The following is a 115,343-nucleotide window of genomic DNA, read 5'->3' as shown; positions in this document are numbered from 1 at the left end:
TTGCCATCAGCTGAGTTGCTCTGTTTTTTTTGCTTAAAATGTATTGAAGTTCTGTTTCGGAAAGATATTTTTTCAGTTCATCATCCAGCTGGGTCAGCCGCTCCGGAATATCGTATTTCTTAGAATATTCGTCATATTGTGCCGTTCCCATATTCTCCCAGGTTCTTGGCTCACGAAGCTGAAAACGAAGGGCGGTAAGCCATGCATAATGACGGTGAAACATCTCTTTTACCTTTTTCGGATCCTTATTGGAAAGGGCATCTCTTAAAACATATCCGAAACTACGGCTGTCATTAATAATGGCTCCGTAAATCTGTCTGGCTTCCCAAAGTCTGCTGTAACTCGCATTGTTTTTAAAACCTACGATAAAAGCGACGGCTGTTCCTAAAATAGCGATCGGCTGCCATGGAACGGAAACAAATTTCCATCCTAAAAAATATAAAACTGTAGGTATGGCCGATAATACCGTGAGTACATAAATACTGCGTCTCGTCCAAACGGCGAATTCTACCGCTCCAAATCTCTTCCCTGAATGCATATGTGTTTATTTATTTTGTGATCTGTTGATTATCTTGTCTAAACTAACAGTTTTTTTTCATCATCATCGCATCCGGCAAAGGCTGTCAGTATTAATTTTTATTAAAAGGAATATTATTATAAAACCCGATCTGAATCTGCCCGCGGTTCTTGTTTTCCTGAATCTGATTCATGTAACCCGCTTCTATCCTCATGTTTTTATTGATAACATATCCTAAAGCTCCGTAGACTCTGTTCCTGTCGAAAACGGGACTGTCAAAACTTAAGAAAGTCTCGTTATACACCGAAGCATAAAGCGATTTCGGGAGCATTTCCTTTTGGGTGATCGGAATATTCAGCCCGATCATATACCGGAATCTCATCCTGAAATCATCCTGCAGAAAACGTTCTTCCAGACGGTATCTGTGCTGCAGATTAAAACGTCCGAATTTCTGTTTGGTGATAAACTGCTGGAAGATCCTGTGCTCTATATTCTCCTTTTTTTCTCCGTTTACATAAGGCTGGCTTAAAATAAAACCGTACCCCAGCAAAACATTATTGTTATTTTCAGTCAGGTCATACCCGATTCCCGTACGGATCAATAATTGTTCAAGGTCTCCTACTGCATCAAAGTTACGGTACTGGATTTCGTTGTGGAGATTCAGCTTCTTGCTGATCTTATTATTTCCGAAATACATATACCACGCTCCCAAATCATTTTTCTGCGCATAGGCTGCTATTGACCCCAGACTCAATACTGTAAACGCCAGCTTCGTAAAGACCTTTCTCATAATTACCAATTACTATTATCTATCGTGCAGAACAAAATTAATAATTTAAATCAATAATTGCAAACAATATAATATTTTAAACTAGAGACTGGAAGCTTTACGCAGTAAGCAATAGACCGTATGTATTAGCCGGGGATTTGTTCTACCAGGATTTCATTGCCATCTGTATCAAAATAGGTACAGGTCATTTCATTAAGATCCATTTTCCAGCCTTCTACACCGTTTTCTGCGCAGTCGTTGCAGAATGTAAGATAATCTGTTCCGCCCTGCTGGTGAAGCTTTAATCTTGTTTTAAACTGGTCCAGGTTTACAATTTTTGAAACGGTAAGGTGATCGTACTTTCTTCCTGTTTGCGCCGTTTCGTTTTCTGTATCAAAATACTGGGTATTCCCATCCGCTACAGAAACCGTATAATCTGCAACGCCAAGATTCTTTATGGCCTGGATGTATGCGGGAAAATCTGCTCCGCTTTTTACTTTCTGATGTTCTGCTTTAATTTGTTCAATAGTAAATTTCATATCTGTTTTTTTTATGCCGGAGGTTGTAAACTTTAAGCAGTAAGATTTATTTTCACGCTAATCCCTAATCCCTAATCCCTCTCACCTGTTACCTATCATCTGCCACCTCTCCCCAAATTTAAAAATTTTCGGAATGCAAATGTATCATAAAATAAAAACCGGCAGATCCATCCGCCGGTTAGTTTTAACTATATTTCGTATACAAAATATACATCTTAAGGATGCTGCTGCATTTTGGCAGGATCATCGTAATTAACCATCCAGTTGATTCCGAATTTATCCGTAAACATTCCGAAATAAGCTCCCCAGAAAGTATCTGCCAATGCCATGGTTACCTGTCCTCCCGCAGAAAGCCCATTGAATAACTGATTGGCTTCTTCTTTAGATTCTGCATTGATGGAAATAGCAAAATTATTCCCTTCTTTCAACTGAGATGACCATTCTCCGGCAGTATCGCTACCCATTAAGATGGTTTCTTTTGAAATAGGAAGAGAAACGTGCATGATTTTGTTTTTGTCTTCTTCCGAAGTTTCTTTGCCTTCCATTGGAGGCATTTCCCCGAAAGTTCCGATGTAAGGATATTCTCCTCCGAAAACTGATTTGTAGAAATCGAATGCTTCTCTGCAGTTTCCATTAAATGTTAAATAAACGTTTACTGATGCCATGATTGTTTTTTTATGAGTTAAGTTTTAATGAGTTTCTTTTAAGATTTCTCAGATAATTCTTTTAATCTGGAAAGTCCTTTCTGGTAATCTTTTCCAATAGCATCTTCCATATTCATAAACAATTTCATTACCGTGAACGGATAAGGTATTTTTGATGTAAATCCCCATGTCGTCTTGCTTCCGTTTCCTTCCGGAACGATTTTCACAAAGGCATTGGCTTCACTTTTATAAGGGGTTAAAAACAGGAGTTCCGTATCAATTCTTTTGCCTGCTTCATCTATTTTTTTCACTTCCTGACAGCCTTTTCCGGCCGCATCTTTCTGACTGTCCCAGCATACTTTTTCACCAGGCTGTCCGGTGGTTCCGGTCCAGTCTTTTTTCATGGCAGGATCCAGGTCGTTCCAAGGGCTCCACTGATCCATTGCTTTTAATGTATTGGTCTGCTGCCACACTTTTTCAACCGGAGCATTAATGGTGATTGATTTCTCATACACACAGTCTCCTGAGATAAAAGCGGCCACCACCATCCATAGAATCAGGATAGAAGCCAAAACGAGAATAATTTTCTTTAATATTTTCATGAGTTAGGATTATCTGTGTTGGTCTATTAAAATCATGTTTCCGTCCGGATCTTTCAGGAAGATATGTTCGGGTCCTGAAGTGCTTTCGTCTGCTGCTTTCTCAAGTTCCACGCCGTTTTCCTTTAAATGTTTCTGAATATCGCGTACATCATCAAAAGATTCCAGATTCTGGGCATTTTCGTCCCATCCCGGATTGAATGTCAGCATATTTCCGTCGAACATCGCCTGAAATAAACCTACCAGCGTACTTCCGTTTTTCATGATCAGATAATTCTGCTCCATTTTACCGGCCATCACAGAGAAACCCAGTTTTTCATAAAAATCTTTAGACTTCTGAAGATCCTTGACACTTAAACTGATTGAAAATGCTCCTAATTTCATATGTATTTTTGATTTTTTTAATGGTCATATGGAATCGTACATTATAATGCCGATTTCATATGTAGTTTTTTATTTTTTTAAAGCCAGTTTACTTCCCACAAACACCAATCCCCACACGACAATTCCCAATACCCAGAACCAGATCGGCGTAGGCAGGGAAAACATCATATAAATGGTTATGAACAGAAAAATAACTCCACAGACTGCTGCAGAAGTGTGCTTTCCATTACTTGCTACTTTGGAAGCTGTAAATCCTGAAACGAACGCAGCCAGCGCATAGCCAATGACTACGAAAAACAACGCCATAAAAGGAGCTGTCGCTACATATTCTTTCATCGCTGTCATATCACCACTTCCCGCTGCTGCCGGAGGCGGATACACCTGATGCCCTATTTTCTCAACGATGGTAATGCAGATAATTCCTGCAATAAGTCCCGCCGGGACAGCCAATATTCTTCTTAACATGGTTATTGATTTTTTAAACGGGTTTTAAAGTCCAGCGTTCCGTCATAACTTTTCCAATCTCCAATAAATTCTATATACTGTCCTTCTATTTTTTCAGTTTTTTTATTCCACTTGAAGGTATAAATAAATTTACCTTTAAAAATACCGGAATGTTTTCCTTTTGCTTCTTCTGCCAGTTCATAATCCCCGAAAACCACTCCTTTTCTTTTCGCATCTCTATATTTCGAAATGGTAATTTTCCCTTCATATTTCGCGTAGTTGTCATCCACGAGAGAATACCCGGAAATAAAATATTCCTGGTCATTTTTCTTATTCTGTTCGGAGATATTGACTTTCAGTTTCAGCTGTTGTCCGCTGTTGCCAATGGTTCCGATATAAGGTTTGCTGTTGTTCAGCCAGACATTTGAAATATCAGGCATTTGCCCCCATGCAAAATTGCAGGCAAGAATGAGGATCCATAAAAGTTTTTTCATATCGTGGTTTTATACTCCAAACTGAGACAGGTGGTGATTCAGATGTTTTGCAAACATATTATTCCACTCTGTAGAATTTAATTTTCCAAAAGAAAATGACTCTTTACCATCAAAAGCTTCAGGACCCAGCTGCTGTGTTTTTTGGATAAAACCGATCAGCCTTTTCTTCTCATCATCAAAGTTTTTTCTTCCAGTGATCAAAAACTGGGGTGCTGTAGGGGAATCTCTCGGATACGCTTTTTCTCCAACCACTTTGGGCTTTACAAACGTCTTTAAAATAAACTTAGCAATAGATCCCGGTTTTTTATGTTTTTCAGGCTCGTAAACCATTTCATAAGATACGCTGCAGTGCGCAAGCATCTGGTCAACCGTCATTTTCCCCCATAAACCGTGAGTATCCTCTACCAGATTATTTATCCTATCAATATAGTTTTGAGCGTCTTTTGCGTCAAATACATTTTCCATATACTTTCTAATTATCTGAAAGCAAATATATCAGTTTTTTCTTTTGATTTTTATAGGGGAATGAAAAAAACGGTGACGTGTTTGGGGTTGCGAGTTCCGGGTTGCGGGTTATTAGTTGCTAGTTGTCAGTTGCTAGTTGCTAGTTGCGGGTTTTCGGGATGTGAAGTTAATTATGGGTAAGTTTGCCGGTTTTGAACACTCGAAACTAGTATCACGTATCTCGTATCCCTAAAACTCATAACTACTCTACAACCTCCTCTATCTCTTCAGAACCTGTATTTCTAAAAATAAACCACAGTTTGATCTTTAAAGCAATCCAGCCCAGGATGGCATAGATAACCAATAGAATGCTTAAATGTTTTAAGAAGGGAAATGTAAGTTCGACGGAACCTTTCTGGATCAGTAAAATTTTAAAAGCCTGAAGGAAAGGAGTCAGGGGAATGATATTGGCAATAAACTGAACGAAGGCAGGCATTGCGCTCAACGGCCATGTGAACCCACTGATAATGAATGCCGGAGATGCAATGACCATCAGAATCTGAGTGGCTTTCAAAGCATCCGGAATCAATATGCTGATGAGTACTCCCAAAAATGAAGCGGAACCTACAAATACTGCCGTCAGAAGGATAAAATTAAGTATTCCTTCCGGCATTGGTACCCGGAAAATCATATGCATAAAGTAGTAGACTCCGACAATGAGAATGGAGAACACCCAGATCGGGATCACTTTAATCAGCATGGTTGGGAATGCCCATCTTTTCATCTTCAGATATTCTTTAACAAAAGATCCTCTTTCAAATTCGGCAGCAAAACTTACCGCCATCGCCAGAAGAATAACCTGCTGAAGAACGACAGCCAGCATCGCCGGCCACATGAAGATCAGATAGTTTCCTGTGGTATTGAAAAGTGTAATATAATTGGCTTTGAAAGGTTCATACTGTGTAGCTGCTTTCGTAGCGGGCATTCCTGCCTTTTGTAAAGCTTTGATCGAGGCTCCGGCAGAAAAAGTTCCTATCGTAAGCTGAAGTGCTTTGGAAGCAAAATTCGCGGTAAGGACGTTTCCGGTATTGACGTAGACATTCAGTTCTGGATATTTTTTCTGGAGCATATCAGCTTCAAACCTTGACGGAATAATCACAACAGCAGCAGCTTCATGCCTGATCACTTCATCTTTTATACTGAGCGGTTCTTGGGCATATTTAATGATGCTGATGCTTTTATTGTCATCCAGCATATCGGTCAGCTGGCTTGATAACGGTGTATTATCCCGGTCAACAACAAGTATAGGCGTATGTTCCACTTTTCCGCTTTTGTACACGAAACCTAAGAGTGTGGCATAGAATACCGGGGCCAGAAAAAATACGGTCCTTAGGGTAGAATTGCCTATAAAAAGCCTGAACTCTCGTTTTAAAAGACGGAAAAATTCTTTCATAATTATTTCAGGATAACGTTAGCATTCACCAATATACCTTTAGCCTTATTCATGTCTGTAGGTTTCACTTTGATTTCATAGACTGCGTCCTGCAGCTGATAGTCTGGATAAGCGGTTGTAATATCCGCATATCTTGTCAGCTGTTTGATGTAAACAATTGTCCCTTTCAAAGTTTCTTTATTATACACCACCTGCATATTAACCTCCTGTCCCTTTTTGTATTTTGAAATGGCACTTTCCGGAACTGTGAATCTGAAATAGGTACTTTCCGGAATATATCCGTTGAATAAAGCAAAACCAGCCGTTGCCAATTCTCCCGCATTCAAGCTGATGGTTTCTATTTCCATATCATTGGTCGCGATAATGTATCTCTCGGAGTAGGCTACATTGGCCTCCTGAAGAGCTCCTTTAGCCTGAGAAGCCTGTCCGGCTGCCATTTCCACTTTTTCCACGCGGGTTCCTCTCTGTACATCGTCCAGTTCGGCTACCACAGCATCATACTGAGCTTTCGCGCCCTGTAGTTTTGCATACACCTCATCGTGAGCCTGAGGAGACATTAAGCTGTCGCGGAACATATTATTGGCTCTTTTATATGATTTCTGGGCAAATTCATACTGTTCTTTCAAGCCTTTATATTTAGCCTGAAGCTGTCTCAACTGATCTCCCGTTGCTCCGTTTTTTGCCATCTGCTCCTGAGCTGTCGCCGCGCTAACCGCACCCTGAGCCTGAGCAATTTTTGCAGAAACTTCCGGAACATCCAGTAAGGCCAGCGTATCGCCTTTTTTCACGGTCTGTCCTTCCGTTACGTATATTTTAAGAATTCTTCCGGTGACTTTAGGAGCAAAAGAGACGACATCTTTTTTGGTCTTCCCCGCGGAATCGTTCAGGTTTTCTTTCTTTTCACTGCAGCTCCCCAATAGAAAAAGAGCAGCAAAGAGGGTGAATATATTTTTATGCATCATTTTAATAGTAAGGGATTAATAAAGTTTGGTGATATCAAGCTCCTGAGTCGATCTCATGAGCTCTATTCCGGCTCTTCTCTGATTGAAAAGGGCATTCTGATATTCAAGCTCTACCACTTCAAGATCATTTTCCGCATCGATGAGCTGTGAAGATTTACTCATCCCGTATCTGAATTCTTTCTCAGCCTGAACCAAAGCGTTTTTAGCGAGTTCTTTTTCTTTGGCTTTTAAAGTGATCTGAGCGGTTGCTATATCGTAATTGGTTTGATTATTTGCCTGATTCAGCGTTAATTTTTTTAAAGCATCTTCTTTTTTATTCTGAAGGACTTCTTTTCCAACTTTCGCTGTTTCTTCTGCGTGTTTTCCTTCTTTTCCGTCAAAGATTTCCCATTTAAAGCCAACACCAGCCGTTAATAGGGGAAGAATATTCACATTCGTAGGTCTCCAGTCCAGTTTTGCGCCTTCATAGCCCAAGGCCGGAACTGCAGGAATTACATTTTCCGAGGTTTTGATACGGCTTCCGTAAAGTCCGATATAATAGGCAGATGCCATCAGCTGTACTTTAGGAATCATCCAGGTTCTTTCGGCTTTTATTTTATAGTCTGCTGCTGTTATACCATGTTCCAGGGCACGAACCTCAGCTCTTTCCTCAATTCCTTTCTGTGCGGAAAGCAATTCCAACGGAGCAAGCACGGGGTCGATCATTCTGAGGCGTTCTTTACTGATTCCGCTCAAAATATAAAGCTGGGTTAGCAGAAGTTCTTTTTTGCCCTCATACTCCACCATTTTAGCATCCAGCGTCGCCTGCGCAAGTTCTATTTTTTTATGATCGTATGGAGTGATCAGTCCATAACCTAAAGCTTTGTCTGCAGTTTTTCTGTTGATGTCGAGTCTTTTTTTACTTTCATCCAGCACTTTTTTAGACTGATGGATAAGAGCTAGCTGGTCGTACGCTTTAGAAATACCGGCGACAACATCATCTTTTGTTTTTTCAAGGAGAATATCTTCGGAGATTTTCTTTTCTTCGATGGCTTTTTTCAGGTACTTTACCTTTCCGCCTGAATAGAGAAGCATTTTGGCATCTGCTTTTGCAATCCCTGAGAATCCGGAAACATTGAGGTTATTATTGAAACTTCCTTCCGGAATATTGATAAAGGGCGCCAGATTAATTTCCGGCGATGTAAGTCTTGCAGTTGCATTTAGATATCCGACCTGTCCGCTCACTTCCAGTGTGGGAAGAAAGATGTCTTTCAGTTTGTGTCCGTCAAGGTCTGTGAGTTTGTTCTGGGTAATCTGCATTTTGAGATCAGAATCACGGACCATAGCACTGTCTAAAAGTTCTTTAAAATCCGGAGCAGACTGTGCCCGGCAGAAAGCAGGGAAAGCCAAAAAACTAAACGTAAAAATCAATAAATTGTTTTTCATGGTTTATGTTTATAACAAATATAATGCAAAAATTCGTTAAATCCCCGAAGATAATTCGTCAATATGGTGAATTTAAAGTAAGTTTAAAATGTGTTTAATTTTAATCTTCTATTTGTGATGATTATAGAGGATCCGTTTAACTTTAATTTGAGGAGTGTTTTAATTGGAAAAAAGTTGAATTTTCTTTTATTCATGGGATTTTATTATGTTATTTGATTGGTGAAAATTTTATTGGAAAAATATTAACCACGGATTTCACAGATGAACACAGATGATTGCGTATATATCCTCTAAAATTTACTGTTTCAATTGGTTTGGTCTCGCGCAGATTTCTCAGATTGGACAAATTTTTTTATTATAACAAATAAAAATTTTAATTTTTTATAAAACTTAGGTGCTCTTCTTTGCTGTATTAATTAAACTTCAGATAAACTAAAGTGCTTAGAAAAACTTTGTGGTTAATAATTCAAGGGATAATAAAGGTTAAATCTGCCTAATCAAAATGATCTGTGAGAGAAAATATAACGTTTACTCAAAAAGGCCGATTTAGGGCAAACAAAAACTCCCCACAAAATGTGAGGAGTTTATATGTAAAGATATGGATTTATCTCTGTACTGCGGATTGCATTTTCGCATCAGGACGTAAAACTCTGTAACGAACTTCAAGGTCTTTCGGTACGTAGAACACCAAAGGAAGCTTGCTGTTGTATCTTACAATCTCCGGCTGAAGGGTCACAAATTTCTTTGTCTTTTTCTGATCCGGGCAAGCCATTAAGGTTCCTCCCGTTTCACCATTGGATTCTACTTCATAATAGTTGTAGCCCCATCCCTGAAGATCCTGAGTCTTCACATTACCCATTAAAAAATGTTTGTTGCAATCCAGCAATTTTTCAGCACCTACAAAAAATTCTACTTTTAAATCGCTTTCATTTTTTGCAACAGGCAACTGAATATATACCTGCTTGAATCCGTCTTTCGCTTTAGGGAACATTTCAATTTCCAGCTTCTCCAACTTTTCTGCTTTCTTTTGTGCGAAAGCATTTACACCTGCAAACATAATCAGTCCCGCCATTAAAGTTTTTGAAAATCTCATCTTATTTTTGTTTTAAAATTTTTACTTCTTCCCTATAGCCAAAAATCATTCCAAAATCTGAACGTTGGTTCCTTTTGTATGGGCATTCATCTGCGGTGCATAGTAATTCTGCATCGTGGTGATTCCATTGGAGAACTTACCTGCGGCATTGGAAATAAGGTCATATTCGAAGACATATTTCCCTTTCGGCATGTACTGAATGTAGAAATTCGTGGAAGCATCTTTCGTAGACTGGTAATAGCCTAAGCTGTTTTTCCACTGGTAACCGGACAGTACATCTGTAGGTTCAAATCCTGCGGCACGCATATCTTTTATATGTATAAATTCCATCGCTCTGTCTGTGTTCAGGATCATTCTTACAGTAACTTTATCCCCTACTTTTAAAGGTGTATCCGCTGAAATTTTCTGAAGTTCTTCACCGTTTACCGTTTTCACTTTTTTGTAAAGCTCTTTGGTGATGGAGATATAGTTTTCAGAAGATTTTATTTTATCCAGATCTTCATAATACTGCCAGAACAAGCCTCCCTGTACAATTCCAGGACCGGGTTTCGTAACGGTAACTGTTCCTAAGTTTTTATCTACTACATCCGTTTTCACGGTTGATTTCACATAACCTGTCGCCTGCGTTTGCGGAGCTAATTCTTTTCCGCCCCAAACGATTGTTGCTTTGTCACTTTCAGCGCTGGTCCATGATTTACCTGAGTTCAGGATCGTAAAGATCACTTCTGAGGTTCCTCGTGAACTTCCCCATGAATTCACTTCTTTCTGTGTGATCAGCCAGATCTTCATGTCTTCAATGAATTTCTGATCATTAGATTTCAACTTATTGAATGCTTCCAAAGCACCTGCATGATTCACTACTTTAGATCCGAACCAGCCCCAGTCGTTAAGATTCTGTTTCCAGTAAATGCCCTGAGTTTTTGTATCGACAGAGGTTTCTTTCAGGTAATTCATTAATTTATCTGAAACGTCTTTTAAGCCGTAATCATTCATCAGTAAAGCAGCACGGTGAAGTCCGAAGAACGTGAAATCTGTGATCTTCGCTGTTTTTGCTTTCTGTTTTACCAAGGTTTTCAATGAAGCACCTTTTCCTTTTAGCGGATACTGTTTTTCCCAATAGTTTCGGGTATCAAGATAATCCATGGTCCAGTTGTTCCAGATATTATCTTTTTTCGCATCCCAGTATTTATCAATCTCGTTGTCTACGTACTGAACCAGTTTCGCTTCCAGTTCTTTCTGATCAGCTCCCTGATAGTCTTTCGCATTATCTTTTAACCAGGTATTGATCTTACCTAAGTTTTTAAGGATGTACAGCGATGTTCCATAAGAACTCGGATATCCGGGATACCATGAGAAGCCTCCGTCCGGATTCTGCAGTTTCTTAAGATCACTCCAATCCTGATTGATTGAATTCCTCATGGTGTTGGCATCAAATAATAGAGCCAGTTTCTGCATCTGCTCGCCTTCATTTTTACTTTCCAGCACCCAAGGTGTTTCTTCCAATAGAAGCTGTTTCAGTTCCTGATTTTTTTCAAGATTTGAATTCAGCAATCCTTTACTTTGGTATTCTTCAAAAACGGTCTTCATTTTCGGATTGGCCTTGAATACTTCAGAAGCCAGTACATCAGCGAACCATTTGTTGAAGATCACATCGGCAGAATTGTTCTGGTCATTTTTCAGACTTGGTAAGGCAAACATAATTTCCCAGATCGGATTCGTGGTCAATTCCAAAGTATTCGAAACGTTGGTGATCGTCGTGGAGTTCGTATTTTTAAGATTATCCAAAACAAAAGTCTTCGTTTCGCCTTCTTTCACAAAAACAGGGACTGCATCGGTAACGAGCATTCTGTTCGGAAGTACGGCAACCGCCTGCTGTTCTCCATCTGAATAAGCACCGGCTTTCGCCACCACTTTTAATATGATGGAAGACACGTTATTCGGAACTTTCAGTTTCCAAGTCAATGCGCTGTTTCCTTTTTCGTTTAAGTTAAAATTCTGCGTACCTGCATTGACCCCGAACTGAGAAGAAATATTTTCATTTGTAAAGGCATCCAGGATCTGAAGTTCTGCTGAACCGTTTAATTTTTTATCGGTAAGATTGGAAAGTTTCGACTGAAGATTCAGTTCGTCCCCTTCTCTTAAGAATCTTGGATAATTTGGAGTCACTGAGAATTCTTTCTGCGTCACCACCTGTTTTTCCAGTACTGCTGCTCTGGCATCTTTGGTGTGAGCCAGGAACATCAGCTTCCATTTTGTCAAGGCTTCCGGAGAAGTGAATTCAAAGCTTACATTTCCTTCTGAATCTGTTTTCAGATCAGGATAGAAGAATGCCGTTTCGTTCAGGTTCTGACGTACAGGAACTTTTTCCAGATCTTTTTTCTCAACTGTCATTTCATTTAAAGATACTGCTGCATCAGCCTGAGCTTCCTGAGCACCTGCATTTGCACTCACTTTCATTGCTCTTTTTTGTACAGCTCCGGTCATCACAACTTCTTCTGCCGAAGTTGCTTTTGCAATAGGAGAAGGAGGAGATGCCACCATATTTTCAATCTGTAATCCGGCCACTCGCCCGCCTAGTCCATAACTTTGAAAATCACCATCAAACCAGTTAAAATTTGGAATATCTACATATTTTCCATTGTAATATTTCAATCTTTTCTGATAGTATTGCTGAAGCAGATACTGTCTAACGTCATAAGAAGTTACGATAGAATATGGCGTATATAAATTCTGCCAGCTAAAAGTATTGGCGGCAAACTGATCCAGTGACATATCGTACATATTGGCCAATACTTCAGCATTTACTTTTTCTTTATCACTTCCTGAAACTTTTACCGTCCATTTTTCTTTTGAATTCGGTTCCAGTTTATCTCTGAAGGTAACGGTCTCAATTTTTACAGGCTGTTCCGTATTTTTTATTTTTAAAGTCACAGACTGGGTCTGCACATCGTTGAATGCTGCAATCTGAAATTGGACATTCAATGTTGCTACACTTTTATCTTTAGGAATATCTGTAGTGTATTCCAGAACTCCTTTTTTCATCTGATGTACCTCAGAAACTGTTTTTCCCGAACCGTCCTGAATAAATACATTCACCACCGCGTCCGGAACTGCTGAATAGACATATACCTTAGCCTTCTCCCCTCTTGAAAATTCATTCTTAGGTTCAATAACGGTCAGAAATGTTTTCTGTGAAGGTTTTAAAGATCCTTTATCCCAGATACTGAAATTCTGAGAAGATTTTATGGTGTCTTTTCCTTCCATATTATACAGCTCAAGCTGATAATCCCCGGCTTCCAGTTTTCCTAAATCCAGTTCTGCAGACGGTTGCTGAAGTTTTTCTGAAATCAGTTTTTCTGCTTTCCAGTTTTTTGTTTCATCGTCTTTATCGAAAAGATCATGCGGGAATTTGCTGATGAATTCATCTCTGGAATATTTAGGCTGATTCTGAACTTCCTGTGCGAAATTATCTCTGAAAATTCTGTTCGGAGTATTCAGCTTTGATAATTTTACGTGGTATGATTTTTTAAGATCCTGTTCGTTGTAGTTCAGCGTTTCTACCTTCAGTTTTACATTTTCGTCACTGAATGTATTCTTGATTCCGTCCGCTTTAATATAGTGAGAAACCGAAGCTACTTTCAGTTGCGTATTCGCAGACTGTGTTTCTCCGTTGATATCCGTTACCGAAGCATTGATCTCATAGTTATCGATCTGGATTCCTTCCAGCTTTTCATCTTTTTTAAGATCAAGACGGATGACAAATTCTCCTTTCTCATTGGTTTTAGCTTCGCCAAGAATCGAATTTTCGTTGTCATTACCACGCGGGTACCACCAGAAATATCTCCATCTGATGTTGTGTTTTTTGATCTCGTAATTAACGGTTGTGTTGCTCAACGCTACTCCGGAGAACATCATTGCTTTTCCTTTCAGCTCGATGGTCTGTCCGTATTTGTATTCCTCTTTTACAGGATCAAAAGTCACTTCAAATTTAGGTCTCTTATATTCCTCAACCCGGATGTCTTTATAACCCTGAGTCCCTTCATCTGTTCTTAAGTAGAAAACGCCGTTCAGCTGACCTTTAGGAAGGATAAAACTTCCATGGTAAGATCCAAACTCATTGGTTGTAAAATTTTGTGAAGACACTTCCTGACTGTTGGCATCCAGAAGGGTGATTTTCTGTTTTAAACCTGAAGTTACCGCTTCTACTTCCTTATCGATCTTTGTATTGATCACTTTGAAATAAACGGTCTGTCCCGGTCTGTAAATCGCTCTGTCCGTAAAAATCTGAGCAAGACTGCGGTTTTGTTTATTGGGATTGTAGTTTTCTACATTTCCGCTGTTTCCATACACCTGCATGATCTGGAAGTCATTGGTTTTTGGCTGGCGGATCAGGAAAGTCCTGTAATATTCGTTGCTGGCTGTGGATGGGAATTTAAAAACACCGTTCGCATCCGTTTTTCCATCAATTTTATTTAATGTTTTATTGGCCACAAATTCATAGAAGGTAAGGCTTTCATTCGCTGCCGGTTTTCCGTTTTCACTGTTGACCAGTTTCAGTGTATTGGAAAGTTGATTCCTGTCTGTTTTAGTCTGATAGATCACTCTGTTTCCTGAAACCAGGAAGTAAAAATTCTGTCTGGAATTGCTGTCTTTTACGTCAGATCCTGCCACAGCATATTCAATAACATATACTCCGGAAGGAAGCGGTTTGATCTCCAGCGAGGTTTTATGGATCTGATAGTCTTTGGAATCACCAAGCTGGAAAGTCTCTTTTCTTACCAGATTTTTTTTAACCTTACTAAAAGTATTGTTGTATGAATTCTGTACATACTGCATCAATGCTGTAAAATCTTCTTTTACTTCATAAATGTTCAGTGAAAAATCTGCCACATTCTTATGTTCCGCTACGAAATGAATCGGCAGATTGTTTTGGGTCTGCTGTTCATATTTAATCGTAAGAAACGGATTGGTGATCTGATTTTCTTTGTTTTTTATATTTTCAATGAATGGAGATTTCGGATACTGTTTTTTCGCTTGGTCAGCAATGGCCAGAGCTTCTTTCTCCTTCTTTTTCGCGATCAACTCATTCATGATATCTTCCATGATGATCACTTTGTAATCTCCTTCCGTATCAGATTTCAAAAGAGTTTGGAGTTGTTCCAGTTTATCTTTACACTGACTGTAATTACAGTTTTCCGTCAGTTTTTCCTTTGAGAAATACAGTTTAGGATTTCCATTATTCTGCGCAATCAGTTCATCAAAAGTTGCATTGATCTGTGTTCTGTTCTCCGTTACTTCATTTTTTGTGAAAAGACTGCCTTCAGAAAGAAAACTGATCTTTTTCATAGAATACCATTCAAAGATCGTTGGAAAAAAAGCCACATCCTTGATTTCTGTAAAAATATCTTTGTACTTCGCCAAGGGTATTTTTTTCATCTCCGCCTTCTGCTGATCGAGTTCCTGATAGCTTTTTTTCAGGTAGTTTTTAAAATCAAGCTTGCTCCAGGTTTCGATCTGAGCCAGATCCTGTGAATTGATATTGGTTCTGCTTTCTATTTCCCACGAATTCTGGTTGTAGTAATCCATAAAAAAACCGTTCAGAAGAACTGTATATACCAGTTTCTCTTCGCCTTTCAATTTACTGTCCGCCTCTTTCAGCTTGACAAAAAATTTCGACGCGGCATCATTCTTATCGTCGTCTACGGTAAGATTCACAACACTGAATTCCGCTTTCAGGGAACGGATGAGCTGGATGGCATTATTTTCTTTCATTGCGTGGTTTTGTATGTCTAAAATGATGGGAAGATTAGATTTATAGGCACCTTTCGCACTGTTTTGGGTCACTTTCTTCCACTGGTCGTCGTAGTATTTCTGCGCATGCATTTGGCTAAAAAAGCCGAAACACAGAAATATCAGTATGAGCTTTACATTTTTCATATATTGTTATTTTCTTATTTCTATTTTGTCTCCTTTGGTTCTGGCATTCATCTGAGGGGCATAATAATTCTGAAGAACCGCAAAACCACTGGAGAAGTTTCCTGAAGCATTACATACCAGGTCATACTCAAATACATATTTCCCTTTTGGCATATAATAGATAAAGAAGTTGGTAGAGGCATCTTTTGTCACCTGGTAATAGCCCAGATTATTTTCATACTGATACCCGGACAGTACATCTACAGGCTCTAGGCCGGCTGCTCTCATATCTTTCAGGTGTACGTACTGCATCGGGCGGTCTGTATTCAGGATCATTCTTACAGTGAGTCTGTCTCCTACCTTCAGCGGGCTGTTTTCAGTAATCTTCAGCAGTTGCTCTCCGTTTTCTGTTTTTATCTTTTTATAGTATTCTCTGTTCATTGAAAGATAGGTTTCTGTAGATTTTACATTCTCCAGATCTTCATAATACTGCCAGAATAATCCACCTTGTGCAATTCCCGGACCAGATTTAGCAATGGTAACTTCCCCGAGGCTCGGATTGATCTTATCTGATTTAATGATCTGTTTCAGATAACCTGTCGTTTTAGTCTGTGGTGAAACGTTCTTTCCGCCCCAGGTCACAGTGGCTTTGTCCGCTTCAGGTGTTGTCCATGATTTTCCTGAATTCATCATAATATAAATAATCTCCGCTGTGGTTCTGGAATTCCCCCATGAATTTACTTCTTTTTGGGTAGCCAGCCATACTTTAGATTCTTCAATGAAATTAATATCGTTTGGAGCTACTTTATTTAAAGCTTCTATAGCTCCAGCATGATTCACCGCTTTGCTTTCATACCAGCCCCAGTCGTTCAGGTTTTTTTTCCAGTAAGCGCCCTGAGTTTCTGAGGATACAGACGTTTCTTTCAGATAGTTGACCAGCTTTTTAGAGGTATTATGAAGTCCGTAGCTGTCATAAATAAGTGCCGCCCTGTGAACTCCGAAAAACGTAAGATCCGTTACTTTGAATTTGTCCGCACGGCTGATGATCATACTTTTCAATGCCGCTCCCTTTCCTTCAATAGGATATTCTTTTTCCCAATATCGTCTGGCATCGAGATAATCCAAAGCGAAATTACTCCACGGATTGTCTTCTTCCCCGTTCCAGTATCTTTCCAGCTGCCCGTCTACAAAACTGATCAGTGAGGAAACCATTGTATTCTGGCCGGACTGGTATTCAGAGATTCCTTCTTTAAGCCATTCATTCATTTTGCCCAGATTTTTCAGGATGTATAATGAGCAGGTATAGGAACTGTCATAACCCGGAAGCCAAGGAAATCCACCATTCCGGTTCTGATATTCTTTAAGAAGATTCCAATCTTTACTGATGGAATTTTTCATCGCATTCACTTCGAAAAGCCTTGAGATATTATTCATGGTTTCCGTTTCGGATTTGGCCTGCAGGACCCATGGGGTTTCTTCCAGCAGAACCTGTTTCAGTTCCTGATTTTTTTCAAGATTGCTTTTTAGGAGACCGGCAGTTTTGTATTCATCAAAAACCGCTTTCATTCTTGGGTTCGCTTTGAAAATTTCAGTTCCCACCACATCTGAAAACCAGGTATTGAATATTTCATCAGAGGTTATATTTAAATTCTGGCTCAGATCAGGAAGCGCGAAAATAATTTCCCAGATCGGATTGGTTTTCAGCTCCAGCGTATTACTGAAATTAGAAGCTGTTTTTGATGTATTGTTTTTTAAATTATCCAATGTAAATGTTTTGGTCTGTCCTTCCTTTACAAAAAGCGGCACAGCATCGGTAACCAGCATCCTGTTTGAAAGGACGGCAACCGGAATCTGTTCACCATCGGAATAGTTCCCTGCTTTTGCCACCACTTTAATGATGATTGAATATACCCTGTTGAATGGTGTTTTAATGTTCCAGCTTACTGTAGCATTTCCCGTTCCTCCCACATTAAAGTTCTGCACAGATGTAACCCCAAATAATGATGAAATATCTTCATTGGTCTCTGCATTCAGGATCTGTAAAGATGCAGCACCAGCCATAGCTTCGTCGGTAAGATTGGATATCCTGGTCTGGAAATTAAGTTCATCACCTTCTCTTAAAAATCTCGGATAGTTTGGATTGACGGAAAGTTTTTTCTGCGTAACAATATCCTTTTCCAAAACCGCAGATCTCGCATCTTTGGTGTGTGCCAGGAACATCAGTTTCCATTTGGTGAGGGCTTCAGGGGTTGTTAATTCAAAGCTCACGCGGCCTTCCTGATCTGTTCTCAGCTGAGGATAGAAAAAAGCGGTTTCATTTAGGTTCTTACGGACCTGTACATCACTCAGATCTTCTTTTTTATCTTCAGACTGCTTATCTTTTTTGTTATCTGCCAATTTTCGGTCTTCTTCATTTTCAAAACGTCCTCTTTTTTTGCTCCCTTCACTGCTTACTTCCATGGCTACTGAATGTTTGGGACTCGGGCAGCCGTTATAGGACTCCAATCCCGGAACTGTAGGGCATGCATCATGTGCATCATCAACTCCATCACCATCGGTATCTGTGGTAAGACCGTATTTAACCAGCAGATTATAAAAGACATTATCATCAAACCATTTGAACTGCGGGAAGTATACGTTTTTAGTTTCAACATAGTTGATTTTCCTGTACCAATATAGAGATTCAAAGAAGTTACCTACATTATAATCTTCAATAACACTGTATGGAATGTAGTATTTGTTGAATGTATAGGTATTCGCTATAAATTTATCAAGAGATTTGTCATACATGGCAGCCAGTACTTCTGCCACTACTTTTTCTTTGTTTTTCCCCAATACTTTAATGCTCCACTTTTCTTTTGAATTGGGCTCTACTTTATCCCTGAAAGTAGTCAGTTCAATTTTTAAAGGCTCTTCTTCTTTTTTAACATAAATATTGGCAAATTCATTCTGAACATCATTGTAATGAGCCAGCACAAACTGTATATTATATTTAACTATTTTTTTATCCTGAGAAACCGGGAAGGTATAAGCCAGTACACCGTTGGTCAACTTCTTTTCTTCACGTTTTCTCTGTCCCTGTCCGTCCTGCCAGTATACGTTTACTACAGCATCAGAAATGGCTGAATAGGCATATAAAGTCACCTGTGAACCTCTTTTCACTTCCTCTTTGGGAGCGGTGATTTTCAGGAACGGGAACTGATCCGGTCCCAATCCGTTTTTATCCCAGATACTGAAATCCTGCAGGGTTTTTATGGTATCTTTTCCTTCGATATTGTACACCAGTAATCTGTAATCTCCGGCTTTCAGCGTTCCAAGATTCAGTTCTTTGTTATTCTGAGAAAGCTCTGTAACCGTTTTCAGAATTTCCCCGTTTTTACGATCTTCCGACTTATCATATCTGTCATGCGGGAATTTTGACAGGAACTCTTCTCTCGACATGTTCGGAAGATCCTGAATATTATTCTTAAAATTGTTTCTGAGAATCCGTTTCGGCTGTCTGAGCTGAACCAGTTTTACTCTATAATTTTTCTCTAAAGGAATATCATTGTAATTGAAAGATTTTACTTTGATCTTAAGTTCTTCATTCGCAGAAGCTTCGTTTATTTCATCCGCAGTGAGATAATGCGAGACCGAAGCTACCTTTACATTGGTTTCTGCAAATTGAGTTTCTCCGTTAATGTCTGTGGCAGACGTTTTTACTTTATAGTTGTGAACCTGTATTCCTTCCGTATTCTCATCTTTTTTCAAATCGATTTTAATGATAAATTCTCCTTTTTCATTGGTTTCTGCTTTTCCTAAGATTGAATTTTCATTGCTGTACTGTTCCACTGGATACCACCAGAAATACCGCTGGCGTATGTTTTCTTTTTTAAGTTCAAAACTGATATTGGTATTGCTTAAAGGAATTCCTGAAAATGTACGGACTTTACCCTTCAGCTCTATGGTTTCGCCATATTTGTAGTCTTTTTTGATGGTATCAAAGGTGATTTCAAATTTCGGACGTTTATATTCCTCCACAGAAAAATATTTTGAGTCATTGATGTGATGACTGTTATACCTGGCAGAAACCTCCATTCTGAATCTCCCGTTTAGTTTATCTTTCGGCAGTACAAAATTTCCATTGTAAGACCCGAAGGCATTGGTTTTAAATTTTTGAGTACTTATCACCTGGTTATTGGCATCGTACAGCGTCACTTCCTGCTCGTTATTGATAATGATATTGTCCCTTCTTTTTTCAAAATCCGGAATGGTGGATATGGCCTTAAAATAAACCGTCTGCCCCGGCCTGAATATTTCCCTGTCCAGAAAAAACTGGGTGTGAGGATACGGATAAGCTCTGGAATGGGCTTCATTGACACCTTCCATCATATTGAAATCATTATGTACAGGATCATAAATCAGATAAGGAGGTATCGAATGATAGTCTACCTTTTCAGACGGAAATCTGGCAAAATTATCAGTCTGAATAAGCAGCTGGGTTTCATTCACCGTTGAATAATCTCCAAAACCGTATCTCAGCAGTCTGGTATTGGGCATAGGCGTTCCATTTTCCCTTGAAACCAGAATATGGTCTTTATTTTCATTATAAATAACTCTGGAAGAGGTTACAATAAACAAGAATTTGGAGACATCTTCTCCGTTGATATATTCACCGATATATAAACCTTTGGGAAGTGCCTTCATTTCCAGGGCTGTAGTATGGCTGTTAAAGTCTTTTTTTGTGGGAAGCGTGAAAATATCTGTTCTGAAAAGGGTTTTATCTATTTTTTTATAGTATTCAGAATAATTAAGATGTTGCAGATACTGGAGCTGTTTTTTGAAATCATTGAGCGTGTAAATCTTGATGGTAAACTGATCTGTATTTTTGTGCTCAGCTACAATCTGTATAGGCTTTTCCGGTTCGTTGTGCACTTCATAAAAAAGTTGTACAACGGGAGTTTTGATCTGGTTTTCCAGGTAAGTGATGTTGCTCAGAAATTTCGACCCGGGATATTCTGTTTTTACTTTATCAATTAGGGCAATTGCTTTTTCAGGCTTTGATCTGAAAAGATTGTCTGCAAAGTTATTGACAATTAATATTTTATAATCCCCTTCTATTGGAGAATTGACCAGAGCAATTTGTTTTTCGGTAAACTGATCGTCTTTCTTTATTTTATTCTCGTAAATCAGCTTCTGATGCTGAAAATAAAGTTTGGGATTTTTGAGATTAAAATCAATCAGATTCTGGTACAATGACAGAACAGCAGGTTGATTTTCTGTCAGTTCATTTTTTGTAAATATATCGCTGTTGTTCAGGAATTCTATGTTTTTTTTAACTTTCCAGTCGTAGAGTGTAGGAAAGAAATCAAAATCACTTTTTTTATCAAAAGCATCTTTATATTTTTCAAGATGTATTTTTTTAAGCTTTTTATCAATGGTTGAAAGCTCTCCAAACTTCTTCAGATAGTAGTTCTTGAAATCAAGTTTCGTCCAGGATTCAATCTCGGCAACATCTCCTTTTTCAACATCGGTCCGTTTCTGGATCTCCCATTTCTTCATTTCATAATAGCCTTCGAAAAACTCTATCTCCAAAACTTTAAATAAAAGCAGGTCATTTTTTTTCAGCTCCTTTTCCATACTGCTGATCTTTGAAAAAAAGACCGATGCATAATCATTTTTAGAATCATCATGGGTTTCTTTATAGATCACAAATTCAGCTTTTAAAGACTTGATAATCTCGGCAGCGTTCTTATCTTTAATGGCTTTTTTCTGAATATCCATGATAATGGGAAGATTTGATTTGAATTCGCCATTGCGATAGCCTTCTGCCACTTTGTGCCACTGCTCCTCATAGAAGTTCTGAGCCGAAAAAAATATGCTGAAAAAAAGAAAAAACAACAGAACATATTTGGAGATGTTTTTCATAGGTATTATTTTTGATCAATGAATTTCTTAAAAATACTGAAAAAAACTGTTATCGACAGTCAAATATATGTCTCCATTATGGGAACTATTTTTGCGGTATTTTTCATGACAGAGCAAAACACATTCCGTTTCCCTACCATTCTGTTAATTTTCATTACTTATTTCAGCGGTTATCTTTACACTAAATATCAGTATACCAGACACTTTTTCAAAATACTGGCTCTGAACGCAGCAGCCGGCGTTATCTGCGCTTTTCTGATCATCCATAATCATAATGAAGTAAGACTTTTGAAATGGTTTGTGATTGTAGTTCTGGGACTTCTTTATAACAGTTTTTTCCTGGATGTGTATATCCGGAAGATTCCGTTGCTTAAGGTATTTTATGTTGGATTGGTATGGGCACTGGTCAACTGCTGGCTTACCCTTCCGGAATTCAGTCTTCCTATTTTTCTGATCAGCTTCTTTTTTATAACCGCTTTGGTCCTTCCTTTTGATATCCGGGACATGAAAAGTGATACGGTAGAGACTTTTCCCAAGATGATAGGGGTTCAGAATACCAAATATATTGCTTATGTGCTGGTCTTTATCAGTGTAATTCTTGCTATTTTTAACCTTAAGCTTATTTATGGTGTCGCTTTTTTTCTTACAGGAATCATCACCTTTATTCTGATCTATTTCTCTGAAAATAAAAGAGATGACACCTATTTCTCCTTCTGGATAGAAACCTGTTCTGCACTTCCTTTTTTATTTTTACTAATAATGGAGTATTTTTGACAAATGATTATCAAAAAGCTTTCCCTTTACAATTTCAAAAACCATTCGGAGAAGAAATTCGAATTCTCTCCTCAAATCAACTGTTTTGTGGGAAACAACGGTGCCGGAAAAACCAATATTCTGGATGCACTGCATTATTTATCCGTAGGAAAAAGTTTTTTAGGAAACACAGATTCTAACAATATCAAAAGGGAGGAAGATTTCTTCACGATCGACGCTGAAATTCAGAATGAGGACAGTGAAGATATCATCAAAATCTCCCAGCCCAAAGAAGCCAAAAAAATCATTAAAAAGAACGATAAAAGCTATGACCGCCTCGCAGACCACATCGGGTATCTGCCGAGCGTAATGATCTCTCCTTATGATTCGAATTTGATTTCAGATTCAGGGGAAAGCCGCAGAAGATTTCTGGATTCTATGATTTCTCAGACGGATTCTGAATATCTTTTTAATCTGATTCAATATCAAAAAACAGTACAGCAAAGAAATGCCCTGTTAAAATATTTCGCTAAAAACAGAACCTGGGATAGAGATTCACTGGAGATTTATGATGATCCGATCAGTAAATTCGGGACCAGTATTTTTGTCAAAAGAAGAAACTTTGTAGAGAGGCTTGATCCTATCATTCAGAATTTCTACAAGATTATTTCCGGAGGAAAAGAGACGGTTTCCGTTCAGTACCAGTCTGATTTAAGTGAAGGCTTCAACTCCGATCAGCCTGACAAAGTTTTCAGGACCCTTTTAACGGAAAGCCTTGAAAGAGACCGGATGCTCACTTATACTTCAAAAGGAATCCATAAAGATGATCTGCTTTTTGAAATGGATCATGTCCTGATCAAAAAAATAGGTTCACAGGGACAACAGAAATCTTTCCTGATTTCGTTAAAATTAGCTCAGATGAGTCTTGTAAAAGAACTGACCAAAAAGACCCCGATTCTTCTATTAGATGATATTTTTGATAAGCTTGATGATACAAGGGTTTCCCAGTTAATCGAATTGGTTAATCAGGAGAATTTCGGGCAGATATTTATCACGGATACCCATCGGGAGCGTACTGAAAGTGTGGTGAAGAAGATTAATGAAGAGAGTATCATTTTTGACGTATGACGAAGATTTAATATTCGGTTTCAGTAATAAATATCATTTTTATCACTTTATTTATTTCACTAAATTTTGGTAACTTGTGATAAAACTTTTACAATTATGATGGAAACAGCACACACGGTTAGCACTGAATATGGAGACGTTAGGGGCGTTAAAACAGAGAAAGGAATCCTTACATTTAAAGGTATTCCTTATGCCGCTCCTCCAATTGGAGCCAACCGATTTCAACCACCTCAACCTCCCACACCCTGGACAGGTATAAAGAATGCAGCTGAGTATGGACCTACCCCACCACAAATAACTCCTTCATCCGGACCATTTGCAGGATTGCTGCCCAATGTTGTCATTCCGGGTGACGATTATTTGAATCTTAATATTTGGACCGCAGATATCACCGGAAAAAAGCCTGTTATGGTTTTTATTTATGGGGGAGCTTTTAGTCTCGGGTCAGGTGCTGTTTCGGGATATGATGGCAGTAATTTTGCACGGGATGGTGTTGTTTTGGTTACCATAAACTATAGAATTGGTATCGACGGATTTTTATGGTTTGGTGACGGGGTACCCAATCTTGGTATACTCGACCAGATTGCTGCACTCAAGTGGGTCCGGAACAATATTGCCAACTTTGGCGGTGATCCTGAAAATGTTACAATTTTTGGGGAGTCTGCTGGCGGAATGAGCGTTTGTACCTTGCTTGCAATGAAGGAAGCAGAGGGGTTATTCAGGCGGGCGATTGCGGAATCGGGAGCTGGACACTCGGTGATCAGCCCTTCATCCGCAAAGCTTATTGGTACAAGGCTTGCTGAGATACTTGGTGTTCCACCAACACGTGAAGCAATCGGACAGGTCAGTGCCGAAAAAGTTTTTGCTGCACAGGGTCAGTTAGGATCAGAAATTATGGCAAAACCTTCCGTAGAATTGTGGGGTGAAGCTGCGCGCAACTTGATGCCCTTTGAACCGGTAGTTGATGGTCATTTATTAACAGCCACCCCTATAGAATGTATTGCCGGCGGTGCAGGTAAAGACGTAGATATTCTAATTGGTACTAATAGCGAGGAATTCAGATTATTTCTCGTTCCTGATGGCATCATATCAAAAATCACGGATCCCGCTCTGGACATTTCGGCTTCTGCTTATGGACTATCTGCTGAGGCTATTCAAACCTACCGCTCAAACCGTTCAGACCGTTCGCCCGGTGATATTCTGAGCGCTATAATAACAGATTGGTTTTACCGCATCCCCGCGTTACGAATAGCAGAGAACCACAGCAATGTGCATGTGTACGAATTCTCATGGCAATCTCCTGCATGTAATGATTTACTTGGAGCCTGTCACGGCCTTGAACTTGCCTTTGTGTTTGATAATCTCACTAACGCTGGTTTTGCTGAAATGCTGGGTAATAAACCGCCGCAGCAATTGGCTGATACCGTGCATAAAGCATGGGTGAATTTTGCCACTAACGGTAACCCAGGCTGGGATAGCTATAGTGCTGATCATCGTGTATCTATGCGTTTTGATGTTGAATCTCAAATTACTGTTAATGATAGGGCTGATGAACGTTCTGTATGGGACGGGATCAGGTAAAATATATCCGTATTAAGAACAAAATAACCGGTTTGATGTTTTACTCAATAAATATCTTAAACTACTACCAATATTAAATTGTAAGCATTTTATGGTTTTCTGACTGTCTTTATCAAAATAAACAGCTGACAACCAATATATATTTCACATCCCGTACCCTATGAAGAAGAACAAAAAACGTGAATTTCAATCCTCCGAACTTGTAAAATCTTTTGCAAGGATTCATGGTTTTGAACATAAACTGATTGCTTTTGAAATTAAAGATTTTCTAGAGGATTATCTTGATGAAAGTCTGTTCAAAGAAATCAGAAGTGTGAATATTGAAGACAAATGCATTATGATCAAGATCGATTCTCCTCTGCTTAAACACGATTTTCAGATGCGTAAAAGTTTCTATCTTAAAAAATTCCAGGATAAGTTTGGAGAAGATAAATTCAATGATATCCGCATTTTATAAAGATATTTTTCATAAAATTTATAGGCAATATTAAATTTAGTATTATATTTGAGAACAATATTAAATCACCTAACCATGAAAAAATCAATTAAAAAATTAAGCAGAGAAAATTTAAGCCAAATTATGGGTTCCGGAGTAAGAATATGCTGTGAAGCTAATTGTGACACGGGAGAGTGTTTATCCTATGCTATCCTTCCAAACAGATGTCCATCACCGGATATTTGTTGGTAATTTATATTTAACCTATCTATAAAAAATAAAAATGCTCCTTGACGGGAGCATTTTCAGTATATAGATGATATAACTTTTAATGTCAATTAGTGTTCTTCCTGTTTATTGGTAAGCGTACTGCTCATCAGATCATCAGCTTTTTTATCCAGTCCTGAACTCAAAGGGAAGAAAAATTTGAATGGATTTTTTACAAAATATTTGAAGATCTCCCTGTAAATTTCGCTCACTTGCCCGAAGTTCATTTTCCTTGATCTGAAGGCCAGAAACATCGATAAACTAAAGCTCACCAGGAAGTTGAAGAATCCAATAAGGAAGACCGTAACAAAAGATATCCAGAAGGTATAGGAATCAACGGAGAAATCCTTTCCGTAAAGGCCTAACGCAAAGTTTCCGGCGGCAAAAGTAATGTGTCTGATATCAAGGTCTAATCCGAAGAACAGACCAATTGGAGCGGTTGCGCCCAGAAATACCCCAAACCAGAAATTGGACACAATTCCCGGCCAGTTTTTAGCGTAATATTTAGATAATCTTTTTGCAACTTTTTTACCCAAAAAGTTTCTGATAGAAAGGTTTTTTGCGATCCTCTCCGGAATCTGATAAAATACTGAGTTGTTTCCAATATTTCCAGAAATAATCCCGGAAATAAAAAGATAGAACCCTGCAATACTGGCATGCAGTATCGCTTTTGACTTAAACGGATCAAGGTCTTTTAATAATTTATCTGATCTTTCTACCGCTAAATTCTGGGAGAAAAAGATATCGAGACCATAGATGATCGCTAATGCTATCGGAAAGGAAAGAAGTACATTTCCTACAAATGCAATGAACTGACTTCTGAAAAGCTTTGACACAAGATGGGCAAATTCGGTGTTGTTCCGTTTGCTGTTTCCTTCTTCCGACAAAACTTTTGTCATGGTAGCTGCGGTCATGGCAGGCTGCTTTGTGGCCAGCGTAAAGCCCATCAGATAAATCATGATGAACCCCATCGCATAATTCATCGAATATAAAAATGCATGTGAAAAATCACTTCCGGGAATGTATCCGTAGAGCATTTTCAGAACGCAGAGTGCACCTACAATAATTCCACCGCCACTGGCTTTGTAGAACATCGTCATATACTCTTTTCGGGTAGATGTGATGTAATGGGTACCGGTTTCTGCCGTGTGGTTGGTAATAAGGTGCGAGATCAGACGTGTACTGTCGTTGATCAGGTCTGCAATATTATTTTTATGGGATTTATAATTGAGGATATTAAAAATCAGCTGTTTTGATTTTATCGTAATATCTTCTTCATTATCAATCACCAGGAGCTGTACAATTTCATAGATCCTTTCGGTTTGCTGACGGATCTTCAGCAATGACTGGTTTATTTTTCCGGAGATCCCGTATTTCGCAGAATTTTTAAAAGCAATATTCACGAATTCATGGCAGTGTTCCGTATAGATCTTGATCTGTTTGTATCGGCTGTCTTTGGAATGCAGCTGAAGTTCAGGATCGTTTTTAAGATTTTCCGTAAGTGCTTCCAGTTCGTTCTGAAGCGCCAGGAAAGGGTTGTCCAGATTTCTGTACTGCGGAGCCATTCTTACCACTTCTACTTCCATCGCCATTCCCGTCACACGCCAGGAAAGAATACTCATCGAAAAGATTAGTTCTTTTTTGACATTAGTTTGGGTAATAAAATTGGAAGCGTCGAGAAGGTCTAAAAACTCGTCAATTTCATTTTCTGGAAGGTTATGTAAATATTGCAGGTCTTTTTTGGGTCTGAGACTGACATTATCAATCATGTACCACACCGTTTTTTCATTTTCTACGGGCGGCAGTATTTTATTCAGGATCCTTTTTTTAAGCTCCGGAAAAAAGGCATTTTCTGAGAGAATATTGGCTTCGGTCAGGGAAAGGTTGAAAGGTCTTCCTTTAAAAACATTATGGATGTAATGTTTAAAATTTTCAGCAAAATCCGGATTACTTTTAAGGAAATTGAGAACGTCCGTGAAATCTGCCCTTTTAATGCTCTCTAAAAACTCTGCAAAAGGCTCTAAAGAAAGGGTTTCATTCTTAAAAGAGAAGTATTTTTTAAGAACTGATTCAAAACTTGTGCTGGAATTAAAAAATTTCATTAGGACAAAGATACTATTTCAAACTCACATTCCTCATCTGTCTCATGATCCAATTGTGTTTCTTTCTTAAATACGGTGATGGATTTTTAGGGTCGTATTTCTTGGGATTAGGTAATACGGCCGCAATCCAGGCAGCATCTGAAGCACTCAGATCTTTGGATGATTTCCCAAAATAATACTGAGCTGCAGCCTCCACACCGAATACGCCCTGCCCCATTTCGATGGAATTAAGGTATCTTTCCAGAATAATATCTTTGCTCCAGACTTTCTCAATAATGAAGGTATACATCGCCTCAAGTCCTTTTCTGAACCAGCTTCTGCCTTGCCACAGAAAGACATTTTTAGCCGTCTGCTGTGAAATGGTACTTCCACCGCGGATTTTTTTCCCTTTCTCGTTATTCTTCATTGCCTTCTCAATCGCCGTATAATCGAAACCATTGTGAACAAAGAATTTCTGGTCCTCAGAAGCGATCACTGCTTTTTTGACGTTGTTTCCCATTTCGTCATAGGAAATATAATCCCTGTGCAACTTTCCGAATTCGAAAATACCTCCGATCTGAGTAATGGTAATAGGCGGATTGAAAAATCTGCCCCAGATAATGAACACCACATTCAGAACAAGAACGATGAAAATAAGCTGTTTAATTTTTTTCCACATAATTTTTTGTAAAAAGGAACTGCAAAAATAAACAATTCGTCTGAGTTATTGAAGCTCTTTCATGTAGGTAAGCTGATATTCCGGAAGAAGTTCAGGATGGAAGATCTTGATGTAATCTTTCAGGATCAGATCAGCTCTCACTGCTCCACTTTCGAAGAAGTCGTTGGCTTTGTTTTTTTCTTTCCCGGCAATGGTGTAGATCTTTCCTTTATTGAATACTTCCAGTTTTCCGTAGAAAGGATTAGTTCCCAGCATTTCTTTTTTAGAGGTGTGACTTCCTGCATTTACCCAATACTGTACGCCGGGTGATTTAGCATATACTTCTTCAAAGCTCATCGTCAGAGACTTTTCGTCTTTATTATCTTTCATGATGTAAGAAGCGTTGGCATCACCAATATAATTCGCTACCGATGTTTTTCCGCCCGGCAGATACCAAACGTCACCATACATTTCATTGGCAAGCACTACAGGTTTATCTTTAGCCTTTAATGCCAGCTGCTTCAGGTCGCTGTAATTTTTTTCAATTTCCTTATATTTTGCTTCGGCTTCTTTCTCTTTTCCGAAAAATTCTCCGAAAAGTTTGATGTAAGCGGTTTTCTGTAATGGAAGCTGTTCCATGTACTCATCCAGAAAAACAACCTGAATTCCATTATTTTTCAACAGCTGATAGGCATTGTCAAAACTTGCAATATAATTGGTGAAAATAGCATCCGGCTTCATGGAAATGATCTTTTCTACATCATACTTCTGCTCGCTTCCCACATTCTGGATCTTCCCTTGCTTTAAAAGATTCTGAATTTTCTCCGAATAGATGTACTCCGGACTTGAAACCCCGATGATGAGATCTTCAGCTCCCAATTCGGAAATATACCCGGCCATGCTCGCATTCAGAAGGATGATTTTCTTAAATGGAGTCTGATTTTGCTTAAAATTATAGGTGAAATTTCCCGACTTCAGCTCCAAAAGACCGTCATGCTCCTTAAATTGGGTACGGTTTGAGATTTGAGTCCAGTCTGAGGACGAAATTTTTTGTTCTCTTTTACAGGAGATTAGCGCTACAACTGTAAATAAAAGTAAAATTCTCTGTTTCATCTTTCAAAGAAAAGAAAAAAGTGCTATATTTGCAAACCCTTAAACAACAAGGTAACAACGGCCTCGTGGCGCAACTGAATAGCGCATCTGATTACGGCTCAGAAGGTTACAGGTTTGAATCCTGTCGAGGTCACAAACAGCCAAATGGCGCCACTTTAAGACAAGTGGCGCCATTTTTATTTATTTGGAAAACAAAATTATTCAGATTAATACTTTTTAATTTCTTTAAGATTCCAAGGAAACCCAACCTTCTAACGTTTCAAAAATTTTCATCAATTTCGAGGGTATTTTTTTATCTTCCACGGTATCAAATTTAAGATTTGAAACAATTTTTTCTTCTTCCCCACTTTCAACTAATTCCACCCAATCAGGATTAATAACCAAAGTTCTGCCTATTGCCACCATAGAAACACCATAGTCTAAAACACGATCAGCCATTCCAGGTGTTGTAATACCTCCGGCAACAAGAACAGGAACCCTGTTGTTTACATAATTGTTGAGTACAACTGATATTGGCTCATCTGAAAATTCTGAATCAATTGGTTTTTGATTTACAGCATCCAATAAAGAAAAATGTAGATAATCGATGTTTTCTTCAATCAACTTATCAATTAAAATGAAAGTATCTTGAAGTCCATAGGTTTGTTGAGGCATTTCTTCAGGTGAAATTCTGTAACCAATTAAGAACGGACGATCAGCATATTCTGAAACTACTTTTTTCACTTCCCGAACAATTTCCAGACTAAGTCGTATACGATTTTCTAGAGAACCTCCCCATTGGTCATTTCTTTTATTGAAAAAAGGAGAGATAAAATTCTGAAGTAAAAACCCGTGAGCTCCGTGAATTTCTACTCCATTAAAACCAGCTTCGATTGCTCTTCTGGTGGTATCACCAAATGCTTTGATGATTTCCAGAATTTCATTTTCACTCAATTCTTTCGGAAGATTTTCTTTATCGGAAAGTAATACAGGTCCACTTGAGACAGCACTTGCACTTACCACTTCGCCATTGGGAATTAGACCAGGAATTGCTTTATTTCCTGCGTGAAACATTTGTAAAATTGCCGGTGCTCCACCACTTTTGGCTGCATTGGCCAACTTCTTCAGGCTAGGAAGAAAGATGTCATCATATCCTGCAAATTCATGGGTAAAACCAATTCCATTTGCTGTAACGTGGGTACATCCTGTAATCACCAATCCTACCCCATTAACTCTTTTATGATAGTATTCGACTTCTTCATCGGAAATGGTAAAATCTTCATTCGATGCCCAAGTGGTCATTGGCGCCATTACCAACCGATTTTTCAAACTAATTCCTTTGTCAAATGATAAGGGAGAAAATAGCTTATTATATTTATTCATTACTTAAAAATTCTTTTTTTATTAAATATTACCAGTCTTGCAAAGTTGGGCTGATAACGATATCATTCACGTTGACATTATCAGGCTGATCAAATGCAAATAACACAGCATTAGCAATATCTTCAGGTTCAATAGCCTGCTTGTTCAGCTCTGCCGCGATTTCTGCTCCTTCCTTATTGGTCACTTTTTCTGCCCATCCAGTGTTAATCACACCCGGACTTATCAGGCTTATCTTAATTCCTTTATGAACAGAAACTTCTTTTCTTAAACTTTCAGTAATTGCCCGAACGAAAAATTTAGTCCCGTGATAGATACCAGCACCGACGTCGATATTGATTCCTGCCACAGAGCCCATATTGACAATATGACCGGATTTCTGCTCCAACATTTTAGGAAGTACTGCTGCAATTGCATTCAGATAACCCTTGATATTGGTATCAATCATTGCATTCCACTCATCAATTGCAACGTCCTTCCATTGTGAAAATAACATCAGACCAGCATTGTTAACCAAGTTATCTATCCTTCCAAATTTCTCAATGGCAAAATCAACCATAGCATTCATTTGCTCAATATCTGTTACATCGGCAACAAAGATTTCAGCTTTACCCCCTCCACCTTCAATCTGTTGCTTAACTTTCTCTATTTTATCATCAGCTCTGGACACCAAAACAATACGGGTTCCGGCTTTGGCCAATTTTAATGCTGTTGCCGCACCAATTCCTGAAGATGCACCAGTAATAATGGTGACGGACTCATTTAATTTTTTCATATTTCTAAATTTTATAAACGATTATAAATTCGATTCAGAATTATTTGGATCGATAGATAATCGGTTGCTCTTGTAATTTATCGAATGATGCAAAAAACTCCTTTGAATATGATTGCTCATTATGGAGATCTAAACCATCTACACTTTCCCATTTTTCATTAAGGATAAAAGTATTTTCATCATCAATACTCTGGTGGACATCATATTCGATGCAGGCCTCTTCTTTCTTAGATAATTCCGGGAGACTGTATAGAAGGCCTTTTATCTCTTGCACATGCTCAGGCTTTGCCTTTACGACAACGGTTAAATAAATACTCATAAAATTTGTTTTTTGATGTTAAAAGGCAAGCTCGTAAGGTTTAGGAACAGGAACTTCCGAACGAAGCTGTTTTGCGGCGTCTAAAGGAAAATAAGGATTTCGTAAAAGTTCTCGGCCTATGAAAATAAGATCAGCATCTCCATTGGTCAAAATTGTTTCGGCCTGATGTGCGCTGGTAATCATACCGACTGTTCCCACAAATAATTGGTTTTTCAACTCACGTTTAATCTTACTTGCAAATGGTAATTGATACCCGGACCCCACTACAATTTTAGCGTTCGGAACTGTACCACCAGAAGAAACATCAACAATATCAATTCCCTTCCCTGCTAATTTTTTGCTTAACCAAACTGAATCATCAATGTTCCAGCCATCTTCCATCCAATCTGTAGCCGAAATACGAACAGCAATTGGAAGTTCAGAAGGCCATACTGCTTTTACTTTATCAATAATTTCAAATAAAAATCTTGCTCTGTTTTCAATGGTTCCACCATAATAATCGCTTCTTTTGTTTGGAATAGGCGATAAAAACTCATTGATCAGATAACCGTGCGCACTGTGGATTTCGATCATTTCAAAACCAGCCTTTAACGCTCTCGCAGCAGCATCCGCAAAGGCTTGTTGAAGTTCTTCGATATCTTCCAAAGTCATTTCGCGGGGTGTTTGCATTGTTGAAGAAAATGCAATAGCAGAAGGTGTTATCACTTCCCACCCATTTTCTTCATCGGGCATTAACGGGCGGCTCTCACGTCCTGAAGCCCACGTACTTCCTTTTCTACCGGCATGCGCCAATTGAATTGCAGGAACAGATCCGCTACTTTTTATAAATGACGTGATCTTGGTAAGCATTTCAATATGTTCGTCTTTCCAGATTCCCAAATCTCCAACACCAATACGTCCGTCAGCTCTGATAGCTGTTGCTTCCAGCATTACTGCACCTGCGCCTCCCATTGCCCTCGAACCATAATGAACCAAGTGCCAATCACTTGCTAAGCCATCTTCGGCCATGTACATACACATTGGCGAAGTGATGATTCTGTTTTTAAACGTAATTGATTTTACATTCAACGGACTGAATAATTTTGACATTTTATTTTTTTTTTGACACAAAAGTTCCCGCTGGAAGCAATTTGATGCTCCCAGTAAAAACTTTTACAGAATGATTTTTAATTATTTATCGTAGAGATGAAAAAGTTTTGCAACAACTTTCCAAGCTCCATCAATTTTGATCAATGAATGGAAATCTGTAAAATCTTCATCGGCAGCATCGTGTTCCATTTCGATACGAACAACTGCTGTGGTGGGTGTTTTATGTAAAACAGTAAGATTGGTTTTGATGTTGGGTGCCGCGCCAAATTTCTCCACATAGGTGTAGAGATTATCTATACTTCCTTGCGACAGATCACTCCCTAAATGACCATACATGATCGCATCCTTGTGAAAGGTCTTTTTTAATTCTACTACGTTTCCTGTTTTTAATCCGTGAACATAGCCTTCCATTGCCGCCAAGACATCTTCATAATCCTGAACGGTGTTGATATTTTTATTTGCTGACATTATTTTATGGTTTGATAAATTTTACTGATAATTTTCCAATCGTTGCCGTCTTTTACCAATGTAAACATATCGGCATATCTGTTGGGTCCAAACTGAGATTCGATTCTCACGATTGCTACATCTCCCTCTGCATCTAAAGTTGTCAGTTTGTAATTTGCTTCCATTGGCTCTGCTGCGGAAAATCCGTCAAAAAGTGCCTGTATTGGCACACTTTTCAATGCTCCGGCTTCAGACCATGACATGGTTGCAGTTGATGCGAATGCCGGTTTAGCAATATTGCCATCGCCTTTTCTTCCTGCTTCAACATATAAATCTATTGGTTTCAGGATCGCTTCTTTTTGTTCTTGATTGTTTTGCATAACTTCTGTTTTATTATTTTGATTGTTTTTATCTTGACATGAAATTAATAATCCTCCAACTGTCAAGGCTGAGATAATTGCTACCGTTGGAACTGAAGAAAATATCTTCTTCGATATTTTTCCAATGTTTTGTCTTAACCCGTCAGGATTAGAATTTGCGGAACCAGAATTCATATTTTTTTGTTCCTGAATGTTTTTCATAAATCGTCTTGTTTACCTGAATGTTACAATTTTACAGCTTAAATTACTGTCTTGTCTGACAGAATAATTAAGCTCTTTTTCTATAACAAAGGTACGATGACGAAAATGTGATGGCTTTTCTAATCAGTTCAAAGATTTTGACTAATTAGTCCTTTTTAGCAATGAAAAATTGAGAAATATAATGTTGAAGTCTCTCCATTAATAAGATTCAAAAAAATTAATGGGAAAGTGAAGATTAAGTAAGATAGGAAGCCCATATATTCAGTTCATTGAATACAGCCTTTTTATCCAAGTTGATTAAGTGCTTCATCAATCGGTGTATTTCCATCATGCATCAAAATAACCTTACCAATTGTTGAATTATTTTCCAATACTGCGACAAGGGTATCAACAACATTAGCAATAGAATTTGTTCCCGGGCTGGTAACATTGGCCTCTATTTTTCCAGTTCCGCGTTCTTCTTTAAGCGCTCCGGGCTGTAAAATAGTATAATTGAGTTTGGTTTGAGTAGTAAGATAAAGATCAGCATAGTGCTTAGCAATATTATAATCTGCTAAATCACTTAGAAAAGATTCATTCCAGCGTTCGGGTTGCAATGCAAAAACTGAGCTCAGCATAATATAACGTTTAACTCCGGCTTTTTCTGCGGCTTGCATGGTTTTAATTGCTCCATGTAAATCTATCTGCAAAAGATTTTTCCCACGCGATCCAGAAACAAAATAAACCGCATCAGCACCGCTCATACTTTCTGCAAGCGTATCAACATCGCTGAGCAAATCAATATAAACCCGCTCAATATTATATGCGTTATTTGCTGAATTTGGATTTCTTGAGCCCGCTAAAACCTGATACTTAGCAGCTAGTTTAGTAACTAAAAGAGATCCGACTCTACCATTTGCTCCAATGACTAATACTTTCATACATTTAATTTTAAAATGATCTGTTACCGCGATATACTCGGTGTCTGCCCATGAAATTCTTTATATATTCTTGAAAAATGAGAGACATTTTCAAATCCTAGTGAGTAACAAATGTCTGAAACCGACAAAGATGTTGTTTCCAGCATTTCTTTTGCCTTCTCTAATCTCTTTTCTCTGATCCAGGTTGCGGGCGCAACATTGTAGATATTCTGAAAATCTCTCTTAAAACTTGACAAGCTTCTGCCTGAAAGATAAGCCAGTTCAGAAACAGAAACCGGTGAAGCATAATGCTGTTCCACCACGTTACGGATATCGGTTCGTATAGGCTCATGTAATTGTAGGATTTGTAAAAACATATTCCGGTTACATTCCGCAACATCGTATAATAACTCCATAATCTTTAAGCGAAGCTGCCCTGGATGAACCACAGAATGATCAAAAAAATAGGGCTTCATGGAATGGGCAAATGCAACCAAACATTCATTCATTGGATATGGTTTTGTTTTGATCTCTCCTTCAGGTTTTGACACCCTGATTTCTGATGTTGACAAAAATGACTTTAGGAGATCATCTTTAATGCTAAACATCAAACTGTCATAAATATCGTCATTTTCAGTATTTCCAAATTTATGATACTTTACTGCAGTAGCTTTCTTTAGCAAAATCATATCATTTTTGCCCACTGTATATTCCTACTTTCCATAGGTAAGAACAACCGTTCCCTCAAGGACAATAAGAAGTAAATGCTGTTCGAGATACATAGTACCTCTAACTTCTGTACTATGTATACATTGCTCAATTAAAGTACAACCATCAAGTTCTAAGGTATTCTGAGGTGTATCAAGACCTATCAGAGAAGTCGGGAACTTTATCATTTTTTTCATTTCCTTACTTTTTAAATATCTGCTTTGATTATTTTATGGCTAAATGGTAAGTTACCTAATAAGCATGAGTTCTATAAAGGTAGCCATATGTTCTGATTTACAGTATACAAATTTATGTATTCTGTAAAAAACGAACCATCCTTTTTAGTTCAAATAACTTTACTAATTAGTTCAGATCATATAATTATATAGGAGAAAGTGAATCACAATATTCCAACTCTTTTCTCATCTGATATTTTGAGCACCAACCGATATTTTATCAATCGTCAAGATATAAAACAATTATTCCAGCAAATCAAACTGACTTATAAGACAAAATCATCCGGAAATGTGTTTGAAGAGCATCTTTTTAAGTTTATACGTAAAGACAATATTTATATACTACTTATTTTCAAGTACATAACTCTACGATACTTTCTATATCAGTAAAAAAGGAGTTTGGATAGCGTCCTGCTAAGTTTACCAATAGCCAAATAGCGCCAACTGAAGACAGTTGACGCTATTTTTTTATAGCGTAAAATCTTTTATTAAGTATAAGGTGATATAGACCTATAGTGCCCTTTTATCTTTGCTGGTTCCGATGAAATTCCGTCAAAGAAAATAAAAGCAGCGATAGTTATTTGGAGCGAGCCTCAAAATAAAAATTTATGCTATTGTAATAGCATATTTGATATTTCTCTGTTTCGTGCAAAGTTTAAAGACATTCGAAGTAAACTAAAGTCAAATTGCGACAACTTCAATTATTTTGAATATTTAATATTTTCCTTAGTAAAGTCAAAGGCCTTTTGAAACAATTCGAGAGCTTCTTTATTTTTATTCTGCTTTCCATATATTTCTATGATACCGCGTCCGCTTTTTAGAATATCTCATTGATATCCCATCTTTTCAGATACTGATTTTCAAACTGAATAAAGCTTTCTCTTTTTCTGCATCAGAGATTTTTGTATTACATCTTAGCTCCTCTAATTGGGTATCAATATATTCTTTATTCAGAATCATTTTGGATTGCCCGTTGAGACTAAAGCTGATGAGCAGACAATATAGAGATGAAAGTAGAATCTTTATCATCGATAATGTTATTTTTCAATTATAAATCCTGCAAATTTAACCCTATATAGTTCTCAAAAACACAAGTATCTATTTGGTATTATTTTAAATCCGCACAAACACCAAATAAACATAACACACTGATTTACAATATATCAAATTTGTAAAATCATAAAAAAGCACATGAAACTTTCTGAATTCTTCCTGCATGAGGTTTGTACAGGCTCTGACATAATTATAATATTGTATCAAATACTAAACAAGCCTTAAAACAACACAATGAACCACCCAATGATACATCAAGACATTGGCCGGTCCCTTTCCACTTACTTTTTAAAAACAGATACAGGTTATGAATTCAAATTTTAGAACTATTCATATTGGAACATTTATACAATTACGGGTTAAAGAAAATAACATTGACTTACCCCGGATATGCAACTTCATGAAATGTTCAGAAAATGAAATTCACGACATGTATGTGCAGGAAAACCTCCCAACTGATATCTTACTGAGGTGGAGCAAACTTCTGGAATATGATTTCTTCAGGCTATATTCCCAACACCTGATATTATATGCCCCACCTTCGGCTTCTTTCAAAGAACAAACCTCATCAAAGCTCCCTCATTTCAGAAAGAACATTTATACCCGGGAAATGATAGACTTCATCCTGGAGCTCATAGAAACAGGAGCGAAAACCAAACGTCAGATTACCAGTGACTATGGAATTCCCTATTCGACTTTATGCAAATGGATTGCAAAACATAATCACGAGGAGCTCGCAATCGAAAATTAAAAACAAAACCTGAAAACTCTATATAGAATTTAAATAATACCATGAGAAATCAAAGTCAACCTAATTACAAACGGATCTATTCGGATATCATTGATCAGAAATTTCCCCATAAAAAATTGGAATGTGAAAAGCTGTTGAAAAAGAAAATACTTTTTGCTGTGGATATTATTGAATTAAATAAAAGAATCTTTGGAGCTAAAGATTAGGACATCAAAACAATCAATCAAAAACTGCGCTCCTACAACAAAACAGATATTCTGCATATCCTTGATTATCAAAAAAATAATAAAATGAATAATATGCAAGTGGCCGCACATTTCGGACTGAGTAGAAATACCATGACCAAGTGGCGAAGAATGTTCAAATAGAACAAAAAAAACACAAAAGACTGAAAAACAACATATTAAATACAGTAAAACATATGCACAATTCCGAATTTAGCCTATCAATGTTTTGCTCAATTCACTTAACAGTGACAATGTTACACATCTTTAATTAAAGCACTTTAGGCTCTATTTAACCAGAAGAGAGTATATTATGCAGATTCTAAAAACTATAACGATGAAATCAGCCTTCCCTGCTCATGTAAAATGGGAAGGATTTTTCTTTTGGTTTTTGCTATTTGTTAATTGTCATCCTATACAGGCCATTGTTAAATCCAAAGAGGTTTATGCAGAGCCAGATACCAACGATCATTCAACAATACTATTTATTTCAAAGGGAACAACTGTTTCGGGTATGAATTACTTACATCTTTCTCGTACGGATGTAAAAAAGAATAAAAACCGGATCAACACTACTAAAAGACCTGCCACAGTAAAAAAGAGGGTATTGAAAAAAACAAACCCAAAACTTTCTGACCTAAATCAAAAGTCAAAAACCACTTATGGATTTAGCAGTTCAACTAATTCGAATTCATCTTTATACAGTTCCGGCAGCAAGATCGTTTATGCTTTTGGAGCAGGGCCATTTAACTTTAAATGTATCGGTACAGATGATCTGAAAACGATCCTTATCATCATCATTTTACTGGATATATTTCTTATCAATTTTTATAAAAGTCACATATCCTTACGTCACTATTTTTCCAAAAAATTCCAAAGACCTCCACCGGACATATACCGTCCATATAATTACATTTAATTGAGATCATCTCAAGCTCTGTTTACTGTTTTTTAAATAGAAAAGTGAAGTCTCAGTACATTTTGCCGGACCATTCCGACGCAAATAGGATATGCTATTTCCTTTTTTAACAGGCATATTCCCAATACAATATTAAATGTTATTGGAAATTTTATAATGACTCCATCATGGGATGGTATCATTTCATATAAATCAAAAGCTAATTCAAATAATGAAAAACCAAAAATTACTTTTTATCCTATTGCTCTTTTGGGGCAATATGATACTTTACGCACAGTGCAGCGTAAATGCGGGAGGAAATGCTACGATATGCGGCACATCCTACACCCTGCAGGGCAGCTCCGCCAATACGAGCGGAAACCCTGTCTGGACACTCGTATCCAAACCCTCAGGCGCACCTGATCCGGTGATCAGTAATATTAATTCTTTAACACCCGCTGTTACAGGAATGACCTATCCCGGAAATTATGTATTTCAGGTTTCACAGAACTGCAGTCCGTCCGGGACAGTAAATTCACAGGTAACCATTACGGCACCGGGAGCCACTACAGGCTTTACGGCAGGGCCGGATATTACTGGTATACCTGCAAGCTCAGGAGTAGCTGCACTTAATGCTACTATACCTGCAGGATATACCGCTTCGTGGACATATTATAACATTCTCGATAAAGAACGTTACAATGACACTACTACGACTAATGCTACCATGTCTAATACCAATACGGCAAATCCGACACTCACTCTTATAAAAAAAGCAAATCATGATACAGATCCTGCTTATCGTGCAGTGTTAAGAATTACTTCCATTAATAATCCCAGTTGTTGGTATGAAGATGATGCTATTGTTAGATTTGTTCCCAACCAGAATCTTATACTTAATGCAACATACAGTAATTGTTATTCTTCAACAAATAATGATCGTTATATAGGTTTAGCTAACAACTCCCCTGTATTTGCAACTAGTTATCCTAATGTTTCCGGTAACCCATCTTTTGGTACAACAGTATCTGTTAATCCGATAAGCCAGCCTATTGGCGGAAATATTTCCTTTAAAGAAATAACAGGAACTAACCTATATTTCAATGGCGTAAATGCAATAGGAACCTATGTATTCACTATAACCATTTCCAATTCTAACGGCACCTATACCACCCCTCAAATTACTTACACCTATAATGGTACCTCACCTAATCAGGTAAGCTTTTTAGACTCTGCATACCCCAGTCAGATGCAAGCATATTCCTCCGGTAGTAGTGGAGGCGCAATCTACTGTAATATGGTTGGTTCTAATTCCCCTATATCTTTTTATTTTAAGATTGATCCCGCCAACTTACCAACGATCATTACAAAAGTAACAATAAGTGGTACAATTCCATCTGGTGGCGCTCCGGGAATAGTGGAAAACGGAGCAGGAACACTGAACAGAAGTGCTACATTAACACCTCCAGCAGGCGGTTGGAGAGCAGGGACTTACCGATTTTCTATAAGCACTACATCAGGAGCTTGCAACATATCTCAAAATTATTATGTTCATATATCTGATGGGTCTCGTCCTAATGTTGACGTAAATGACATGACTATATGTTATTCCGGTTCTGGTACTACGTCTGCTACCGTAGCACTCCCTTCTGTTTATCAGGAAAGTGCTTCAAATCCTAGTTATTTCCAGAATTTTAGTGGCAGATATGATTTGACACTGATCTCTAAGCCTTCAGGTGCAGCTGATCCTGTTTACGAATCAACAAACCTTAGGAAATTTACCAATACTTCTACAACTATTAGTAACTTAAATAAAGAAGGGGAATATGTTTTCAAAATAAAAGCAGTTCCAGATGCGGGTGGTGTAGATCCAAGATTTATTAGCTTAGAATATGCCTGTTCGGGGACATCTTTGGAAGATACATTTTCGATATTCGTATCCCAACAGATAGGTGCTAATGCAGGATCTGCCCAAACATTAGTGGGATCTTCTCAGACGACTCTTAATGGAAACAATCCAGGGATAACCTCTACAGGAGCCTGGACTTTGGTATCAAAGCCAGCCGGAGCAGCCAATCCTGTCATTGTAACACCAGCAGCCTACAATACGGGTGTTACAGGACTTAATAATGCAGGAACTTATACTTTTCGCTGGACAGTTACTACGGGTACCTGTGTGAGCACCAGTGACGCTTCAGTTAATGTTACTGCACTTTCACCTGGAGGTGTAAATGCTGCCGTATGGTATAAAGCAGATGCCGCTGTGTATTCTGATCCCGGTACAATTGCAGCAGCAGACAATTCTGCGATTCAGCAGTGGAATGATCAGATGGGTACCGGTTTCAATCTTGTTCAGGCTACAGCTGCGCAGAAACCGGTCTTCTCCAACCAGAGTACATTGGCTAACTTCAACCCTACTGTGACTTTTATCTCAGCAGGGCATACAACAGGACAAGGAGGCTTTATGGCCGCAGATCCTGGTACAGGAAACGCTATTATCAACCGTGCACAGGGAAGTATCTATATTGCCGGTAAAATGAATACCCTTGGTGCTGCAGGATTAGCAGGTTTTGATCAGTCCATGGATTATCCGGGTCTGCATATTTCTAATAATGCAACTACAGACAAACTGTTATTTTACACAGCAGGAAGTGGCTACACGACATTATCCACCAATTTGTTTGCCGCTAAAAAGCCTTTCGTAGCAGGTTCTTCATGGCTGAATGCAGCAGGAGCTACAGCAGCATACTCACTTGCTAAAGCATGGTTAGATGGCAACGAATCTGTTTATAATAATACGGATATTAACGTCAATACAACGGATAATGCAACAAACCGTGTTTTCAGAATAGGACGTGATACCAATTGGGGAAGTCATGACGGGCAGATCAATGAGATTGTTGTATTTGCAACACCTCTTACGGCATCAGAAAAAGCACGTGTAGATTCTTATCTTTCTGTTAAATGGGGAACAACTCTTACAGGAGATTATGTAAATTCTACAAATAATATTATCTGGAACAACACCGTAGCTTATCAGAATAATATGATAGGGATCGGAAAAGATAATCTTTCTACTTTATATCAAAAACAATCACGAAGCGAAAATCTTAATCAAAAATTGATCATAGGGGCTGGAAGCTCACTGGCCAATACTAATGCTGCCAATGCAAACATTCTTACGGAAGGACAATTTCTTTTAACAGGTGACAATGGTCTGAAACAAATGCTAACGACTCCACTTTCTTATACAGCAGGCTCCAACGGCGTAACCAACTACCGTTTTGAATCCATCTGGAAAGTACAGAATACCAATACTGTAGGAACAGTTACGGTTGCATGGCCTAAAAGCGTAAGCAATCTATACTTAGTACAGTCACCTGATGCTGTCTTTGACGGTACAGATACCTTTACTCCTATGGTAACGGAAGTTACTATTAATGGTGTAGCATATAACACAACGAATGTAACTTTAACCAATGGACAATTCTTCACCTTTGCCGGTTTTGCACAAGCACCCGGAGGAGTTATGGGTGCCGATTTCTGGGTAAAATCAGACGATGCCGGAGTAATTGCCACAGCATGGAAGGATAATTCTATAAATGAAGACAATATCCCGAACGTGGGAGGGGTCACTTTATCGGCAGCGGACAGAAGTCATAATTTCTATCCATATACCACGGGATATACTTCTGCAAAGTATTTCCATAATAATAATTCAGCAATGAATCCGTTGGGCAATGTAGAATTAGCCAATACTAATACTTCTATTTTCTCGGCAGTGAGACCTACTGATTCCTCAGCCGGACGTATCATAGGGATAGATAATGATGCTGTCTATGCTGCAGAACCCGGAGTTTCCATTACAGCAGCCGGAAATCCTAGACAATATGAGTTTTTTAATACAACCACATCATCGGATTTCTCTGCACCGTTCAATATTGGACAGTCTAATGTATTTTCATCATTAGCCAATAATACCACTGCAAACGGAGGAACTTCCACTATCGCCGGAGGAGAAAAAAGATTGGGACTCAATGGTTCTTATCAGACTTTTTCAGGTTTTGCTGCAGCTAATAAGTTCCAGATCTATGGTGCAAATCTAAGATTAGGTTATGCTACATGGGACGTTAACGGTGCTTTCCCGGGTGATCTTATGGAAATTGTATGGTATAATCGTGTCTTAACGGCCGATGAGCAATCCAGGGTGAATTCCTATCTTGCTATTAAGAACGGGGTTACTGCTACAGAAGATTACCTTACTGCGAGCAGCAGCATTGTATGGAGCATAAACAATAATACGGGTTACAACAATAATATATTTGGTCTGGCGAGAGACAATTCCTCCGCATTACACCAGAAACAGGCAGCCAGTACAGCAACAAGCCAGAAGCTAGTTATTGGTAACGGAACATCTTTATTGGATTCCAATGCTGCCAACCTCAACAATCTTACAGAGGGGCAATTCCTTTTAACCGGTGATAACGGTCTGAAACAGAGCCTGACTACTCCACTTACTTATATAGCAGGTTCTAACGGAACAACCAACTACCGCTTTGAATCCATCTGGAAAGTACAGAATACAAATAGTGTAGGAACTGTAACACTGGCATGGCCTAAAGGGGTGAAAAATCTATATTTGGTACAATCTCCGGATGCCGTTTTTGATGGAACGGATACTTTTACACCCATGATAACGGAAGTTACCATCAATGGCGTAGTATATAACACAACTACTGCAACATTAGCCAACGGGCAATTCTTCACGTTTGCCGGTTTCGGAAATGCTCCCGGAGGCGTTGCTACCAATCTTTCTTACTGGTACAGAGCCGATAAAAATGCTGTAAATACCGGAGCAACAACAGATGTAACGGGGTGGACGGATATGTGGAACGGGACAACAGTTTCTCAAAGAGTGACCAATGCACTTCCTAAATATGCTGCAGGTACATCAAATTACTTCAACTTCAACCCGGGAATTAATTTTACAGCTATCAATCAGACATTAGGTAATATAGCTACACAAACATTTACGAACACAAGTAATGATGTATTTACGGTTACCAAAGAAGGGATGACCGCACCAGGTAGCCCGAACCCTCACTTCCTGAGTGTAGGAATGGATAATATCAATACCACTATTAGCAATTGGGACTACATGGGAATGTATCCTACTACCAATGTCATAGAAAGAAGAGTTGTAGGCGGTGGAACACAAATGGTTAACTCTGGCTTAATTTATTCTGCTACCATTCCGAGTATTATGTACAATACCTTTACCAATACGGCATTGGCAAGAGGGCTTAATGGTGCAGCTAATGCAACTACCGCCAATTATACAGCAGTAGGTTTAGGTTTAGGAGGTCATGTATTTGGAGATACCCGTTGGACAGGCAGCGGAAGTGACAACGGAGGTTTTATTGGTAATCTCGGTGAAACTATTATTTACGGAGCAGGTAACTTAACAGCTGCAGAACGCAGAAGAGTGGATTCATACTTAGCGATAAAGTATGGGATAACCTTAGGCCGTGTCAATACAGACCATTACCTGGATACTGACGGAAGCATAGTATGGAACGGAGCCGCCAATACCATTTTTAACAATAATATTTTTGGCGTATCAAGAGATGATATTGAAGCGTTTGAGCAGAAAGTATCAAAAAGTGTAAATCCAGGAACGATACTTACCCTTGCTACTACCAACGATTTTGTAAATCCAAATCAGGATGCAGCACGTACCGGCTTTGTAAATGACAAAACATATTTCCTTTTGGGTGATAATGCGAACACAACTGCTACCCCGGTAGATCTCACAGTAGGAACACATACTTATAAGAGAATTCAGAGAATATGGATGGCACAGGAGAAAAAAGCAGATGCAGGTGCACTATTCTTCGAAGCAGATCTTACATCGTATAACAGTGGTACATTTAATACGACTTCGGGTATGATGGTCATGCTGATAGCAGATGATGCAGCTTTCACGACTAACGTTACCGTAGTTAATCCTACATCTAACGCTGCTGCAAAATGGGTATACAACCAAAATGTAGCAGAAGGAAAATTCGTCACTTTTGCGATGGACCCTTGCTATGGACCAGATTCCGATGGTGATGGCATTGCTGACATGTGTGATCTGGACAGTGATAATGATGGTATTTTGAACACCAATGAAGGGTATGTATGTGACAAAGCATCCATCCCGGCATCTGTATTAACCACGGATCATATCATGAATTACAACTTTACCAATTTTAATGGTATTAAAGGTTTTGATTTTAAATTATCATCAACAGCTGTTGCTCAACGTTGGGCTTCTCCTGTCGCTCAGTTTAACATGAGCGGTGTAGATCCAAGGGTCAATAATAATAAAATAACTTATGAATTCGATCTGCCGGTAGATAATTTTAAATTTTGGGTGGCCGATTTAGATGGTCTTGAAAAGGTAAATATTAATTTATACGATCAGGCCGGTAACAGAATTTCCAATCTTTTACCCTATGCTACAGTAAAAGCAGAAGTTGTAGCCGGCAGCACAACCTTTACAACAGATGCAGCCTATGGCGTTAAAATAGCTACAACCCGTAATAGTGATGCGATTTCCAATCTCAATTATGTCGAAATCTCAGTTCCGGGAATACAGATAAGCAAAGTAGAAGCTACTTTTACAGGTTCCAACGGTACCACACCGGAATATCATATCGCTAATATGTGTACCAAAAGAGATACAGATGGGGATAAAATACCAGACTATCTGGATCTTGACAGTGATGGTGATGGCTGTCCTGATGCCAGAGAAGGAACAGGAGGTTTTAATACCACTCACCTTGTCAACTCCTCTTTACCAGGCGGAAATACAGGACCTGGTTATACAGGAACAGCAGGACCTGTCATCCAAAACCTCGGTAACACAGTGGGTAGTACCGCTACAACTTTAGGGATACCTACCATTGCAGGAACCGGACAGGCTTTAGGAAGCGCTCAAGATGCCACTATCAATGCTTGCGTCGCACCATTCTGTTATAAACCAGGGATTACAGCCGGTACAGCTTTAGACACCAAAGTCGGTATCACTTCCCTTAGCAGAGCCGGAGTGCAACAAGATAACTGGCCGATGATCAGAAAAGGAGGCTGGATAGCATTGGAAGCAAAAACCAAAGGCTTCGTTCCTAATAGAGTTGCTTTCAGCGCTGGTAATCCTGTAGGCATCAACCCTGCCAACTTTGTAGAAGGTATGATGCTCTATGATTCAACCAACAAATGTATGAAGATGTATACCTTAAAAGAAGGTGACACTTCTATGGCCTGGCACTGTATCACTACACAAACCTGCCCGGATTAATACAGCTTAATTAAAGTTAGCAGCCGGCAGTAGATAATCAGAGCTATTGTCGGCTTACTAACTATTAAGAAATACCTGAAAATAAAATCAAAGATAATTTCACTGACTCAACGAATCTATTTCATGAACACAAAATGTAACAAAATGATTAAAAACAATATAAAAACAGCATTATCATCTCTATTGATGCTGGCTGCTGCCACAACAAAAGCTCAAGTTGCAATCGGGAAACAGAATAGTACCAATGCATCTGTTTCTTTAGAATTTGCGAATACTGAAAACAGAGGATTAATCCTTCCCTACGTAACAGATAAAGGCAATATTACGGTAGAAGGAACTACGATCTACGATACAACAGATCACAAAGTAAAATACCTGAAAGCTTCAGGGTTATGGGCTAACCTTAGTGAGGATGATGGTACTGCGGCCACAATAGGAACTGCAGATCTTTCTATACAGGGATTGGATAAAACAGAGCAATCAAAAGCAAAAACAGCAATTGGAGACAATGGCGCAACTGATACCACAGGCGGAATCCTGGTTTTAACAGATGCTAATAAAGCAATGATTCTTCCCAAGGTAAACAGCCCGCACCTCAATATCATCAATCCGGCACCAGGAATGATGGTATATGATACCACAAAAAAACAACTTGCGGTATACAATGGTAAAGTATGGTCTTTCTGGAAACCTTAAAACTATTCTGATCCTATAACTTTTCAAATTCACTAATAAAAAAATTAAAACTATGGTACACATGACATCATTTAAAAACAGACGAACAACAATAATGCTCTGCATTATGACATTATTAATCAGCTTCAGTGGTATGAATGCTCAATGCTCTTTAACCGGGTGGAAAAAGTTTTCACAGGGAGAAACTTTCAGTGTAGCCTTAAAAGAGGATGGAACACTTTGGATGTGGGGACAAAATGTCAATAGTATTCTGGGAAATGGCTCCGGAGCAGTGACCATTGTCCAGCATCCTACCCAGATAGGAACAGATAATGACTGGACGGACATCTCTGTGGGCCGCTGGTTTGTTTTGGCAAAAAAATCCAACAATAACCTATACGGATGGGGAGACAATCAATTCGGTAATTTAGGAAACGGAAACAATACGGCTCAATATTCTCCCATAATGATTGCCCAAAATGTAAAGTCCTTTTCAGCAGGTTATCATCATTCAATGATTGTAAAAACGGATGGTACAATGTGGGGTACAGGGTACAATGATTGGGGCGGTCTTGGTATGGGAACCAGTCTTGGTTGGTACAACACCTGGCAGCAAGAATCTTCTCTCGCTACAAATTGGGAAAAAACATCAGCAGGATATTATAATTCATTCGGGATCAAAACCGACGGAACACTTTGGTCTTGCGGAACCAACATAGAGGGACAGACCGGTACCGGTGCTACAGGTGGAGAATCTGATGTTTTTGTACAAATAGGAACAGATACAAACTGGAAAGATGTTTCTTGTGGAGTTTATCATGTTTTAGGACTTAAAACTACAGGAAAGCTTTTTGGCTGGGGAGCTAGTCATGATGGAAGATTAGGTATCGTTGGAGCGGGTGCTCAATATTTCCGGAGTCCACAGGCCATAGAGGCTTCTTCAGATTACAGTCAGATTGCTACTTCCTGGGATGCTTCGGCTATTATGAAGAGTGATAAGACATTATATGCATTTGGTATTAATCATAATGGTATTACCGGGGGAACTGCGGGAAGTACAAACAATTTAGCCCCACAGCAGATAGGTACAGATACAAACTGGAAAACTTTAGCACTTCGTGTTGGAGGGTATCATTTTGGAGCCGTTAAGGAGGATACTTCATTACGGTCTTGGGGAGCAGATAACCTATATCAGCTAGGTAATGGCGATGGTGTATCAGCAGATAGCAGAGTTCCTACCCAGGTTTTTTGTTCTGCAGTTCTGAATACCAATGAAACAGATACTAAAGAAAGTACAATCAGCATCTACCCTAACCCCGCTAAAGATATTGTGCATATAAAATATTCTGGAAACCTACAGCAAGTCAAAATCTACAATTCAAATGGCTTATTAGTAAAATTGATCTCCAATCTTGATCGTCAATTAACCATCAATATTTCCGATCTGCCGGCAGGTATTTATTTTATACATGCCAATAACGAAGCTCAAAGCTTCAAACTCATAAAGAAATAAACCATTCAATATCACACATCATAGCAGCTTCCGGAATCAGAAGCTGCTTTTGAATCATAAACACAATATCAATAAAAAAACATTCATTATGCAAAAAAATGATTTACAAAACAAGGTTGTATTAATTGCCGGAGGTGCAAAAAATCTAGGAGGACTTCTAAGCAGAAACTTTGCTGCAAAAGGGGCAAAATTGGCTATTCATTACAATAGCGATACTACAAAACCAGATGCCGAAAAAACATTGGAAGAAGTAAAAGCATTGGGAGCTGAAGCATTCAGCTTTCAGGGGGATTTAACCAAAATAGAAAATATCACCCGCTTTTTTGATGAAACCATTTCAAAATTCGGAGGAATAGATATGGCCATCAATACAGTCGGAATGGTACTAAAGAAGCCTTTTGTAGAGACCACAGAAGCAGAATATGACAGCATGAGCGATATCAATTCAAAAGTAGCCTATTTCTTTATTCAGGAAGCAGGTAAAAAACTGAATGATAATGGAAAAATCTGTACTGTAGTGACATCTTTACTTGCAGCGTACACCGGATTGTATTCTACTTATGAAGGGATGAAAGCGCCTGTTGAGCATTTTACAAGAGCAGCGTCTAAAGAGTTTGGAGAGCGTGGCATTTCTGTAACAGCCGTTGCTCCGGGCCCAATGGATACGCCATTCTTCTATGGGCAGGAAAGTGAGGATGCGGTAGCCTATCATAAGTCTGCATCAGCCTTAGGCGGACTTACCGATATTAAAGACATCGCTCCTCTTATTGAGTTTCTGATTTCTGATGGTTGGTGGATTACCGGACAGACTATTTTTGCCAACGGCGGTTATACCACAAGATAAGCTTTAATTGATTCAATCATAAATCGTTACTAATCTGAATCATACGGCGCCACTTTATGACAAGTGGTGCCTTTTTTTTTCTAAAAATCAGACTCATCAATTCAGTAGATTATATACCTGCAAATTAGTTATATTTCTAAAATTAGTTGGTCCCATTTAACATGTAAATACAAAACAAATATGGAATCGGATACTAACAATTCCGGAATACTCATCTCAATTATTCTCCCCCATTCTGTTTAAAATTACCCTTCTCAGCCTGTCTTCATTCTCATCACCCCAGTACCCCAATACAGAAATTACCGGAATTAAGGTCTTCCCAAAATCTGTGAGAGAATATTCAACTTTTGGCGGAACTACCGGGTAAATTTTCTTTGTCACAAGCTCGTGCTCTTCAAGTTCTTTCAACTGGATATTTAAAACCCGTCTTGAAGCATCCGGAATTTTACGCTGCAGTTCACTGGGACGCAGATGTCCTTCATTGATAAACCATAACAGACGGATTTTCCATTTTCCGTAAAGGACTTCACCGATAAGGTCGAGACCGCAGTTTAAATTCAAAGGTATTTTTCTCTCATGCATAAACAAATTTAGTCCAATGTACCAAATTGTACAATAGGGGAAAAAATTATCCCTATGCAATTCGGTTTTCCGTTATTGCCTGAAAGAGTGATACTTCGGAAATTTGTATCAAAGAATTAAACAATGGAAAATCAATTTAATTACAGCAATGAACTTCAAGGTAAAATTGCCCTGGTAACCGGAGGTACAAAAGGAACCGGAAAAGCAATTGCTGAAAGGCTGTTACAAGCTGGCGCAACGGTTATTATCACCGCAAGAAACGCACCTGAAAAAGAAAACAGCAACCTTCATTTTATTTCAGCTGATTTAAGTGAGGCAGAAGGAGCTCAGAAAGTAATCAGCGAAGTGCTGTCTCATTACGGGAGGCTGGATATTCTTATAAACAATCTTGGCTCTTCATCAACACCCGCAGGCGGCTTTACCGTATTATCTGATGAAGACTGGGAATCAACCTTAAGGGCTAATCTGCTTGCTCCTGTTCGACTGGACAGAGGATTTTTACCCCAAATGATAGCGCGAAAAACAGGTGTCATTATTCACATCGCTTCGATTCAGGGCAAATTGCCTTTGTACGACTCTACTTTACCGTATGCAGCGGCAAAAGCAGGACTAATCAATTACAGCAAAAGTTTATCTAATGAAGTTACACCAAAAGGTATTCGGGTGCTGACTGTTTCGCCGGGATGGATAAAAACAACGGCAACAGGTGCTTTTTTGGAAAGGATCGCCAAAGGTTCAAATACTACTGTGGAGGATGCTCAAAAAAGTGTTATGGATGCGCTTGGAGGAATACCTTATGGCAGACCTGCCGAACCGCAAGAAGTCGCTGAATTAGTAGGGTTTCTTGTTTCACCGAGAGCTAATTATTTAACCGGAACTGAATTTGTCATCGATGGCGGCACTGTGCCAACCATTTAATAATCTTAAAATACAATACAATGAATTTACCAAACATTATCTCAGAAATGATAAAAGCGCAAAATGAATTTAACAGTTCAGCCTATGCAAATTGTTTTACCGAAAATGCAGAAGTATACGATGAAGGCAAAAACCATAACGGAAAAACTGAAATTGAAAACTGGATTGACAAAGCTAACAAAGAATACCAGGCCACTATGAAACCATTACACTATAATGAAAATGACAACATCTTATCTGCGGAAGCTTCAGGAAATTTTCCAGGCAGTCCTATTGTTTTGAAATATCATTTTCAATTATCTGAAGGATATATTCAGTCATTGAAAATAACAGGTTAATATTTTAAGCGTAAAATGCTTAGTCTGTTTAAAATAAACAGTCTGAAATTACCTCAATAGTCATCTTTACAATATCAAAATTGCAAACAAAAAATCCCGGGTTAACCGGGATTTTAATGTCTTATATTCAAATTTATTTGATCTCTACGGGAACTGAGATTTTATCCCAATCCATCGTGAATCCATTACTGTTTATTTTATACACTAACGTTTCCTGTGTTGCTGGTAAAGCTTTTGTTTTTACATCAACACGTAAAGCATCTTTAGATTCTTCGTATTTATAAGCGCCCCACTGTTTTGGCTCTTTGTTAAAAATCGCAGTCCAGGTTCCGGTTTTTTTAGGGATTAAGAAAAAACTGTATTTACCTGCAGGCAGCGGTTTACCCTGAACGGTAATGTTTTTATCCGTTTCGAAAGTAGTGGCCTCATTGGCACCCGCACGCCAAACTTTATCATAAGCTTCTAAACCACCCCAGATTTCACGTCCTTTTACAGAAGGACTGCTGTAGGCTATGGTAATGGTTGCATCTTTAATTTTTCCTGTAGCAGTAGCCGGAGGGCTGGCAGGTTTTTTAGTGTCCTGTGCAAAGGCATTTACTGACATGGTCACTGCAGCAAAAAGTACGGTAACAGATTTGATCATTGTTTTCATAATATTTTTGTTTGTTGTTGTTTGTTTACGAATTTACTGCTTTCGGCTTATAAAACAATAACCCGATTGCTGAAAATATAATAACGGCCGCTGCCCCAATGACATTAAGCCAAAGGAAAGAAATTATATCGAATTTATAAACGGCAATAACCGCAATTTCTGATAAAATGGCAGCAATAAATACAATCGGACCGGTAATTTTTTTATAGTAAAAGGCGACCAGAAAAATCCCCAATATCGGGCCGTAGAAAAGAGAACCCAATACATTCACCGCTTCAATAAGGGAACCCATTTGAGTCGCAAACATAGCGACGCCGATTGAGAAGATACCCCAGGCTAAAGTGTGAAGGCGACTGTACTTCAATTCGGTGGCATCATCAGGAATTTCTTTTTTAAATATCAAATGAACATCTTTTAATGAGCAGGCGGCAAGGGAATTCAGTGCTGCGGAAATTGAACCCCAGCTGGCCAAAAATATGACGGCAAACAGTAAACCGATCATCCCTACAGGCAAGGTATTTTTTACGAAATACAGGAAAATGTAATTGGTATCCGTTTTCTCCGCATTATAGTTTGAATTATTGATCGCTTCTTCTACCCTTCCGTGCAGTGCTTTTACCTGAGTTTGTGTATTTTTAAAATCCTGAACCGTTTTATTAAGTTGAGGAGAATGAGCTTCTTTCAACTTTAGAATTTCTTTCGATTCTGCATTAAACTTTATCTGTAAATCCTGATGTTCTTTTTCAAAAACCGCAGCCTGTTCAGGTTGTGTTTCCTTTAAATGTTGATATGAACGTTCGTTAAAATAAATCGGAGCCGGTTTTAGAGAAAAGAAGGCGAAAAGCAAAGCACCGATTAGAAGAATGGCAAACTGCATCGGAATTTTAACCAGCCCATTCAACAGCAAGCCCATTTTTGCATTGGTATTGTCTTTCGCAGTAATATACCTCCCAACCTGACTCTGATCCGTCCCAAAGTAAGAAAGAGCCAGAAAAAAACCACCGATCAGCCCGCTCCAAATGTTGTATTTATCCTTCCAGTCGAATTCTGTGGTGATGACATTGAGCTTTCCGGATTTTCCCGCCAGATAAAGCGCATCCTTAAAACCAATTCCATTCGGCATATTCTGAATAAGCAGGTAACCAGCAAAAGCCATGGTTCCCAGAATAATGAGAAACTGCAATTTTTGGGTGTGAGCGATCGCTTTTGCACCGCCAACATAGGTGTAAATCAAAAGAATACCACCCGTTAATACATTGGTTAAATAAATATTCCAGTTTAAAACGCTTGATAAAATGATACTCGGAGCATAAATGCTGATTCCCGTTGATAAGCCTCTTGAAAAAAGAAAAAGCAGTGAAGTGAGTACCCTTGTTTTTTTATCAAAACGGTTTTCCAAATATTCATAGGCTGTATAAACATTTAAGCGCTGAAAAATCGGGATGAACGTGATACAAATCACAATCATCGCTAAAGGCAAACCAAAGTAATACTGCACGAAACGCATGCCGTCTGTATACGCCTGTCCCGGTGCTGAAAGAAAAGTAATGGCACTTGCCTGCGTAGCCATAATCCCTATCAACACAATGTACCAGGGCATTTTATTATCTGCTTTCAGGTAGGATTCGTTGCTTTTTTGGCCACGACCGATGAATACGCCGTAAACCACCACTGCAACCAGTGTAACAATAAGAACTGTCCAATCTATAGTACTCATGCCCAGAATTTAGTAAACAAATAATAAAATACGATCTGCAATACCAATGCAGCAGCTAACAGTATGTACCAAGTATTCCAATTTTTAAGTTGATTGTTCATTAGTTTTTCTGTGCAGATAAAAAGTTAAAAAATAAACGTGCGGCCCCAACATTTCCCGCAGGCAGCTGTCTGAAAAAGGCCAACGGTGTATAAATAAAATTACCCTTCCCGTATTTAGCAGATAAAGTTGATCCCTTCAGAGGCTCTTCATCTGTATCGTGCATTTCAAAAAGCGGTTCATACGCTGCATCCCATTGAGCAGGGAAATAGGCACCACGTTCCTGTACCCAACCTTTAAAATCATCCGCAGTAATTTTGTTCGGAAAGTTCAGTAATTTATGATTGGGATTTAAAAATGTAACTACAGCATTTTCTTCGGTAACCCGCTTATTGGCAATACTGAAATTGTACATTCCCAATTGGTCAACGGTTGTATCCTGGTTGGTGTTATACTGCATCACCAGATTACCTCCGGCTTTTACATAAGACCATAAAAAAGGCATCCAGCGGCCCAGCTTTTTCTCTGTGTTGTTGGCACGAACCCCCAATACGATGGCATCATATTGTGACAGCTTGTTTTGACTACCGTTTCCGCCGGTTTCATCTAATTTGCCATAAAAATCTTCGTCTTTCAAAACATCTACCTGAATACCTGCAATACGCAGGAACTCAGGAATGAAATCACCCGCACCTTCTATGTACCCCACTTTTTTAACCTTCGCCTGAATATCACCTTTCATTACGGCTACAGTAGCAGGCGTAAAATATTGCAAGGAGGGTAAATGCGGGTACTGAATTAATACCTGTTTTTTATTATAAGTGACTCCATCTGCAACAAAATTGGCATCCAATTGTAAGCGGGATGAATGTATTGCGGCAAGCTTTGTTTTTGGAATAATATAATCGACGATAACATCTTTTCCATTGATCGAATTTACATCAGCGCCGCCTAATCGTTCTCCGTTATACATCAGGTTTACTTTACCATTGCTGAACTTTTTGCTGGAATTGACCTTAATATTTAAACTCAAATGTAAATCTTCATTTTCTTTGACCACATAAAGCGGTTGTGTAAATTTCAGTTCCAATGCAGGCACAATGCGCAAGGCTTCCACCACATCACCACGGACCGGGTCTAATTTCTTGAAAGATAAAGGAAGTTTAACCTGAAACTTTTCGGAACCGATTTTTAAACCAACCCAAACATTCAGTGGTGATTCTGCCTCGGGCAAACCGACTAAAGTATCATTCGGAACAGAGAAAGTGGCTGCGTTCGTGGGAGATTTTGCCAACCAGTAAGGTTCTGTAAGGGCTGCATCTGCAGGAATCTGAATGCCATGCTGAATGGTAATTAAAGAGTCTTTTGACAGTGTTCTGTTGAAGCTTTCTGACTGACCTAACCATTTTACATTGTCTAAAACGACAGGATTTGCAGCTCTTGAAATTAAATTTAATCTGAAATTATAATGATCCCCGGCAACAGCTTCAGCCTGATTGGTAACTGCCTCGCCCATAAATCCGGCACAGCTTAAAATAATATGATCAAGGGATTTAAGTTTATCCTTTTTTAGTTCTGCATCTTTTAGCGCCATAACCTTCTTTCGCAAAGCAAGCAAAGCTGGTAAGCTGAGGTCAGGATTATTGAAATTGAAAGCGGAAATAATTTGATCTAATGATTGGTCTATATCGGTGTTTCCTTTTGCGGTCCAGGTTTTAACTACTCCGTCAAAAAGTGTTGTTTTTGCAGGTTCGCCAGTAACGTGGGCAAAATATTCAGTTCTTATGCCGGCTACAGACTGTGTTCCCGCACCCTGACTTTTATGTAAACTTCTGCTTAATCCTGCCAATTCACCATAACCCATTCCCAATTGTGCATCATATTGCCCAACGGTAACTTTCAGTTGGTTTTCAGCGGTCGTATTGACCCCACCAAAGCGGAACGTATTCCACAATACGCGTTTTGGCTGCCATACATTGACATATTTCAGTTGATCCGGGAAAGCCGTTTTATCGCCTGCCAGCTTAAAAGCTTTTTCCGCCACCACAGCCGAAGCCGCGTGTTGTCCGTGTCCTGCCGCAGCAGTAGGAGGAAAACGACAAATGATCACATCCGGACGGAATTGACGGATGACCCAAACGACATCCGCTGTAATGCTGTCTGCATCCCATTGTTTAAAGGTATCGGTCGTATTTTTAGAGAACCCGAAATCAATCGCCCGCGTAAAAAACTGTTGGGCGCCATCTAACTTTCTGGCCTCTAAAAGCTCATGCGTTCTGATTAAACCCAATGCAGCACCCTGTTCTGTGCCTAGTAAATTCTGACCACCGTCACCTCTGGTTAAAGACAAATAGCCCGTTTCTACATTTTGGTCGTTGATTAACCAGGAGAGTAATCCTGTATTTTCATCATCGGGATGAGCCGCAAGGTATAAAACTTTAGGCAGCTGTTTAAGGGTTTTAAGTTCACGGTAAATTTCAGATGATTTTGAAGGCCGAACCTGCTGGGCCGAACAAAAAACCGTATAAAAGCCAAGAATACATACAGTGCTTACTTTTTTAAACATTTGAATTTGCTTTGCTGGGCAAATATAAGTAAATCATCTTTCTTTCAGACGTAAAAGAATCAGACTGTGAATTTCACAAAAAACTGGTTGTTTTTTTTATTAAACCACAAAAGTTACAAAAGTTTTTATCTTTTAAACACTTTAGTACATTTTAGAAAGTTTAAAGGAATACCGCACAATTAAGTTCACATAAGATGAAAATCTTTGATTTTCAAAAAACTTTAGTGTACTTCTTATTCACAAAGTATATAACTTAAATAGCTTAAGTGTTTAAAAATCTTTTGTGACTTTTGTGGTTAAGTTTAAACAGACTTTATCTATGAATTAGAGTTTCAAAGAGAACAAAAACTACTTATGTTTTTCTAATGGCATTCCGCGTAAGATAGATATAATTAAACATGCAAAATGTGGCTACCGCCCCAAACGTATGCCATAAAAAGTGTGTTCCGAAACTCAGCCATTCCCGTTTATCAATGATCCGGAAAGTGAGTGCGAGTGCAAACGACAATAAAGCAAAGCCTACCCATTTGCCGGCTTTCCATTGGGTATAAATCAAATAACGCAATACCGAGAAAAGCACAAATGAAGCCATGATTGCATAATTTAGGTTGATAAAAAGAGAAGTATTATCTATTAAAATCCAATTTCTCAAGCCCAACATCAATATCATATATGCAAGAACCATTACAACAGCATAGTACCATCTGGTGCTCCGAGCTACAAAATAAAATCCGGCAGACAGACAGAGCAGCATAATGGGCATCCAATCCATCATGATAAATACCGGCCATTGTCTGAATGCATGGTAAACAGTTCCCCCTATGGCACCAATATATAACAACATTAAGCAGTAGGTTAAAAAAGGATATTCTTTAAAATTACCCTTCATTTTAAGGGTCCAAAAAATAGCTATGGCTAAAAATAACAGAGCAGTTATTGCATTGAATGGCTCAGGGAAAAACCGGGCCATGTCTGTTTCTTTATATAACATGCCTCCGTCGGGAGGTATTTGGTTTATTGGCATTTTCTTTTTTTATATTATATTTATATACCTGTTCTAAATATAGAAAAATTATGCTATTAAATAGACTGGCAAAACGCTATACAATGGACGCTTAAAAAACTGGCACGAAAATCCCGTACCAGACTTTTGGATTATAATATCAACTGAAATATGAGAATTGCAATAATCGGCGCTCACAAAGTCGGTAAAACCACATTGGCAGAAGAACTTCTGGAGAACCTTCCCGGATACACCCTTGAAATAGAACCCTATTACCAGATGGAGTCTTCAGGGTATGAATTTTCAGAAGAGCCTTATCCTGACGATTTTCTTGAACAATTTAATTATTCAGTCAACCTGGTCTTCAAAAGCGGAGATGATGTCATATTTGACAGATGTGTCATTGATATCTTAGCTTATCTTCATGTTCTTGATTCAGGTCGAAATATCCAGGTTCTCTTTGAAAAAGTTCAAACCATCATCGATGAAATTGATGTTTTTGTTTTTGTCCCTGTTGAAGAACCCGATCTGATATCCAACCAGCAGATAGAGCTGCCAAAACTCAGGCATAAGGTTAATGACTTACTTTATGACTGGATTGAAGATCTTGGAATAAAAGTCATTAAAGTAAGCGGAACTTTATCGAACCGAAAAGATCAGGGGCTGGCCGGAATTTTATCGTAGGATCTGAGGCGGATAACTTCTGTAAGGCTTTAAAAAGGTTACAGGTTTGAATTCTGGCATTATGCTCAACTTTCTTATCCTGAATTGGTGTCAGCCATCTCCTTTTCTCTCTTTCTTTGAAGAATAAGGTGTGCGGCATCCAGCATTTTAACCGTATGGATGTAGGGCATAACGATATTCCTTTCCGGTAGATTTTCATAGATGCCCATTGAGAAATAGACGATTCCGGACATAAAATAATCAAATTCTTTGAGGGTGTATGCTCTGAATGCTTTTTTGAAAACCAGCAGAGGATTCCGGTATTCCTTCTCCGAAAGCAGGCCAAGAACCCACGGAGAAACGTTTTCCGGTTGAGTATACACAGCCCATTTCCTTTCTTTCAGCATCATAAGATAACCTGCCAGGATCAACGACCTCATCGACTGGTAAAACTCAAAGATGACCGCCGGATCTTCATTGATCCAACTATTTCTCTTTACCGCATAATTCATAATATTGCTGAGCCTTTCTTTGGAAACATCCAACTCATTGAACTGAAAGAAAGTTTCCATCAGCTGTAATCCGGAGTGCTTTTTTCCTGCTCGAAAACGGGTATCAAAATCTGTTTTTATCTTTTTCATGGGTTGTATTTTTTTTATAAATGTAAGAAAAAAAACAATAAAACACATATATGTGTTGATGAAAAATTTTAGAAAGCTCAAACTTTACTAAATGTATAAATGGCAAATAGAAGAATTAAAATTTCAAATTGGAAAGCTTATTCAATTACATAGGCTCAAAAGAGAACTTTCACAATTGCAACTTGGAAATGAGCTCAATATCTCAAGTAACCATGTTGGTAGAATTGAAAGAGCTGAAACTAATCCAACCATTGAAATTCTTATTCTATTTTGTAATTTTCTTGAAATTGATCTATTACATTTATTTACAAAACTCAATGAAAAAGAACTAAAGAAGATTGAAAGTGAAATTGATCAGCTACAAAAAGAATTTAAAAATCAAAATAAGAGAAAATCCTGACGAAAGTTGGGATTTATTGTTTGTTATAGGAAATCGTAAAAAAATCGACCTTAATAACTGTAAAAAAACTCTTGTTATAGAATTTCTGAGTTAAAAAAGAAAGTGATAAATCCCGAGACAAATAAACCTCTTTCACAAGAAGAACTTGGTTTAAGAACTAGGCACACAAAAAAGACCATAGGAGAATTGAAAAGAGGTAATTCAAATCCTCGTTACGATACTCTACTTATAGTCAACAAAGAACTTAATGTTATAATACAAGAGCTCTTTGATTTTAATATGAAAAATATATTAAGTTATCAAATAAATTTTAACTAGTTTCTATTAAATCTATATCACTTTCCACATCTAACACTTTTATAGAATTTCTATGTTTAAGCATTTTAAAATATATTTCAGAGAGTTCTTTATCAAAATTTTTAGTTAAAGAAGACTCATGCAATTCAACATCTTTTATAAAAACACCATTTTTCAATAAAAAAAAATTTTCTAACCATATTCTAAAATACGGAAAATAATTGGATGCAAAACAAGTCCTCAATATTGCAAAGATTTACTTTTATTACTGAACACGAGCTAGAAGCCGCACTAGCGTGGGGGAAAAGCTTTGCAACAAATTTTTATGAGAAAATCCCTATTACTTATTTATTAAATTTTACTGGACATAAATCAGAAAGGCAATTGTTAACTTAAATAAGTAAAACCGAGGTGGAAAAAGCAAAATCAACAGCAAAATATTTAGAAACTTAGGTTTTTAGTTTATTTTATAATTTATTAATAAGACCTTTAGTGAATAACTACTTGTGAACACATCTTCAAAATGTTCATAAGCTTTTAATTTTAGTTTGAAAATTGTAATTTGGCATCAAACTAAAACAATGAAGAAACTATTAAACGAGATAAGAGAGAGATATTTAGAATTTAAAATATTATCAACCGAGTTTTATTTAAATCTTTTATCAGAAGCAATACTTTTTTTAGGTAGAAAAAAAATAAAACTTTTAGTAAAGAATAATGACAATCCAAACAACTTAGAAGATCTTACTCCATATATTTTAAAAGATGAAGAAAGCAACTATAATCTCCAAACATATTTAAAGTCCTTAAAATGGGGAGTTTTAAATCATAATGTTAGAAATATTGCAATTTCTGGTTCTTTTGGTACAGGTAAAAGTACAATTCTAAATTTGTTTAAAAAGAATAATCCTGAGTTTAAAATCTTAGATATTAATCTTGGGAAATTTGAAGAAAAGAATAAACAAACCGAAGTTGACATTGAAACAAGTATTGTTCAGCAAATTCTTTATTATGAGAAAAAGAAAAACTTAAAAGATTCGAGATTTGAAAGAATTACTTTTGATAGATTCATTTTTATTAAAGTAGTATTTTTTATTATTTGGGCTCTATCAATACTTTATCTTTTCTTCGACAAAATATACCAGAAAGTGTATCTTATTAATAGAGAGGAGTCTATTTATTATGTTTATCTTATGAAGGTTTCTTTCTTATTAGGAGTTTTCTTTATTCTAAAAAAAATATTTAAACAACTCTTTAAATTAAAAGTTAATAAAGTAAGTTTTAGTGATGCTGAATTTGTCCCAAAGGATAAGGATATTTCTATAATTAATAAGCATGTTGATGAATTAATATATTTCTTTGAAAAGACCCGAACACAAATTGTCTTCATTGAAGATATTGATAGGTTTGAGGATGCTGTAGAAGTATTTATTAAGCTTCGAGAACTCAATATTATAATAAATAATTCGAAAGATATAGTTCAAAAAGTTACTTTTATTTACGCTGTAAAAGATGAATTGTTTAGTAAAAACAATGAAAAAACTAAATTTTTTGATTTAATCATTCCAGTGATTCCAGTTGTGGACTATAGTAATTCTAATACACAATTTATTAAAAGATTAAAGGACGAATTTATAAGTGAGGATATTATTTCTGAGGATATTATAAGCGATATTTCACCTTATGTAAATGATATGAGAAGTCTTATTAATATTATTAATGAATTTAAAACTTATTATAGAATAAAGAGTAAGGAGAATCAAGCGTTAAATGGAAATAAGCTGTTTTCATTGATTGTTATTAAAAACATGTATCCTATTGAATTTAAAAGTTTACAAAATAAAGAAGGAATTATTTATAAAATATTTGAGCTGAAAAGTATTTTTTATTCTGATATAGTAAAGCAAATCAAAAGGGATATAGAATTATTAGAAGAAGACAACTCAAATATCTTGTTAGAAAGACAATCCAGTATCACAGAATTACGAATGATTTATCTTTCTCAATTGCTTTTAGATTCATTTGGTGGTTCACGATATAGAATAGGTGAAGAGTCCTTACAAGTTCAAGATTTATTAAAAGAAGAAAAGTTTGAACAATTTGTAAATCTGGGAAGTCTTTCATACACCATAGGGGTAAGAAATGAATATATATCATTTCCTAATATTGAGGCTAAGGTAAATGCTAATGTTAGTTATATCGATAGAAAGAGAAGGATAGAGGATAGATCAAATGGTAAAAAACAGTCTAATAATTTTGAAATTCGAAAACTAAGAAGAAGAATCAACAAGTTAAAAAATTCGTCATTAAGCCAGCTATTTCAAAATGCTGATAGAAAACAGATAGAAGAATATTTTACAAAAGCTTTTGTAAACATAAATGATAAAATTGAAGATGGGGATGGATTAAATATTGAAAATAATATTGCTAAAGAGCACCGAAAATATAGTTTACTTAAAGTTATTATTATTAATAATTATCTCGATGAAAACTATTCTAATTATATATCTCTTTTCTATCCAGAATCAATAAGTGAAAATGATTATAATCTTAAATTGAAAATTATTGAAGATGGGGAAACCACCTTTAATGATGTTATTAATAAGCCTAAAAATTTAATTTCAGAATTAAGTATTGCTAATTTTAAAAAGGAGTCAATTTTAAATTTTTATATTTTAGACTATCTGTTAGGAAATTTTAAAAATAATGAAGTATTAACACATAAATTAGAAGAATTTCTCAACACAATATCAAATACAGACGACAAATCAGTTGATTTTATTTATAAATATATAGATTACTCTGAAATCTCAGGCTATACCAATATTTTTATTTATAAAATGTCTTCTTGGGAAGACTTTTGGTATTTGGTTCATAACAAGGACATATTTAGTTTAAAAAAGAAAAAGAAAATTATTGATATTTTGTTTAGGGTAAACAATATTGATGAAATAAAAATTCTTAATAAAGAAGAGAAGATAAAAGAATTTTTGGAAGATTACGATGATTTTTTATTAAATAATTATAATGAGAACAGAAAGGAAGAAATTTTTAATAAATTAAAATCATTAAGAATTAAATTCAATGAAATCAAATATGAGGCTTCTCTACATGATTGGATTCTGCAAGTAATGAATAATAATTTATATGTTATTAACATCAATAATATCAATCTTTTCCTTGAAAAATATTCTAATCCAGATGATGTTCAAAACTATAATACGGCTAATTATACAACTCTACTAAACTCAGATCACATTGTTCTTAAAGAAAATATTGTAGATAATATAAATGATTATGTGGAAAATGTATTATTAAAATTAGATAATAATACTGAGGAAGAAATTGAAGTGGTTGAGACATTACTGAATAATGATGAAATTACTATAAGTAATAGAACTGCCTTAATAAGAAAAATAGATTTTATAGTACAAAAAATCACCAATATAAATACTGAGCTGTGGGTTCCTCTTTTCATTAATAATAGGATTTTACCACACTGGATGAATATTCTATCTTACTATAATTACAATAATAAGAAAATTGATTTTGTAATAGAGGAATTCCTCAATAAAGAAGAGAACTACAACCGATTGAAATTAATCTGTATAAATGATTCCATCGATGAGGAAGGAAATCAATTAACAGATGAATTGATTACAAATTTTAATATTTCATTAATAAACAGTGGGATTTCAACTAATGCATTTGATGCATTAATTGATTCATTAACTGAAAATTTTGATGAAACATCAGTTATTGAAAGAACAGAAAGAATTCCAAAATTGATTAGTAATGGAAATATTATTTTAAATTCTGAAAATCTATCATCTTTATCCGAAATTGAAATTATAGCAATATGTGAAAAAAAAGAAATTGAATTAAATGAAACCTATTACAATTTGGAGCTTCCAATTGATAGTTGGGAAGCTATATTTAAGGCAAATATTAATTCGGAATTAAAATTGCTAATTTTTGATTTTTTAACTGAGAATGAAATGTACAATAGTGATGACACTTCCTTTTTAGAAGTTTTAATAAATATCTTCAAAGAGAATAAATTTCATAAATATTCAGAATTTTTTGTTGATTCAGTTATGGAATCAAAATTAATAATTAGTGATAAGATCTTTCTTTTGAATTTTGAGAAAGCTGATATTAATACTTTACAGTTTAGAAAATATATTGAACAATTGGGTAAACCATTTTCTTTAATACTTAAAAAAGAAAAAATAGAAATAGACAATTCGGATGAAAACAGAGTTTTCTTAGAAACTCTCCGAGAGCTTGGATTTATCAAAAGAGTTTATATGAAAAATAGTAATTCAATACTAACTGCTAGTTATAATGAGTAAATTAATAAGATGCTTTCTCCAGAGAGTATCTTTCTTATTTTATAAATTATATTTAAAATTATACTGTTATAAACTAATTAATAGTGAATCTGATAGTTCTCCTGCTCTCCGAAGTCTCCCGACTTTCCACACCACAGCCCAATATTTGATAAATGATTACCACCAATCATTTCTCTTTATCACTTATATCCTATTTTTGTAAAAAAACTAATGGACAAATTAAGTTTTCTGGAAGTTATTGCTGCGATGGCTGTTTTTGTATCGCTGCTGCTTGCCGTATTTTTATTAACGGTAAAAACAGAAAGAAAACTGGAAAACAGATTATTTGCAGCGTTTCTTATCATTAATGCCATTGATATCAGCGGGCTTTTTATGCACCTTTTTGTGGACAGTTATAACCTGAAAGCTTTCAAAATATCTGCTTACTTATTGGTCATGCCGCTTTTCTATCTGTACGTGAATGCCGTCTGTTATTCTGATTTCACCTTAAAAAGAAAGCACTTACTGCATCTTATTCCTTTTATTGTTGTCAATTTAATTTTAGTTCCAAGACTTTATCTGGCAGAAGGTGCTGCTAAAGAACAGTTCTTTACAACGATGTGGAGCTCTCCGGAAATGTTGGTTTATCAACTCATTGGGGAACTGCAGTTTTTCTTTTATATCGTCGGCGTATTCCTTGTCCTTAAAAAATATAGGGAGATTTATCTTGAAAACTATACCAATCCCAACACTTTGCTATACAAATGGCTGTCTCAGCTTACCGTGATTTTCTTAGTGATCCATGTATGTATTATTTTTAAAAACATCGTAAGATACACCCAGCATAGAGATCTGTTTATCTGGCTGAATATTGTGGCGGGAACGGTATTTTTACTGGCTGCCTGTTGGTTTATCTTAAAGGCATTAAATTATCCTGAGCTTTTTCGCAGAATTGATTCTACCTTACAGCCGGCAAAAGATTTTGCTGAAACGCTGGAAACTGAAAATAAAACCAACGAAACCAAAAGTTCTCAGATCGAACAGCTTAAAAAATTCATGGTTGAAAAAGAACCTTTCTTAGAGCCTTCATTAACGATTCAGGAACTGGCAGATCAGGTGAATATTCCGGTTCGTGAGTTGTCTGTATTAATTAACCATCACCTCAATCAGCATTTTTTTGATTTTGTGAATGAATACCGCGTTAAAAAAGCAATGATCCTTCTGAAAGATCCCTCGAAAAAAGAATATACGGTGCTGGAAATCTTATATGAAGTGGGTTTCAATTCAAAATCTTCTTTTCACACTTCATTTAAAAAATATACGAACCAAACGCCAACAGCTTTCAGAAACAGTTGATAATTAATTCATTGTAAATAATCGGACTGTGGATTGCAGATAATCGGACTCATTGTATTGATTAAAATGAGTCCTACTTTTTTATATGGACTTTTTTCAGGATTCTCTACAGCATATTTGCATCAGAATATCAAATTAAAATTCTGACCATGAAATATGTGACCCTTATTTTATTTTTTGCCTTACTTGGGTGTAAAAGTGTTCAGCCCATCAATACACAAAATGTTGAACATGCGATTACAAAAAATGCGCTTCAGTTATTAGAAGATAAAAGATTTCATTCTGTTTCCATTGCCGTGCTTAAAGATGGACAATCCACCATCAAACATTTTGGAGAATTAACGATTGGAAAAGGAAACAAACCCAACGATTCTACCCTTTATGAATTGGCTTCCGTCACTAAAACTTTTACAGGTTATATAGCCGCTAAAGCCGTGCTTGATCAAAAAATCAATCTAGAGGATGATATCAGAATCTATCTTGACGAACTTTATCCCAATTTAGAATTTAAAGGCGAACCTATCAAAATAAAACACCTCATCACCCATACCAGTGGATTTCCTAATTTTCCGATAAAAAGCGAAAATAAAAAAGCCTTTTTTGAAGGATTAAAATTCATCAACATTGAAACGAAACCCGGAGAAGTCTACTCCTATTCAAACACGGCTCCGGAGCTGACCGCCTATATTCTTGAAAAAGTCTATCAGAAATCTTTTGAGGAACTGGTCATTGAATTTGTGTTGAAACCCAATACCATGAATCAAACCAAGTTTACACTCAATGAAAATGACAGAACAAGACTGGTAAAGGGCTATAACGATAAAAACGAGTTAATGCCCAACTTCAACAGAACTTTATGGGGTGGAATTTCAGGATTGCATTCTACCACTACGGATTTGGTGAAATATATGAAACTGCAACTTGACCCATCAAATCCTGTTGTCAACGAATCTCATAAAAAACTATACAAAGAAGGTTCTGATTTTTGGGAAGGGTATCATTGGTATATCATAGAAAATGGTAATGGATTAATGTACAGACATCACGGCGGTATCTACGGAATGCAGAACTGGTTTGTGATTTATCCTAAACAAAATATAGGGATATCCATATTGACCAACACCAGCTTTAATGAAACGGGAGAAATTTTAGAAAAAGTAGTGGATAATTTGTATAAAGACATCAATATAAACTAAAAAAATGCTCTTTTTCTTAAATAAGAAACCAAATATCAATTCTCCAAATCATTAAATGACTACATTAGCACTGAATTAAAATGCGCTAAGATTTCTATGAAAAATATATTCTTTGTATTGCTTATTTCAACGGTACAACCTGTACTGGCACAGACTAAATTAGAAAAAGCAATTACCAGTCTTGAGAATAATTACGACCAGGAAAAAGTATACTTACTTACCGATAAATCACAATATGCAGCGGGTGACAAAATTTGGTTTAAAAGCTTTGTCTTTGATGGATATAACCGTTCTGCATTATCCAATACTCTATTTGTAGAACTGTACAGTGCTGATAAAAAATTAATAGACTGGAAAACAATACTTCTGACCAATGGTGAAGGCAGCGGAGATTTCCAGCTGAAAGAAAGCCTTCCTGAACAGGTGTATTTTGTAAGAGCCTATACGCCTTACATGACCAATTTCAACGAAGATTTTCAGATTGTTAAAACGATTCCGGTTTACAATCCAGACTCTCCTGAATCATTAGTAATTGCTAAAAGTTCTGACTGGACTGCAAAAGCCTTTCCGGAAAGCGGAAATTTCATTAACGGTATGCCTACAAAATTTGCCGTAAGATTGTCAAGCGCTACTTCCCTACCGGAAAACTGGACCGGAAAAGTAATCGACACACAAAATCCCAACGTCTCTATCACTACATTTAAATCTTTTGATAAGAATGTCGCCTCTTTTAAAATAACTCCCGCTTCAGGAAAAAAATACCAGGCTGTCATTCAGGACAATACCGGGAAAAGTCAGACGATAGATTTGCCACAGGTCGCAGAAAGCGGTCTCAGCTTAGAAGTTTACAGTTCTAAAGAGGGCGTAAAATACACCTTAAAAGGTGTCAATTTAAAACAACAGCTTCAAAATTATAAAGTTGTAGGAACCATCAATAACCATCTTGCTTACAAAGCCAATATCAACAATTTAACCAATGAAGCGACAAGTCTTATTCCCACAAAAATAAGCAATGGAGCTAACTGTATTCTACAATTAGCCATTTTTGATGAACAGGATAATCTGGTGGCCCAAAGACTTTGCTTTATAAAACCTGGCCAATTAAAGATTGAAAAAGCCGAAATTGTAGCCCAGAGCATAAAACAAACCCCAAGATCTTTCAACAGCATTGATCTTTCTCCTGAGTCCTATTTTAAAAATTATACTGTTTTAGTCAGTGAGGATAATGGCACCCAGAATCCGGAAGAAGAAAATTTACTGAGTGGACTTTGGCTAACGGGAGATTTTACGACTAAAATAGACAGCCCGGCACAATATTTCTCAAAAAACGCCAATACGGAAGCTTTGGATGCGCTCCTTATTTCCGAAAAGTGGCAAAGATTTGACTGGAATTCTGTGCTTAGCGGATCTGTACCCAACATTAAAAACAAATCTCAGCAATATCTGTCTTATAAGGTAAAACCTATTCAAAATGGTTCTATGCTGGTCAACTCTACGATAAGCTTAATGCTGAAATTAGGAAACCAGGAAGCAGCTCTTAATCAGTTTCAGACGGATCAAAACGGATATGCTTACCTCAATAATCTTAACTATGATGAACCTTTGAATGTTTCGTTATTTGTTAATTCAGAAAATAATAAAGAATCAACTACCGATAATTTATTCGTTACAATAGAACCGTTAGTAAATCCCACATCATTTACAGGCAATTTCCCGGGTACCAAATATAAACTGGTAAAATCCTCTGGAAATAAAACCATTTCTGCAACGATTTCCAGAGCCATCAATACTCAGAAAAACATTAAAAAGACAGCAAATGCTGAAGTACAAATTGAAGAAGTAAAACTCGTAGGAAAAAAGACAGATCCAAAAGAAGATTTAGACAAAGAACTGTCTACTGGAATGTTTAGTTCCATGAATTCTACTATATTCGACTTTGTGAATGAAGACCAACATGTTGCCGGATCCGCTAATATATTAGACTGGCTACAGGGAAGAGCTGCCGGTTTGACATTTCAAAGAAACAGTTCAGGCGTCAACGTCCCTTACATTCGCGGCCAGCAAGCTAAGCTATATTTAAATGAAACCCTTAGTGATGCTTCAATGATTGCCAACATCCCGCCAAGCAATATTGCAATGGTAAAAATTATTAAAGGATCAGGATTAGTAGGTGATGCAGTAGCCGTCTATACCATGAGAGGCAATATGAAACCTAAAAGTAATGAAAAAGGAACGCCGAAGAACAATTCATCTGTCATAAAAGGATACGATAAACCTTCGGAATTTCCAATTGAAATGCTGGATAATGATGATCCTGCAAAGAAAATTGAAAATGATTCTCGCGAAACGCTGTACTGGAATCCTAATTTATTTGACAGCGATTATGTTCCTCCAAGAATTAAATTTTTCAACAACGACAGCGCCAAACAATATAAAGTATTGATCATCAGTTTTGATGAAGATGACAATCTTTTGTATGATCAACAAATATTTAAATAATATATTTTTCTATAGTAAAAAGCCTTTCAATTTTCTTGGAAGGCTTTTTTAATTTATCCAATCTTTTAAATTCATATCCAGTTACCGCACGAATCCTTTCGTGTGGTTCTAATATTTAAGTAATATCAATCAAACATTCCAAAAACAACAATATCATCTAAAAGTCCTTTTCCATCATAATAATCTATTGCACTGCTATATCTATAATCTTCCGCGCGGAAAACCAAACCTGCTTTTACAGGATTTTGATGTACATAATTAATCTTCTGGCTAATGACTCTACTACTCCATAACTCAATAGGTTGATTATCATGTCTCCAAAACTGATATTGAGTTACATTTGAAGTTTTTGAACCTTCTTTAAGGAAGAAATCTAATAAAAACTCTTTTCTGCTTTCTGTAGAATTTTCTTTGATTGCTGCCACAATTTCTTTGCTTGTAAATCTTTTTAAATCACCAATCAGACTTTCAGGTTTCTGGCCATTTATACTTCTGAAAACTAAGTGTACATGGTTTGACATGATGCACCACGCATGTATTTCCAATCCTTTATTCTTTTGGCAAAATCTTAAACTTTCTAAAAAAATTTCTTTGTATTCATCTCTGGTAAAAACATACAGCCAGCCTACAACAGCAAAGCTTATGAAATACAATCCTTCAGGATTGTGGAATTTGTAATTACGACTCATCAATTATGTTTTTTTAAAGATAATTTTTTTTATAAAACCACAAAATGTAATGGTAAGAAATAAAACCACATGAAAGGATTCGTGCGGTAACGGTGTACTTGCTAAACTAAAATTCCCTCAATTTTCAATACTTTTTTAAATCATCACTCTGAAGCACTTTATGCCTGATTTTCAGTCAGTCGTAGTTTTACTACAATTTAAAAGATTTAATGAGAATTTAAATTGTTTAGTCTGTTTTTTATCTAACTTAGGTGACATAATACCAAATAAAACGCACCAAATATTATGAAAAACACCTCAAATTCTGAGAAAGTTTCAGAAAACCATATTTCGGGGATCAACCGTGTGGTAAAACTGGACATTGTGGTTGAGGGCAAGGCTGTCAATCACTTTAAACACTTTCGTTTACAGCAGAGTGCAAGAAAGCACCATGATTTCGAACTGGTATTGGCTCATGATTCTTTAGGCGAAGCACAAAATCACAACCTGGAACAGGCCCAAAAGTTTTTAGGAAAAAGAATCACCGTTGTTTTTAAATATAAGGATGCTGAAAATGAAAGCCCTGAAAGAACATTTGTAGGTCTCATTACCAAAGTGGCGTTTAGTCAGGAAAAAATGAGTCTGGGAAATATTGTCTTAAAAGGAAAAAGTCCCACTATTCTGATGGATTCTGCTCCGCATACCCAAAGTTTCGGAGGAGGTCAGGAGGTGAATACCAACATCATTGCCACCCGGATTATCAATGAAACATTAGGCTCAAATAAATTTGATTTCAGGATAGATACCCAAAACAAAAGTTACATCAGTTACACTTCACAATACAACGAAACCCATTACAATTACCTTACACGGATTGCGGAAGCCTACGGAGAACAGTTTTATTATGACGGTGAAATTCTTCATTTCGGAAAACTCCCCACTTCTGAAAAACCTATCCTGCTGGTGTATGGAAGCAATGTCAATGATGTGAATGTAGAGTTGAAGGCCGTTCACACCAAACCGGAATACTTTGGCTATAACAGCAGCAGCCACACTAAAATGGTTGGCGTTGATGATTCTGTAAAACATTTGGGAGAATTATCTTCCAAAGCTTATGAACTGAATGACAGTATTTTTACCACCCGATCATTGACCCCCACTCCTATCAACGCCAATATGTTCCGCGATGTGGATGATTCCCAAAAGAGTGCAAGGGGAAGTAAAGCGGTAGAGGTTTTTACAGTTTCAGGACATACAACAGTTCCGTTCCTCTATATTGGTTGTGTGGCAGATTTAGCCATGAGAAAGACTGACAGCAATGACACCTCGCATTTTACAACGCTTATGATTACGGAAGTGAGCCACGAGGTGGATGCAAGAGGATATTATACCGGAAGTTTTGAAGCCATCGCTGAAGGCACCGGTTTTATGCCAAAACCCGATTTTGAAATGCCTAAAGCTGAACCGCAGGTAGCTACCGTGATATCCAATGTAGATCCGTTGAATCAGGGAAGAATACAGGTCCGGTTTGACTGGCAGTTAAATGATACTACCCATTTTATCAGAATGATGAGTCCTGATGCAGGCGGAACGGATGCCATAACACAAAACAGAGGTTTTGTCGCGGTTCCCGAGATTGGTGACCAGGTCATGGTGGGATTTGAATACCATAATCCCGATTTTCCATTTGCCATGGGTGGAATGTTTCATGGGCAGGTAGGTCTGGGCGGAGGTATAAACAATCATTTGAAATCTATACAGACGAGAAGCGGCATTAAAGTTTTAATGAATGATGCAGATAAAAGTGTAACCATTAAAGATCCCAGCGGAAATACTTATTTTATGGACGGTCAGGGAAATATTAACGTTACTGCGCCTAAGAATATGACTTTTACAGCAGGAGAAGATATGCACATTTCAGTGGGAAGGAATATGACCACTAAAATTGGGAAGGACAGCAACATGCATATTGGAAATGATCATACTGAATCTATTACAAAGAGATACACACAAACATCTGAAAATAAAACCATTACAGTTAAGCAGGATCAAACAGAAAGCACCGGTAATAAATTCAAAAGTATTTCCGGAGAAGCCGATATACAGACCTCTAAAGGCGATTTAAAATTAAGAGGATCATCATTAGCCGTATTCCAGGGAGGAAAAGATGTGAAAGTAAGTAAAGGCTAAATGTATGACGGGTGATGAAAATAAATTTTCATTGGTTACCAGCGAATGCAATTCTGACCTTAACAATTGAACCCAATCCAAAACATTAACGCATGGAAGATCAAAATACTTCAGCGCATGATCAAAAGCTTTCTGAAAAAAGAGCAGAAAAAGAACAGAAATCCAGCGAAGATTCTCCTTCAGAAAAGAGAGAAATGGTAATGCATGGAGCAAAGTTAAAATGTCCTCATGCTAAGGTACCGGGAGACCTGAAAGTTACGTCTAACGAAATCAATCTTCAGGATCAGTTATGGGCCACAGAAGGTGATGGAAACAACATGGTCAACCTTCAGTTTAAAGGAACTTGCGGGCATCCAAAATGGCCTGCCCAAAATATGTCTCCTCCTCCCTGTATGAGCGTTATAAAATTAAGTCCATGGGAAAATCTGGGCAGTACTAAAGTTCAGAAACAAACGGTATTGGTGAAAGAATCCTTTATTTTTTGTGACCCTACTCCGAATGCTGCTTTTGCAAAACCTATTCCACTGGAGGATAGAATTTTAGCAGCACTTGATGATACCTATACCGTTTCTGTTTTTTATAATGATGTGAAAATAGAACCAGAATCTTTTACTTTTATTTCACCGGAACCTGTGATGCCTAAAATCAGAATTGAAGTCTCTATAGGAAAGGACTGTATCCATAAAAGTTTGCGGTTCAGATTAAAGACAGAATTTAAGTTTAAGGCAAGTGCAACGCTCTACGACAGAAACGATGTTGATTATTTTCCTGCAAAGTCTGATGGCGGAAATGCTTTCATGATTGCCAATATAGGGAAAACGAAATGGGATGTTGATTTTCGTGGACTATTCAGAGGAGGTACTGCAACTGTAGAAATATGGAATGAAGCCAAAACTTCTATTTTGAGTAGCTTTCAGTTTTATATAAGAGGAAAAAATCCTACAAAAGAAGTCGTAAAAAAATATTTTACGGACAAAGGATATTTATCAAAATACTGGTTTATTTATAAAATGGCAGTTAGCGAATCAGGAAGCGAAGGTATTACATTAATGAAACAATTTTGGGATCCTGAATTTGTGGGTAAAGGAAAAAATAGAAAAGAAGCTGTATATGGACCTTCCGGTAGAAATTCTGAAAGTAAAGGAATTCCAAACTATGGTTATCCTGATGGTTGGGGAATATGTCAAATAGACTTTAAGTATGAGAAAAATAACCTAAGTACAACGCCTGCAGAATCAAAAAAAGTAATTGAAAACCCAGATTACATCTGGAATTGGAAGGAAAATATAGCCGTGAAAATGAATATAAAATTACCTGAAAAAATACGCGCTGCAGTTAATCATATTCGTCGTCTTTTGAAAAATACCAAACAGTTAAAATCCTATTCCATTGAAGAAGGAAATTTAACGTATAAAACATGTCCAAGTTCAGTACCAGAACTCCAACAATTTAGTGGGTACTTACCTGACACATCTGCAAATCAGAATGAAAAATCCATCTTAGATGCAGAAATCATTAAATTATACAATGGCGGACATTACATTGTTGGAGTTTCTAAAGACGGAATACTGAGCATCGAGCAAAAAAATAGTTTGGGTTTTAATTATAATGAAAGAATAGGAAAAATCAACGAATAATATCTATGAAAACATATCATCTAATCATATTATTTTCTCTAATATTTTCTGTACATAATAATTGTTCAGGTAAAGATGCACATACTCATCTTCCAGCCAATGATAGTAGAATTGAACAGGAAACGCCATCAGATTCTTTCACTTTTATTATTCCTGTAAAATATAATAATAAAGAATACTCTATTCAGGTATTATGCGAAAGGGATGGTATGAACATAAACATTTCAAGTATTACAGGCAATCTTCCTTTGCCTAAAGAATTTTATACGATATTGCAGGACAATTTTGGCTTAGCAACGGAACTTATTAATCCTGATTACAAATCTGCTTACGAAAATTATAAAAATTTGAAATTTAAAAGGGCAGATTTTGTAGAATATGAAAAAAAATATATAAGAGATTTCTCTTCCAAACTTTTATATATTTTAGATATTGACCAAGATGGTTATGATGACATTCTCCTTCTAAATCTTCAAAACAGTATGCATGATAATGATGTATATGCTCTGTTTAAAGGAAGCAAAAATGGAATTTCATTTGAAGAAAATTTCTTTGATAAAGCAGCATTCTATGGATGGGACAAAACAGGAAAATACGTAATAACCGGAGTGAGTGATACAAAGGAAAGAAAGCTGTATAAAAATAAAATTGTTGGAGGCCAGCTGAAGACCATTGATCAATGTACAGAATATGCAGTATCAGATCAACTTTGTTGGTAGATAAATATCTTTTGAGTGTTCAGGAAAAACAGAAAACAGCACGGGTAAAAATGGTGAATTACTTATTGAATATACAAAAATGAAAAGCTTAGTTAACAGTTTGATAGTATTTTTCTTTGTTCCTGCTTGTGGGCAAAAGGCTGTTCACGACAGCCTGAAAGTATATTATCAGGATTCATTGACTGTACATAAAAATTTTAAAGACGGAACCGTACCCCATAAACTTACCGTAAAAGTCATTAATCCCTGTAATGCTGAGAAAGAAAGATTTGACGGAGTGGTAACCATTATCAGCGCCAGCGTTAAAAATAAAAATTACAGCGACAGTGTCGTGTACAGTTATCCCTATGCACAATCCGGTTTAATCAATTTAAAAACCAATAATATATCGGATCATAATATCAATAACCATCAGGCGGTCTTCATCCCTTTTACCTATTGCGGAAATTGGGATAATGATACAAAAGTCTCCTACATCATATTTTACAATCATAAAAAATACCTGTATCATATAAAATACCATTGTGGAGAAGATGATAAATGTAAAATCAATGATAATCTGGATATTACATTAAAAGATTTACCCGAAAAGTTAAAATTAAAAGTGATTAAAGACCTGGAAACAAAATATAATAAGTCAAGTGATTTTCAATAATCAGCTCAAAATAAAACGTCATGAGTGAAGAACAAGAACAAGGAAAAGATAATTACTCCGCAAATCCCAATCAAAAGGTTTATGATACGCCGCACCAGGTGGATCATGAAGTGAATGTGGTGAAAATATATTTTGCAAGACAAGTTCCTAAAATGACCTGGGAAACTAAAGAAGACACGTACACGGTAAAAAATGGAGGATCCGTATCTGATGTAAAAAAGAGATATGAGAAAAAAGGAAGAAGGAGCATTCAGGCAGATAAAGAAGATTCTGTAAAATTAAAAGCAAAGGAGTCGGTAAAGATTACCTGGGAAGAAGAAGTGCAGGCGAAAAAAGCGGATGGAAGTCCCGATTTTGATTTTGAGAAAATAAACAGCACCACTATTAAAAAGAAGGTATGGGTGGTCGCCCACTGTGAAGGAGCAAGCGGAAAGCTCTCTGTGGAAATTCATGAAAATAAACTGACAAATCCGGAAAATGTATATGATAATCCCGTCAAGTTTTTAGATGGAGAAGAGGAGAAAAGCAAAATTGAATTCACCATCAATGGAACACTGATGTATTCAAAAGAAATAACGATGCGCCCGAAAAGCGATGAAGATTTAAAAAAACTGATCGATAAACTGAATAAAAGGGATGATACAAACGCGTTCTTGTATTTCAAAGCTGAAGTAACAGGAACAGAAGATCAGGTGAAGTTTCCGGATGAAACGCATGAGTTTTTAAACAAAGACAATGACAGGTTTGAGATCAGATACTGCAATTGTGGAAACAAATATGATATTACCTGTACCCGGTACAGCAAAAGATATGGACCCGCCTACTGGGGATCGAAAAAACTTGAAAACTATTCCGATTGGGATACATTAATTGAAGACAAGAAAATTACGGCTGAAGAAAAGGCTATTCTGGTGGGAATGTCTGAGAATGAAGGTAAACTGGATTCTGTTCAGTCCTATGACTGGGACCTTTCGGGTGAACAGATGATACTAACCGCAGGTGCCATGCAGAAAACAGTAGATCATACCGGAAAAGGTGAATTTACGACGCAGGTTGAAGAATTTAAAGCCCAGCATCCTGAAAAGTATGACGAATTATTTGTATCATGCGGATGGACGGTGGATTCAGGGATTCTGTATTATAAAGATCCGGCAGATCCTAAAGCAGAGAAAATCACAGGAAATACTTTGTCCAATAAAATCAGAGAAAATTGTAAAGAATCTTTATTTGGAAAAACAGTGGAATGTAAGCCACTGCAACCGATCGTGAATGCCGTTATTGATAAGGTATTTCAGGAAAAACAAGTGGTGGATTTTATCAAAAGGTTAAAAGAGGTAGTACTTCCTTTGACACCTACAGGTTATTCCTATAAACTGTCAGATTATTTACTGTCAAAATTAGGAAAAGCAACTGCATTGGATCATCACATTAACAGGCCTGGGTATGTAGAAGACGATTTCGGTGCTGCATTAGGCCGGTTTTTTGCCAAAAAAGATGCCAACACAGCCAAAGAAAACAAAACCAAAAAAGAAGGTGAAAAATTAGAAAAATTATCAAGAAACCCTGCCGATTGGGGAGATATGCATGGGAAATATGAGAAGGAAATTCTTGATGATTACGGGAATGCAAGAAGAGGTACCGATATGGACAAACGCTATGAAAAAATGGAAAAAAACGCAAACTTATCATCATGAAAAAAATAACATCCATTCTAATGATTTTAATCATTTGTATTACCTGTGGAAACACAATGTCCCAGCGAAATCATGATGAACAGCAGAATCAAACGGTGAAGAAAGACACCATCATTAAGCTGAATAACAATATATCCCTGTATTATGCTTCCTATAACAGCCCTATGAAACTATGGTATAATCTTCATATCATTCATCATAAGAAGAAGATAAAAGTGGGTAAAGGGAGTGACTTCAAAGGTACCGGAAGTGAACTCTTTTCTTCCCTGTCCCCTAATGCAAAATATGTAGTCGTGGACGGCATTATCAAAGAATATGTACATGAAAGTGTGAAGGACAGTACCCTGCACGAAAACTATACCTGTGCCATTATTGACATTAATAAAGCAAAAATAATTAAGCAGCTGCAACAGGACTGTGATGGATCATGGAACAAAAAAAACCAGTGGATTTCCTCCGGAGGGAAAGTGGTTTTTACATCAAAATAATGGTTGAATCAGCAGTAATAAGTTATAAAAGGAGTTAATTATGGAGCCCATATTTCCGATCAATGTTAAATTAAACCTTGTAGAAGGAAAAAAGTTTTATCGCTATACCTATAATGAATATACCACCATCAATGGGGAAACGCACAGAAGTGAGCTCAATAAAAATTTCCATATCACGCTGAGGCTTTTGGAAGAAGAAGAAGAAAGATTTGAATATCATATCGAAATTTTTGACAGGGTTCACAGGGATAAGGAACTGTCATTGTCTGAAAAAGATTTTTTAGCCAGAATTGCAGAGATCAATGATGATGTAGTGCTCATAACGGACGGATATGGCCGTTTAAAACACGTACAGGGACTGCCCATTCTTCAGGATAGAGTGGAAAAAACAGTGGAAAAGCTCTCCCGATCGTATGTAGGCAGAAAGGCAGAGGATTTTTATATGTTTTTAAAAGATTTTTACCAAAAGGAACATTTAGTGGGTACGGATTTTTTAAAATATAATCATTTTGGACTGATCCTCCACCCATTTTATGGAAGATATGAAAAGGAAAATCAGGTAAAGCATAGGGTGCGCTACCGTAATTTTATGGCCAATACCATAATAGATATAGACGAGCGTGCAGAACCGGAGGCCATGCGCTATGATGATGAATTATTACTGGTGCAGTATACCGGAAACATCCCTTCGGATAAAAATTGGGAAATGTTTTACGGGGAAATGAAAAGAAAGGAAATTGCTTATAACAGTGAGACAGATTTTCCAAAACTGGACAAATATAAAGGGCAGATTTTATTAGATTTTAAAACCAAAGAAGTGTTGGAACATAAACTGACCATAGAATTTTCCCTGGGAGACAACTACCAAAAGAAAATCATCTATCATATCAAAGAAATAAGCCATGTAGAATTATAAAAAATAAGATGGATTGAAGAAAAGCCAGACTAGCTGAATGAAAAATTTGGCGGCCTAAGCATTCTCATTTAATAAAAATAAAATCACAGATCATCCTCATCAGGAAATATTAAAAAAGAAAAATCTTAAAATGGCGACACGTATTACCATAACAGACACAGGGCAGACGCAAACCTTAAATGGTCCATTGGCTCCGGATACTCCCGATGATTCATTGCAGCGTATCAGTGCCGTTTATTTTGCCAAGAAAGTAACAACCGACAACGGAACAAGAGTCAGTTTTACAAAAATTGATTCTGCTCACGTGCAGCAGGATCATCAAAATCAAAATATTCCATACGATTCCATATTGGGAAAAACGGTGTATCTGATCATGGAGACCAGCAATATGCAGACCTTGAGTATAGATGCGGTGATAAGACCTTCAGCCAATACCATGACAGAAAATACGGATACTTTACAGCTTATGCGTTTTGTTTCTCCTAACCGGTATGAAGTGCAGAGGCTGTTTACGGTACAGGTAGGAAATTTTGATGCCCTTAACAACAGAGACGGCAGCCATGCTCATTATACCAATTTACAGGCTGATCATATTAACAAAGCCATTATTAAGCTGCAGCTCAGACCGGATGGAAGAGCTACTTTTGATGAATGGACCAGAAGACTGGCAGATGGCAGTATTAATCTGGAAGTGGCCGTAGAAAGAACCGATAATAATCCCTGTGCCTATAAAGATGGACAGGAAGAAGTAAACGGAGCCGGTGTTTTCTTAGATGATGATACAGGGAGATTCAGAGTCGTTAATAAAAATATATACAACATTCATCATGGCAGCAATACGTACAATACGCTGCCGGAGATCAGTACGAATCCATCGAGAAGAAGACGGATACAGAAGGTTGTGAATGCCCACTCTACTGAAGTGATTTTCTTTTATTACGACCAAAACGATAATGAACACAGGATCTGTGCCCGAACGAAAGAAAGTGTAACCCGAAAAAGAAGAGTCAATACCATTCCGCCTCTTGCCCAAAGAGGAGCTCTTTCACAAACCATAGATTTTACAGCGAACAGAGCAGCCGGAGAACAGATCGATGCGCATCAGTTGCTGGTGTATGCCAACGGAACCCTGGGCGATGGAGCCACCGATAAATGGTACGCCAATCAGCCGGGAAATGTAGACTTAGTCGATATGGATATTTTAGCGAATGCAGGTGTGGGACCCCAGATATTTGAAGCGTTCAACTACAATCAGAATGGAGTGATCATCCGGTATGGATTTCAGCATACCAGAAGAAGAAGTATTCAGCCGGATTTATTTGCAGGTTTCTTAGGGTCATTGGCGCAATTCAGACAGGAAGGGCACAATCATTATATCGTATCTCAGGGGTTTTCTTATTCTGATGCGTCGTGCTATCCCAGCGCAGAACACGTGAACGGAGAAGCGGGAGATCTGAATTTATTAACGACTCAGGAAAATGGGACCAATACAATCCTTTCAGCAGCAAATTTTGATTATGATAATGCGGTGATTCTCCGGAACATTCTCTATGATTTTGGATTTATATTAGGCCGTTCAGAAAATTTTTCTAACACCGCAAATGCCAGTACGGCAGACAATGCTAATACACGGTTGCCTCACACGATCCACACCGCTACACCAAGACATAATAATCATTTACATATTCACGGTTTTGCTCAAATATCAGATATCTATGTTTAAAATTAATATCGCTTTTTTCAGCAGTTTGTTTTTCCTTTTCTCCTGTTACAGTAAAGCTCAGACAGAAAATAAGGCCATACAAACAGAAGTACATTCAACGGATAAAGGATCGTTTTCTTTTAACACCAATAAGGCTGACTGTATCACGTTGCCGTTTGGATATTCGGATATTTCAAAACGAATAGCCGTGGACTCCATTCTGCCAGCCATAGAAGATAAAAATAAACTGAAAGAACTCAATGCATTACAATTTGAAAAAGTAATAAAAAAAGATCTTGTATCACTTCCTGAAGAATATGATATCCTTATGCCATTCAGCGCTACTGTCAATGAAAAGTATGATAAAATTAAAATAGCTTCTCATTTTTTGTGTTACAAAGACTTTTCAGTATACTTTATGGCCGTCTATAATACCTTTCGTTACGCCGAACCGTTCATTGAAAAGATGTATTTAGTGTCAGCCAAAGACGGCAAACTGATTGATATGAAGAGAATCTATCTGAATCATCAGGGAGAAATGGGATTTGCCAACTATACCTTATTTAATATCGATAAAAATTACATCATTTCTCTCCAGGATTATGAGTTGACCGAAAATCCTTTTCAACTAAAACCTTTACATCAATACCAGATTCTTCCGTCCGGAAAATTCGTCAGATACTTTGATAAAGATGGTCCTTATAAAAATAATGAAGAACAGGGTCTAGTGAAAAATCATCATAAGGAAGGAAAATGGATAGAATCGAAATCAAACGGATCTATGGATTTACAAAAATATCCGGAATTTACAGATCCATACACTTATCTGGAAGCAGAATATAAAAACGGTTTACCCGCCGGAACATGGAAATTTTACAAATTACTGCAAAAATACAGTGAAGAAACAGGCGAACCTCTATTGAATACAAGGAAGAAAGGATCATTGATCTATACTGAAATGTATAAAGAGAGCGTGTTGGAAAAACGGGAAGTTCATTAACGAATGTCTGGTTTTTTTACTGCTTTCCGTTTCTAATCCTTTCGACGTTATTATTCATGATATGTCTAACGATATTCCGGAAAATAAAGCGTTTGAAAGCGTTGAGCTTCTGCTGATGTTTTGAATACAATTCATCGGGTGTATCAAATACCCCAAAATCCTGATTGATCCCTTTATCCTGAATAAATGTATTGTTGTTATTCCATTCGATTGGGGGATTTTCAAAATTGTCTGTATAAACTCCGAAGCCACAAAAAGTAGTTTTGCAATCCCTATTCTGTTCCTGTAATTTTTTGAGATAGGGTTTGTCTAAAATCACACCCTCTAAGAAATACCATTGCTCATTGATCCATACTTCAACCCAGCTGTGTAAGATGTTTTTTGGTGAAAGTCTATACCAAATACCCGTAATTGCTCCTTTCTGTAATGCCTTATCAATGGTAAACCCGTGAATACGGTTGGGCACTCCTGCTGCTCTTAATAAAGTCATAAGTAAAGTTGCTTTTGTATTGCATTGTCCGTAACCGTCTTTCAGTACTTGCGATGCGGGAATATAATCAGAAACGTTGTAGCCAAATTTTATTTCATCTCTTACAAAATTGTAAATGGCTTTCACTTTGGAAACAGGGTCTAAATTTCCCCACCTTCTTTGCTTCAACAGCTTTTGTATGGACGGATTTGAGTAGTCAAGGATATCTGTTTCTTTAAGATAATTTTTCATAGCGCTTTTGTTTCAGAACAAAACTAGATAAAGAGCGTATGCAATGCTATTGCAAACCCCTCCGCTGGCGCGAGCGTCACGCTCGTTGCCCATTATTACATTAGAGGCGACTTTCTTGTCGTATCAGGCACGAGCAAGATGCTCGCGCCAGCAGTGGGATAAATAGATGTTATGACTATGATTATTATAGTACTGCATATAATTCTACGATAAACCTTAAATCTATCTATTACGCTAAGGTTGTATTTTTTATCTTTTTTTACTAATTTTGAAATAATCTTAACTAATTACTATGGATGATTTATCAGATGATTTCATCAAGTTTCACGATGAAATTATATGTGAAAATGCACAACTTAAAGCTAAAATAGAAGCCCTAGAAAATTTAGTAAAATCTTCTATATTTCTGCTATTTGATACTCCCAATTATAATCAATTGATAAAAGAATATGTATCTAAACAAGCTAGTCACTTCGATGATATTTCACGACAGAAGCAAGTTTATGATATTCTCTTTAGTACAGGTATAAAACGTGATTATCAATTTAAGCTTAATCAGCTGCTTGAAGAATTAAAATGATTTAGATTTATCCATCGCTGGTGCGAGCATCTTGCTTATTGCCAATTTTTACATTACTAATTTAAACGCAAAATATAATGAATGGTTTGAGAATTTCTCACTCTCAAATCTTTTATAACTTGTTAACTTACATTTCTGCGCCAACAGAGCTTTCCACAACAAACCTATAAAAAACTCATATATTTTTTTTACAATCATAATTTTCTCTAACATTGCAAAAAAAACCATGAAAAACTCAAAACTAGTTTTAGCAGCAGCTTTAATGCTATTCTCGGCTGTGAATGTAACGGCTCAAAAAAAGAAATCAGCAGCCCCATCACAACGCGGGCCGATGGAAATGCCTAAAGATGCTGAAGTTCAGGTCATGGCCGGAGGCGAGAAAGCCATAAGCTATTATTATAAGACCAACGATCGGGTTACCTTTACCTATGATGCCAGCTATAAAAATGCAGATGTATACATTACGGAAGACGGTACCAAAAAATTAATGTACAAAGCCAAACTGGATGGTACAGGTGTTGATACCCAGCTAAAAGCACGAATCTATCATTATAAAATATACAGTTTAGATCGTAAAACCCTTTTATTCACCTACGAAACTGAAACAGCAGTTACCAGCTTAGTAAAAATGATTGCTGTATCTCCGGCAAAAACCTCTACCATTCTGGATTTCTCCCAAGCATTCGGACCTGATGAATATACGATAGGTAAAACAGAAACGTTTGAGAAGTTTCCCATTTTCTTATATTATTCAATATTTAATGCGCCGAAAAAGTAGCTGCATTATTTAAACAAGATATATACAACCTCTGAATTCTCCTGATTTTGGAGATTGTGATTTTTAATCCTTGTCAAGGTTTAAAACCTTGACAAGGATAATCATACTGCGTATTCTTACCTATCAGGCACAAGCAGGATGTCAGCGCCGGCAGAGAATAAGTTTTTATTACCTCCAGGAATTCATTTCATAGTTTGAAAAGTTCACCTTCATATCTTCTATCCTGCCTTCAAGGGCTTTGATGCCAGTATGCCTGTATTTTTCCTTCTCAGATTCGTTCAGGGTATATACGATATCGAATCCTGGGGCTGGTTTGGCAATAGGGACAGACAGTACAATACGGCTGTCCTCTTCATAAATATAGTATTGCCATTCTTTTTGTTCGAGTAATTTCTTTCCGTTCATACTTTAAGTTGATTTTGAATACATCATTTGGTATTGGTTCAGGATAACTATCTTTTTACACCTTGTAATGACAGATACCTTCTAAAAACAACAGATACCTACCTGGCTGATATTCTCCGTAGGAAAACAGATAGATGGCCTCATTTCTCTTTACATAATGAATTTCCAATCCCTCTTCAGAGAGATACTTTTCAACAAAGCTGTTAACCAGACTGAACGTGCTTTCTTTGATGATGGGATTAAAACTTCTCTCCCCTATTTCTTTTTTTAATCCCCGTAACGGATGGTTGTAAAAATCCATCAGTTTGACCGTTTGATTTTCAATTGCAAAAACATGTTTAAGTGCTTTTTCTTCCTCTCCGTCAAATAATTTCCGCCTGATCATTTCAATGTTTTCCATCATAGCAGGATATAATGATATGCCCCAAACGATATCCTGCAGCATTTTCGCATAGTCTGTATTGGCTTCTTCACCAAGAAAATTCCTTACAACCATGATGCCGATTGGATATTTCTGATAGGCCTCATTTTCCGTATATATTGTGTGTTCATCAATGACCGTTTTTTTTATATCCAGCAATTGACGGTAAAAAGAAATGTTCATGGAATTATCGGGAAATTGTTCGTATTCTTCTTTGGCCTGCGCTAAAGCTTTTTCAAGAATTTCACGATAGTATTTTTTCGTTAACCGGTCTTCCAAATCTATATAAATTGAGGTGTTCTTATCCATTAAAGCTTTGTTTTAGATAGATACATTGGGACTATTTTTCTCTGCTTCATCCATATTATAGGCAATTCTGTTATCCTGGCTTATTAATGGCCTAAAAATATCCCTATATACATTGAATCTGCTTTTGTCATAATGAACCAGTACCGGAAATAACTGACTGGCCTGGTAATATCTTTTGTTTTGTAAAGCATTTTGAATGGCCTGTTCTATTTCCTTTAAAAGGGGCCCGCAATCTTTCTTTAATAGAAAATCCTTCAGGTTAGATTCAAAAAACCGGTCACCATACAGAAGTAAAAACTGTTTGATATAAGGAAATAATTCCTGTTCGTTTTTTCCATTGAGCGTTGAAATGTACAATGCATTGGTGATGATATCATATACATTATCCTGATGATGGAGTCTGTGGGGTTCAAAACTTTCTTTTTCGTCCCATTTTTCAGCAATAAAACGGTCAAGGAGTTCAAATCCTTCCGGAATGGACCACGCCAGAAGAATAAGCATAGCCTGATAAGCCATATACCGGTCTTCATGGTGAAGAAGGTGTTTTAATTTTTCAATCCTGTCAAAATCTTTTTTTTCAAGGAGTTGCACTTCGCTTAAATCGTATCCTTCGTATCCTTCCTCATTATAGTAATAAAGGAGTTCATGGAGTTCGTTATTCATTTAATCCGTTTTTATGATTGGATTGAACAGTACAGGGAACGTTCTTTTCAATATTTTAAAAATACAAACTTTCTTTTTGATATGGAATTTGTTTACAGGTTTCTTAATTTTTCAAACACAAGAAAATTGATAATAGAAAAGACAGGATGACGATACCGGTATGTCTACGATTTGCTTTTGTCAATTATTTTCACTATCTTGTAGTATGAAAAAAAATGAAAATCAAGGGAGTATAACCCATGCAGGTAGAATGAATGAACGAACAAAAGCGTTGGAAGTTCTTGAAAAAGCCAAGCAAACACAAGGGAAAATTACCTTTCTAAGAAAAGGTGTAGGGAGAAACTTTAAGCCAAAAACTGAGGAGTCATAAATCGAAATTGACTGAATTGATATCTTCAAAGAGTAGCATATTGTCGAAGAACTCGAAAATAAGATCCTGGAGCTCTTAAAAGAAAAATAGATCCGTACTGGCGGGCATAACGCAAATAAGCGGGATGGATGTTGATAGGATCCTGAATAGGTCAATTGACGATCGTAACGTATTTCTTCAGCGTATGGCAGATGATTGAGAGCGCAAACCAGCGTATAATTGTGCTGCCAAAATAAAACAATAGAGGCTGCCCATTTTGGGCAGCCTCTTGTTTGTTATATCTGTCTAGTCCTGAAATAGCAGAAGTCAAACTACCAGATTGATACTCTTCTGTTTCTATCTGTACTTTTAACCTGTACATACATTCTTTTTGCATCAACATTATAATATTCTACAGTAGGATTAGTATTATATAATGCTGTTATCCCAATAAAATATTTGCCACACCAACCACAATCTTTAGATTTTGTTTCCACTTCTATACCCTGACCATTAGGAGTACTATACCACTCTATTTTGGCGTGCTTACCAAGATCACTCCAGGTTTCAGTAAAATTCGGATATCTGTCGTTTTCTTTAATTTTGAACCTCGAACCTGATTTAAAGCATAGTAATTGTGTGTTTTCAATAACCGGCTTTTCAATAACATAAAACTTAATAAAAGCTTGCTCATTATTTGGAATAATATCAATTGATTCCTCTTTTGACTTAATATCTGTAGGTGGTATATCCAAATTATCTTTATCTATAATTTCGAAAGTCAATGCATCATTTTTGTATTCATCGATTACCGCTTTATCATTTGAAGTTGCTAAAAGTTTAGTAATATTATTATGTTTGTCAGTCAAAGTAATCGTCTCTGTATATTTTAACATCTCAGAACTTAAATCCTCGTCTTCCAATATTCGATTTTGAGATAAAGGCTTTTCTTCATTATTTATTTTTTCTAAATTTGTAAAAGAATCTTCTCTGTTACAGGAAATTAAAGTTGTTGCTAATCCTAAAAAGCAAAACGAAGTTGCTAAAAATGTGTTTTTCATAATTAAAAATTTAATTTTATTATTCACCTAATATTAATATTGTAGATAAAGACAATGTTCTTCTGTTACATCTTTGTATACATGATGCAAAATCGGAATACTCTCCACATAGGAGCCTTCACCATAACAAGCAAAGTCTCCATTAATAAACTTTAATTCTTTCATAATTATTAATTTTTTGATATTACTAAAGTAGAAGAAGTTTTACAAAAGAAATATCTAAAATTAGCAACTGCGTACTTTTATAAAATAGCTGCGATTTATAATCTAGTAACTGCGCCAGCAGCTCTTGTATTTAAAACCAAACTTTCGTCGCCTATAAAAAAGGCCCGGATTTTATGATCCAAGCCTTTATTTTTAATTTCTATACCCAGCAGAATAGTTTCCTCTTCCTGGTGATGATGATTAATCCAGTTTAAAAAAGAAATACACGACCGCTGCCCACTCCTTTTTAATTCCTCTGGCATAGCCAATCGTGCTGCGACTGCTGTTTTCTACCGTTCCATCGTCTTTGATATATCCAATGGTGGAACGGCTGCTGTTTTCTATGGTGCCATCCTTTTTAACGTAACCTACCGTAGAACGGCTGCTATTTTCTATGGTACCATCACTTTTGATATAGCCGATGGTTGAACGGCTTTTATTTTCAATAGTTCCGTCTGATTTGATGTATCCGACGGTGGAACGGCTGCTGTTTTCAATGGTTCCGTCCGATTTGATGTAGCCCGTTGTACTGCGGCTCCCCGATTCGATGGTTTGTGCACTTGCCATAAAAAGGCTGAAGAGAAGAAAACCAATGACTCCTGTTTTTTTCATGATTTTAAAATGTAATGGGTTATTATTTTGTTTTTTTGATATCTTAAAAATAACGATTCGTTTTAAAAAAAACAGCGCCACTTAAAAGATAAGTGACGCTATTTTTTATAGATCATGCTTCCGCACTTTCATTGATCATGTTTATCGCTTGATCACTTTTACAGTTTTTACGAAGTTATTCACTGCATTTACTTTCATCTGATACACTCCTGATGGGAAAGCAGAAACATCAATGGTTCCTTTGTTGTCATTGATCGCTTTAGTAAGCACCTGCTGGCCCGCCATATTGTAAACCGTAAGGGAAAGTATCTTTTGATCAAAAGAAACCGTCAGGATGTCACTTACCGGATTCGGGAATACTTTCAGCTGATCTTTCTGTGTTGAAACTTCATCAGTTCTTAAAACACTACCTGACGCACATCCAATAGGACTAAATATTCTTCTTTGGATAAGCGTACCATCTCCGAGCTGGCTCTTTCTATTATCGCCGGTACCTGATAAAAATCCACTATTACTGATAACGAATGAATTACTACCCCCTGCTACTGCCGTTTTTCTGTCGGTAGCCGTCCCAATAAGTACTGGGCTTAGTCCCGACAAGCTTGTACCGTCTCCTATTTGTCCGTTCTCATTAGTTCCCCAGGACCACAGAGTTCCGTCTGTTTTGATGGCTACAGAATTAAAACGCCCCGTATCAAAACTTTTCCAATCGGTGGCTGTTCCTACCTGACCCGGCGATGTTCTGGAATCTCTGGATCCGTTCCCCAGTTGCGCAGATAAGTTATCACCCCAACTCCAAATAGTTCCATCTGTTTTCATAGCCATGGAATGATCTCCGGAAGCATCAACACTTTTCCAGTTTGTCGCCATTGTTATTCTTACCGGCGTTGTTTTACTGGTTGTATTTTCGTTTCCTAACTGTCCGTCATAATTTTTACCCCATGCCCACAGGGTTCCGTCTGTTTTTATTCCCAAAGCATGATCGTCTCCGGCAGCGATACTTCGCCAGTCAGCAGCAGTTCCTACCTGTGTGGGTACAGTTCTGCTGTAGGTACTTCCATCTCCGTAATTACCATAGTAATTATGTCCCCAAGCCCATAATGTTCCATTGGCTTTTAGGGCTAGCGTATAATAATCTCCAACGGCAACACTTACCCAGTCGTTTGCCGAGCCTATTTTCAACGGAGTTGTTCTGTTGTTGGTCGTCCCGTCTCCCAATTGTCCGAATTGGTTATTACCCCAAGCCCATAGCGTTCCGTCTGTTTTAATAGCCACTGTATGATTATATGCAACAGCTATTTTCCAGACTCCTGAAATGGCTATAGGTGTTGGAGTCGCTCTATTGGTTGTAGTCCCATCTCCTAATTGTCCGTCTTCATTAATTCCCCATCCCCATAATGTTCCGTCTGTTTTCGTTGCGAAAGTATAGTTATATCCGGAAACCACTGTGTTCCAGCAGCCTGTACCACCGGAAAGTGTGGTAAATGTACCACCCGGAATCCAGCTTGTCTGGCTCGTTGCACAATGAGCTGCTACCCAGTAATAGTAAGTAGTCCCAGGCAACAGATTATTCAAATTGACGGTTGTAGAAGTCGTTGTTTCATAGATCCCTCCAATAATTGGGTTGGTGCTGTATGCATACACATATCCGTTAGCTGGTGCCGGTGTTGGTGCAGTCCAGTTAAGGGTAGCCGTCCCCGAAGTAATATTAGTGGCAGAAAGCTGCGTTGGAACAGCACAGTTGGAAGGACAAGGTATGGATGTGAGTGTGTTCTTTTCCACAAAGGTACCATCACCCAACTGCCCATTGGTGTTAGCTCCCACAGCTTTTAAAGATCCGGAAAAAGTCAGGTTAAGAAAATGCGAGTATCCGCTGGAAATCATCATATTGTCCGTAGTAGAGTCCAATTGTGTAGGGGATGTAATGTCCGCGGTCCCGCTTCCAAACATTCCGGAGTAATTGCTACCCCAGCCCCAGAGTGTTCCTCCTGTTCTTATTCCCACAGATTCTCCTGATGCTGCAGCAATACGGATCCAATTGCTTCCTGTTCCGATTTGGGTTGGAGCTTTTTTAGCAACTGTGGTTCCGTCTCCCAACTGACCTGATCCATTGGACCCCCAGGCCCAAAGTGTTCCGGTAGATTTTAAAGCTAATGTGTGACTCCCTCCTGCGGCTATCTTCAGCCAGTTCGTAGCAGTTCCCACCTGTTTTGGAGAACCATCATAGATCGTAGTTACGTTAGTTCCATTCCCTAATTCTCCGTTAGTATTTCTCCCCCAGGTCCATAAGGTTCCGTCTGTTTTGAGGCCTACAGAATAATAGTCTCCGGCAGATATTTTATCCCAATTGGTAGCGTTTCCAACTTTGAACGGAATAAATCGGTCGATTCTGGATCCATCTCCTAGCTGTCCGTCATAATTCCTGCCCCAGGACCATAGCGTTCCGTCTGTTTTAAGGGCTAATGTATGGGAATCTCCGGCACTAACAGCTTTCCAATTGTTTGCTGTTCCTATTTTAACCGGAGCAGTTCTCATGATGGTCGTATTATTCCCCAACTGTCCATATCGGTTTGCTCCCCAAGTCCATAGCGTTCCATCGGTCTTAATGGCCACTGTATGGTCATATCCTGTACTTACTGTTTTCCAGTCGCTTGCTGTTCCAACCTGCATCGGAGCATTTCTTCGAATAACTCCTCCGTCTCCAAGCTGGCTGGAAGAATTACTCCCCCATACCCATAAGGTACCGTCTGTTTTGATACCTGCGGAATAATATTCTCCGGCACTGATCATTTGCCAGCAGCCTGTTGCGTTTTGAGGAACCGCTTTCACGAGTCCCTGCTGTGTATATCCTATCCAGATCGTATTGGTGTTCTGGGTTTTCACAACGTTGAGTGTGTTATTGGGAAGGCCGGCACCGGCCGCAGTATAGGTAACGCAATCACTGAAGTTTTGCAATCCGCTTCCTCCATAGCCAATCCATACTTCATTGTTGCTATCTACATCAAGGGTATTTATTGAAGTATTGGCCACGCAAGAACTTCCTATAGAATACGTGTTGAGTAAAGTTCCCGCAGTAGAGTAAGTAAGCATACCGCTAGTGGTGTCAACATACACGATATTATCATCAATTTTCACTACTTTTTCGGCATCCTGTACGATGAAATTAAAATTGGTTCCATTATATTTATACAAAGCTCCATTATTGGTCACCCAAACTCCATTGTTGCTGTCCGTCTTTAATGAGTTGATATTGGGGAATGAAGAATCCGTAGTCCATGTGGTACCATTAAATTTTGTAAGCCCGTCTGTTGTGATTACCCATAAATTATTGGCCGTGTCTACAGCGATATTTTTAACCGCATTGCTGGGAAGACCTGAATTGGCGGTGGTGTAGTTCGTCCATGTCGTTCCGTTGAATAAGATAATCCCATTGTTCTGGGTGGCCATCCATTTTCTTCCTAAACCATCAATTTCTATTTCTTTGACAGCATTGGATGCAATACCCGAATTACCTGTGTTGTAATTGGTAAAAGCAGTTCCGTTGAATGTTGAAATTCCATTGTTGGTAGCTATCCACAGCAGGCCGGTATTATCAGTTTTAATATCACTGATGTTGTTACCGCCTATCCCCGAATTTGAAGTATTGTACACTGTATACGTAAATTGTGCAGAGACTATACCGGAAAGGAAAATGAGCCATAAAAAGTACATTCTTCTCATCTTAATTTTCTTTTAGTAGTTTTTTTAATTGTAGTGTTTATTTTTTAAGCAGATCAATGACAAGCCCACTAAGGTTTAACTGATTTCTTTCTATTTTTTAGTAATAAAATCATCACCAAACCTTAGCGGTTGTCATCAAATTTTAAGGTTTATCTTTTAATTATTTTTACTGTTTTCGTAAAGTCATTGGCTGCATTTACTTTCAACAGGTACACTCCTGAAGGGAAAGCAGATACATCAATGGTTCCTTTAGTATCGTTGATCGCTTTAGTAAGTACCTGTTGTCCTGCGGCACTGTAAACCGTAACGGAAAGAATCTTTTGATCAAAAGAAACCGTCAGGATATCACGTACAGGATTCGGGTAAACTTTCAGCTGATCCACCTGTGCTGCAACCTCATCAGTCCTTAAAACAATACCTGTAGGACAGCTAATAGGAACCAATATTTTCCTTTGAATATTGGTACCGTCTCCAACCTGACCATAGTTATTAATTCCACAGCTTGATAAGAACCCACTGCTATTGATAACAAGCGTATTAGCTGATCCTGCTGCAATAGTTTGCCTATCAGCAGATGATTCTATAAGTGTAGGTGCATATTTATTGGTTAATGTTCCGTCTCCTAACTGTCCATAATTATTATTCCCCCATGTCCAAAGCGTTCCATCAGTTTTGATGGCAGCAGAAGAACTATTACGGCCAGCATCTATACTGCGCCAATTTGTTGCTGTCCCGATTTGTGTCGGAATGTTGGTTGAACCTGTAGATGTAGTTCCATTTCCAAGCTCCCCAATGAAATTGCTTCCCCAGGTCCACAGTGTTCCATCAGTTTTTATCCCTACCGAATGACTATGTCCTCCATCAACATTTCTCCAATTCGTAGCCATTCCAATTTTAACAGGCACAGTTTTATTGGTCCCGGTTCCATCACCTAGCTGGCCATATCCGTTATATCCCCAACCCCAGAGTGTTCCGTTTGTTTGTATGGCGAAACTATATTCTGCTCCTGCTGCGACACTTTGCCAGTCCGTTAATGTTCCAATCTGTATAGGCACAGTTTTATTGGTAGTTGTACCATCACCTAATTGTCCCCAAATATTACGTCCCCAAGCCCAAAGTGTTCCATTTGATTTTAGAGCTATCGTATGATTGGAACCAGAGGCAATACTAACCCAATCCGTTGATGTTCCTATTTGCGTTGGGGTAAGTCGTCGTACTGTTGTTCCATCGCCTATTTGTCCATAATCATTATTACCCCATGCCCATAATGTACCGTCTGTTTTTATTCCTACTGAATGGTGAAATCCGACAGCAGTTTTACTCCAATTATTTGCGGTTCCAACTTGTGTTGGGGTATTTTTGCCAAAAATAGTCCCGTTTCCTAATTCTCCACCGAAATTATCTCCCCACGCCCATAATGTTCCGTCTGTCTTTATTCCTAACGAATGATTATCACCAGCAACAACATTTTTCCAACAGCCAGCTGCAGCTGTAGGAAGTGTATTGAAGGAACCTCCTGCCGTCCAGCTACTCTGGCTGGATACGCAATTAGATGCCACCCACCAATAGTAAGTGGTATTAGGTAATAAATTGGTAAGATTGGCCGTAGTGGAAGTACTTGTTCCGTCTATCCCTCCAATAATCGAATTGGTACTGTAAAGATACTGGTAGCCTCCATTGGGAGCTGATACAGATGCTGTCCAGTTAAGGGTGACTGTTGAAGATGTGATATTGGAAGTATACAACTGAGATGGAGGGGTACAGTTTGTAATACATGCAATAGAAACAAATGCGTTCTTTTTAACAAGAGTTCCATCTCCTAACTGGCCTACTTCATTGGCACCTGCTGCTTTCAGGAAGCCATCCGTATTTAAAGCTAATGTATAATATCCTCCTGCAGAGAGTACGCTAAAATCGTTATCATTTGAAATATAAAACGTGTTTGAATTATTGTTGGTAGTGCTGTTAGCCAGCTGACCAAAATAATTATACCCACAGGCAAACATATTTCCGGTTGTCATTATTCCTACTGTATGATGTCCTCCTGCATCAACGCTTTGAACTCCATCAGAGACAAGTGTCGGTACTAATCTGTTGACATAGGTACCGTCACCAAGCTGTCCCTGGCTATTGTCTCCCCATGTATACAGTATTCCGTTCCCAGTTTTCGCTGCAGCATGCATAAATCCGGCAGAAACATCAGTCCAGTCAGTATTGGTTCCGATTTGCTTAGGTAAGGTTCTTTGTGTTGTGGTCCCGTCGCCCAGCTGACCATTGTTATTATATCCCCAGGCCCAAAGTGTACCTCCGGTTTTTACTGCCAGAGAGAAATCAGTTCCTGCTGCAATACTTCGCCAATCGGTTGCAGTTCCTATTTGGGTAGGGACATTCTTATCTGTAGACGTCCCGTCACCTAACTGACCATACTGGTTACTTCCCCAGGCCCACAGTGTTCCATCTGTTTTTAACGCTAGTGTTTGTCTTTTTCCAGCCGCAGCATCTGCCCAGTCGGCAGCTGTTCCGATCTGTGTTGGTGTCGTTTTATTCACAGTGGTTCCGTTTCCTAGTTGTCCCACAGAGTTATACCCCCAGGACCAAAGCGTTCCATCTGTTTTAAGTGCTACTGAATACTGAGCACCTGCCATAATTTTTTTCCAGTTGTTTGCGGTTCCTATCTGTTTTGGAACATTTCTGTCAGTGGTAGTTCCATCACCTAACTGGCCATACTGGTTGCTTCCCCAGGCCCAAAGTGTTCCATCTGATTTGATTCCTAATGAATGCGTTTCACCGGCCATAATCTTTTGCCAGCAACCTGCCGGAGGGAGCGTAGTGAAAGATCCTCCCTGCACCCAGCTGCTTTGGCTGGATCCGCAATTGGATGCCATCCACCAATAATAGGTCGTATTAGGCATTAGATTGGTAATGTCGGCTGTTGTAGCGATCGTATTTCCGTTAGGACTTCCCATGGTTGAAGAAGTTCCATAGGCATAAATATATCCTCCTGCAGGCGCTGTTGCCAGTGGTGACCAGTTAAGCGTAGCCGTTGTAGAAGTGATATTGGAAGTAGATAACTGACTAGGAGGATTACATGGAATACAGGTAATAGAAACGAATGAATTTCTCTGAATTGTAGTACCATCACCTAAGCGTCCTCCCTCGTTATTTCCAACTGCTTTTAAGTATCGATCTGTATTTAAAGCTAAAGTATGGAATGCTCCTGCAGAAACCACACTATAATCGCTGTCGTTTCCTATGGCAAGCCAGTTCGGGTTATTAGTCGTCGTGTTATTCCCCAACTGACCATAATTATTGGCTCCGCAGGCATATAGTTTTCCGGCTGTAGTTACGGCTACGGTATGATATGCTCCTGCAGCAATACTTTTGATGTTGCCCACTATAATTATCGGTGCCAAAATGTTCGTATAGGTACCATTACCAAGCTGCCCTTTGTCATTTCGTCCCCAAGTATAAATCGCTCCACCTGTGTTGAGTGCTGCAGAATGGGTATATCCTGCTGCAACAGTTGACCAGCTATTTGCTGTTGCTATTTGCGTAGGCAGGATTCTATCGGTGGTTGTACCATCACCCAGCTGTCCGTAATTGTTCAAGCCCCATGCCCAAAGTGTATTATCGGTTCTTATTCCCAGAGAAAAGCTATCCCCTCCTGCAATACTTTTCCAGTTGGTTGCTGTTCCTATCTGCGTAGGTAATGTTTTATTTAAAATAGTCCCGTCACCTAATTGTCCGTTTCCATTATTTCCCCAGCCCCAAAGGGTACCGTTGTTTTTTACAGCTAAAGTATGGTTTACCCCACTGCCAATATCTGCCCAGTCGGTAGCTGTTCCTATTTGTGTAGGTACATTTACGTTAGTGGTGGTTCCGTTTCCTAGCTGACCTACTGAATTGTAACCCCATGCCCATAGCGTTCCGTTGGTTCTCAGTCCAATTGAATACTGAGCACCTGTCACAATTTTTTTCCAGTTGGTTGCTGTTCCTATTTGCGTTGGAACATGTTTGTCTGTATTTGTTCCATCACCTAGCTGCCCATCGCTGTTAGTTCCCCAGGCCCAAAGTGTTCCGTCTGACTTTATCCCTGCAGAATGGGTACTGCCTGCAGCAATACTTTGCCAGCAGCCCGTAGGCGGAAGTGTCGTAAATGTTCCTCCCGGTACCCAATCACTTTGAGTGGATCCGCAATGAGATGCTACCCACCAATAATACGTGGTACTTGGTAATAAATTTATTACATTAGCTGTTGTAGAAATAGTTGTATTATTAGTATGACTGGCACTTCCAACATTGAATGAAGTACCATATTTGTACATATATCCTCCGGCAGGTACTGTTGCTGGTGCTGACCAGTTAAGCGTAGCCGTTATAGAAGTAATATTGGAAGCAGATAACTGGCTTGGAACAGGACAGTCTGTAGGACAAGCGATGCTTATCGGTGTGTAAGAACCGGCCTGAAATCCGTTTGTACCATTACCCAACTGACCATTACTATTATATCCCCATGAATACAGAGACCCGTCAGATTTTAAAGCAATTGAATGATAATCACCTGCTGAGATACTGTACCAGTTACTATCTGCTCCAATACGTTTCGGTGCAGTTCTGTTCGTGGTCGTCCCATCCCCTAATTGTCCGTAAATATTTTTACCCCAAGCCCAAAGTGAACCATCGGTTTTAATGGCCAATGAGTGTTCTGTATAACTATCAATACTTTTCCAATTGGTATCTGTTCCAATTTGTGTAGGTACATTTTTATTAGTGGTAGTCCCATCCCCTAACTGTCCGTAAACATTACTTCCCCAGGTCCACAAAGTACCATCCGTCTTTATTGCTATTGAATACTGTAAGCCTGCAACAGCTGTTTTCCAGTTGGTATCTGTCCCTATTTGTGTCGGCACCAAACCATTGGTAGTATTCCCGTTACCCAACTGACCACTGTCATTATTACCCCAGGTCCATAGCGTGCCATCTGTTTTCAAAGCTACGACATGTTGGCCTGTTGTTGATATCGAGGCCCAGTCTGTTGCTGTACCAATCTGTACAGGAGCTGATTTATTGATTACTGTTCCGTCTCCTAAAGATCCTTTACTGTTACCACCCCAGGCCCATAGTGTACCATTGGTTTTCAGTGCCAGTGTGGTTTCAAATCCGGCTGCTATAGTTTTCCAGTCTGTAGCTGTACCCACTTGTTTAGGGATAAAGATAGCCGTAGTATTGCCATATCCTAACTGACCGGCATTATTGAATCCCCATGTCCAGATTGTACCGTCCTTTTTTAAAGTAGCAGTATGCTGTCCGGCTGAGATAATATGCTTCCAATTGCTGGCAGTTCCTATTCTTTTAGGCATATTATAAAGAATAGACACATCTTCTCCAAAATTGCCTTCGCCCCAGGCCCAAAGGCTACCATCGGCTTTAATAGCAAAATTACGGAAGCCACCTGCCTGTATTTCCTCAAAACATCCTGAGAAAGGGAGTGTCGTAAATGATCCTCCCGGTACCCAACTGCTTTGGCTGGATCCGCACTTAGATGCTACCCACCAATAATATGTAGTGGATGGCGATAAGTTGGTTAAACTTGCTACGTTAGAAACTACAGTACCATTGGAACTGCCCACAGTTGAAGCAGTACCATAGGCATATACATATCCCCCACCAGGTGCCGGTGTTGCCGGGAACCAATTAAGAGTAGCTGCCGTAGAAGTGATATTGGAAGTATACAACTGACTTGGAGGCGTACAGTTTGAAGTACATGCAATAGAAGTGATGGTAAATTTAGAAGAGGTAGTACCATCACCTAATTGACCCGTATAATTATCTCCGCATGCTTTCAGGAAACCATCATTATCCAAAGCTAAAGTATGGTCCCCTGACATAGCTGCACTCACCAGTTTATAATTGGTAGCAGATCCTACCGTAATCCAGTTCTTTTTATCAATGCCTGTACCATCACCAAGCTGACCATACTCATTGGCACCGGAAGCAATTAAAGTTCCGGTTGTTGTTACTGCTAAGGTGTGATAAGATCCTGCAGAAGCACTCTGAATACCACTACGTACAAGGGTTAATGTTGATCGGTCTGTAATGGTATTATCCCCAAGTTGTCCTTTGTGATTTCTTCCCCAGGTATAAAGTTGCCCATTAGTATTTACTACTGCAGCGTGGGTGTATCCGGCTGAAACACTTGCCCAGTTTGTAGCTGTTCCTATTTGTGTAGGTACCATTATGAATGATGCAGTACCGCTACTCAGCATTCCATAAACATTTACACCCCAGCCCCAAAGTGTACCGTCAGTTTTTAATCCAAGAGAAAAATCCTCTCCTAATGATATACTTTTCCAATTGGTTGCTGTTCCGATTTGTGTAGGTGTACTCCTGTTGGTATAGGTTCCATCACCTAGATGAGCGCCCATATTACGGCCCCAGCCCCAAAGTGTTCCGTTTGCTTTTATAGCCATTGTATGACTAATTCCGGCAGCAATATCTACCCAGTCGCTATCTGTTCCTATTTTTGTAGGTGTGTTTCTAGAGATTGTGGTTCCATCTCCCAGCTGGCCTACCGGGTTCTCCCCCCAGGTCCATAGCGTTCCGTCGGTCTTTACAGCCACTGAATAGCTTAATCCGGCAACCACTTTTTTCCAATTATTGGCTGTACCTATCTGGACTGAAACATTTCGTTGAATATTAGTTCCATCACCCAGTTGTCCATAACCATTTTGACCCCAGGTCCAAAGTGTGCCATCTGTTTTTACTCCAACGGAATGGCTACCGCCTGCAGTGACGCTCTTCCAACAACCTGCAGGTCCTGCGGGTTGTACATCAACAACGTTTTTGAAAACAGGTCCCCAGGTCCCGTTGTTATCTTTGACACGGATATTAAATGTATGCAATCCAATAGATGGTAGGGTAATTCCTGTCTTTACGATTTGCTCATAAGCCCTGTCAAAATTACCATCTGCAGCCAGAACTGCGGTTCCGTTTCCTGCTCCCGGATCGGTATCCCAGAAATATTCGGCTTGTGAAAGAGCCAGTAAGGGAGAGGTCTGAGTTTGCTGAACATTAATGACATTAGTAAAAACAGGTCCCCAAACCCCGGTATTGTCTTTAATACGGATATTAAGTTTATGCAAACCATTACCTGGTGTAGCAATCCCCGTTTTGGTCAGTTGCTCAAAAGCACTGTTGAAATTCCCATCCGCAGCTAAAACGGCAGTTCCGTTTCCTGTACCCGGATCGGTATCCCAAAAATACTCGGCCTGGCTTACGTACATCTGTGCCGGGCACAACATGATCATAAGCAAAGCGATTATACTATAGATATATTTATTCATATTGTTCTATCATTAAGAATTATTTGGAAAAACCTGAACCGGTGATGTTCAAAGTTCCACTGCTGATGGTTCTTGGAGTTACCAGATAGTTCACCTGAGGTTTTCCTCCGCTGTCTGCAGGCCAGTAGTTAGCCCAGCTATTGGAACCTCCATAATGCCCGGCGTCGTTTCTGGTTAAATCTAAATCGGTATAGCTTACGTCAGGATTTCCCGCATCTGCATTCATTCCACTTATGGTGTAATCCGTATTGTTGAAGTTCATATTGACAGATCCTGAATTGTTACTTTGGGTCATAGTTCCTTCTGTTACAAATGGATTGGTAAATACATTATAAGAAGCTGTCACAGTAGCATTATTATTGTTTTTAATACAAACATTGGTTGCTCCTACCACAAAGGAAGCTGCATTGTTCATAATGGCAATATTTCCGGTGTTTCCATTATTTAAGTTGATGAAAAATGGTGCTACGTCACCGCCATTAGGATCATAGATGGTATTGTTAATGATTTCGTTGGCACTGCCTGTTTTAATAGCATACACAAATACCCCACGACAAAAATTATTGTAGAATTTAAAATTATAATTGGATTGTGAGTGTGTTAACCCAAAATCAGATTTATTTCCATACACTTCTATATCGGTGGTTGCAAGAACTGTATCTGTTGTGGTAGAATTGGCAGAAATCGACTGCGCTTTATTAGCCGTAATTCTTCCATGGGAAAAACTAATCCCTCCCGACACTGTAGAACCCGAAATATTTGTGGTGGTATTGGTTTGGTTGGTATTAACATTATTTAAATAACAGTTATAAAGGTTTATGGTAGTTCTTCCACCGGTTGACGGACCACTTGCCACAACGTTGTAGATGGTAAAGTTTCCTGAACTCAAACTGCTGATATTCACTACTCTTCCTGCTGCCGGATTGATGGTAATGGTTCCCTGAATGAAATATTTATTATAACTGGTTTCAGAGACAAAAGTCAGCGATTTGTTGATCGTCAGATTTTCTACATAGGCAGTCCCGTTTGTTTTGGGCTGAATAATGATGCGGTCTCCGTCTGAAGCAGCTGTAATGGCTGCACTTACGGTAGAATAAGCTCCGCCGGCTCCAGCGTTTCTTACATACAGATCGGCTGCAAAAGCCATGGTCCCGGATAAACCTGTCATGGCCATGATAAGTAGTTTTTTTGTCATAATAGTAAAAAGAATAATTGGTTTAATATTAAATGGATACTTTGATTTTTAAAATACTTTAGCTGACTTATCTATTAAAAATTCTTACAAAATCAAATGAATTTATAGACAAATACAAGCTTAATCAATGAATTAACATTGATCGTGAAAATATTTTGTGGATCGGATCATACAGCATCATCACTGATACAACAGCAAACTTCCTCAAGCATCCCTAGAATTGATGCAGAATACCTGTAATGCTTTCATTACATAGTATAATCTCCAGCTGACGAGTGGAAATACCCGATCAGCCATATCGGTTCAATACGACTTGTGCTCTAGAGAAATTTTGAGTACTTACTGTGTTTTAAATTGTTGGAAACAATGAGTGGTGATGAATGAGTAAAATGAAATGCAGTGAAGTTGTGTTCATTTTCATGATAATTAGTTTTCAATGTTAGTTTTTGGTTTTTAGTTTTTTTTTGAAACAACCATTATCCAGCAGGATTTTATGTTGTTGAGTGCAAAAATATATTTTTATTGTGGATGTTCAAACAGTTTATAAAAAAATAATCACAATAATTTCATCTCTTAACGTGTATGGTACCACACTTTTAAGGATAAATTTTACATTTTTATTAATATTATTCATTCAAATAGTCCATTTATCTTTAAAATAATTTTTCACTTTTAATTGTTTTTTTTGCATTTCTCTATTTCCAATATACGATGATCGAATTGTATTTTTTACAAATTTTCAGTCTCTAAAACTATTAATCTCTAATTTGAATATAAAGAGCCTCATTCTTATAGGCGCAGTGCATACCCAATGATAATAAATTGGTTACAAACAGATTAAATCCTTACGTATAAATACGCAATTCGTAATTCAGGTATTTTCACTTATCAGGGGATTATTTTATTTTCTTTACTTTGAATAGTTCTTTAATGAAGCTTGGCATCTATAAACAAAGGCGAATTTGAAAAGTCCGATGATAAAATATAACAGAGAAAGAGAGAAGACCATATAGGTTTCAGATAAGATAAAATTGAGGTTAAAAATGAAGGAGAGCTATCATGACTATAATTTAAAAATTAAGTTCTTTATCCCACACTAACATTACATTTTTTCAAAAATATTTTTTATAACCTTAAAACTAATAATTATGGCATCACAAAATCCAGTAATCAATCAAAGTGGAAACGCTAGTATTAAATCAGGTCAGTTTTGTACCTGGAACACAGCAAACGGAACAAACTCCACTATTACTATTGCTAACTCCAGCAGAAGCAACGTACTGAAATTCGCTATTTCAGGAGCACCAGGAAGCGGTATTTCTGTAGAAGACGCAGGCAATCCAAGACAAATGCTTGATGGAATCTACTCTTTAAAGCCTAACTCTCCCAACATTGTGTTGACTGCTTTTGGTGATTTTGTAGGCTCTACAGTCACTATCACAAACATCACTAATGCTCAAAATGATGCTGAGGCAACTATTCAGTGCCAAACCAGCTAAGTGCAGCTATAAACTTCACTTTCAGATCCTTTTACTATTTATTCTTGGCCATACCCTGGCAATGGGTCAGGGGCTGGCCAGGTCTAAAGCTGATACCGTATCGCTTTCCCGTTTTGAATATGCACAAAAACTAACTAATAACGGAAGCGATTGTATCTGTTCGATCACCAATACCAGTCAGGCTAATATAGCGATGGCCGTTTTGACCGGTGCCCCTGATACCATTCAAATGGACAATGCGGAAACTTTCAATGGTATACATTCTTTAAGGCCCGGCCAGCAGCTCATTACTGTAGGCAACTTTGAAGGCAAGAAAATCACCGTATTAAATCTGTCATTGATGGATGTTGTGATTCTTGTTATGCTATTCTGCCCTGGTTAAGTATTCACCTTATTCCATTTTGAGAACCAATACCTATTCTTATGGCACCATCCGAAACAGAGACCCTATTCAGCAATGAAAATTCAGGAAATCCTGCGCTCTATATATGTAATCAGATAGGACAGCACTGGACCGCTTTATTGCTTCCTGATGGATCTGCTTATACCGACCCTACCATCAGCCTGAAAGTGGCTTTACAGCAGCAGGTCTATTTCCTGTTCGCCAAAACAGCCCCCTCTGATGCAAAAACCTTTATTGACACCTACCGGCCTTACCTTTTTAAGTTCCGGCAGAATGTGACGGCCAATCTCACGACAGCATGGCTAACCGACCCTAACAAAACACCCTCCACCCAAAATACAACCGTCCTGAACTTCGCACAATTTGGCCCCACCGCGCCTTTTGTGGTAGGGCAACCATTTACTGTAACCATCGGCAGCGGCTTCGGTACGCTATCCATCCAGAACAATACCGTGATGCAGCTGCAACCGGACGAAGACTCTAATGCTTTACGCCTCACATGGACACCTGGCAACCCTAATATGACCTTTGCCAACAAAGTATTCGGTACCAGCTCTCTGTTCAGAAGCGACATTACCATTCCTTTCAGCGGCCCGGGTACGGGCTCCTTCCGTTTTTTGCTGGGTCTGAATATGAACCTTGACTTTAAAGGATACGGTCTGCAAAACAACTACTACTATGGCGACAGCACAGCACCTTCTTACTTTGCTTATCCCATCCTGCAGACAGGCAGTACCAATGATTATCTCATTACCCAAACCGAAATCGATCTGCTTGATGTAGCCAATAATGACGGACTGAATACCTATTTCGCCATCACCGGCCAGATCTACAATGTGAGTACCAGTAAGACAAGAGCAGCCAGCCTGCCCAGTTACTACGCCATTAATACCGGTTACCCTCTTACCTTATGGCCCGCAGTGGACATGGTAGATTCAGGAGCACCGGTCAATAATCTCTTCCCAACAGACACTAGCGCACGCTTTGTCATATCCCCGCAGGATGCTGCAGGGATCAAATCATTTTACCTGTCGCCCGAGGGAGATTTTTACCTCGACCCAGGCGCATCACAGGCTGCTTTTGCCGATGAAAACGGACAGTACAGCTTACTGCCCGGCCTTTCCGGTACAGAAGTGGTTTCATTTACTCCCTATAAAAACAACGCTGGTAATATCACCGGCGACACCATACGTTTTACCTCAAAACAGGCGGCCTTTGCGGCCAACTTTCCCGGTCAGGAAGTATCCCTCGCCAACCCCGGCACTGATAAACCCGTACTCGACAGTACTTATCTGACAGCATGGGCGAATATCGTAGCTGCCACACCCGGAAATGTGCAGTATGCCTCACAGCCTCAGGGCGCTTCTTTATACGCTAAAGATCATGGGGTGGCATCGCCTAGTAACAATATCACAGGATTTCTCGGCTTTTACGAACCTTCCGTAGATATGCCTCAAACCACTGGTTTTGCAGTACCTATGGCACCTTATCTTGGTGTAAATCCCGTACCTCCACCCAGTGCTGATGGTATTGGCACATTTGAATCCAAGGTACTCAGCGCCGAAAGAAAAACATTGATATCGGCTGCTTTCACTACACCACACAGCAGTAAAAGCAAGGCCAAAAGAGCCATGGCCAAAACTGCAGCTACAGACTATACAGCCTCAACCACTCCACAGGGCCTGGTCGCCAATGTGAGCAACGATGGTAACTGGAGTTTACTGAACCTGGCACAAAATACCGTTAACAGCGGTTCGCCCGAATACCTTAACCCGGAGGGACAAACTCCGGCAACACCTCCACAATACCAGCTCAGCCTCATTAACCTGATGCCTGAAATGCAAAGTGCTTTCCTCACCAACCAGCAATTTCTGGTAGTGACCAATAATCAGTATCTGGGCGATTTGTTTTCAACCATGAATACACCCGGCGGTGGTTCAAGCAGTCAACCTGTGTTCAACAATAAAATGTCCATTGAAGACTGGCCGTTTGATCTGAACGTAGGGACCAGTAATACCTACGCCGATTACAATAATGTATTAATTTTTAAATTCTGCAAAGGCTCCATCATCGACCGGGTAAAAAATCCCAAAGAATGGACCCAGGCCAATGCATTTAACATAGATAAAAACAACACCGATTCCGCCGCTGCTTATAATCAGCTGGTCGCGGTATCATCCTGGCTCCAGACCTATCTTGAAGCAGCCGAAGATGCCTACAATGCAGCACTGGCCGATCCTGCTTCCGGTCAGCTGGAATATTATCAGAAGTTTCACGCCATCATCAATGATCCCAATTGGAATGGTATTCTGGCTTTAAAAGCAACGATCGATTTACAGGAATTCCCGCAACAGTTAAAAGGATTGATCAGCGGTATCAACCTTAAAAACTTCTACGCGCATCATTTTGGAATAGAAGTGAACCGGGTAGATGCTAGCGGTGTGATCACCATGGATCCCGTCAGTTCGCTGTTTGGACTGATCAATTACGTTGATCCCGCTTATGCACAGCAGATATCACAGGGACTGAACCCCAATAAACCGGTACAGCCTGCAGCGGGAGCCACTTACGATTTTAAAGTACTGTTCCTGCAGGTATTATTTGAAAATACCGCCATCAAGGACTTTGCCAGTAAATTACAGCTCACCATGAACAACCTGTTCTCAGATAAAGTGACCAGCACTAACAATCCTTATGGTTCCAATAGCTTGAAAACGGTAGTACTGAACGGTACTTATCAGGATCACAACGGTACTCCGGTCTATGTTTTCGACAATAAAGACGATAATTTGTTCTACTTTGACAGTAATCTGCTGACCAATGTAGAGATCACTAAAATACAATTCAACACCCTCACGACAGATCCTGCAGCACTCGATATACAATCAAGATTTACGATGTGGGGCTACCTCAACTTTGATACGATGATCGCTCAGGCAACCACCCAAGATGGCTCAGACTATCCTTTGGATGCTTTTTCCTTTGGTATCGCATCGAATGATGGCACTCTGCAACGCGGACTCAATTACAGCAATCTGTATGTAAATATGGCCTTTAATCTCAATACGCCAACAGTGACCACTTATGCTTTTGATGCCTCGCAGATCGCGTTTAACTCATCACAAAGCAATGCCAGACTCAACAGTCTTTATCCCAATTTTGCTCTACAGATCAATAAACTGCTGAGCGGTAATGACGACTCGGCGCCGTCAGGTCAGGGCTATTTAAAACTCTCCTTACCCGGCATCAATGCTACAGGAATTACAGGCGATTGGTATGGTCTGCAGATGACCCTTAATATGGGTTCACCCGGCGAGTTGGCCAGTAGTATGGGTTTTAATGCCAGTCTCCTTATCGCATGGAGTCCAGGTTCTAAAATTGCAGCTCCCGGCTATAATGCTTTTGTGGGGATCAAGCTGCCCGGGACTGCCAGCAATGCCAAACTGTTGAGTATCCAGGGCGTATTGAAGCTCGCTATTAATAAACTGAGCCTGCAATATGTAGTGGACCAGCAGTCCTACCTGCTTACCCTGTCCAATATCGCTTTGAAACTACTGGGTATCCTGAAACTGCCACCGGGCGGTAATACCGACTTCCTTTTGTTCGGTAATCCCAATCCCGGAGCTACAGCCAAAAGTCTGGGCTGGTATGCTGCCTATAACAAGAATGTATAAACCTGTTGCTATAAACCTAAAATCGATGTCTTATGGCCCGTATCTTATATTGGAACATTGAAAAGTTCGGAATCAACAAAATAAATGAACCCAGAGCCAAGCGGAAACGGGATGGAACGCTTACGATCCCTCCGCCACAGGCCGGTTACAGAAGAGAAGTGATCCGTACAACCCTTATCCAGAATACTCCCGATATTTTTGTGGTGGTAGAAACATCTACGGGCACAGGCGCTCCCGGTACGCTGATCACAGCAGGTGGGGAGACGGGCAGCCTGTTCCTGCTTCAACAGTTAAGGGCCTGGTTTCCGGCACCCAACGACTGGCGGCTTGTTCCTCCACTCAGACTGGGACAGGGTAATGTACAGGAAGGTATTTCCGTTTTTTATAACCATGCCAATGTACAGTTTACAGGTCCATGGGGCTGGCAGGGCGGAGCTAATCCCTCTGATTCAGTAGCCAATATCGGAGCTGGAAATCTTGTCAATTATGGAATCAACTGGACAGGTGCTCTCCCTCTGGGTAATGCACCCGGTGGAGGAAATCTGATTAATCCGGGAATACCCTACCGTCACCTGGCGGGCCAATGGCAGTTCCACGGACCTGCTGTCGGAGGTGTAGCCCCTGTACTGGATTTTCCGAATGCTTTTAACAGAACTCCTTTTTTAACGACATTCTGGGAACCTGCAAACGGAAGGACGATCAAATTACTTTCCTTTCATGCTTCTCCCAAAAAACAACAGTCGGCAGACGGTACCAACCAGCTTTCCTATATCCAGGAAATGACGACCAACCTTGCCGTCAATGAAGTGGGCGTGATCGTCGGAGACTTTAATGTGGATATTTTTAACACCCATTTCGAGCCTATTGCTTATGATCGGTTACTTAATAACCTTCCCGGAGGTGTCGGCTATACACGCCAGATCAACCCCACACCCAATGTATGGCCGGACAAAGGCTATGTATGCACCATGATCAGATCCCACAACAGTGCAAGACCGTGGCAGACCAACGGATATCCCGGTTACGAGTATGTGATCCAGGATACTTTCTCGAGTGTGGATAATATACTGACCCGATATGGCGGAGGAACAGCTGTCGGACCCGCCGCGAATATCACCATCGTGAACAGGGTAACCGGCACGACGTATAACCGGGATGCACCGCCGATAGTGGGCGCACCGCCGGGAAGCCTGGTATACAATTCTGCTATGGCTTTGAATGCAGGAATGCCTGCGGCAGGATTACCTTCCGCTCTGGCACTTCCACCGGCAGGTCCCGGAGGACATGGCGGTTATGTTAGAGGCAATATAGGGGCTATGACCACTTTTGTTGGCTGGAACAATTACCGAAGGGTCAGAAGTACAAGTGACCATATGGGATTAATTGTAGACGTTTAACCGAATAACTTTTTATTATGAGCTTATCCAAATTAGCTGCTATCTTCAGGAGCCAGGCCGCTGCCAATAATAACAACATTACTATTAACGCAGCATCTTTTACCGATTCGGACCTGATCCCTCAGGCTGGGCTGGACGATCTTTTGTCCAAAAGCTACAAGCTGCCTGTTGATTCGTTTCTGTTGATCGACATCTCCGGTACTTCTATCCCTGAGCCTGGAGAAACATTAACGATTACCAACGCAACGGCGGCCATACTTAATGTAGAAAAGACTAATACTTCCGTCACCCTGACCGTTACAGCGAATGATGCGGATGAAGTTCAGTTTACCATACAGATCAATCTCTCCAACTGGACATTTGCCACAAGCTGGCAGTATATGACCGGCGGTGTATTTGATAATCTTCCTTACACTTCGCCTTCCTTTATTTTCAGTACTAATGAAGTGGCTGCTTTCAAATGGCAGCAACAAAATATTTCATTAACGGAAGGTCAGAACTTTGCAGCACTTATTACCCTGACCAAATGGCTGCAGCCTGTTGTGAATTTCTTTACTTCCTGGACCTCGTCTACACAGCTGGCTCTTGTGGGAAGTATAGATCCTTCACAGGTTAACAATGAAGATATCGTTTATCCTGATCTGGATCTTTTTGTCAATGTAGATGCCACTCTGATATCCCTGGGATTTCTGAAAGTCAGCAACCCTGGTATAGGGTTTCAGATTAAAACAGAAGAAGAGACCATTCCCACCGAACCGGAAGATGAAGGAGATGCATTGCGCCTTGAGTACGAAACGGATGATGGGTTGATGCCAACCGCAGGTGAGACGGAAAAAGTACAGACACCTATACTCTACTTCCGCCTGTTACTGGCGGCTGGCGATGCGATTGTGTTGAATTTTAGTGCAGCCGTTGAATCAGGATCCTCTTCTTTCTTGCTGAATGTAGCTTCCGAACCGGATAAACCCCTTACCCCGCTCAGTTTATTTGGACTGATGGCCGGGCAGAACTGGTTTCAGACGATCCCGCCTACTCTACAGCAATACCTCAACAGTATTGCATTCAAAGGATTTAATACCTCTCTGGATTTCAGCAACGGGCTGAGCATAACCAGCGTATCAGCATATATAGGATCGAATGGCGCATGGACGCTTTTCGATAATTTTGTTATTGAGCAATTCGATGTGAACTGGGTCATCATTGGTCCGGGTACCACGAATGCACAAAGTTTATATTTCAGTGCGAGAGTCAACTTCTTCCCTACTATATTTGTGGGAGGTTTTGATGTGGAAATCACTTCAGATCTGACACTTTCTGCTGCTTTTACGGGATCGGTTACATTTAACAATTTATTATCAGCCATTACAGGAGGAGCTATTAACATCCCTGAAAATTTATTGCTGGTTGAGTTTACCGCTTTCGGTATCAATATGGATATCAACAGTAAGTATTATGAGTTTTATGCCAATGCCAATATTGACATTAATTTCATCACCAATGTTTCGGTAACTGATGGAACCCTGCGCCTGACTTCTTCTTCACCCGCAAGCGGTTCCGGACCAAGTATATTTACCGCTCAGGTATCGGGATTATTTGCCATTGGCAGCCTGCAGCTCAATACGGATGTGAATTACAATTCATCTGACGGATGGAACTTAAGCCTCGCAATGCCTGAAGGCAGTAATTTAAATCTGGGCGAACTCATTAAACAATTATTCCAGACCATCAGTCTGCCTACCAGCTTCCTTCCTGACAGCTTAAATATTACACAATTCTCGCTGAATGCCACCATTCCAAGCGGAACAGGAAAAAGCAGTTATGAAGTAAAAGGAGGCCTGCAATGGATCTTTAATTTCCCGATTATCGATCAGAAAATCAATATTATTGCTAATCTCTGGCTGAAATATGAAGCTGCAAGCAATGATTCTGCCACCGGAAAATACTCCGGCGGTGTATTGGGCAGTGTCACTCTGGATTACTTCAATGCCACTGTCGGCATCAGCTATAATTTCTCCGAAAACAATCAGCAGCTCGCCATTACCTGGGAAGGTTTTACCGCCATGTATGATATAAGCGGACAAAGCCGTACCATTGTTTTCTCCATTAAAAACTGGACTTTGGGCGGATTGATCACTTCTTTCATGAAGATGCTGTTCAACCCTACATTTGAACTCGATGCTCCATGGGATATACTGAACAAAATAAGTCTGGACGGATTCTCGGTGACTTACAACCTCGACACCAAAGACATCAAGGTTACCTACAAACTGCCAAAAACGCTTAACCTTGTATTCATCAATATTAATGGCATCAATCTTACCAAAACCGAGAAAGGAGTATTCATCACCTTCGATGGTAGTTCCGTGGTGCCTTCTATCAACGACAGTAACCTGTTCAAACCTTCCACCGGCGGACAGGACATTCAGAAAATGCCGGAAGTACCGGGACAGGGCAACCAGTATTTTGACCTGCGGCTACTAGCCATGGGTCAGCACGTAGAATTGGTCAATCCAGCCCAATATAATTCCATTAAAGATGTAACCAAGGCTATGCAGGAAGCCTTTACGGAACCTAAACCGGGCACAGTGCCTATAGGACCGGGTTCTGGCAATACCCTGCTGCAGTTCAATGAGGACAGCAACTGGCTGATCGCCACCAATTTTGGGATACTGAATGCAGGCACCAAGGATAAACCGGTATGGACGCTGGATATGCAGGTAGTGTTTAATGATCCTAACCTGTACGGTCTGCGCATCGCCATGGCAGGCGGAAAAGCCAAGATATTCGAAGGACTCGATTTTGAGATCATGTATAAAAAGATCTCCGACTCTATCGGGGTCTATCAAATAGATCTTACGCTTCCTAATGCCCTGCGCTATCTGCAGTTTGGAGCAGTCAATATCACGCTGCCTTCCATCGGTATTGAAATTTACACCAATGGTGATTTCATGGTGGATATTGGCTTCCCTTATAATATGGATTTCTCCCGTTCGTTCACCCTGCAGGCCATTGTGCCGCCGGGTATCCCTGCTATGGGTTCAGGAGGTATATATTTTGGCAAGTTAAGCAGTGCTACGACCAATAAAGTCCCTAAAACCAATTACGGAAACTTTAATCCGGTGATCGTATTTGGGATCGGTTTGCAGGTAGGTGTCGGCTATAGCGTGAATTACGGTATACTCGATGCCGGTTTCAGTATTACCATGTTTGGTATTATTGAAGGGGTGATCGCCGCTTACTATCCGTACAGCGGAGCTTTACAGGAAAGCAATAAGGAACAGGTAGAAACCTCCTATTATTATTACCTGCAGGGTACCATTGGAATTATTGGTAAATTATATGGTTCTATAGACTTCGGGATCATATCGGCCAGTGTCAATATTACCGTCATGGTGTATGCACAGGCTACTTTTGAAGCCTATAACAAAATACCACTGGCTATCGTAGCTTCAGTGGATGTCAGGGTTTCGGCTAAACTGAATCTGGGGATCTTCTCCATTACCATTCACTTTACGTTTACGGCAAAAATCCGCTTTGACCTTACCATTGGGACAGATCAGACTGCCAAAGCGCCTTGGAACAACAATCTTGGAGCTCCACATGCTGCTGCCCGATTATCTTCACCTGCGGCTACTGTACGAATTGCACCTGCCCGCAAGGCAACACCGCTTGATGGTGCTATGCCTGTTGAATTTGCAACCATTGATGCATTCGACGTGACAGAGGAAATCTGGCCTGATCAAATGGTGATACGCCGTTCACCTCATATGCCTATCAACTACAGTTCTGTATTAGCAGCAACTTCTGCGGACAGTCTGCCTACACTGAATCTGTATTTTGTGCCTCACCTGACCGTGGCAGGACCTGAAAACGGCAACCTGAAAGACCAGACCGCACAATATGTAGCGACCCTGTTCACCGATGCACCTGATCCATCGGGTGATGGCAGTGGAACTACGACTTCCTTTGAACATCTGTGCGCCGACTTCTTCCGTTGGCTGGTACTGAACTATATTGACCATACCCCATCACAATCTGCCCGTGCAGAAGTAGATACGGAAGGTATTTCAAAAGCGGATCTTGATGCTTTGATCGCCTTCCTGTCCAGCGAAAGCAATCCTTTCCCTATACCAACCAATGATTTGCTCAGCTTCCTGCAAAACAGCTTCCAGGCAGTGAACGTTCAGTTGCTGGAAAACAATCTGACTGCAGCAGCCATCTTCCCTATGTTCTTTGATCTTGAACTGAAGGTGCCTGATATCTCATTAGACATCCAGTTCAATACTTATAATATGGCTACACAGGAATACCTGTCGGCTGTGAAAGAATGGTTCAATGAACTGGCTGTGAAAGTACAGGAAGAGACAGCAACTGCTGCCCGATTTGCAGTATCCGATCCGCAGCAATGGAGTATGTCTACTTTTGTATTTGAAGATTATTTCGTGCTGTTAGGTAAGCAATTGGCAGGTTATGCATCCGATGCAATGGATAACTTTACCTATCGTCTCAGCAATGGTAACAGCTTATCCGCTATGGTCAACTGGGCTAATGGCATTACCGTAGACGGAACGAGCAATAAGGTTTATGTACAGGACATCGCTACCGCTAATCAGACCCATCCGCTTACCGGTAATAATCCGGTAGTCATAACAGGGATTATGTATGATATTGCAGATGGTGACACCTTCACTTCTGTGGCTGCCATTTATGCCATTACAGCAACCATGCTGATCACAGAGAATGCAGCTGTGCCTGGATTATTGGCACCTCAAACGCTTACTTATAAAGGCAATTCTTATAATGTAAAGGCTACTGATACGATCAATGCAGTAGCGGCCGGATTAAAAACAACGGTAAGTGATCTTGCCGCAGATACCAGTTTCCAAAATACGGCAGTCCTTATAACGGGCAGCTGGCTGATCATTGGTGCTGCTATCTATACCGCTAAAAACGAAGACACCTTTAATGGCATCTGCACTGACGTCTACAAAAAACTCGACGTAAGTGCTTTACTGATGCAAAACCAGATAACCCCAGGATTATTCATTGCAGGTAACAGCTTTGAATATAATACGATCCCATATACTATTGTACCGGGTGATACGCTAACCAGCATGGCCGCTGCTATTTCCATATTAGCAAATGCTACGGTTACCCCTCAGGACCTTGCGGGTAATCTACAGGTACAGGCCCTGCAAGTCCAGCCGCTGGGTCAGGTATTAGTGCAACCGTTTATCCATACTACCATTACCTTCGACGATGCTGCTGAGGCTGATACGCTGGATACATTAGCACAACAATATAATACTACGGCATCCCTGCTGGCTACCAATTACGCCAACCAACAGCAGGACAAATTATTCTACGACGGCGAAGGATATACCAATGCCAATATTCCGGGTCTGCAGTACCTTACCGTAGGAAGCATTCTGGAATATTTTACCGATAATAATTCTTACGGACAGTTGTCTGGTATGGTATCGCGCTATCAATTACACGGTATGCGCCTGCCTACTACTCTTCCGGGACTTACCCTTTCAGCTGGTTCACCTTGTACCGGTTCCAATTGCGCCCTTTATTCATTGACTGGCCAGGAATTTGCCCTGCCGGCTACGATACCTGCAGACTTCTCGATACAGCTGATCAACAACTCATTAAGCTGGCTGCAGTTCAATGGAAAAACAATGAAGGAAGAAGGTGGCAATACCCTCGATATCACGTTAACATCTGACGATCTTAACCAGATCAGTACCCTGCTTACCTATGCACAGGAAACAGGTGTACAGCCGGATGTACTGGAACTAGCGCCTATGCAGCCATTCAACCTGCAGGCGGTGCAATATACCTTCCAGACTACTACGAAATGGCAGACATCCGGAGCATTGAATTTACCTTACGGTTCACCTGGTGACCAAAGCAATGTATCGCCGCTGATCTGGCAGTTCCCTTCCGGTCTGCTCAACCAACTGGCACTGCCTAAAGAGCAAGGCTCAGCGTTCAGCGTTCAGATAGGACAGTACGATGCCGCCAAAGGGGTGATGGATTACTGGCCATCTTCTTACTACGGATGGAGCACGATGGTAGATATAGAGCTTAAACTTCTCGATACTGATTCTACGGCTTCTGTCAATGCTTACAGCTATGAACTTTTGGGGGCAAGTGAGGCAGATGCTACTATTCTGCAACGACTGTTGCTGGCATTAGATCCAAAATCAGCTAACAATAACAAGGATAAGATCGTTGATATACAATGGCTGTATGAAGGCTCAGACGGATTGTTATCTGTCGGCATGGAGCACATGAAAACATTTATTGTACAGGCCAATCTCTCTACCGAAACCAATCCGGATACCTCTGCTCTGAAAATGGCAGCAAGAGAGGAGGATGAAGCAGCGCCTACGACAGGTGTACTGAACAGTATCTACGATTTTATCCGCCTGCTTTGGGAGTGCAGCATTACCCGTTCAGGAGGCTATTACCTGATGTATAACGAAACTGAGGGCAACACAGGTTTCCCTTCCAGTGTATTCGGTAAAGGTGATACAGCTAATGTACGTCTCCTGGTCACTTACAGCAGCCAGTACAACAACAAACCAACTGATTATATGACCTGTGCTGTAACAGGCGATAAGATCGATGCCAACTCCTGCGTGGTCTATGCACAAAGCGAAATGCAGAAAGGACTGTCATACTATGTTAACACTCCTGATGATACGATCGATAGCATTACGGCCCGCTTCAATATACTGCCTGCCGAACTGGCAGAGCTGAATAAAAAAGTAGTCCTCAACACTAAAGCAGATGCAACAAACCCTGCACAATATCCTGTACCTGTTATCACTTTTAACGGATTGGTTGCCGAAGTCGGAACTAACGGTCCCGGCAATTCATTGAGCTCCATTGCGGCTTATTATCAAGTGGATGCAGCGGCTATACAACAGCTCAATCCTGGTATCAGCGATTGGAACAACCTTCCGCTTTGGCAACTCATATTGTTACCTCAGGTACAATATACCATCGGCGGTAAAGCAGGTGCTACCTTCGAAACCATTGCTGCCTATTACTTTATAGACATGGCTGCTATGGCCTGGGCTGCAAGGGATGTGGTGAACATCTTTGTGAATCCTACCACGCTTAGCATCAACGATCAGATCCTGCATAAGGTAACCGCTGTACAGCAAGGTACTGCCGGTTTCGATCTGAACCGCACGAATCCTAACCCTGATCCGGATAAACAACCTAAAGTAACGGATCCTGATTATGCCGAAGTATACCTCAACAATATGTACAACCTTCTGAGTTATCAGGTGGTAGAGAACAGTTGGTTTACGGAAAGTATTGTAGGCTTACCTGCAGGACCTGCCAAGCCACAGACACAGGACGATGTACTGGGTAAAACAGACGACAGCAACGGTGGCGACGATCTGATATGGTATTACAACCAGGTGGTGCCTATTGCCAAGTTCGCTAAGCCTAATGCTTTTATGACCTATCCGGCCGGCTATCCGCAGGAAGATGGTAACCCTTACCGTGGTATCGGTCATCCGGTGCAGGTGCATTTTGACTGGGTAGATTATTATGGCAACCAAACGGTTACTCCATTCAGTGATCCGCAGCTGGATCCTGCCACACCGATCAATAATCCTCCTATCCAGACAGGTTATGTGGATGAACTGAAAGGATTGAGTAAATGGCCAAGTGTGGAACTGAGTTATTTATTTGACCTCGGTACCGATAATCAACCGGAACTGAAACTGGGATTCAACTTCAATACACAACGCTATAACGAATTGCCGGATGTACCGGCAGACCAGCAGCAGGACTGGAAACAGAATGCCGCCAATGATTTACTGACCTACACGAATGTATATTATCAACTGACCCAGTTAAATCCGGTAGATGGTAAGAATACTTTGACTGCGACCCTCAGTACATCGCTTACTCCTGGTAAAACCACCGATTTGTCCGGAGACCAGTTTAACCAGTTATTACAATTTGTAAAAGATATTTATACTTATTTATCGGCACGCAGCCAAGGGAATCAGGGTACGGCTCCGGTTATGAATCCGCTCTCCAGCCCAGTTAATGCAGCAGATATCGACACCCATTCCATCTTGCAGCTCACTGTGAATCTTGATTTTTACCGAGACCTGAATTATGTGAACACAGACTTTAAAGACAGTACTTTGGTCACCCAGGCTCTTACGCAGGTGAAACCGAAAACGATGTCCACAACAGCACAGGACGGCACTGATCCGCAGTACAGTCTGAATGAGTTTGCTGCCCTGTTTGAAGCCGCCTTCTTAAGTGTTGGTAATTACGAACTGAAGATCGCCATCGGTACGAATGCTGCAACAGCAGGCGGTGCCAATAACCAGGCGGTGTTTGTAGTCCGCATGGGCTTAAGATCCGGTCAGGGTATTTTCTGGCAGGTCAATCAGGCAGGTACTTATCAGCTGACGGCCGATTCTATTGCACAGCTGACAGCAGACGGTGTACCGGCCGATGTGACCACTGCGATCAATACGTTGGTTGATACTCTGTATGACAGCAGAGATCTGTTTGACACTGCTTTGCAGCAACAACTTACGGAAGAACAGTTTAATCAGTACCGAATCAACATCTATACGTACAGTTTGCTGAATGCCGTATTCTATGCGCCTAAGCCATTGGCGACAAGTCTTGTTTCCAAAGCCGGCGTGCCTATGTGTGATTATCTTACAGGCCAGGGGCTGGATTGCAGCAAAGGTGAAGTGCAGACGTTTACAGGGATAGATATGGATAACTGGGGCTCACAATCCCTCAATGCCATTGATGTATTCCTGAGCGCAGATTATGCTATACCGGCTTTCCTTGTGGATCAGTTGAAATCAAATGAAGAAAAAACATGGCTGGAAACACAGGGGATTGATGCCAATACTTACCTTCAAGCCATTACCAATGCTAAAACTAAACTGGCCGGGGCTATTGCTTCAGAAGTGGAGCCTGTACTCACAGCACCGTATGTTTTAACTGCATCGGGTGACCATACCAGCCTTGGTAATGCGAAAGATAAATTTGAACAGCAATTGCTCAACCAGCTTGGCAATGCCTACACCGTCAATGCTCTGGTACAATTTGAAGTAACAGCGGAATCTGACTTTGTGGCATCCGGCAGCTATAAAACACCGCCACGCCTGTATGGTACGCCGGTGATCGGTAACAAAACAGATGGGGAAGCAAAAGAATACAGCATTTCCACCTCTAAGATCCAGCTGAATGAAAAGGATGCCACCGATACGGATTCCTTCCTCACCTTCAGCTTTACGACTAAAAATGCGAAGGAATTTACCAGCGTAGATCTGGATATGACGTATGTAGTGACCCATGTGGAATGCGACATCAGTGATGTGGCAGGCATCAACGGCTATCAGGGCTCTAACTGGCTTACCTTTATTATTCCTGCAGATGTTAGCAGTAACAGCAGTACGCTAAAAGAAGCGTCTGTTACCTCATCATCTCTGCAGCAAAGCTTAGGCAACGTAGATATTCCTGTAGTGCTACGAAACTATCCTACACCGCCTACTTTGACCACACAAACAGGCAAAGGCGTATCTGTGGAAGGCGACACGACCAAAACACGTCTGGCCAAAGCATCCGAATGGGACTTTACGTATTCGTATACCGAAGATCAGGCTGCGCAGGACAAAATATTCTCTGATATTGAGTTCAATATGATTCCGAATCCTTCCGCAAAAATGTTCGGAGCACCTTCCCGCGACCTCTTCAGTGACCTGGCACAGTTCGTCACCGTATGGCCACAGGTACTGGACGATTTCA

79 protein-coding genes and 1 tRNA gene (2 of these 80 running past the window's edge) are annotated in these 115,343 nt (G+C 38.9%); 37 read left to right on the top strand and 43 right to left on the bottom strand.

The window, feature by feature from the left end; genetic code table 11:
• The 15 genes from BUA72_RS07025 to BUA72_RS06955 all read right to left on the bottom strand — a co-directional run.
• A protein-coding gene (locus BUA72_RS07025; protein ID WP_072922328.1) for a bestrophin family protein crosses the window boundary here: on the bottom strand, positions 1-538 show its 5' portion. It extends 467 nt beyond the left edge of the window; only the first 538 of its 1,005 coding nucleotides appear in the window; the start codon lies at positions 536-538; its stop codon lies off the left edge, out of view.
• Positions 539-629: 91 nt separating this feature from the next.
• Positions 630-1,307 (bottom strand): DUF2490 domain-containing protein, encoded by a 678-nt coding sequence (locus BUA72_RS07020; protein WP_052202370.1) that lies wholly within the window; start codon positions 1,305-1,307, stop codon positions 630-632.
• 125 nt (positions 1,308-1,432) lie between these two features.
• Positions 1,433-1,825 (bottom strand): DUF1398 domain-containing protein, encoded by a 393-nt coding sequence (locus BUA72_RS07015; protein WP_072922327.1) that lies wholly within the window; start codon positions 1,823-1,825, stop codon positions 1,433-1,435.
• Between the two features lie 215 nt (positions 1,826-2,040).
• Positions 2,041-2,490 carry a VOC family protein gene (locus tag BUA72_RS07010; RefSeq protein ID WP_034724962.1) on the bottom strand — a complete coding sequence of 150 codons (450 nt, stop codon included), beginning with the start codon at positions 2,488-2,490 and terminating at the stop codon, positions 2,041-2,043.
• A gap of 38 nt (positions 2,491-2,528) precedes the next feature.
• On the bottom strand, positions 2,529-3,071 hold the full coding sequence (locus BUA72_RS07005; RefSeq protein WP_072922326.1) for an SRPBCC family protein: 543 nt from the start codon (positions 3,069-3,071) through the stop codon (positions 2,529-2,531).
• A gap of 9 nt (positions 3,072-3,080) precedes the next feature.
• On the bottom strand, positions 3,081-3,452 hold the full coding sequence (locus BUA72_RS07000) for a VOC family protein (RefSeq protein ID WP_047451726.1): 372 nt from the start codon (positions 3,450-3,452) through the stop codon (positions 3,081-3,083).
• Positions 3,453-3,521: 69 nt separating this feature from the next.
• The gene (locus tag BUA72_RS06995; protein WP_072922325.1) at positions 3,522-3,917 is read right to left on the bottom strand and encodes a hypothetical protein; all 396 of its coding nucleotides are present in this window, start codon (positions 3,915-3,917) and stop codon (positions 3,522-3,524) included.
• A 2-nt stretch (positions 3,918-3,919) separates the two neighbouring features.
• Entirely contained in the window at positions 3,920-4,390 is a 471-nt protein-coding gene (locus tag BUA72_RS06990; protein WP_072922324.1) for a hypothetical protein, read from the bottom strand.
• A gap of 9 nt (positions 4,391-4,399) precedes the next feature.
• Entirely contained in the window at positions 4,400-4,855 is a 456-nt protein-coding gene (locus BUA72_RS06985; RefSeq protein ID WP_047451730.1) for a DUF1569 domain-containing protein, read from the bottom strand.
• 241 nt (positions 4,856-5,096) lie between these two features.
• A complete protein-coding gene (locus BUA72_RS06980; protein ID WP_072922323.1) occupies positions 5,097-6,287 on the bottom strand; it encodes an ABC transporter permease in 1,191 nt (396 codons plus the stop codon).
• A gap of 2 nt (positions 6,288-6,289) precedes the next feature.
• Positions 6,290-7,246 (bottom strand): HlyD family secretion protein, encoded by a 957-nt coding sequence (locus BUA72_RS06975; protein ID WP_072922514.1) that lies wholly within the window; start codon positions 7,244-7,246, stop codon positions 6,290-6,292.
• 18 nt (positions 7,247-7,264) lie between these two features.
• Positions 7,265-8,674, bottom strand: a complete 1,410-nt coding sequence (locus tag BUA72_RS06970; protein WP_072922322.1) for a TolC family protein — start codon at positions 8,672-8,674, stop codon at positions 7,265-7,267.
• Between the two features lie 604 nt (positions 8,675-9,278).
• Complete coding sequence (eco, locus tag BUA72_RS06965; protein ID WP_072922321.1) at positions 9,279-9,767, bottom strand: serine protease inhibitor ecotin; 489 nt, start codon at positions 9,765-9,767, stop codon at positions 9,279-9,281.
• A 45-nt stretch (positions 9,768-9,812) separates the two neighbouring features.
• Positions 9,813-15,704, bottom strand: coding sequence for an alpha-2-macroglobulin family protein (locus tag BUA72_RS06960; protein WP_072922320.1), 5,892 nt, complete (start codon positions 15,702-15,704; stop codon positions 9,813-9,815).
• 6 nt (positions 15,705-15,710) lie between these two features.
• Entirely contained in the window at positions 15,711-21,590 is a 5,880-nt protein-coding gene (locus tag BUA72_RS06955; RefSeq protein ID WP_072922319.1) for an alpha-2-macroglobulin family protein, read from the bottom strand.
• Between the two features lie 78 nt (positions 21,591-21,668).
• Between BUA72_RS06955 and BUA72_RS06950 the strand changes: the two genes are divergently transcribed.
• From BUA72_RS06950 to BUA72_RS06935, 4 genes are all read left to right on the top strand, one after another.
• Positions 21,669-22,364 carry a UbiA prenyltransferase family protein gene (locus BUA72_RS06950; RefSeq protein ID WP_317043235.1) on the top strand — a complete coding sequence of 232 codons (696 nt, stop codon included), beginning with the start codon at positions 21,669-21,671 and terminating at the stop codon, positions 22,362-22,364.
• Positions 22,365-22,367: 3 nt separating this feature from the next.
• Complete coding sequence (recF, locus tag BUA72_RS06945; RefSeq protein ID WP_072922317.1) at positions 22,368-23,471, top strand: DNA replication/repair protein RecF; 1,104 nt, start codon at positions 22,368-22,370, stop codon at positions 23,469-23,471.
• A 96-nt stretch (positions 23,472-23,567) separates the two neighbouring features.
• Positions 23,568-25,052, top strand: a complete 1,485-nt coding sequence (locus tag BUA72_RS06940; protein WP_228407845.1) for a carboxylesterase/lipase family protein — start codon at positions 23,568-23,570, stop codon at positions 25,050-25,052.
• A gap of 160 nt (positions 25,053-25,212) precedes the next feature.
• A complete protein-coding gene (locus BUA72_RS06935; RefSeq protein WP_047451746.1) occupies positions 25,213-25,509 on the top strand; it encodes a DciA family protein in 297 nt (98 codons plus the stop codon).
• 317 nt (positions 25,510-25,826) lie between these two features.
• On the opposite strand, the gene BUA72_RS06930 is transcribed toward BUA72_RS06935, so the two are convergent.
• The 3 genes from BUA72_RS06930 to BUA72_RS06920 are packed head-to-tail and all read right to left on the bottom strand — an operon-like array spanning position 25,827 to position 29,607.
• A complete protein-coding gene (locus BUA72_RS06930; protein WP_072922316.1) occupies positions 25,827-27,857 on the bottom strand; it encodes a recombinase in 2,031 nt (676 codons plus the stop codon).
• A 13-nt stretch (positions 27,858-27,870) separates the two neighbouring features.
• A complete protein-coding gene (gene mtgA, locus BUA72_RS06925; protein WP_034724940.1) occupies positions 27,871-28,515 on the bottom strand; it encodes a monofunctional biosynthetic peptidoglycan transglycosylase in 645 nt (214 codons plus the stop codon).
• Positions 28,516-28,560: 45 nt separating this feature from the next.
• Complete coding sequence (locus BUA72_RS06920) at positions 28,561-29,607, bottom strand: ABC transporter substrate-binding protein (RefSeq protein WP_047451750.1); 1,047 nt, start codon at positions 29,605-29,607, stop codon at positions 28,561-28,563.
• A 59-nt stretch (positions 29,608-29,666) separates the two neighbouring features.
• On the opposite strand from BUA72_RS06920, the gene BUA72_RS06915 reads away from it, so the two are divergent.
• A tRNA-Arg gene (locus tag BUA72_RS06915) sits at positions 29,667-29,740 on the top strand.
• 92 nt (positions 29,741-29,832) lie between these two features.
• Here BUA72_RS06915 and BUA72_RS06910 read toward each other — a convergent pair.
• The 8 genes from BUA72_RS06910 to BUA72_RS06875 all read right to left on the bottom strand — a co-directional run bounded on the left by BUA72_RS06910 (position 29,833) and on the right by BUA72_RS06875 (position 35,780).
• Positions 29,833-30,969 carry an NADH-dependent flavin oxidoreductase gene (locus BUA72_RS06910; protein WP_072922315.1) on the bottom strand — a complete coding sequence of 379 codons (1,137 nt, stop codon included), beginning with the start codon at positions 30,967-30,969 and terminating at the stop codon, positions 29,833-29,835.
• Positions 30,970-30,997: 28 nt separating this feature from the next.
• Positions 30,998-31,741: an SDR family oxidoreductase gene (locus BUA72_RS06905; protein WP_072922314.1), complete on the bottom strand. Its 744-nt coding sequence runs from the start codon at positions 31,739-31,741 to the stop codon at positions 30,998-31,000.
• A gap of 40 nt (positions 31,742-31,781) precedes the next feature.
• Positions 31,782-32,060 carry a putative quinol monooxygenase gene (locus BUA72_RS06900; RefSeq protein ID WP_072922313.1) on the bottom strand — a complete coding sequence of 93 codons (279 nt, stop codon included), beginning with the start codon at positions 32,058-32,060 and terminating at the stop codon, positions 31,782-31,784.
• Positions 32,061-32,078: 18 nt separating this feature from the next.
• Positions 32,079-33,149 (bottom strand): NADH:flavin oxidoreductase/NADH oxidase, encoded by a 1,071-nt coding sequence (locus BUA72_RS06895; protein WP_072922312.1) that lies wholly within the window; start codon positions 33,147-33,149, stop codon positions 32,079-32,081.
• An 81-nt stretch (positions 33,150-33,230) separates the two neighbouring features.
• Entirely contained in the window at positions 33,231-33,617 is a 387-nt protein-coding gene (locus BUA72_RS06890; protein WP_072922311.1) for a nuclear transport factor 2 family protein, read from the bottom strand.
• Positions 33,617-34,177, bottom strand: coding sequence for a nuclear transport factor 2 family protein (locus BUA72_RS06885; protein ID WP_072922310.1), 561 nt, complete (start codon positions 34,175-34,177; stop codon positions 33,617-33,619). The genes BUA72_RS06890 and BUA72_RS06885 overlap by 1 nt, the downstream gene beginning before the upstream one ends.
• Positions 34,178-34,461: 284 nt before the next feature.
• Complete coding sequence (locus BUA72_RS06880) at positions 34,462-35,097, bottom strand: SDR family oxidoreductase (RefSeq protein ID WP_072922309.1); 636 nt, start codon at positions 35,095-35,097, stop codon at positions 34,462-34,464.
• 23 nt (positions 35,098-35,120) lie between these two features.
• A complete protein-coding gene (locus tag BUA72_RS06875; protein ID WP_083544130.1) occupies positions 35,121-35,780 on the bottom strand; it encodes a helix-turn-helix domain-containing protein in 660 nt (219 codons plus the stop codon).
• A 1,693-nt stretch (positions 35,781-37,473) separates the two neighbouring features.
• Here BUA72_RS06875 and BUA72_RS06870 point away from each other — a divergent pair.
• The 7 genes from BUA72_RS06870 to BUA72_RS06840 all read left to right on the top strand — a co-directional run bounded on the left by BUA72_RS06870 (position 37,474) and on the right by BUA72_RS06840 (position 49,320).
• Entirely contained in the window at positions 37,474-37,824 is a 351-nt protein-coding gene (locus BUA72_RS06870; RefSeq protein WP_317043234.1) for a hypothetical protein, read from the top strand.
• A 41-nt stretch (positions 37,825-37,865) separates the two neighbouring features.
• Positions 37,866-38,030, top strand: coding sequence for a hypothetical protein (locus tag BUA72_RS24600; RefSeq protein WP_228407844.1), 165 nt, complete (start codon positions 37,866-37,868; stop codon positions 38,028-38,030).
• Positions 38,031-38,385: 355 nt separating this feature from the next.
• A complete protein-coding gene (locus BUA72_RS06860; protein WP_139259563.1) occupies positions 38,386-38,967 on the top strand; it encodes a hypothetical protein in 582 nt (193 codons plus the stop codon).
• 211 nt (positions 38,968-39,178) lie between these two features.
• The gene (locus BUA72_RS06855) at positions 39,179-46,288 is read left to right on the top strand and encodes a DUF8202 domain-containing protein (RefSeq protein ID WP_139259561.1); all 7,110 of its coding nucleotides are present in this window, start codon (positions 39,179-39,181) and stop codon (positions 46,286-46,288) included.
• Between the two features lie 144 nt (positions 46,289-46,432).
• The gene (locus BUA72_RS06850) at positions 46,433-46,984 is read left to right on the top strand and encodes a hypothetical protein (RefSeq protein WP_072922512.1); all 552 of its coding nucleotides are present in this window, start codon (positions 46,433-46,435) and stop codon (positions 46,982-46,984) included.
• A 106-nt stretch (positions 46,985-47,090) separates the two neighbouring features.
• Positions 47,091-48,476, top strand: a complete 1,386-nt coding sequence (locus BUA72_RS06845) for a T9SS type A sorting domain-containing protein (RefSeq protein WP_072922305.1) — start codon at positions 47,091-47,093, stop codon at positions 48,474-48,476.
• Between the two features lie 88 nt (positions 48,477-48,564).
• Complete coding sequence (locus tag BUA72_RS06840; protein ID WP_072922304.1) at positions 48,565-49,320, top strand: SDR family oxidoreductase; 756 nt, start codon at positions 48,565-48,567, stop codon at positions 49,318-49,320.
• Positions 49,321-49,536: 216 nt separating this feature from the next.
• Here BUA72_RS06840 and BUA72_RS06835 read toward each other — a convergent pair whose 3' ends face one another.
• Positions 49,537-49,881, bottom strand: coding sequence for a winged helix-turn-helix transcriptional regulator (locus tag BUA72_RS06835; protein ID WP_228407843.1), 345 nt, complete (start codon positions 49,879-49,881; stop codon positions 49,537-49,539).
• Between the two features lie 144 nt (positions 49,882-50,025).
• Here BUA72_RS06835 and BUA72_RS06830 point away from each other — a divergent pair, with 144 nt between their 5' ends.
• Both BUA72_RS06830 and BUA72_RS06825 read left to right on the top strand, forming a co-directional pair.
• Positions 50,026-50,820, top strand: coding sequence for an SDR family oxidoreductase (locus BUA72_RS06830; RefSeq protein WP_072922303.1), 795 nt, complete (start codon positions 50,026-50,028; stop codon positions 50,818-50,820).
• Between the two features lie 20 nt (positions 50,821-50,840).
• A complete protein-coding gene (locus BUA72_RS06825; RefSeq protein ID WP_072922302.1) occupies positions 50,841-51,158 on the top strand; it encodes a hypothetical protein in 318 nt (105 codons plus the stop codon).
• Positions 51,159-51,291: 133 nt separating this feature from the next.
• Here the strand turns inward: BUA72_RS06825 and BUA72_RS06820 are convergent, their stop codons facing one another.
• The 4 genes from BUA72_RS06820 to BUA72_RS06805 form a co-directional block, all read right to left on the bottom strand.
• Positions 51,292-51,810: a DUF2911 domain-containing protein gene (locus tag BUA72_RS06820; RefSeq protein ID WP_072922301.1), complete on the bottom strand. Its 519-nt coding sequence runs from the start codon at positions 51,808-51,810 to the stop codon at positions 51,292-51,294.
• Between the two features lie 25 nt (positions 51,811-51,835).
• Positions 51,836-53,527 (bottom strand): sodium:solute symporter family protein, encoded by a 1,692-nt coding sequence (locus BUA72_RS06815; protein ID WP_072922300.1) that lies wholly within the window; start codon positions 53,525-53,527, stop codon positions 51,836-51,838.
• A gap of 100 nt (positions 53,528-53,627) precedes the next feature.
• On the bottom strand, positions 53,628-56,132 hold the full coding sequence (locus BUA72_RS06810) for a PIG-L family deacetylase (RefSeq protein WP_072922299.1): 2,505 nt from the start codon (positions 56,130-56,132) through the stop codon (positions 53,628-53,630).
• A 352-nt stretch (positions 56,133-56,484) separates the two neighbouring features.
• Complete coding sequence (locus BUA72_RS06805) at positions 56,485-57,156, bottom strand: hypothetical protein (protein WP_072922298.1); 672 nt, start codon at positions 57,154-57,156, stop codon at positions 56,485-56,487.
• Positions 57,157-57,306: 150 nt separating this feature from the next.
• On the opposite strand from BUA72_RS06805, the gene BUA72_RS06800 reads away from it, so the two are divergent.
• Complete coding sequence (locus BUA72_RS06800; protein ID WP_072922297.1) at positions 57,307-57,819, top strand: ATP/GTP-binding protein; 513 nt, start codon at positions 57,307-57,309, stop codon at positions 57,817-57,819.
• Between the two features lie 74 nt (positions 57,820-57,893).
• Here the strand turns inward: BUA72_RS06800 and BUA72_RS06795 are convergent, their stop codons facing one another.
• Positions 57,894-58,439, bottom strand: a complete 546-nt coding sequence (locus tag BUA72_RS06795; protein WP_139259559.1) for a hypothetical protein — start codon at positions 58,437-58,439, stop codon at positions 57,894-57,896.
• Between the two features lie 91 nt (positions 58,440-58,530).
• On the opposite strand from BUA72_RS06795, the gene BUA72_RS06790 reads away from it, so the two are divergent.
• On the top strand, positions 58,531-58,839 hold the full coding sequence (locus tag BUA72_RS06790) for a helix-turn-helix domain-containing protein (RefSeq protein WP_072922295.1): 309 nt from the start codon (positions 58,531-58,533) through the stop codon (positions 58,837-58,839).
• Positions 58,840-59,149: 310 nt separating this feature from the next.
• Here BUA72_RS06790 and BUA72_RS24400 read toward each other — a convergent pair whose 3' ends face one another.
• Positions 59,150-59,314, bottom strand: a complete 165-nt coding sequence (locus tag BUA72_RS24400; protein ID WP_175548862.1) for a hypothetical protein — start codon at positions 59,312-59,314, stop codon at positions 59,150-59,152.
• 403 nt (positions 59,315-59,717) lie between these two features.
• On the opposite strand from BUA72_RS24400, the gene BUA72_RS06780 reads away from it, so the two are divergent.
• The 4 genes from BUA72_RS06780 to BUA72_RS06765 all read left to right on the top strand — a co-directional run bounded on the left by BUA72_RS06780 (position 59,718) and on the right by BUA72_RS06765 (position 68,521).
• On the top strand, positions 59,718-63,491 hold the full coding sequence (locus BUA72_RS06780) for a YobI family P-loop NTPase (RefSeq protein ID WP_072922293.1): 3,774 nt from the start codon (positions 59,718-59,720) through the stop codon (positions 63,489-63,491).
• A 210-nt stretch (positions 63,492-63,701) separates the two neighbouring features.
• Positions 63,702-64,826 (top strand): helix-turn-helix domain-containing protein, encoded by a 1,125-nt coding sequence (locus BUA72_RS06775; RefSeq protein WP_072922292.1) that lies wholly within the window; start codon positions 63,702-63,704, stop codon positions 64,824-64,826.
• Positions 64,827-64,975: 149 nt separating this feature from the next.
• Positions 64,976-66,022: a serine hydrolase domain-containing protein gene (locus BUA72_RS06770; RefSeq protein WP_072922291.1), complete on the top strand. Its 1,047-nt coding sequence runs from the start codon at positions 64,976-64,978 to the stop codon at positions 66,020-66,022.
• Positions 66,023-66,118: 96 nt separating this feature from the next.
• Positions 66,119-68,521 carry a hypothetical protein gene (locus BUA72_RS06765; RefSeq protein ID WP_072922290.1) on the top strand — a complete coding sequence of 801 codons (2,403 nt, stop codon included), beginning with the start codon at positions 66,119-66,121 and terminating at the stop codon, positions 68,519-68,521.
• 125 nt (positions 68,522-68,646) lie between these two features.
• Here the strand turns inward: BUA72_RS06765 and BUA72_RS06760 are convergent, their stop codons facing one another.
• The gene (locus tag BUA72_RS06760; RefSeq protein WP_072922289.1) at positions 68,647-69,210 is read right to left on the bottom strand and encodes an REP-associated tyrosine transposase; all 564 of its coding nucleotides are present in this window, start codon (positions 69,208-69,210) and stop codon (positions 68,647-68,649) included.
• 285 nt (positions 69,211-69,495) lie between these two features.
• Between BUA72_RS06760 and BUA72_RS06755 the strand changes: the two genes are divergently transcribed.
• The 9 genes from BUA72_RS06755 (at position 69,496) to BUA72_RS06715 (ending at position 80,190) form a co-directional block, all read left to right on the top strand.
• A complete protein-coding gene (locus tag BUA72_RS06755; protein ID WP_072922288.1) occupies positions 69,496-71,379 on the top strand; it encodes a type VI secretion system Vgr family protein in 1,884 nt (627 codons plus the stop codon).
• A 92-nt stretch (positions 71,380-71,471) separates the two neighbouring features.
• Positions 71,472-73,016, top strand: coding sequence for a PAAR-like protein (locus BUA72_RS06750; protein WP_072922287.1), 1,545 nt, complete (start codon positions 71,472-71,474; stop codon positions 73,014-73,016).
• 5 nt (positions 73,017-73,021) lie between these two features.
• Complete coding sequence (locus BUA72_RS06745; protein ID WP_072922286.1) at positions 73,022-73,735, top strand: hypothetical protein; 714 nt, start codon at positions 73,022-73,024, stop codon at positions 73,733-73,735.
• 79 nt (positions 73,736-73,814) lie between these two features.
• A complete protein-coding gene (locus BUA72_RS06740; protein WP_072922285.1) occupies positions 73,815-74,390 on the top strand; it encodes a hypothetical protein in 576 nt (191 codons plus the stop codon).
• Between the two features lie 20 nt (positions 74,391-74,410).
• On the top strand, positions 74,411-76,084 hold the full coding sequence (locus BUA72_RS24115) for a hypothetical protein (protein ID WP_083544127.1): 1,674 nt from the start codon (positions 74,411-74,413) through the stop codon (positions 76,082-76,084).
• Entirely contained in the window at positions 76,081-76,572 is a 492-nt protein-coding gene (locus tag BUA72_RS06730; RefSeq protein ID WP_139259557.1) for a hypothetical protein, read from the top strand. Before BUA72_RS24115 ends, BUA72_RS06730 begins: the two co-directional genes overlap by 4 nt.
• Before the next feature lie 40 nt (positions 76,573-76,612).
• Positions 76,613-77,488 (top strand): hypothetical protein, encoded by an 876-nt coding sequence (locus tag BUA72_RS06725; protein WP_072922283.1) that lies wholly within the window; start codon positions 76,613-76,615, stop codon positions 77,486-77,488.
• Between the two features lie 130 nt (positions 77,489-77,618).
• Complete coding sequence (locus tag BUA72_RS06720) at positions 77,619-79,211, top strand: hypothetical protein (protein ID WP_072922282.1); 1,593 nt, start codon at positions 77,619-77,621, stop codon at positions 79,209-79,211.
• A complete protein-coding gene (locus BUA72_RS06715) occupies positions 79,204-80,190 on the top strand; it encodes a hypothetical protein (RefSeq protein ID WP_072922281.1) in 987 nt (328 codons plus the stop codon). The genes BUA72_RS06720 and BUA72_RS06715 overlap by 8 nt, the downstream gene beginning before the upstream one ends.
• A gap of 16 nt (positions 80,191-80,206) precedes the next feature.
• Here BUA72_RS06715 and BUA72_RS06710 read toward each other — a convergent pair whose 3' ends face one another.
• Positions 80,207-80,911 carry a transglutaminase-like domain-containing protein gene (locus BUA72_RS06710; protein WP_072922280.1) on the bottom strand — a complete coding sequence of 235 codons (705 nt, stop codon included), beginning with the start codon at positions 80,909-80,911 and terminating at the stop codon, positions 80,207-80,209.
• 292 nt (positions 80,912-81,203) lie between these two features.
• Between BUA72_RS06710 and BUA72_RS06705 the strand changes: the two genes are divergently transcribed.
• Positions 81,204-81,491 (top strand): hypothetical protein, encoded by a 288-nt coding sequence (locus BUA72_RS06705; protein WP_072922279.1) that lies wholly within the window; start codon positions 81,204-81,206, stop codon positions 81,489-81,491.
• A 226-nt stretch (positions 81,492-81,717) separates the two neighbouring features.
• Positions 81,718-82,269: a hypothetical protein gene (locus BUA72_RS06695; protein WP_072922277.1), complete on the top strand. Its 552-nt coding sequence runs from the start codon at positions 81,718-81,720 to the stop codon at positions 82,267-82,269.
• Positions 82,270-82,437: 168 nt separating this feature from the next.
• Here BUA72_RS06695 and BUA72_RS06690 read toward each other — a convergent pair whose 3' ends face one another.
• From BUA72_RS06690 to BUA72_RS06680, 3 genes are read right to left on the bottom strand one after another with little or no spacing between them, the layout of a single operon-like run.
• Entirely contained in the window at positions 82,438-82,674 is a 237-nt protein-coding gene (locus tag BUA72_RS06690) for a hypothetical protein (RefSeq protein WP_072922276.1), read from the bottom strand.
• Positions 82,675-82,729: 55 nt separating this feature from the next.
• Positions 82,730-83,404: a hypothetical protein gene (locus BUA72_RS06685; RefSeq protein ID WP_072922275.1), complete on the bottom strand. Its 675-nt coding sequence runs from the start codon at positions 83,402-83,404 to the stop codon at positions 82,730-82,732.
• 12 nt (positions 83,405-83,416) lie between these two features.
• Complete coding sequence (locus BUA72_RS06680) at positions 83,417-84,067, bottom strand: hypothetical protein (protein ID WP_072922274.1); 651 nt, start codon at positions 84,065-84,067, stop codon at positions 83,417-83,419.
• 205 nt (positions 84,068-84,272) lie between these two features.
• Between BUA72_RS06680 and BUA72_RS24395 the strand changes: the two genes are divergently transcribed.
• Positions 84,273-84,437, top strand: coding sequence for a hypothetical protein (locus BUA72_RS24395; protein ID WP_175548861.1), 165 nt, complete (start codon positions 84,273-84,275; stop codon positions 84,435-84,437).
• Positions 84,438-84,748: 311 nt separating this feature from the next.
• On the opposite strand, the gene BUA72_RS06675 is transcribed toward BUA72_RS24395, so the two are convergent.
• The 5 genes from BUA72_RS06675 to BUA72_RS06655 form a co-directional block, all read right to left on the bottom strand.
• Positions 84,749-85,477, bottom strand: coding sequence for a hypothetical protein (locus BUA72_RS06675; protein ID WP_072922273.1), 729 nt, complete (start codon positions 85,475-85,477; stop codon positions 84,749-84,751).
• A 405-nt stretch (positions 85,478-85,882) separates the two neighbouring features.
• Entirely contained in the window at positions 85,883-86,293 is a 411-nt protein-coding gene (locus BUA72_RS06670; protein WP_047451844.1) for a 5-fold beta-flower protein, read from the bottom strand.
• Positions 86,294-86,434: 141 nt separating this feature from the next.
• Positions 86,435-90,013, bottom strand: a complete 3,579-nt coding sequence (locus BUA72_RS06665) for an RCC1 domain-containing protein (RefSeq protein ID WP_072922272.1) — start codon at positions 90,011-90,013, stop codon at positions 86,435-86,437.
• Positions 90,014-90,162: 149 nt separating this feature from the next.
• A complete protein-coding gene (locus BUA72_RS06660) occupies positions 90,163-97,320 on the bottom strand; it encodes an RCC1 domain-containing protein (RefSeq protein ID WP_175548860.1) in 7,158 nt (2,385 codons plus the stop codon).
• A gap of 55 nt (positions 97,321-97,375) precedes the next feature.
• Positions 97,376-98,551 carry an autotransporter outer membrane beta-barrel domain-containing protein gene (locus BUA72_RS06655; RefSeq protein ID WP_072922270.1) on the bottom strand — a complete coding sequence of 392 codons (1,176 nt, stop codon included), beginning with the start codon at positions 98,549-98,551 and terminating at the stop codon, positions 97,376-97,378.
• A 1,148-nt stretch (positions 98,552-99,699) separates the two neighbouring features.
• Between BUA72_RS06655 and BUA72_RS06650 the strand changes: the two genes are divergently transcribed.
• The 5 genes in view from BUA72_RS06650 to BUA72_RS06630 are tightly spaced (at most 41 nt apart) and all read left to right on the top strand, a layout consistent with a single transcriptional unit that may run on beyond the window.
• A complete protein-coding gene (locus tag BUA72_RS06650) occupies positions 99,700-100,050 on the top strand; it encodes a hypothetical protein (protein ID WP_034724863.1) in 351 nt (116 codons plus the stop codon).
• A complete protein-coding gene (locus tag BUA72_RS06645; RefSeq protein WP_139259555.1) occupies positions 100,016-100,432 on the top strand; it encodes a hypothetical protein in 417 nt (138 codons plus the stop codon). Before BUA72_RS06650 ends, BUA72_RS06645 begins: the two co-directional genes overlap by 35 nt.
• A gap of 41 nt (positions 100,433-100,473) precedes the next feature.
• Positions 100,474-104,127 (top strand): hypothetical protein, encoded by a 3,654-nt coding sequence (locus tag BUA72_RS06640; RefSeq protein ID WP_072922268.1) that lies wholly within the window; start codon positions 100,474-100,476, stop codon positions 104,125-104,127.
• 32 nt (positions 104,128-104,159) lie between these two features.
• Complete coding sequence (locus BUA72_RS06635) at positions 104,160-105,524, top strand: hypothetical protein (RefSeq protein WP_072922267.1); 1,365 nt, start codon at positions 104,160-104,162, stop codon at positions 105,522-105,524.
• A gap of 17 nt (positions 105,525-105,541) precedes the next feature.
• Positions 105,542-115,343: the 5' portion of a LysM peptidoglycan-binding domain-containing protein gene (locus BUA72_RS06630; protein WP_072922266.1), read on the top strand. The gene runs 1,097 nt beyond the window's last position; 9,802 of the gene's 10,899 nt are visible here — the first part of the coding sequence; the start codon lies at positions 105,542-105,544; its stop codon lies beyond the right edge, outside the window.

This window comes from Chryseobacterium sp. OV279, assembly GCF_900128945.1.
GTDB lineage: Bacteria > Bacteroidota > Bacteroidia > Flavobacteriales > Weeksellaceae > Chryseobacterium.
This window is presented reverse-complemented; position numbering and strand designations above follow the sequence as displayed.

Bases quoted from the DNA above. Each gene is read 5' to 3' on its own strand.
- BUA72_RS06665 (WP_072922272.1), bottom strand. From the start codon at position 90,013: ATGAGAAGAATGTACTTTTTATGGCTCATTTTCCTTTCCGGTATAGTC.
- BUA72_RS06745 (WP_072922286.1), top strand. From the start codon at position 73,022: ATGAAAACATATCATCTAATCATATTATTTTCTCTAATATTTTCTGTA.
- BUA72_RS06805 (WP_072922298.1), bottom strand. From the start codon at position 57,156: ATGCCAATAAACCAAATACCTCCCGACGGAGGCATGTTATATAAAGAA.
- BUA72_RS06970 (WP_072922322.1), bottom strand. From the start codon at position 8,674: ATGAAAAACAATTTATTGATTTTTACGTTTAGTTTTTTGGCTTTCCCT.
- BUA72_RS06855 (WP_139259561.1), top strand. From the start codon at position 39,179: ATGAAAAACCAAAAATTACTTTTTATCCTATTGCTCTTTTGGGGCAAT.
- BUA72_RS07000 (WP_047451726.1), bottom strand. From the start codon at position 3,452: ATGAAATTAGGAGCATTTTCAATCAGTTTAAGTGTCAAGGATCTTCAG.
- BUA72_RS06820 (WP_072922301.1), bottom strand. From the start codon at position 51,810: ATGAAAACAATGATCAAATCTGTTACCGTACTTTTTGCTGCAGTGACC.
- BUA72_RS06985 (WP_047451730.1), bottom strand. From the start codon at position 4,855: ATGGAAAATGTATTTGACGCAAAAGACGCTCAAAACTATATTGATAGG.
- BUA72_RS06775 (WP_072922292.1), top strand. From the start codon at position 63,702: ATGGACAAATTAAGTTTTCTGGAAGTTATTGCTGCGATGGCTGTTTTT.
- BUA72_RS06930 (WP_072922316.1), bottom strand. From the start codon at position 27,857: ATGAAATTTTTTAATTCCAGCACAAGTTTTGAATCAGTTCTTAAAAAA.
- BUA72_RS06910 (WP_072922315.1), bottom strand. From the start codon at position 30,969: ATGAATAAATATAATAAGCTATTTTCTCCCTTATCATTTGACAAAGGA.
- BUA72_RS06950 (WP_317043235.1), top strand. From the start codon at position 21,669: ATGGGAACTATTTTTGCGGTATTTTTCATGACAGAGCAAAACACATTC.
- BUA72_RS06975 (WP_072922514.1), bottom strand. From the start codon at position 7,246: ATGCATAAAAATATATTCACCCTCTTTGCTGCTCTTTTTCTATTGGGG.
- BUA72_RS06870 (WP_317043234.1), top strand. From the start codon at position 37,474: ATGAAATGTTCAGAAAATGAAATTCACGACATGTATGTGCAGGAAAAC.
- BUA72_RS24395 (WP_175548861.1), top strand. From the start codon at position 84,273: ATGAAAAAAAATGAAAATCAAGGGAGTATAACCCATGCAGGTAGAATG.
- BUA72_RS06920 (WP_047451750.1), bottom strand. From the start codon at position 29,607: ATGAAACAGAGAATTTTACTTTTATTTACAGTTGTAGCGCTAATCTCC.
- BUA72_RS06940 (WP_228407845.1), top strand. From the start codon at position 23,568: ATGATGGAAACAGCACACACGGTTAGCACTGAATATGGAGACGTTAGG.
- BUA72_RS06885 (WP_072922310.1), bottom strand. From the start codon at position 34,177: ATGAAAAACATTCAGGAACAAAAAAATATGAATTCTGGTTCCGCAAAT.
- BUA72_RS06765 (WP_072922290.1), top strand. From the start codon at position 66,119: ATGAAAAATATATTCTTTGTATTGCTTATTTCAACGGTACAACCTGTA.
- recF (WP_072922317.1), top strand. From the start codon at position 22,368: ATGATTATCAAAAAGCTTTCCCTTTACAATTTCAAAAACCATTCGGAG.
- BUA72_RS06900 (WP_072922313.1), bottom strand. From the start codon at position 32,060: ATGAGTATTTATTTAACCGTTGTCGTAAAGGCAAAGCCTGAGCATGTG.
- BUA72_RS06815 (WP_072922300.1), bottom strand. From the start codon at position 53,527: ATGAGTACTATAGATTGGACAGTTCTTATTGTTACACTGGTTGCAGTG.
- BUA72_RS06740 (WP_072922285.1), top strand. From the start codon at position 73,815: ATGAAAAGCTTAGTTAACAGTTTGATAGTATTTTTCTTTGTTCCTGCT.
- mtgA (WP_034724940.1), bottom strand. From the start codon at position 28,515: ATGTGGAAAAAAATTAAACAGCTTATTTTCATCGTTCTTGTTCTGAAT.
- BUA72_RS06980 (WP_072922323.1), bottom strand. From the start codon at position 6,287: ATGAAAGAATTTTTCCGTCTTTTAAAACGAGAGTTCAGGCTTTTTATA.
- BUA72_RS06830 (WP_072922303.1), top strand. From the start codon at position 50,026: ATGGAAAATCAATTTAATTACAGCAATGAACTTCAAGGTAAAATTGCC.
- BUA72_RS06770 (WP_072922291.1), top strand. From the start codon at position 64,976: ATGAAATATGTGACCCTTATTTTATTTTTTGCCTTACTTGGGTGTAAA.
- BUA72_RS06720 (WP_072922282.1), top strand. From the start codon at position 77,619: ATGGCGACACGTATTACCATAACAGACACAGGGCAGACGCAAACCTTA.
- BUA72_RS06710 (WP_072922280.1), bottom strand. From the start codon at position 80,911: ATGAAAAATTATCTTAAAGAAACAGATATCCTTGACTACTCAAATCCG.
- BUA72_RS06725 (WP_072922283.1), top strand. From the start codon at position 76,613: ATGGAGCCCATATTTCCGATCAATGTTAAATTAAACCTTGTAGAAGGA.
- BUA72_RS06680 (WP_072922274.1), bottom strand. From the start codon at position 84,067: ATGAATAACGAACTCCATGAACTCCTTTATTACTATAATGAGGAAGGA.
- BUA72_RS06730 (WP_139259557.1), top strand. From the start codon at position 76,081: ATGAAAAAAATAACATCCATTCTAATGATTTTAATCATTTGTATTACC.
- BUA72_RS06645 (WP_139259555.1), top strand. From the start codon at position 100,016: ATGCTGAGGCAACTATTCAGTGCCAAACCAGCTAAGTGCAGCTATAAA.
- BUA72_RS06960 (WP_072922320.1), bottom strand. From the start codon at position 15,704: ATGAAAAATGTAAAGCTCATACTGATATTTCTGTGTTTCGGCTTTTTT.
- BUA72_RS06880 (WP_072922309.1), bottom strand. From the start codon at position 35,097: ATGAAAGTATTAGTCATTGGAGCAAATGGTAGAGTCGGATCTCTTTTA.
- BUA72_RS06810 (WP_072922299.1), bottom strand. From the start codon at position 56,132: ATGTTTAAAAAAGTAAGCACTGTATGTATTCTTGGCTTTTATACGGTT.
- BUA72_RS06750 (WP_072922287.1), top strand. From the start codon at position 71,472: ATGGAAGATCAAAATACTTCAGCGCATGATCAAAAGCTTTCTGAAAAA.
- BUA72_RS06795 (WP_139259559.1), bottom strand. From the start codon at position 58,439: ATGAAAAAGATAAAAACAGATTTTGATACCCGTTTTCGAGCAGGAAAA.
- BUA72_RS06685 (WP_072922275.1), bottom strand. From the start codon at position 83,404: ATGGATAAGAACACCTCAATTTATATAGATTTGGAAGACCGGTTAACG.
- BUA72_RS06695 (WP_072922277.1), top strand. From the start codon at position 81,718: ATGAAAAACTCAAAACTAGTTTTAGCAGCAGCTTTAATGCTATTCTCG.
- BUA72_RS24115 (WP_083544127.1), top strand. From the start codon at position 74,411: ATGAGTGAAGAACAAGAACAAGGAAAAGATAATTACTCCGCAAATCCC.
- BUA72_RS06955 (WP_072922319.1), bottom strand. From the start codon at position 21,590: ATGAAAAACATCTCCAAATATGTTCTGTTGTTTTTTCTTTTTTTCAGC.
- BUA72_RS06850 (WP_072922512.1), top strand. From the start codon at position 46,433: ATGATTAAAAACAATATAAAAACAGCATTATCATCTCTATTGATGCTG.
- BUA72_RS06655 (WP_072922270.1), bottom strand. From the start codon at position 98,551: ATGACAAAAAAACTACTTATCATGGCCATGACAGGTTTATCCGGGACC.
- BUA72_RS06640 (WP_072922268.1), top strand. From the start codon at position 100,474: ATGGCACCATCCGAAACAGAGACCCTATTCAGCAATGAAAATTCAGGA.
- BUA72_RS06670 (WP_047451844.1), bottom strand. From the start codon at position 86,293: ATGAAAAAAACAGGAGTCATTGGTTTTCTTCTCTTCAGCCTTTTTATG.
- BUA72_RS06860 (WP_139259563.1), top strand. From the start codon at position 38,386: ATGAAATCAGCCTTCCCTGCTCATGTAAAATGGGAAGGATTTTTCTTT.
- BUA72_RS06715 (WP_072922281.1), top strand. From the start codon at position 79,204: ATGTTTAAAATTAATATCGCTTTTTTCAGCAGTTTGTTTTTCCTTTTC.
- BUA72_RS24600 (WP_228407844.1), top strand. From the start codon at position 37,866: ATGAGAAATCAAAGTCAACCTAATTACAAACGGATCTATTCGGATATC.
- BUA72_RS06780 (WP_072922293.1), top strand. From the start codon at position 59,718: ATGAAGAAACTATTAAACGAGATAAGAGAGAGATATTTAGAATTTAAA.
- BUA72_RS06890 (WP_072922311.1), bottom strand. From the start codon at position 33,617: ATGTCAGCAAATAAAAATATCAACACCGTTCAGGATTATGAAGATGTC.
- BUA72_RS06840 (WP_072922304.1), top strand. From the start codon at position 48,565: ATGCAAAAAAATGATTTACAAAACAAGGTTGTATTAATTGCCGGAGGT.
- BUA72_RS06990 (WP_072922324.1), bottom strand. From the start codon at position 4,390: ATGAAAAAACTTTTATGGATCCTCATTCTTGCCTGCAATTTTGCATGG.
- BUA72_RS06825 (WP_072922302.1), top strand. From the start codon at position 50,841: ATGAATTTACCAAACATTATCTCAGAAATGATAAAAGCGCAAAATGAA.
- BUA72_RS06760 (WP_072922289.1), bottom strand. From the start codon at position 69,210: ATGAGTCGTAATTACAAATTCCACAATCCTGAAGGATTGTATTTCATA.
- BUA72_RS06660 (WP_175548860.1), bottom strand. From the start codon at position 97,320: ATGATCATGTTGTGCCCGGCACAGATGTACGTAAGCCAGGCCGAGTAT.
- BUA72_RS07020 (WP_052202370.1), bottom strand. From the start codon at position 1,307: ATGAGAAAGGTCTTTACGAAGCTGGCGTTTACAGTATTGAGTCTGGGG.
- eco (WP_072922321.1), bottom strand. From the start codon at position 9,767: ATGAGATTTTCAAAAACTTTAATGGCGGGACTGATTATGTTTGCAGGT.
- BUA72_RS06675 (WP_072922273.1), bottom strand. From the start codon at position 85,477: ATGAAAAACACATTTTTAGCAACTTCGTTTTGCTTTTTAGGATTAGCA.
- BUA72_RS06935 (WP_047451746.1), top strand. From the start codon at position 25,213: ATGAAGAAGAACAAAAAACGTGAATTTCAATCCTCCGAACTTGTAAAA.
- BUA72_RS06995 (WP_072922325.1), bottom strand. From the start codon at position 3,917: ATGTTAAGAAGAATATTGGCTGTCCCGGCGGGACTTATTGCAGGAATT.
- BUA72_RS06800 (WP_072922297.1), top strand. From the start codon at position 57,307: ATGAGAATTGCAATAATCGGCGCTCACAAAGTCGGTAAAACCACATTG.
- BUA72_RS06895 (WP_072922312.1), bottom strand. From the start codon at position 33,149: ATGTCAAAATTATTCAGTCCGTTGAATGTAAAATCAATTACGTTTAAA.
- BUA72_RS06755 (WP_072922288.1), top strand. From the start codon at position 69,496: ATGAAAAACACCTCAAATTCTGAGAAAGTTTCAGAAAACCATATTTCG.
- BUA72_RS06790 (WP_072922295.1), top strand. From the start codon at position 58,531: ATGTATAAATGGCAAATAGAAGAATTAAAATTTCAAATTGGAAAGCTT.
- BUA72_RS06705 (WP_072922279.1), top strand. From the start codon at position 81,204: ATGGATGATTTATCAGATGATTTCATCAAGTTTCACGATGAAATTATA.
- BUA72_RS06905 (WP_072922314.1), bottom strand. From the start codon at position 31,741: ATGAAAAAATTAAATGAGTCCGTCACCATTATTACTGGTGCATCTTCA.
- BUA72_RS06845 (WP_072922305.1), top strand. From the start codon at position 47,091: ATGACATTATTAATCAGCTTCAGTGGTATGAATGCTCAATGCTCTTTA.
- BUA72_RS06690 (WP_072922276.1), bottom strand. From the start codon at position 82,674: ATGAACGGAAAGAAATTACTCGAACAAAAAGAATGGCAATACTATATT.
- BUA72_RS07015 (WP_072922327.1), bottom strand. From the start codon at position 1,825: ATGAAATTTACTATTGAACAAATTAAAGCAGAACATCAGAAAGTAAAA.
- BUA72_RS06635 (WP_072922267.1), top strand. From the start codon at position 104,160: ATGGCCCGTATCTTATATTGGAACATTGAAAAGTTCGGAATCAACAAA.
- BUA72_RS06650 (WP_034724863.1), top strand. From the start codon at position 99,700: ATGGCATCACAAAATCCAGTAATCAATCAAAGTGGAAACGCTAGTATT.
- BUA72_RS07010 (WP_034724962.1), bottom strand. From the start codon at position 2,490: ATGGCATCAGTAAACGTTTATTTAACATTTAATGGAAACTGCAGAGAA.
- BUA72_RS07005 (WP_072922326.1), bottom strand. From the start codon at position 3,071: ATGAAAATATTAAAGAAAATTATTCTCGTTTTGGCTTCTATCCTGATT.